Origin of the sequence: Streptomyces sp. NPDC002742, assembly GCF_042888885.1 — a bacterium.
GTDB lineage: Bacteria > Actinomycetota > Actinomycetes > Streptomycetales > Streptomycetaceae > Streptomyces.
Genome location: NZ_JBIAQF010000002.1, coordinates 187663 through 300145, shown reverse-complemented (window position 1 = coordinate 300145; position 112483 = coordinate 187663). Strand labels below are relative to the sequence as shown.

Below are 112483 nucleotides of genomic sequence, written 5' to 3'. Positions count from 1 at the left end.
TTCCCGCAGTACGGGCCGGCCGCCGTGGTCGTCCTGGGCGGACAGCCGGGCGGGGCCGAGCCGCTCGGCGACACCTGATCGCAGCCCTTCGACCAGACGTCGGCCCGCGCGGCCGGCACCCTGACCAGCGCGCCCAGCGGACTCTTCGAGATCGGCGAGGACGGACCCGTGACCGCGCCGGACGATGTCGCCGGCACCCGAGGGCCCGAGCCGCAGCCCCGGCCCGGCGGACGATCGACGCGCACCACGTCGGCGCCCAGGTCGGCCGACACCATGGCCGCAAGCGGAGCCGGCCCGAGCCCCGCGAGTTCCAGGACGCGCAGGCCGGCCGGCGGACCGGTGGATCCGCCGAAGGACGGCATGGCCTGGTGGTACCAAAAACGATACTGTTGTATCGCCGGGCGTATCGATATCGCCCCGGCGAACCGCCACCCCGAGGACATGCCATGCCCGCGACCCGCACACTCCCCACGCCGGAAGCCGTCGACCTGATCGCCCTGACCCGCGAGCTCGCCGAGAAGGAGCTCTCCCCGCGCGTCGCCGAGGCGGAGGCCGAGGGACGGTTCCCCCGCGAGGTCTTCCGCACGCTCGGCCGGGCCGGCCTGCTGAGCCTGCCCTACCCCGAGGAGCACGGCGGCGGCGACCAGCCCTACGAGGTCTACCTCCAGGTCCTCGAGGAGATCGCCGCCGTGTGGGCGAGCGTCGCGGTCGGCGTCTCGGTCCACGCGCTGTCCTGCTTCGCCCTCGCGTCGTTCGGCACCGAGGAGCAGAAGAAGGAGTGGCTCCCCGACATGCTCGGCGGCGAGCTGCTCGGCGCCTACTGCCTGTCCGAGGCCCATGCCGGTTCCGACCCCGGGGCGATGCGCACACGGGCCGTCCGGGACGGCGACGACTACGTGCTCAACGGCGCCAAGGCCTGGACGACGCACGGAGGACACGCGGACTTCTACACGGTCATGGCGCGTACGTCCGACGCGGGCTCGCGCGCCATCTCCTGCTTCCTGGTCCCGGCCGACACACCGGGCCTGGTGGCCGATGCCCCGGAGCAGAAGATGGGCCTGACCGGGTCCGCCACCGCCACCGTGCGCCTGGAGAACGTACGCGTCCCCGCCCACCGCCGGCTCGGCGAGGAGGGCGACGGGCTCAGGATCGCCTTCGCCGGGCTGGACTGCGGACGCCTCGGCATCGCGGCGGTGGCCACGGGCCTGTCCCAGGGGGCGCTGGACCACGCGCTGCGCTACTCGCGGGAGCGGGAGACGTTCGGGCGGCCCATCATCGAGCATCAGGGACTGGCCTTCGTCCTCGCCGACATGGCCGCGGCGGTCCAGGTCTCCCGGGCCACCACCCTCGCCGCCGCCCGCCTCAAGGACGAGGGACTCCCGTTCCAGTCCGAGGCGTCGATCGCCAAGCTGGTCTCCACCGACAACGCCATGAAGGTCACCACCGACGCGGTCCAGGTGCTGGGCGGCGCCGGCTACACCCGCGACTTCCCGGTCGAGCGCTACATGCGCGAGGCCAAGGTCATGCAGATCTTCGAGGGCACCAACCAGATCCAGCGCCTGATCATCGGCCGCGCGCTCAAGGAGAACGAGCGCGGCGGCCTGCGAGTGCAGAACGCGGGGAAGTAGTACGCCCGAGCCGTGGTGGATCCGGTGAGCGGGGCAGGCCGGGGCAACACCGCGCTCAAGCCCTGCTCTGCCTCGCACGGCGCCGGCCGATGTCCTCGTCCTCGGCCGTACGAACCTGCCTGCCTTCGACCCTGACCAACGCACAGGGGCCCTCCGGGGACGTACGCCGACTGCGGCGCAGCGGTTGGGGCGCCAATCCCCCGCGCGTCGGAGGTGGCCGTTTCCCGGATCACCGGATCCGTCGAAACGAACGGTTCACGGTCCCAGACCGATCAGGAGGCGCCGTGACGGTCGAGGGAATGGAGTTCGGCCAGGTGGGCACGGACGATCGCCCGCAGTTCCTCGTCCGTCATGTCGTCCGCGTCTCGGAGCCCGGGATCGACGGCATAGTCGTCCAGTGCGTAGAAGACCTGGTCGAGAACCCTGGAAAACGGCTCTCGCAGACGTTCGCGCAGGTGCAGGGCCCGTCGTCGGGCGGCCAGCCATGACCGCGCGAACTCCTCCGCGCTGATCCGGTCGGCCGCGACGGATTCCATCAGTGACAGTTGTTCCGCGGTGGCGGATCCGGCCGAGACGTCCCTCGCCGACACCCACGCCACCTCGTGCGACTGGAACGCCTTCGAGACATCGGCCAGAGCAGGATGGTCGGGACCGGCACGTTTCGCGTACCGCTTGAAGTCGACGATTGCCTGATCGACCCCTTCGGGGATGCTGTGCCTGAGGAACTCGCGGGTTCCGCCGATCAATGAATAGCCCTCGTCCGTCACGAGCAGCGCACCGCCGAGGTCGGGAAGGGCGAGCACGAAGTTCCCGTCACGCCAGGGAAGTCGCCGGAGAATGTGCTCTCGGGTCGAAGGGATCTCGATCTCCGGCCGTCCGGAGGCGGCATCGCCCAGACGGCTCGCGACGAGACAGGCATGGCCCGTTCGCCCGGATCCGGCGATCAGTCTGCTCGTCAGCTGCTCGTCCGCGCGTGCGTGGGAGACCAGCGGCACGACCTGCTTACCGCCCTCCGCGATCCACTCGGGCTTGAAGGATCGTGGTCCGGACAGGACGAGGCTGACCAGCCTGTCGTTCTTCACGTGCTGCCGTTCTGTTTCCTTCACCACAGGAACCCCCGCTGCTCCACGTCCACGTCCGCGAACTGGTTCTCATTACAGCTGGTGACCGCCACTTTCGTGCAAGGAGAGCCTGTGTGGGCGAGCTGAGCCGCACACGGGGAACGAGGGGGAGACGTCCACGGGCTGCCCACCGAAGGTGTACGCGGTCAGGGGCTTCCGGAGGGCACGAGGGCTCGGAGGTCGCGTGAAGGCGGCGTGCAGGGCCGGTCGATCGGGCGCGTGGAGACCGGTGGCCGGGTACTCCTGGACGGCGGCCCCGGAGGCGGCGCCGGTCACCCGCGAACCAAGATCGATTGTCAGTGGTGGGTGAGACAGTAGAGGCATCGAGTCGGACCGAGGGGGAGCTGCCGTGGCCGGAAGTCAGAACTACATCAATCACGTTGCCCTTGTGCTGGATGCCAGTTCGTCCATGTCGCATCTGAGCCGCAAGGTCGTCGAAGTCGCCGACGAGCAGATTGCGTATCTAGCCCGCCGGTCGAGGGAACTGGACCAGGAAACCCGTGTCACGGTGTACGTCTTCGCGGACAAGGTGGAGTGCGTCATCTATGACAAGGACGTACTGCGGATGCCGTCGCTGAAGCAGTCGTACCGGGTCGGTGGAATGACGGCCCTGCTCGCGGCCGCACTGAAGTCACAGCACGAGCTGGCGCAGACGGCCCAACTGTACGGCGACCACAGCTTCCTGACGTTCGTGCTCACGGACGGGCAGGAGAACGCGAGCCATCGCAGTCCGGATGCCCCTGTCAGGAATCAGCGTGAACTGGTCAAAGCCGTGGCCGAGATGATCGCGACGCAGGAGGACAACTGGACGCTGGCCGTCCTCGTGCCGGACCAGATGGGCAAGCGCGAGGCCATGCAGTGCGGTTTCCCCAGGGACAACATCGCCGTCTGGGACGCCACGAGCACCCAGGGTCTGGAGGAAGCGGGGCAGGTCATCCGGGAGGCCACCGAGAAATTCATGGTGGGCCGCAGCCAGGGCATCCGGGGATCGCGGGCGGTGTTCTCCGTGGGTGCGGAGGCGGTCAACAAGGACACCATCAAGGCGGCCGGCCTCGCTGCGATGGATCCGTCGGGGTACCGGCTGATCCCGGTGACCCGTGACGCGGCGATACGGGACTGGGTCGTCGAGTGCGGACACACCTACCGTACCGGTGGCGCCTTCTACCAGCTGAGCAAGTCCGAGAAGATCCAGGCACGGAAGCAGATCGCGGTGCTGGAGAAGAAGACGGACCGGGTGTATTCGGGACCCGAGGCCCGAGCCCTGCTCGGCCTGCCGGACGTGGAAGTGCGCGTCAAGCCAGACCACAACGACGATTTCACGATCTTCGTGCAGAGCACCAGCGTGAACCGGAAGCTCGTACCGAACACGCGACTGCTGCTAGTACTCTGACACCTTCAGGCCTGCCTTGACCAGGCCGGTGACGCGGGCGTTCGACCATCGGAGCTCGCGCAGGAGTCGCCAGGATTTCGGTGCCGGAAACGGGGCCGGCCCGGCCGGGCGTTTTCCGCTGTTCCGCGAGCCGGCCGACCCGTTGGCCGGTGGAGGTGTCCGCGGCGGGGTCTCGCCGTCCCGCGGCAGACACCTCACCCCAAGGGGCCGCACCTGCGAACGCCCGTCCGGTCGGCCCGAGGACGACCGGATAAAGTGCGCGGGACGGCATGGTCAGAGAGGGAAGCGTGACCGACACCAGCAACTCCCGATCCATCGACAGTGAAGCGCAAGCGCCCCGGCAGAGCCCACTGCACCGCCTGATGCGCTACATCCCCCTGATCGCCCCCGTCCTGTTGTGGGCCGTGCCCTGCTGGGTGCTCCTGTACACCGGCCAGCACTGGCCGCTGCCCGTCACGCCGGCCGGCACCGCCCTGTTCGCCCTCGGTCTCGTCGGTATGCCGCTCGCGATGGTGCGCGGCCACGGCCGGCGTCAGCAGGACCCGGCGGCGATCGTCGGTGACACCCTGCTGGGCACCAGCTGGGTCCTGTTCACCTGGTCCGTTCTGCTCGGCGTCCTGCTGCGGCTCGCCCTGACCGTGGCCGGCGTCGGTCAGAGTCAGGACCGGGCCCGAATCGTCACATGGGCCGTCCTCGGCGTAACCGCCGTACTGCTCGCCTGGGGGTACGCCGAGGCCCGCCGCGTGCCACGCGTGCGCCGACTCGACGTGCGACTCCCGCGGCTGGGTGCCGGGTTGGACGGCACGCGCGTCGTCCTCATCACCGACACCCATTACGGCCCACTCGATCGCGCTCGCTGGTCGGCACGGGTGTGCGAGACGGTGAACACCCTGGAAGCCGACCTGGTCTGCCACACCGGCGACATCGCGGACGGCACGGCCGAACGCCGCCGCGCCCAGGCCGCCCCGCTCGGTACCGTGCGGGCCACCCGGGCCCGTGTATACGTCACCGGCAACCACGAGTACTACAGCGAGGCCCAGGGCTGGGTCGACCTGATGGACGAGCTGGGCTGGGAGCCACTGCGCAACCGCCATCTGCTGCTCGAACGCGGAGGCGACACCCTTGTCGTCGCCGGCGTGGACGACGTCACCGCCGAGTCCTCCGGCCTGGCAGGCCACGGCGCCCACCTGGCGGGAGCCCTGGACGGCGCCGACCCCGACCTACCCGTCCTGCTCCTGGCACACCAGCCCAAGTTCGTCGACCGGGCGGCAGCCGAGGGGATCGACCTCCAGCTCTCCGGCCACACCCACGGCGGCCAGATCTGGCCCTTCCACCACCTGGTCCGCATCGACCAGCCCACCGTCGCCGGCCTCAGCCACCACGGCACCCGCACCCTCCTCTACACCAGCCGCGGCACCGGCTTCTGGGGCCCGCCGTTCCGCGTCTTCGCCCCCAGCGAGATCACCCTGCTCGTGCTCCGCTCCCCGCACCCGCCCACCTCGCCGTAACACCGGGCGGGCCAACACATCCGCTCGGAGCCGTCCACGAGCCGACGGGTGCGGCGTCGGCGGATGACCAGGCTCGTCAATGCGTCGTCGGGCAGGACGTAGTGGAACTAGATGTTGCAACGACGGCCTGCATGGACGGACGGTCCTTCTCGTGCGAGGTGGAGGGTCAAGAGAGGGCCACGGCTGACTACTTGGTCTTCAGGGGCTCCCTGAAGGACTTGCGGAACACCGGGCCGGCGAAGGGGATTACCGAGGACTTTATCTTGGCGGTGAACGAGCTGGGATGCCGTTGGAGTGTGACGTCGACGCGGGTGCCGTCGCCGTGGGGGGTCATCTGGAACACCCAACCGCCGGGTCCGAACGGGGTCGAGTCGCGGGTGGTGACGGTGACCTTGTTCTGCGCGGGGTCCCAGTCGTAGCGCGCTCGCTCCCACGACTTGGCGTTTCCTTCGGTGACTTCGGCCCAGGTGTCCCCACGTTCGTGTACCTGGAAGTGTTCCGCGTCGATCGAGGGCCACTCCTCGAGCCGTGAGGGGCTGAAGTCCGTGAGCACCCCCATCACCTCAGGCGGGCTCATCGAGGAATCCACATGGAAATGCAGGGCAGGCATGGCCCGCTCCTTCGCTTCGGGAGGCTTGGTTGTCGCGGCGTCTACACCTCGCAGTACCCGCACGGCCTCCGCGGGCAAGGGCACTCCTCCCCACCTCCCAGCATGCGCCCGCGGTGGGCTGAGGCGCATCCTGGGACACAGGCTCAGTAGTCCGCTTCGCTTTCCCCTCAGGTCCAGGAGCTCCATCATGAGCGTCGACCATCCGTCGATCCGGACCCGGCTGGAGGGCGGCGTCCTGTCCGCCACCCTCGACGCGGGCACCCTCATCCTTGTCGGTGTCGACCTGGTCCGTGACCTGGTCTCCCTGGTCGACATGCTGTACGCCGACCCGGGTGACGTGCGCGTCGTTGTCATCGACAGCGCTTCGCCCGACTATTTCTCCGCGCATGTGGACCTCACGGCCGTCCCGCAATACACCGCGGAGGCCGCGAAGGCGGGTGGCCCTGGCGATGCTTCACTCGGAATGCTCCTGCACAAGCTGGCGCAGGTTCCGGTGATCACCATCGCCAAGGTCCGCGGGCGGGCCCGCGGTGGCGGCAACGAACTCGCCCTGGCGTGCGACATGATCTTCGCCTCGCGTGAGAGGGCGGTCTTCGGGCAGTTCGAGGTCGGCACCGGTGCCCTGCCTGGCGCGGGTGGTGTCCAGCACCTGGCCCGTCGGCTCGGCCGGACCCGCGCCATCGAGGCCATCGTCAGTGCCGACGACTTCGATGCCGACACCGCCGAGCGCTACGGCTGGATCAACCGTGCCCTGCCCGACGCCGAACTGGACGGCTTCGTCGAACGGCTGGCGACACGGATCGCCGGCTTCCCGCCGGAAGGGGTGCAAGCGGCCAAGCGTGCCGTCAACGACCTCACGCTGGCATCGGCCGCTCACGTCCGCTCCGACGCCGTGACATTCCAGAGCCTGATCGCCCGGCCCGAGAGCCGTGAGCGCCTGGACCACCTCGCCGGGCGCGGCTTGCAGAGTCCTGGGGAGCTCGAACGCGACCTCGGCAAGGCCGTGGCGGACTTCCCCACTGACAGCTGACTCGTTGCCCTGCTAAAAGCCGAACATCAGCCACGCCTGGTGGCTGACCCAGTCGTGATACCGCTCGGTCATGGCGTCATAGAGCTCTTGGTCGCTGCTGGTCTCCTGCTGGAGGCGGCCGAAGTCGGTGAGGTACTGCCTGGTCTGCGGAATGATGTCGGGAGTGTCGGGGGCGCCCGGCTTCTTGTGGCCGGCGACCGCGATCTTCGGGCTGAGGGCGGCGAGGCGGTCCAGCGCGGCGATCCAGTTCTCGCGACTCTCGGGCGTCGTGGCGGCGACGAACACATGGCACCGGTTGTAGACGACGTCTCCGCCGACGACGAGGTCCAGGTAGGGCACGTGCAGGGAGGTGGAGTCGACGGCGTCGGTCTGCCCCTGCTCGATGATCCGCAGCTCGTGGCCCTCCAGTGAGAAGGTCTCCTCCGTCCCCGGTTCGGGCACAGTGATGGTGTCCGGTAGCTGGCCGGGCCACAGTTCACGGTAGACCGGCAGCCGCTCGACCTGCTTACGCGCGTATTCGACCGTCTTCGCGGTGGCGATGGCGCGGGCGTGAGGGAAGTGGTGCAGCAGCACGCTGAGACCGGCGAAGTGGTCCAGGTGACCATGGGTGATGTAGATCGTGGTCAGGTTGCGGTGATGCAGCTGTACCCAGGCCGCCAGGGCCTCGGCCTCGGCGGCCGTGGTGAGGGCGTCGACCAGAACAGCGTCGAACTCGCCGAAGACCAGGGTGGAAGTCATCGGATCCCAGGCTGGCGGCGGGCCGAAGGGCCGGGACCGGTCGGCTACCAGCGCCTTCTCCGGCGCTGTGAAAACGTTCACGCTCAGTGTGGATGCCATGCCGCTCGGTTCCTCTCCGCGGCGACGGGCCCCGCATCGACCTCGCGGTCGTGGCGGATGTCGGCCGCACGACTGGCTTCCACTCTCCAATGGCATGGCAGACCTCGACAACTGCATCACGAACGGACATGGCCACCGCCTGCCGATTGGCCTGCGACCTGCGTTCGGATCGCCTGAGATGCTGTACATCCAGTGCCGTGCTTCGGGGAGATGCCATGCACCAGGTAGCCGTGGTCACCTTTGACGGATTCAACGAGCTCGACAGCTTCATCGCCTCCGCGTTGATCAACCGGTGCCGGAAGAACGGCCTGGAGGCCTTCATCACGACACCGACGCCGGTCGTCACGTCGATGAACGGTGTCGAGGTGACCGGACAGCGCCCGATGGAGTTCGTGACCGAAGCGGATACCGTGCTGATCGGCAGCGGGGTGAAGGCGCGCGAGGTGGTCGCCGACGACCGCCTGATCTCCCGACTGTCGCTCGACCCGTCGCGACAGCTGATCGGCGCACAGTGCTCCGGAGCGCTGGTCCTCGCTCGGCTCGGATTGCTGAACGGCATGCCGGTGAGCACGGACGTGAAGAGCAGGCCCTTCGTAGAGGCATGCGACGTCACGGTGCTGGACACGCCGTTCCACGCCGAGGGGAACATCGCCACGGCAGGCGGCTGCCTGGCCTCCCAGTACCTGGCCACGTGGGTGATGACCCGCACGCTCGGGGAGGACGCCGTACGCGACGTCCTCGGCTACGTGGCCCCGGTCGGTGAAAGCCAGGAGACCGTCGAGCGCGCCCTGCGCGCCGTACACGCCGGCGAGGTCGCACTGCGCTGACGCGGCGTCGATCGCTTCAGCAGCAGCCTGCCGCTATCTAGGCGATGGGGCGTGCCAGCCCCGCTGGGCTGGTCATGTACGTCTACTCAGTTGCCGGATCGGCCGGCCGGGTACGGTGGCGCTGATCCCGGATCGCTTCCTCCAGCACGATGCGGATGCCGAGGTTGAGCTCGCCACTGAACGCCCAGGCGGTGAGGAGATCGGCGGTACGGCCCGCCGTGATGTTGATCTATTGAGGTGCTGGCCTTGCGCAGACCGGTCACGTCGTTCTGGGACGAGGGGCATGGCTTCGAACTCGTCTCGTGAGTCGTCGTTCAGCACCGTGTGCGTATCAGGTGACGGATGCTCAGCGATGGCTGGGCCGCCGGTCAGTCGATGCCTTCGATGATGCGGAAGTCGCGCTCGACGCCGCCGGGGAAGGCCACCAGTGCCTTCTGGTATGCCTCGCTCTCGTATGCCGCGACGGCCTGTTCAAAGCTGGCGAACTCGATCAGAACGACGCGTTGCGTGATTCCGGCCTCGTGGGCGACGACTTGACCGCCACGGGACAGGAGGCGCCCGCCCCCGGCCTGGACAGCCGGACGGGCCAGTTCGTCGTAGGCAGTCAGCCTCTCAGGGTCGGAAATGGCGGGGTAGACACTGACCCAGTAGCCCTTAGCCATGGAAACCTCCTGTGTTCGGCCGGACACGTCCGACTTCGAATTGACACGCAGATCGATCGATCCCGGCGACGGGTACTGCGGTCGGTTGAATCGTCATATGCGCAGGTTAGGGCTTGATGTGCGGTCGAGGGAAAGACCGGTACGGGCTAGACTCAGAACGGATCGTTATCAATCGGCAGGGAGGACACGTGGCGCCGGATACGGTGAGCCTGCGGTACTTCCTGGTGCTGGCGCAGGAGTTGAACTTCACCCGCGCCGCCGCACGGATCGGTATCGCACAGCCCGCGCTCAGCGCCCGGATGCGCCGATTGGAGGCGGAACTCGGTACGGCCCTGCTGGTCCGCAACACGCGTAGCGTCGTATTGACCACGGCCGGTGCGGCTTTGGCGGAGTCCGCGCCGCCCGCGCTGGCGGCGCTGGACCGGGCATGGGACACCGCCCGGAGCGCGGCGGCCGGTGAACTGGGCACGCTGCGCATCGGATACAGCCTCAGCGCCGGGGCCGAGACGGCACCGGCCCTGGTGGACAGGCTGATTCGCGGCAACAGCGGACTTGAGGTCGGCGCGGTCCCGATGGCGACACCGGAGATCTCCCCCGCGGTCGCCGACGGCCGCATCGATGCCGGGATCACCCGCGGTGAACAGCCGGGCCGTGGCGTGCGCCGGTTCCTGCTGCGACGTGTGCGCGTCGGGGTCCAGCTGGCGCAGCACCATCCGCTGGCCGAACACCCGGAGATCGAGATCGCCGACGCGGCCGCGTATCCGCTGCGACTCCCGGACCGTGCGGCCAACCCCGTGATCCACGATCAGCTGTCCGCACTGTTCCGGGACACCCGACCACACCCCCGATTCCACACGCCCGCAGTCTCTTTCGACATGTCTCAGCGCGACCTGCGCGACGGGGTCACCCTCGCCCCGGCCGGAGAAACCGCGGTCACGGCACAACCGGCCGGTCTCACCTGGCGACCGCTGCGGGGCGCGCCCAGCCTGACGATCCACCTGGTCCTCCCACGCGAGCAGTCGCCGCTACACCGCCGCGTCCGTGCCGTCGCCAAAACCCTGGCGCACGAGCTGCACTGGCTGCCGGACTGACGCGCAAGAGGGGTCCAGGCCGAGGCCGGAACCTGAAGAACGGCGTGGTGGACGGCATCGGTGATCGTCATTCCGACCGAGTAGGACAACCATCGGCCGGACGCGGTCAGCCAGTTCAGGAAGTCGTGTGTGCCGCCGGCGGAGTCGGTGCGGATCAGGGTCCGCCGGCCGCGCCGATAGGGCTTCGGCAACTGGGCCGGCGCCAGCTTCATGGTGGTGACGTGGTCGGCAGCGGTGTTACTCCCGGCGTTGCCCGGCCGCAGCAACCCGGCCACCGGCTCCCCGGCCCGGCCTGGCCGTGGTCGACGAACGCAACCAGCGGATGATGCCCGAAGGTCCGCTTCCAGGTCGCGGCGGCGTCCTGCTTCTCGGAGTGCGCCAGGACCAGGACACCGTCGATGTCCACGATCACCTGGCCGCCCGCATCGGGGGCATCGGGGGCATCCAACTTCCAGACCCGTCCGCGGACTTCGGCCCTTGCCCGGCGGATTGCCGTCAGCGCGCGTGAGCCGGCGGTGGCCAGGGTGTCGACCAGCCGCGAGACGGTGGGATCGGAAGCCACCGAGCCGAACATCTGCGGCTCGGCCCGCAGCATCGCCACATCCGACAGGCAGTCCCCGCCCAGTGCCACCGCCAGAGCGAGGTCCAGCAGGACCTTGCCCGGATCATGCACCGCCCGCGGCTTGCGCCACGGGGCCAGCGCGCCGTCATCGCCGTATCCAGCCCGGCCTCACGGACCGTCTCCACCAGCAGCACCCCACCGGCCTGCGAGAGCACCCCGGCCCCGTCGCCCTGGACGCGGACGTGCGGATACGACCTGATGCGCTTGTTCACCTGGAGAGTGCTTCTTCCCTTGCAGCTGCCAGAACCCCCGGCAAGTCCCATCGTTGCAGTTAAGAAGCACTCTTAGCCTGTCTGATCAAGACCCGCACAAGCCCCTCGTGAAAGCCCGAGGCTAACGCGGCCACCGATAAGGACCTGCATCCATTCAATTCCGTATCACCTGGTGATTTCACCGCCAGCCACAATGAAAGGATGGTCGACGAGAACTCTCCCATTGGTCTCGGGATCGATGATCTCACGGGAAAGCACCACGAGCGCTTGATCGCGATTCCCTGCGATGTTGGCGTTACCGACTCTCGCCACCCCCGCGCGTCAGGACCGATTCCCTCGATTCACCTGAATTCCGAAATGCAGAAAGTGCCGCGTGGGTAGCGTGGAAACGCATCCAGATGTCCTTGTCGTACTCCAGCGCCACATCCCTGTGCCCAGCTGCACTGACCGACGGAAGCCGAGTCGCCGGAACGGCGGAGACAGCAGTACCCCTCGTCGGCACAGGGGGCTTCGAAGCCCTCCTGCAGCGGCACCTGTTTGAGCCGGTCAAGAACGTTCGGACGATCAGACCCCTCATTGAGAGCGTCGACGGAGCTCATCAGATGGTCGATCAGCCTGACGAAAGCCCCGGGAATGGCCGAGCAGGGTCGCCGTGCGGCTCGACTGGCATTGTTTCAAGAATTCCTGCGACCCAGCGGCGCCGGATGGAACCGCCGTGCGCCCGGTCCGTGCCGACCTCAGCGAAGAACTCTGGGGGAGGTCGCAACGAGGGGTGGTGTGGACATGGACGACAGAGCAGTTCGAACATGCGCACGCATACCCGAGTGTCCGCGCACGTGACCTTCGCTGCCGCAAGGTCGATACTGCAAATGACAGCACTCCCGCCGACCCGGATCCGACAGCCCAGCGCAACTGACAGGCCATCACGAAAGTCAGCAGCAGGTCAGCATCAGCACCGCCACAGTCCGACGACGAACACCACGAGGCACCAGGATCAAGAACTATCCACACCGGGTTTGACCAGGGGAAACGCAGGTCAGAGGCTCATCTGTTGATCTCGCCAGGAGGTACCCATGAAGATGCTCATCAACGTGGCGGAGACGGTGGTGGCGGACGCGCTGCGGGGTATGGCGGCAGCCCATCCGGAGCTGACGGTGGACGTCGAGAACCGCGTGATCGTACGCAGGGACGCCCCGGTCGCGGGAAGGGTGGGCCTCGTCTCCGGCGGCGGCTCCGGGCACGAGCCGCTGCACGGCGGATTCGTCGGCCCGGGAATGCTGTCGGCGGCCTGCCCGGGCGAGGTCTTCACCTCACCGGTGCCGGACCAGATGCTGCGGGCGGCGGCCGCCGTGAACAGCGGCGCGGGCGTCCTGTTCATCGTGAAGAACTACACCGGCGACGTCCTCAACTTCGACATGGCGGCGGAGCTGGCCGAGGACGAGGGCATCCGGATCGCCAAGGTCCTCGTCAATGACGACGTGGCCGTCACCGACAGCCTGTACACGGCCGGGCGGCGCGGAACTGGCGCGACGCTGTTCGTGGAGAAGATCGCGGGCGCCGCCGCCGAGGAGGGCGCGCCCCTGGAGGCGGTCGAGGCACTGGCCCGGCAGGTCAACGAGAACTCCCGCAGTTTCGGCGTCGCGCTCAGCGCCTGTACGACTCCGGCCAAGGGCAGCCCGACGTTCGATCTGCCGCCCGGAGAGCTGGAGCTCGGCGTCGGTATCCACGGCGAGCCGGGCCGGGAGCGGCGCGCGATGATGACCTCGCGCGAGATCGCCGACTTCTCCGTGCACGCCGTCCTGGAGGATCTCGCACCACGCAATCCCGTGCTGGTCCTCGTCAACGGCATGGGCGCCACCCCGCTGCTGGAGCTCTACGGCTTCAACGCGGAGGTGCAACGGGTGCTGACCGAGCGGGGCATCCCGGTCGCGCGCACCCTGGTCGGCAACTACGTCACCTCTCTCGACATGGCCGGGGCGTCCGTGACCCTGTGCCAGGTGGACGAGGAACTGCTGCGTCTGTGGGACGCGCCGGTGAAGACGCCGGGGCTGCGCTGGGGGGTGTGAGGCCGGTCGACGGGCCTGGTCAGGCAAGCCGGTCGACGGGCCGGGTACGCGAACCGGTCGACAAGCCGGAGCACCTGGACCGGACGACAAGCCGGAGCAACCCGGCCTGTGAACCGGTGCGGGTGAGCCCGGTCGACGGTGGGGTCGGCTGACGGGGGTGGCGGCTGCCGCCCTGCGAACGTCGGCAGACATCAGGTCAACTTTCGTACCACGCAAGGAGATTCCGTGCTCGACGCCGATTTCTTCCGCCGTTGGATGACGGTGACCGCCGCGTCCGTGGACCGCGAGGCGGAGTGGCTCACCGACCTGGACTCGCCCATCGGTGACGCCGACCACGGCAGCAATCTGCAGCGCGGATTCGCCGCCGTGACCGCCACTCTGGAGAAGGAGGCTCCGGACACCCCCGGCGCCGTCCTCACACTTGCCGGGAGGCAGCTGATCTCGACGGTCGGCGGTGCGTCCGGGCCGCTGTACGGCACCCTGCTGCGCCGGACCGGCAAGGCACTCGGGGACGCCGACGAGGTCACCGACGAACAGTTCACGGACGCGCTGCGCACGGGCGTCGACGCGGTCATGGCCCTGGGCGGAGCCGCGCCCGGTGACAAGACCATGATCGACGCACTGGTGCCCGCGGTCGACGCGCTGGCCGAGTCGTTCGCCGCGGCGAAGTCCGCCGCCGAGGAGGGCGCCGTCGCGACGACACCCCTGCAGGCCCGCAAGGGCCGGGCGAGCTACCTGGGCGAGCGCAGCATCGGGCACCAGGACCCGGGCGCCACGTCCTCGGCACTGCTGATCGCCGCACTCGTGGAGGCGGCCGGTGAGTGACACCGAGGAACAGCTCGTCGGCATAGTGCTGGTCTCGCACAGCGCCGCCGTCGCCTCGTCCGTCGCCGACCTGGCGACGGGCCTGGCCGGTGGCGGCACGATCGCTCCCGTGGCCCCGGCGGGCGGCACTCCGGACGGGGGCCTCGGCACCAGCGCCGAGCTGATAGCCGCAGCCGCGGCCTCCGTGGACCGCGGTGCCGGGATCGCCGTACTCACCGACCTGGGGAGTGCCGTGCTCACCGTCAAGGCCCTGCTGGCCGAGGGCGACGAACTCCCGGACAACACGAGGCTGGTGGACGCCCCCTTCGTCGAGGGGGCGGTGGCCGCCGTCGTCACGGCCTCGGCGGGCGCCGGCCTCGCGGCGGTGGAGGCGGCGGCAGCGGAGGCGTACGCCTATCGGAAGGTATGAGGACGGAAGGCCCAAGAAGCGCGAAGCGCGAGGAACGGGAAGCGAGGAACGGGAAGCGCGGAACAGGAGGCGCGGAACAGGAGGCGCGGAACGGGATCAGGAGATCCCGTTCGCCGCGACGGTCAGAGCTGCGCGGATGGTGGCCGCCAGCTCCGACCGGGCCGTCGCCGGATCGGGCTCCTCTTCGTCGGTGCGCCACGCGTAGTGCTCGACCGCCGCGCGCAGCGCCGCGTTGAGCATGGCGGCCTGGATCTCCGAGCGCAGATCGACCGCGCTCAGCCCGGCGCGGTCGGCGAGGGCGCGGGCGAAGACCGGCTCCGCCTCGTCATGGGCCTGGAGCCAGACGGCTCGCAGTCCCGGTTCGGTGCGGGTGAGTCTCAGCAGGGTGCGGACCCTCGGCGGCTGTGGTTTCGCCAGCGGGCCCTCGGCGCTCACGGACGCGCGCTCCAGGGCGTCCTCCAGGGGACCGTCCGCGGGCCAGGTCCGCAGCGCCGCGGCGATCGCGTCGATCCCGGCCGCGAACAGTGGGCTGACGCAGCTCTCCTTGCTCGGGAAGTAGCGCCACAGGGTCCGCCCGGACACGCCGACGGCCTGGGCGATCTGGTCCCCGGTGGTGGCGGCCACGCCCTGGTCCACGAAGAGTTCCACCGCGGCGCGGGCGATCTCCAGCCGGATCTCGGCCCTGCGCTCATCGGTCAGCGGTGGCCGCCCGGTACGGCCGCGGCCCCGGCCTGGGCGTTCGCCGATCGCGCCGTCCGGCACTGGTGACTCCTCGGTTCCGTCTGCGGATACTGCCCGGGACTGCGGTGATTCTAGCGATCTCCGTCACCTCCCCGAGACTTTCTGTCATTTAGCGACATTAAGTCGTACCGTGTCAGCTCAGCACGTCGGCTGCACCCGTACGCATCTCTGGGAGAACGTCATGAGCACCACTGGACTGGACGGCCGCAGCGTCATCGTCACCGGCGCGGGCTCCGGCATCGGCCGTGCCACCGCCCTCGCCTTCGCGGCCGAGGGCGCGCGGGTGGTCGTGGCCGATCTCAACGCCGACGGCGCGGCGGAGGTCGTCAAGGAGATCGAGGGGGCCGGCGGCAGCGCCGTGGCCGTCACGGGCGACCTGAGCGAGCAGGCGGTCGTCGACCGGGTGACGGCGACCGCGGTGGAGCGGTTCGGCGGAGTGGACGTGCTGGTGAACAACGCCGGGATCATGGACCGTATGTCGGCGGTGGCCGAGGTCAGCGACGCGGAGTGGGAGCGGGTCATCCGGGTCAACCTCACCGCTCCGTTCCTGCTCACCCGGGCGGTGCTGCCGCACATGCTCGCCGCCGGCAAGGGTGCCGTCGTGAACACCGCCTCGGAGGCGGGCCTGCGGGGCAGCGCCGCCGGCGCCGCGTACACCGCCTCGAAGCACGGCATCGTGGGGCTCACCAAGTCCCTCGCCGTCATGTACCGGGACAAGGGCATCCGCACCAACGCCATCGCCCCGGGCGGTACCAAGACCGGCATCACGGTGGACCTCGAGGCCGGTGCCCACGGCCCCGCCGTCCTCGGCGCGTACATGGGCAACGTCGGGCGGCCCGCCGAGGCCGAGGAGCAGGCCGCCGCGATCGTGTTCCTCGCCTCGGACGCGGCGAGCAACATCAACGGCGTGATCCTGCCCGTCGACAACGGCTGGGCGGCGGTCTGACGTCCGGTCGGGCTCCGGCGGCGGACCGGAATCGGACGGCGAGACCTGGGCGGCCGGGAAACCACCGGGTCCGCCGCCACCGCGGCGGACCGGTGCCGGGTGCCGGGCTCCGGGCTCCGGGCTCCGGGCTCCGGGCTCCGGGCTCCAGAGGCTATCCCCCGTCCAGAGGCTATCCCCCGTCCAGCAGCCTCCGGGCCAGCCGCTCCCCCGCCGTCACGGCGGCGGCGTGGTCCTCGATGGGTGACACCCGCGAGTTCCTGAAGACGATGTAGGTGACCCCGGAAGGTGTACCGCCGCCGCGCGGATCGGGGCGGATACCGAGCGCCGAGGCCGTCGCGTACGAGGCCTCGCCGATGATGTCCCCCGGGCCGGTGTCACCGACGACGGCGTACTGGACGCGGTCCCGGTAGATGACGGCCGCCACCGAACCGGGCTCGATGCCGTGGTCCCGGTAGTTCCAGACAGCACTGGGGGCCGGGACGACGATGTAGGGCAGCGTCTCGGCACTCAGACAGCGGCCGTCGGACTGCTGGAAGGCCGTGGACTCGGAGAAGAGCGGGTCGGTACGGCTGTTGCACAGGGGGCCCGGTCTGCCGTCGCAGTCGATGTCCATGTCCGCCTTCCAGAAGACGGCACCCGGGGTGCCGCAGACCGGGATCTCGGCACGGGTTCCGTCGTCGCTGCGGTAACGCCCGTGCGAGACGACGGCACAGCCAACGAGCTTCGCCAGCAGTTCGGCGGCTCGGACCGAGCCCTCCCGCACGGGCACGACGGGGCTTCCGGGGCGGCCCGTGGTGGGGGTGGTGGACAGCACGGCCGGAGCCGAGGCCAGCAGGGCGGCTGCCGCAGCCGCGGCCAGCGTCAGCGACTGGGCACGCACTATGGGAGACCCTCTCCTGGGGGATACGGACGCTCATTTGCCCAAATCTGGCGGGCGTCCGACGGCGCGTCCACCGGGAGGGGGCCGGACGGTGCACGGCGACTTCCCCGGGCGCCGTACGGCCGAGGGCCCGAGCCACAGCCGGCTCCGGCCACTCGACCGCACGCGTCGGCGCGGGATCAGCGACGACAGCGTTCCGCGCCGCGGGCAGGAACTCCCCTGAAAGCGGGGCGAGTTCACGCCGCGTCAGGATCAGCATACGTACCCCCTCGACAGTCCGGCCAACGGTGCCGCCCCTCTTGATGTGGCCGCGTCACCCGTGTCTTATAGGTACAGACCAATCCCGTCGAGGGAGGGCAGACCCGTGCGAAGCGTTCCCCCCACCGTCCTGCGCACGCTGGTGTGCGGCGCGCTGCTCGCGCTCGCGTCCTGCGGATGGGGCGCCCGGACATCGGGCCAGGGCGAACGGCTGCCCGCCGCTCCGATGGGCGTGACCGCCACCGCGGGCAGCGCGACCAGCGTGCACGTCATGTGGAACCTGGCCTCCGAGAACCCGAGGATCACCCGCTACGAGGTGTATCGCGGCACCACCAAGGTCAAGGAAGTGCCCGGTTCAGAGCACATGGTGGATATCACCAGGCTCGAACCGTCCACCTCGTACGTCTTCACCGTCCGGGCCCGGAACGCCGCCGGAGTCCCGGGGCCGCCCAGCAGACCGGTGCGGTCCACCACTCCGGCGGCGGTCGCGGCCGACGGCACTCCGCCCACCCGCCCCGGCAGCCCGCGCGGCAGGGCGGTCGGCGACCGGGCGGCCCAGCTGTCCTGGGCAAGGTCGTCCGACGCGCGGGGCGTGGCCTCGTACGACATCTACCAGGGCACCTCGAAGATCCACAGTGTCGGCGGAGCTCAGACGGCCACCGTGGTCACCGGGCTGCGGCCGGGCACGGCCTACGCCTTCACCGTGCGGGCCCGTGACGCCGCTGACAACGTCTCGCCGCCGAGCGGCACGGTCCGGATCACCACCGCCCCGGGCGCCGACGACGGCCGGGGCACGGCACCGGCCGGCTTCCGGGCGACGACCCACCGGAGCGACGGGGCGTACTACATCGACCTCTCCTGGACCGCGCCCGAGGTCGACGGAGTGATCACGGAGTACCGGATCCATCTCGACGGGCGTCCCGTGACCTCGCTCGTCTGGGGCGGAAGTCCGCCCCACGGCACCTGCTCCTACAGCTTCTACATCGGCCGGGAGGCGGACGTGACGCACCGGGTACGGATCCGGGCGAAGCTGCCCGACGGCACCTGGGGCGGCTTCTCCGCGGAGCGTTCTGTCACGACGGGGCAGCGGCCGACCCGCTGAGGAAGCGGGCCCCCTGGCGCGTCGGCAGTGCACCGGCAGTCCGCCGGACGATGGAATTCGTCACCTGCCCGGTCCCCGTCCGCATGCGGGCCCGGTCCGGGGCGCATTGGCTCGCACTGAGGCAGCACGGGCCCTCCGATCCTCGGCGGCGCATGGGATGTACCGCCAACCGTGCCGCTGGAGGGCAGTTCCTATGCGTACCAGTCAGACACTTCTCCGCTCCGGCCTGACCGTGGCCGCCACCGCTGCGCTTCCGCTCACCCTGGCCGCCCCGGCGGCCGTCGCATGGGGTTCCGGGATCTCCGTGAGCACCAGTGGCACCTCGGTCTCGGTCACCACCAGCGCCTGCCCGAGCAACGGAAGCAGTTTCGGCGACGCCTCGCTGCTCTCCAGCGGGCAGTCGAACTTCGCCCAGGGGCGGCAGATGTCGCTCACCGGGACGAGCAACAACCAGTCGGCGGCCTGGACAGGCGTGGGCCCCGGCACCTTCACGGTCATCGTCGTCTGCCAGGACGGCACGACGGCGGGCACCCAGTCGATCATCGTCGCGCCCACCGCGCCTCCCGCGACTCCCACGATCTCGACGACGGTTTCCCCCTCGCCGTCGCGCGGCGTCATGGGCGGCCTCGGCGGAGCCGTGAAGGACTACGGCACGGCCACGGTCGTGGGCGGCGCGGCCCTGGTCGTGACCGGCACGGTGGCGGCCGCGTGGTTCCTGCGCCGCCGGTCCAAGCCCCACCGGCTCTGACACGAAGTCCGTCGCGACGGGCGGCCGTTCCGTCGACTCCGGTCATGATCGGCCGCCAGGACTGTCCGGCCGGTCATGACGCAGAGTCCTGGTCGCGCCCCGGCATGCTTTCGAACTCCGCCAGGGCGTGGGTCAGCCACTGGGTCCAGAAGGTCTCCAGGTCGATGCCGGCCCGCAGGACGAGGTGCCGCAGACGGTCTTCGGGGGTGCTCTTCTCCGGCGGGAAGTCCCGGTCCTGGATCTCTTCGTACTCGGCCAACTGGCGCCGGTGCAGAGCGAGATGGCGGCGCAGGTCGGCCTCGATGCCCTCGGTGCCGACGACGGCCGCGGCGCGCAGGCGCAACAGCATGGTGTCGCGCAACGGCTTCGGGTCCTGCGAGGTGGCGGTCCAGCGGGCGAGTTCGGCGCGGCCCGCGGGCAGGACTTCGTAGGTCTTCTTCTGGCCCCGGGCGTGCTGCTCCGGGGGCAGCGCCCGAATGTACCCCTCGGCCTCCAGTTTGCCCAGCTCGCGATAGATCTGCTGATGCGTCGCCGACCAGAAGTAGCCGATCGACTTGTCGAACCGCCGGGTCAGTTCGAGGCCCGACGAGGGCTTCTCGAGCAGGGCGGTGAGGATCGCGTGCGGGAGTGACATGGGGTCATCCTAGGGAGGGCCGCGGGCGCTGCCCGGTGCCCGGCCGTGGTTCACCGGACACCGCGACAGCCCTCCCGCGGTTCGTTTCCTGCGGTGGCCTAGAGCGCCGCCGCCAGCTCGGTGCCCTGCTTGATGGCCCGCTTCGCGTCCAGCTCCGCGGCCACGTCGGCGCCGCCGATGAGGTGGACGCCGCGGCCGGTGGCGCGCAGCGCGTCGTACAGGTCGCGGCGGGGCTCCTGCCCGGTGCACAGCACGATCGTGTCGACCTCCAGGACCTGGCTGTGCCCGTCGACGGTGACGTGCAGTCCGGCGTCGTCGATCCGGTCGTACTGAACGCCCGGAACCATGGTGACGCCGCGGTGCTTGAGCTCGGTGCGGTGGATCCAGCCGGTGGTCTTGCCGAGTCCGGCTCCGACCTTGGACGCCTTGCGCTGGAGAAGGTGCACGGTGCGCGGCGGGGCGGGCCGTTCCGGAGCGGTGAGACCGCCGGGCGCCCGGTAGTCCATGTCGACGCCCCAGTTGCGGAAGTACGTCTGCGGGTCCTCGCTCGCCTTGTCGCCGCCGTCGGTGATGAACTCGGCGACGTCGAAGCCGATGCCGCCGGCGCCGAGGATGGCGACGCGGTCGCCGACGGGGGCTCCGTCGCGCAGCACGTCGAGGTAGCCGACGACGCTCGGGTGGTCGACGCCGGGGATCTCCGGGGTGCGCGGGCTGACGCCGGTGGCGACGACGACCTCGTCGAAGGCCTCCAGCGTCTCCACGGTGGCCCGGGTGTTCAACCGGACGTCCACGCCGTGCAGTTCGAGCTGGGTGCGGAAGTAGCGGATGGTCTCGTCGAACTCCTGCTTGCCGGGGACCTTGCGGGCCACGTTGAGCTGGCCGCCGATGTCGCCCGCGGCGTCGAACAGGGTGACGTCGTGGCCGCGTTCGGCCGAGCTGACGGCGCAGGCGAGTCCGGCGGGCCCGGCGCCCACGACGGCGACGGTCTTGCGCAGCCGGGTCGGCGCGAGGACCAACTCCGTCTCGTGGCAGGCGCGCGGGTTGACCAGACAGGAGGTGATCTTGCCGCTGAAGGTGTGGTCGAGGCAGGCCTGGTTGCACCCGATGCAGGTGTTGATGGCCTCCGGACGTCCGGCTTCGGCCTTCGCGACGAAGTCGGGGTCGGCGAGCATCGGCCGGGCCAGCGAGACCATGTCCGCGTGGCCGTCGGCGAGCAACTGCTCAGCGATCTCGGGGGTGTTGATGCGGTTGGTGGTCACCAGCGGGATCGAGACGGAGCCCATGACCTTCTTGGTCACCCAGGCGTACGCGCCGCGCGGCACCGAGGTCGCGATCGTGGGGATACGGGCCTCGTGCCAGCCGATGCCGGTGTTGATGATCGTCGCTCCGGCGGCCTCGACGGCCCGGGCGAGCGTGATGACCTCGTCCAGCGAGGAGCCGCCGGGCACCAGGTCGAGCATCGACAGACGGTAGATGATGATGAAGTCGTCGCCGACGGCCTCGCGTACGCGGCGGACGATCTCGACGGGGAAGCGCATCCGGTTCTCGTACGAGCCGCCCCAGCGGTCGTCGCGCCGGTTGGTCTGCAGGGCGATGAACTCGTTGATGAGGTAGCCCTCGGAGCCCATGATCTCGACGCCGTCGTAGCCGGCCTGCCGGGCGAGGCGGGCGGCGCGCGCGTAGTCGTCGACGGTCTGCTCGATCTCGGCGTCGCTGAGTTCGTGCGGCGGGAAGGGGCTGATCGGTGCCTGGAGCGCGCTGGGGGCGACCAGGTCCTGGTGGTAGGCGTACCGCCCGAAGTGCAGGATCTGCATCGCGATCTTCCCGCCCTCACGGTGCACCGCGGCGGTGATCTCGGCGTGCTGTCCGGCCTCGGCCTCGGTGGTCAGCTTGGCGCCGCCCTCGTAGGGCCTGCCCGCGTCGTTGGGCGCGATGCCGCCGGTGACGATCAGGCCGACGCCGCCTCGCGCGCGGGCGGCGTAGAACTCCGCCATGCGCTCGAAGCCGCGCTCGGCCTCCTCCAGACCCACGTGCATGGAGCCCATGAGCACGCGGTTGGGCAGCGTTGTGAAGCCCAGGTCGAGCGGGTTCAGCAGATGCGGGTAACGGCTCATCGGGCCCTCCGTGCGCGGTGTCGTACGTCTGTTGTAGACGACGGGCCACGCATTGTGCAACTAGTTGCACAATGAGGAGGATCACTCGGCACGGAGACCCGGGATCCCTCCGCTCGGGCCGGAGGGAAGCTCGGCCCGGAGCCTGAGGGGCGCTCGGCGCCAGTCCGGACGAAGGCCCGGCGTCAGGACGGAGGAACGTTCGACGCGGAGCCTCGGGACCGCCCGGCTCGGGCCGGACGAAGACCCGGCCAGAGCATCGGGAACGCCCGGCGCGAGGCCGGACGAAGGTCAGCCGAGAGTCGCCTGGGCCACGACTTCGGCCACCGCCACCGGCTGGTCGACCATCACCAGATGGCCCGCGTCGGGGACCGAGACCATCGTCACGTCGGGAATGGCCTCGAGTCCGGCCCGCTCCTCCTCCGACAGTCCGACGTCGTCGTGGTCGCCGCGCACGACCCAGGCGGGCACACCCGAGTCACGGAGCCGGGCGACCAGGTCCCGGTACCGGTCCAGATAGTCGAAGTAGTGCCGGATCACCTGGCGGCAGAACGCAGGATCGTTCTTCTCGAACTCGGCGGTCAGCTCTTCGCGGCGGGCCGGTGGCAGACGGCTCACCATGACCCGGGGCGTCAGCTTGAGCAGGCCGGCCCAGGCCAGCATCCCGACGCCCGGCACCCGCCCGAGGCTGTTGGCGATCGCCAGCGCCTTGTCCTCGTCGGACGCCGAGAACGCCGGGGACAGCAGGACGACAGGTCCGGCGAAGTGCCCGCCCGCCGCCATCTCCAGGGCGACATTGGCACCGATGCTGTGCCCGACCACTACGCCGCAGCCGCGCTCGGCGGCCAGGGCTCCCGCCAGCGCCGCGTAGTTCTCCATGGAGAGATCACGCGGCGGCGTGGTGCCCGCGTGCCCGGGAAGGGTCGCGGCCACCAGCCGCACCGGCGCGGTGGCGAGCGGCGGTGCGGCCATCAGGTCGTCGTAGAACGCGGTACTGCACATCCCGCCGGGCAGCAGCAACACCCTGGTGCTCGCGTCGGCGGGCCCCGACTCCTTGATGTCCCACGCGTCGAACTTCTCGGGGGCACTGCTCACGTTCGGCCTCCCTCTGGCAACTGCGGTCAGCCAGAGTGTGGCGCGCGGGACGGCACAATCGGCCGATCAGGGCCCGAACGCGGCATGTCGCCCGCACCGGCCCACCCGGCAGGGCTTCGAGCGCCGGTCAGGGCTTCACCCCGATCACCACGTTGGCGTACCTCTCCTCCGAGACCGCCAGTCGCACGATCAGTCCGCCGCGGGCGAAGGCCTCGACGGCCGTGGGTGCCTGACGCTCGCTCGTCTCGACGAGGAGGCAGCCTCCGCGGGCCAGCCACCGCGGTGCCTCGGCGGCCACCCGGCGCACGAGGTCGAGTCCGTCCGCGCCGCCGTCGAGGGCGACCAGGGGTTCGTGGTCCCGGGCCTCCGCCGGCAGCAGGCCGACCTCGTCGGTCGGGACGTACGGCACGTTGGCGGCCAGGACGTCGACGCGGCCGCGCAGAGTGACGGGCAGCGCGGCGAAGAGGTCCCCCTCGTGGACCTGGCCGGCGAACGGCGCGACATTGCGGCGGGCACAGGCCACCGCGGCCGGGTCGATGTCGGCGGCGTGCAGTTCGGGCCCGCCGAGGGACGCGGCCAGCGCGGCGCCGACCGCACCCGAGCCGCAGCACAGGTCCACCACGACGGACGCTTCGCGCGCGAGCGCGACGGCCTGCTCGACGAGGAACTCGGTGCGGCGGCGCGGCACGAAGACGCCGGGGTCGAGGGTGATGCGCAGACCGTGGAACTCGGCCCAGCCGAGGACGTGTTCGAGGGGCAGTCCCGCGACGCGCCGGTCCACCATCGCGGCGGCCTCGTCCGGGGTGCGGGCGGCGGAGAGGATCAACTCCGCCTCGTCCTCGGCGAAGACACAACCGGCGGAGCGGAGCGCGGCGACCAAGGGGTCTGCCGCGTCAGGAACATCAGGAGAGAGAGGAGGCATGAAGCCGAGAGCCTTTCGACGAGCCGAAGGGCGCTCCCACGGTCACCCGGAGACGGTGACCACCTTGCCTGGAGAGGAGAGCACCCGACCTGACACAGCGGTAATGGGTCTCACCTCCTCGGCAACTCATCGGCCGAGACTGTCCACGGCCGGAACGGCCACCCTACAGGAACGATCAGCCGACGGGTGCGGACCGGTGACCGCCGGATCCTCGTCGGTCGGCCTGTGCGGCCACCTCCCCCTTCAGTCGAGTTGTACTATGCAACCAGGGAAGGAAGCGAGGTCCCGTGATGGCATCCGAGGGATCCGGTGAGTGCGCGGTCACCCCCGGGACACCGGCCGACGGGGTGAAGGCCGACGCGGCCGTGGAGATCATCCAACGGGAGATGACCGTGTTCGCCCGGCGAGCCCGCGCCTCGGCGGGGCGCATGCATCCCGAGCTGTCCCTGGTCTCGTACACCCTCCTCGGTCATCTGGAGGAGGTCGGCGGCTGCCGGGCCACGGATCTCGCCGAGCACTACGCGCTGGACAAGTCCACGGTGAGCCGTCAGGTGGCGGCGCTGGAGCGTGCCGGGCTGATCGACCGGCGGATGGATCCCGAGGACCACCGCGTCCAGGTACTGCATCTGACAGCGGCGGGCACGGAGATCCTGGCGCAGGTGACCCGCAGCCGCCGGGTGGCCTTCCGCGAGCGGCTCACGGACTGGTCGGTGGAGGACCTCGCCCGCTTCGCCTCGTACGTGCAGCGTTACAACGGCACAGCCACCGACAACGGCACAGCCACCGACAGCGACACCGCCGCGGAGAAGCCGGAAGCGTCTCCGCCGAGAGACTGACCCGACGTCCCTACGTCGCCACGTCCCGGTGGTTTCAGGGTGGCTTCCCGGCGGCTTCCTGCGGATCAGGGCACAGTGTCGTCCCGCGGCGGCCCGATGTCACCACACGGCGGCGCGATGTCGTCCCGCCGCGCACGGGTGTCATCCCACGCCCACGGTCCGGCCGTCGCCCAGATGCTCGGGCACCCGCGCGGCCATGAAGCGGGTCCCGCGGCGCAGCCGGAAGCCCAGCGACTCGTAGAGGCGGATGGCACCGGTGTTGCCCGCGGCGGTGTGCAGGAACGGGGTCTCGCCGCGGGCACGGATACCGTGGGCGACGGCCAGGATCAGGCGCGTGGCCAGCCCCTCTCCCCGGTGGGCGGGGTCGGTGCAGACCGCGCTGATCTCGGTCCAGCCCGGTGGCCGGAGCCGCTCGCCCGCCATGGCGATCAGGGCGCCGTCCCGGCGGATCCCGAGATACGTGCCGAGTTCGACGGTGCGTGACAGGAAGGGGCCGGGGCGGGTCCGGTCCACCAGGTCGAGCATGTCCGGCACGTCCTCGGGGCCGAGTACCACCACCTCGGTGTCCGGTGCCGCGGCGAGTCCGTCGTCGACGAGCTGGACGCCGTCGAGGCTGAAAATCACCTCCCAGCCGTCCGGGATCCGCCCGCCGAACCCCGCCAGCGGCGCCTCGCCCCCGGGCCCCACCAGGGCGGCGAGATCCGCCCAGTCACCGTCGTCGGGGTCGTCGGGCAGCGCCAGCCACGGAGACACGTCCACGGGGTAGCGCAGGACGCGTCCACGCCGCTCGGCGAAGTGGGCGTGGGGCCCGGTGAGAGAGCCGAGGGCCGGATTGTCGAGGGGATGACGGCCGGGAGGGTTCGCCGATTCCTCCGGGCCCCCGAAACCTGTCAAGACGTACGCCTCGGCCATCCGCTCCCTCACTCCCCTTCGCTGCTGTCACCGGTTGTCGCGGCCGCGCTCACCGGCTGTACATGTACGGACCATCGAACTCGACTCCAGGAGCAAGGCCGACGGGGGCACGGCTATTCCCGGGCGCGGGGAGAGTTCATACGCCCGCATTGATCAGCTCGTCCGCAGCGATCAGCTCATGCAGTGATCAGCTCGTCCGCGACGGTCAGGGCGTCCGCACCGATCAGCGCCCGCACTGCCGCCCGGAGCACACTCCGCTTGCGCGTACCGTTGAATGGCTAAGCACTGGTGCGTGACCGGGTCGCCGACCCGCACGCTCGCACCGATCACGCTCGATCCGCGGGCCGCCGCCCCCGGCGGTCCTGGAGGCACCAGCCGTATGAACGTCACGCGAGGCTTCACCGGGCGCCCGCGCGCCCACAACCCGGGACTGCCGCCCGGCCAGTACGACGCCGGCGACGACTGGCCCGTCCTGTCCGCCGAGGTCACCCCGGACCTGGCGCCGGCCGACTGGACCCTGCGGATCGACGGCCTGGTGGCCGAGCCGCGCACCTGGAACTGGGAACAGGCGCACGCGCTGCCCGCCTCGGCGTACGAGGGCGACATCCACTGCGTGACGAGCTGGTCGAAGTTCGGGGTGCGGTTCGGGGGTGTGTCGCTGGACGCCTTCCTGGAGGCCGTACGACCGGACCCGTCCGCCACCCACGCGGTCGCGTACTCGCACACCGGGTACACCGCGAACCTTCCGCTGGCCGACCTCACCGGCGGACGCGCCTGGATCGTCTGGGAGTACGACGGCGCACCGCTGCCGGCCGAACACGGCGGCCCTGCGCGACTGGTCGTGCCCCATCTGTACTTCTGGAAGAGCGCCAAGTGGATCGCGGGCATCCGGATCCTCGACCACGACGAGCCGGGCTTCTGGGAACAGAACGGCTACCACGCCCGCGGCAACCCCTGGGAAGAGCAGCGCTACTCCGGTGACTGAGACCACGACCGAGACCACGAAGACCACGACCACGGCGTTCGTACCGCCGACACGGTTCGCCGTGCCCGGCCGCATCGCCGTGAGCGCCCAGGCGGCCACCACCTGGCAGACCGCCACGCTCACCGGGATCCGCCACGAGACGCCTCACGCGGCGACCTTCCGATTCGCAGTGCCCGCGTGGGAGGGACATCTGCCCGGCCAGCATCTGATGCTGCGGCTCACCGCCGGGGACGGATATGTGGCGCAGCGCCACTACTCGATCGCGTCGCCGCCCGACGACAGCGGTCACATCGAACTGACCATGGACCATGTCGACGGCGGTGAGGTCTCGGGATGGTTCCACCACGTGGCCCGGCCCGGCGACTCCGTCGAGATCCGCGGTCCGCTCAGCGGCTTCTTCGCCTGGCCCGGGGACCGGCCCGCGCTGCTCGTCGGCGCCGGCTCCGGCGTCGTACCGCTGATGTCGATGCTGCGGCACCACCGCGCGCTGGCGATGGACGTTCCGCTGCGTCTTCTCGTCTCCGCGCGGAGCCCCGAAGAGCTCATCTACGCACGGGAGTACGGCGACGAGACCACAGCCGTGTTCACCCGCAGCGCCCCGGACGGTGCGCCCGTCGGGCGTATGGCCGCCGCACATGTGGCGCCCTTCCTGGCCGAGCAGCCGCCCGGTGGTTGGGAGGCCTACATCTGCGGCTCCAACGGATTCGCCGAGCACGCCTCGCGGTTGCTGGTGGAGGCCGGACAGCCGGTGGACCGGATTCGGATCGAACGTTTCGGCTAACGGCCGTCCTCCGCCGCGTTGGGCCCGGGTTCCGTCGGTTCCGTCGGTTCCGTCGGTTCCGTCGGTTCCGTCGGTTCCGTCGGTTCCGTCGGGCCCCAGGGGGCCGCACGGAGTCCGGGGTCCCACGGGGTTCCCGTAGCCATCCACGGCTGGGCCGGGCGACTTCGGCCGGATCGGCCGACGTGTGCCCGGGAAGCCCGGGAGGCCCGAGGTGCGCAGGAAGTCGCAGGGTGCGCAGGAAGTCGCAGGACGCGCGGGGAGTCGCAGGACGCGCCGCAAGGGTGCAGGAGTGGCGTCAGCCGTACGGCACCACGACGACCGGACACGTCACCTGCCGGATGACGCTCCGTGCGGCGCGGCCCAGGCGCCCACCCGCGCGACGGCCGACGATCAGCAGACCGGCTCCGGTGGACGCCCGAAGCAGTTGGTCTCCGGCATGACCATGAACGACCTGTTCCGCGACCGGGGCGCCCGGGAATTTGTCGCGCCAGGGCCGCAACGTGCCGGTCAGGGCACGCCGTCGACCGGTCCCCCGGTCGTGCGCGCCGCCGGGTGACGGCGCGTTGACCGAACGGTCTGCGGGCGCGCGGCCGTGCAGCGGAGGCGGGGTCCAGGCGTGCACCACGAGGAGCGGTGCCGAGCGGACGACGGCGGTGTCGAAGGCGTGGCCGATCAGGTCGTCGGCGGGGTGCTTCAGGTCGAGGCCGAGGACCACAGGACGGTAGGACGCGGCGCTCATCGGTGTGCGCCCCGGGGTGAATTCCCTTTCGTCCTCGGGGAGTTCGCCCGCACGGACGAGAACGACCGGGCAGGTCGCGCCGGACGCGACGGTCAAGGCGACGGAGCCTGCCAGGAAGCCCGCCAGAGCGGAGTGGCCGGTGCGGCCGCGGGTGCCGACGACGAGGGTCTCGGACTCGGCGGCCGCAGCGATCAGCGCGGGCACCGCGGGCGTCTCGGTGTCGCGCGCGACGATGTCCAACGCCGGGTGTGCGTAGGAGAGTTGGATCGCCGCCCGGTCGAGGGTCGTCCTGGTGCACCCGGCGGGTACGTCGACGTCCGGAACGCGCGCGGATACGCGGTGCCGTGTGCCCGCGTGCAGCAGACGCAGCGGGAGACGGCGCCGTCCGGCCTCGCGTGCCGCCCAGTCGGCGGCATCCAGGCTGGCGCGTGAGCCGTCGATTCCTGCGGTGATGGTGGTGCCGGAGTTCATGGCCGATGCCTTTCGGAGTTTGGGCGACGGATGCCGCGATCCTTTGCGCGCGGCGTCGCCGCGGAATTCGGCCGACGGGTGTATCCCGCCGACGGCGGGGCAGTCGGGGTGCGCCCGGATGCCGCGGGCGGGAACGGTCGGTGTTTCGCCATCGGGCTCCTGTTCGCCTGCGGTGGTAGGCGGGTTCGCGGGTTCCACGGCGGGCGGGGATCAGTCGTACGGCGCCGGAGTCCCCCGGGGTCGTACGAACCGCGGCTGCCGCGCGCTGCATGCGGCATGCGGCATGCGGCATGCCGGACGGCGCCGAGAACGCCTTCGTTCTCGGCGCGGCCGTGGCGGGCCCCAGAGGGCGGACGTACGGTGTGATCATCCGCATCCGTGTGCCGAAAGGCGGTCCTCGATGGCCCTGTTCGACCTCCCTCTCGACGAACTCCGCACCTACCGCAGCGCGTCCACCGAGCCCGCGGACTTCGACTCCTTCTGGGCCAAGACGCTGCAGGAAGCCCGTGAGCACGATCTCGCCGCCCGCTTCGAGCGGGTCGAGATCCCGCTGAAGACCGTCACGGTCCACGACGTCACCTTCGCCGGGTTCGGCGGACATCCGGTCAAGGGCTGGCTGACCATGCCGGCCTGGGCGAACTCGCCACTGCCCACGGTCGTCGAGTTCATCGGATACGGCGGCGGACGTGGGCTCGCGCACACACATCTGTTGTGGGCCTCGGCCGGCTTCGCCCACCTCGTGATGGACACGCGCGGCCAGGCGAGCGTGTGGGGCGGCGGCGAGACCCCGGACCCGGTCGGCAGCGCGCCCGCCTTCCCCGGGTTCATGACGCGAGGGATCGAGGACCCCGAAAACTACTACTACCGGCGGGTGTTCACCGACGCGGTGCGCGCCGTGGAGGCGGCCCGCTCGCATCCGCTGGTCGACCCGGCCCGCGTCGCCGCGCTCGGCGGGAGCCAGGGCGGTGGCATCACCATCGCCGTCGGCGGGCTGGTGCCCGACCTGGCGGCGATCGCGCCCGACGTACCGTTCCTGTGCGATTTCCCGCGCGCCACCGTGCTCACGGACCGCACCCCCTACCGGGAGATCGGCAACTACCTCAAGACCCACCGCGGCCGCACCGAGCAAGTGCGGCGCACTCTCTCCTACTTCGACGGGGTGCACTTCGCCGCGCGCGGCCGGGCCCCCGCCCTGTTCTCGGCGGCACTGGAGGACCAGACCTGCCCGCCGTCGACGGTCTTCGCGGCCTTCAACGCCTGGGCGAACGAGGAGAAGCAGATCGAGGTGTACGACTTCAACGACCACGAGGGCGGCGGCCCCTACCAGCAGGCCGCGCAGCTGCGCTGGCTGCCCGCCCGCGTGTGAGGCCCGCGATGGACACGACCACGGCGGCACAACGCTTCGTACGGGTGTGGGAGCGGGCCTGGGCGGCCCATGACGTCGAGGCGATCCTGGAGCTGTACTCGGACGCGTGCGTCCACCGCTCCATGCCGTTCAGGGAGCCCCACCGCGGCCGGGACGAGCTCGCCGCGTACTTCCGCTGGTCCTTCGCGTCCGAGACCACGACCGATGTCCGCTTCTCCGAACCCATGGTCGGCCGGGACGGCCGCGCGGTCGCCGAGTTCCGCGTCCTCGCGGAGGAGGACGGCCGTCCGTCGACACTCGCGGGCTGCGTCTTCGTCCGCTTCGACGCGACGGGGCTCGCCGTGGAAACCCGGGACTACTGGCACAGCACCTCCGCGTACGTACCATCTCTGCCCTGGCAGACGACGTACGGCCTGCCCCGCGACTGATGTCGGGCCGTGTCGGCCGTGCCGTTCGGCTGATGGGCGTCCAGCAGGCCCGGCCCGGCTGTCCGTTGAAGGGCCGAGGGCGAGTTCTCATCCGACCCACGCCGGATGAGGCCGGCCCTCGGTTCGTCAACGGCGGGGAGGTCGAGGGTTCCTGGGTGCGGAAGCGGTGCCTGACGCGCACTGGTCGACGTGGGGCCCAGGAGGGCCGAAGGGGGAGGGCCGAAGGGGAAGGACCTTATAGTCTCCCAGGACCACTGGTTCGGTCACCAGGAGCCAGGAGAAACCCGGTTACCAGCCCTCGCGTGTCCGCCGAGGCCGTTCGAGGACACGCGCAACGGGCAGGAACCCGGCCGCGAGGAGCGCTGTCACCATGACCGTCGAGAGATTCCTCGTGAATCCGGGGCCGCTGCGGTCGCTCTTCGGCCGTGTCCCGGAATTGATCGGCGTTCGGATCCGATCGATCAATCTGAATCGGCGCGGACCCACGGTGACACTACGCGTCGACCTGCCTTCACACCCCGAAACGGCGCCACCGGAATGGATCGACGCGGGCCTGGACACGGTGCAGTGTCACCTCCGGTTCCTGGCGGTGGAAGGCATCTCCCTCACCGACTGGAGTCCACCGGCCGTGGGCAGCGTCGAGACGGTTCCGTACGGAACGGAGCGACGCATTCGCGTGGCTGTCAGAGGCAGCGGAGTGTCGCTCCACTTCACCTGCAGTGACTCCGTGCGCGTCGGCCACGTGAGTGCGTTCAGGATCGAGGAAGACGGACGCGACGACGGGGTCCATCTGTTCATGAGCAAGGTCGACGCCCGACGGCACGGTTCTCTTCCCGGCACCGAGGACAGGACGTTCCATGAGCGCTGATTGGTCGCGTCTCCTTGCGTCCCCCGACTGTCTGGGAGACCTGTACGACCGCAGCCCGCCTTCGGCCGGCTCCTGCGATCCGTTCTACGTGCACATCGACGAACGCGAGAACTCGGTGACCCTGGGGTTCGACACACGGACCTTCCCGGTGAACGCCCCGGCGGAATGGCACGAGAGCGGATTCAACGCGTTCGAGTTCCACCTCGTCTTCGAAGGAGTGGAGGAACTCCGGGTTACCGGTTGGGACGCCGCAGCCGCCGAGACGATCGGCTTGACCGTCCGCGAAGACCTCTTCGAGGTCGTCCTCGGGTCGCCCGAATCGGGGATCGTATTCCGCGCTTCCACGGCCCGGTTGGCCAGGACGCACGCCTATCGCGCCTCGGACAGCATCTGAAATCCGAATACGCTCCCCCACGGCCGTCCACCGCCCGGTCAAGCGCTCCCCCGCGTCGAACTCACACCCCATACGCAACATGAGGTTGCGGATCACCCGCGGGACCACTAGGGTCATACGCAACCGATGGTTGCCTATTGGAGGTCCCTGATGGAGTTCGGAAAGCTGGAGCGCGAGATCCGCATCGACGCGGCGCCGGAGATCGTGTTCGACGTGGTGAGTCGTCCCGAGCACATCAAGATGTGGTGGTCCGACGACGCCTCGTTCGAGCCCACGCCGGGCGCGGTCGGCGAACTGGTGTGGGGCGACCGAGCAGCGGTTGAGGCGATCACGGTGGTCGATGTCGACCCGCCGCACAGGTTCACCTTCCGCTGGGTCGCTCCCGGCGGCCAAGTCCCCGATGCGGACAACTCGCTCCTGGTCACCTTCGAGCTCGAGCCCTCCGGTGACGGCACGCTTCTGCGCCTGACCGAGAGCGGCTGGCGGGAGAAGGGCTGGGAAGCCGCCGTACTGGAGGAGGCCTTCCACGACCACGAGCGCGGCTGGGACATGTTCCTGCCCAAACTGCAGGGCTACGCACCTTCCGTGGTGGCGCAATGACGGTCGCCTTCGACGACGAGCTCTGGTCGGCGATCGGCGACCCGATCAGGCGCCGCCTGCTCGATCTGCTGCTCACGGAAGGAGTCGGTACACCGACCAGCCTCAGCGATCACCTCCCGATCTCACGCCAGGCGGTCACCAAGCACCTGGTCGTCCTCGATCGCGCAGGCCTCGTGCACGCGACACCGATGGGCCGCGAGCGGCGTTACGAAGTCGACGAGGCGCAGCTCACCCGCGCCGTCCGGCAGCTGAACGAGGTCGGCAGGAACTGGGATGCGCGACTGAACCGCATCAAGCGCATCGCGGAACAGATCCAGCGCCAGAAGCACGACTGACCAGAAGCCGCCGGAAGAGCTCCGTTCCCCGGACGGCCTCCTCGACCGGCGTCGGCGCCGCCGCCGGTCCCGTGGAGCCTCCGGTGACCACGGACGCGACAGAACTCGCGGCGGCAACGGGGTGATCGCCGACCCCTCGTGGTCATGGCCATGGTCATTCAGAAGAACAAATCACCTTTGGAGGGTACAAATGAGTGAATTGCTGCTTGGTGACAAGAACGCCGTGATCTACGGAGGCGGGGGCGCTATCGGCGGCGCTGTCGCGCGGGTATTCGCCCGGGAAGGCGCGAACGTCTTCATCGCCGGGCGGACGCAGTCGAAGCTCGACGTCGTGGCACGGGATATCGCCGCCGCCGGCGGAACGGTCGAGACCTCGCAAGTCGACGTTCTCGACGAACAGGCGGTCGAGAAGCACGCCGCCGCGGTCGCGGCGACGGCCGGCGGCATCGACATCGCCCTCAACGCCGTGAGCGTCATGCACGACCAGGGGACTTTGCTGGCGGACCTCTCGCTGGAGGAGTTCATGCGGCCGGTCGACGGCTTTCTGCGGACGCTGTTCATCACGAGCAAGGCCGTGGCACGTCACATGGGCAGCGAGCGCCCTGGCGTCATCCTGACGTTGTCCGAGCCCGGTTCCAAACTGGCGGTGGGCGGCATCCTGGGGCACAGCGTGAGCGCGGCCGGCAAGGAGGCCTTCTCACGCGTGCTGGCCGCGGAGCTGGCCCCCGGCAACATCCGGGTGATCTGCATCCGTCCACACGCTGTCGTCGACGCGCCGGCGGCGGGTTCCTACACCAAGGACCTGTTCAAGCCCATCGCCGCGGCAGCCGGGCAGTCGGTCCAGGAAATGCTCGAAGACGGGGGGATGGCACAGGGAACACTCCTGAAGAGGCTGCCCACCCTCTCCGAAATCGCGGAGACAGCCGCGTTCCTGGCTTCGGATCGAGCCGGAGCCATGACCGGAACGATCGCCAATCTGTCCGCCGGCGCACTCGTCGACTGAGGCCACCATGTCCGATCAGATCGTTACTTTGTCCGATCAGGCCGACAAGGCCAGGCTGCTTCGTTCCCTGCACGTCCCGGGCGTTCCACTGGTACTGCCGAACGCCTGGGACGTGGGCAGCGCCCGCGCCGTGGTCGACGCGGGGTTCCCGGTGGTCGCGACCGCGAGCAACGCGATCGCCGCCGCTCTGGGCTACGACGACGGTGAGGGTGCCCCGAGCGAGGAGATGCTGTTCGTCGCCGGACGCATGGCGGCCTCTGTCGACGTACCGGTCACCGTCGACGCCGAGGCCGGCTACGGGATGGCGCCCGGGGAACTGGTCGAAGCGCTGAGCGGGATCGGAGTCGTCGGCTGCAACATCGAGGACAGTGATCACGCCAACGGCGGCCTGATCGACGTCGATGTCCGCGCCGTCTACATCGCGGAGATGCGCGCGGCCGCCGAGCGTATCGGGGTGCCGCTGGTCGTCAACGCCCGGATCGACTCGTTCTTCCCCACCTCGCCTCTGGCCGAGAATCAGAAGCGTGCCGATGCGGTCAGGAGGGCCGAGGCGTACTGGTCGGCCGGCGCTGATTGTGTCTTCCCGCCCGGAGCCGGGCCGGACGACCTCCGGGCCGTCGTCGAGGTCGGCGCGCCGGTGAACGCCGGTCTTCCACTGAAGGCGGGGTCGCTGGACGAGCTTCGCGCAATCGGTGTGGCCCGGGTCTCCGTGGGACCCCAGCTGTACCGCAGCGCACTCGACCACCTGCGCACCGATCTGCGGTCTCTCCTGGAAACACGGAAGTGACGGACCAGTTCGACAGTCACGGTCCGGAGTGGCCACAGCCCCCTCACTTGCCGGCCGGCATGCCCCGGCCGCCCGGAAAAGGGGATTGTGAGCGCGGCTTGATGCTCAGGTCAAGCCGCGCTCACGGCCCGGCTCGGGAGCGGTCGGCTTCGGACGTCAGTGTCGACTTCGGACGTCAGCAGGCCCCAGGCCCGTACCGGTTACAGCTGCACCTTGGCCCACTGCGCGTCCACACTCCGTACGGTCCTTCCCGAAGCGAAGTCGGCGAAGACCATGGCCACCTGATCCTTGTCGCTCAGCACGCAACGGTAGTGGCGGTCCGGCGAACCATCCCGGTGCTCCACTGCGAACCCGCTCGTGGTCAGGCCCGCGTTCGGCCCCTGACCGACCTGGAGGTAGCGGCCCCTCCCCTTCTCCAGGATCAAGAACCAGTTCTCCGCGGACAATCCGTGCACGGCATGTTCGATCACGTCGAGGTCCGGGTCCTCGACCTTCAGCCCGGCGCACGACCGGAGACTCAGCCCAGCTGTCCCGCTGAGCGCCGGCGGGAGGTGCAGCACCTCCGCCTGCGGGTCGAAACAGACCAGTCCATGGGTGCCGGCGAGAGCCACTACCTCGGGCGCGATCTCACCGGACCGACTCCAGGACATGGGCATGATCACGTGAGCCGGGGAGACGTCGAGGCTTGCCGTCCACGGCGACACGGTGGCCTGCTGCCAGTCGTCCCCGGCAGCAGAAAGCTCGGGGAATTGCGTGATCAGCGCCTGATGGAACGCGGAGACGGCCTCGTTCGCGACAACTCCCGCCCCTGCGAGGTCGCCGGCACACAGCCGCTCGTACTTCCCAGCGGCGTCCGAGGTCGGTATCCGCTCGGTCTCGAACCACACCGCAAGATCAAAACTCACGTCACTCCATCCGCCGGTGCCTGCCTTCGAACGGGACCGAGCCTATGACGGAACACTGACAACGCCGAGGCGTCGGGCCCTTTCGCGGCGGTGTCGCGTACGACCACCGGGCACCGGGCACCGGGCACCGGGAGCCCACCGGTTCGCTGTCCCTCGGCTCCGGCGGCGCGACGGGCACCGTTCGCCGTCAGGGGTTCACCCGCCGTTCCCCAGGTGGCGGGTGAGGTCGTGGCGTGTTGCCGTCGTACGGCTCTCGCCCGCCCAGCCGACGGGTCGACGGCCCGTACGGACGCGGTACGAGGACTTTCGGACACGGCGGGTTCGGCGGCGCTCGCGATCTCGCGGACTCACGAGCCGGTCTTGGCGGGGTGCCTGACAAGACGTGCGGGCCCGCGCATCGCAGTCGACCCAAGAGAGTCGGCGCCCATCGACACCCTGGTCGGCACGCTCCGGGCGTGGCCCTCGCCGACCAGGGGCGCGGGCCGAAATCGGCCGAAGTACCGTGAAGCCCTTTCCTGCTGGTTTAGACCAATGCTAGATGTGGTGGCGCACTGAGCCCACGCGGCTACGTTTTGTCACCACGCAGGAGGCGCGGACATGGCCCGCACCACCCATCCGTCCGACCACGAACCGCTCTACGCGCGGATCGCCGCACAACTGCTCGGCGAGCTGCGCGACGGAACCATCCCGCCTGGCGAACGCCTGCCGGGAGAACGTGAGTTGGCCACCCGGTTCGGCGTCAGCCGGGAGACCGTACGGCAGGCGTTGCAGATGCTGCGGCGCGACGGCCAGGTCTCCACCGACCGGCGTGGCAGCCATGCGACGCTGTCCGGCACCGGCGCCGAGCACGTCCCTTCGCTCGACTTCCCCGTCGGCGCGCACGGCGGCGAACCCGACGGGTGCCGGCGGGCCACCGTGACCTGGGAGGCTCCCCCGCCGGAACACGCCGAAGCTCTCGGACTCGCCCCGCTGCGGGCGACGTTGGTCCATCGCTACGAGTCCGCCGCCGCCGACGGCAGCGGGCTGCGCTCGGCCGTGACATCCTTCTCCGCCATCGCGGTGACCGAGGTGGAGGAGCTCGCCCGCTACCGCGACCGCGCGGACGGCCACGCCTCGGCACAGCTGTCGCGCGCCTACGACTGGATGCGCAAGGCGGGTCTGACCCTGCATCACCGGGACGCGATCACCCGTCTCCCGCAGTCGGTGCGGGTCACCCGACGCGTGCACGACCAGTACGACCGGCCGCTGGAGATCACCGACCTGACCGTCGACTCCCAACAGGACGCGCTCGTCTATGAGTTCACACTTCCGGCCGCCAAGTGAGCCCCCGGGTGCGGTGAACGACGGAGGGGCGGGTGCGGCAGGAAGGGCGAGGACGTCGGCGAGCCCGCCGAGGGGGCTCTCCCACTGGGGGCCGGCGTCCGCCCGCGTGACGGGCGGGCCCCGGGCCCGCCCGTCACGCGACGCCGGCGGGCCTTCCCGAGCTGTCCTCGCGCCTGGCCACGACCGAGCTGTCCTCGCGCGTTGCCACCACCATCCGGGCCCGCGGGCTGCCGTCCCGGCGGCGGCCGAACTCGGTCAGCGGGTGAAGCTCCGTCCGGAATCCGGCCCGCGCCAGCTCCCGCTCCACGTCGCCGAGCCGGAACGCGCGGTAGTACATGACGAAGGTCGGCCGCCGGACGGCGTTGCGCACCCGCATGACCGTGTCGAAGCCCAGCAGGGCCCAGTACCAGGGCGAGCCGGGCCGCGGCGGAGCCACGACCGGAAACGCGAAGCGTCCGCCGGGTCGCAGGACGGCGTGGACCCCCGCGAACAGGACGGGCAGCTCGCGCGGCAGGAAGTGCCCGAACGCACCGAAGCTCACGACCAGGTCGAACGCGGGCGCGAAGGGGAGGGCGCGGGCATCTCCGCGCACCCAGGCAACCGACGGCGACCTGTCGTCGTGCCCCGCCGCCGGGGAGGGTGTCCAGCCGTCGCGCCGCACCGGCCGGCAGGGCGTCCCGCGGTCGCACGTCGTCGCCGGGGCCGACGTCCCGCCGTCGCATCTCACCGCCGAGGACGTTGTCCCGCCGTCACACGTCCGGGCTGTGGACGGCGAGTCGCCGTCGTACGACCCTGCCGAGGACGGTGAGTCCCTGGCGTACGTCCCTGCAGGGGACGGCCCGTCGTCGGCGCCGAGCCGCGAGCGTCCGACCGTCAGCATTCCCGTACTGATGTCGACGCCGGTGACGCTCTCCCGGCACAGGTCCCGCAGGACCTCCATGCCCGCGCCGGTACCGCAGCAGAGGTCGAGTCCCGCGGCGAACGGTCCCATCGGCGCGAGGGCCCGACCCACCGCTTCGAGGATCGCGTCCGGGGTCCGGAACGGCGTGTGGTCAAACTTGGGTGCGAGTAGGTCGTAGCCGTGCTCGATCGACGAGAGGGCCTGCGCGGCCAGTTCGCGGAGGGTGGGACCTTGCGGGGTGAACATCTCGCCGAGCTTAGGGGCTGTGGTTCGGATCGGGTCGAAGGGTGCGGAGGGCAAGGAGGACGAGGAGGGCAAGGAGGACGAGGAGGGCGACGAGGGCGACGAGGGCGAGGAGGGTGTCTGCTCGGCCGGGGTGGCCCAGTGTCCGCGGCATGAGTTCGAACAGCGGCCGAACGGCGGCCTGTGGGGCAGCGGGCACCGGGTGCGCTGATCTATCGTCCCGGACATGACCACGTTCCGCCCCGCCCCCGCCTGGCTGGCCGACGCCGTCTTCTACCAGATCTACCCGCAGTCGTTCGCCGACTCGAACGGCGACGGCATCGGCGACTTCGACGGAATCACCGAGCGCCTCGACCACCTCGCGTGGCTGGGCGTCAACACCGTATGGCTCAACCCGTGTTTCGTCTCACCGTTCGGCGACGCCGGGTACGACGTCGCCGACTACCTGGACGTCGCACCCCGCTACGGCTCGTCCGACGACCTCGCCCGCCTCGTCGACGCGGCGGGCCGCCGCGGCATCCGCGTACTCCTCGACCTCGTGGCAGGTCACACCTCCGACCAACACCCCTGGTTCCGGGCCGCGATGGACGATCCGGCCGACGACCGGTACATCTGGGCGCCCGAGGGCTCCCCGGACGGCTTCGTCCCGTCCCCCGGGACCCGCCCGGGGTCGTACCTGCCGAACTTCTTCGCGTTCCAGCCCGCCCTCAACTTCGGTTACGGGCGCACCCGTCCGGCTGAGCCCTGGCGCGGGCCGGTCGACGCGGAGGGGCCGCGCGCCAACCGCGCCGCGCTACGCGCGGTCATGGACCACTGGCTGGGTCTCGGACTCTCCGGCTTCCGCGTGGACATGGCCGCCTCCCTGGTGAAGGACGATCCGGGCAAGAAGGAAACGGCCGCGATCTGGGCGGAGTTGCGCCACTGGCTGGACGGCGCCCATACGGACGCGGTGCTGCTCTCGGAGTGGGGCGAACCGGAGGTGTCCGTCCCCGCGGGCTTCCACGCGGACTTCTTCCTCCAGTTCGGCGGCCCCGCCGACGGGCTCGCCCTGCGCTCGCTCTGGAGCAACGGCGAGGGCACGGTCAACGAGGCCTGGGACCCGCTCGACTGCTTCTTCGACGCCGAGGGCCGCGGCTCCCCGCTCCCCTTCGTGGAAGCCTGGCGCAGCACGGTCTCCGCGCTCGGCGAGGACGGGTTCGTCGCGCTCCCGACCGCCAACCACGACTTCTCCCGCCTCAACTGCGGTCCCCGCACAGCCGATCAGCTGCCCGTCGCCTTCGCCTTCCAGCTGACCTGGCCGACCCTTCCGGCGATCTACTACGGCGACGAGATCGGCATGCGCTTCCTTGCGGGACTGCCCGGGAAGGAGGGCAGCGTGCTGGGACCACGCTACAACCGAGCGGGTTCCCGTACCCCGATGCAGTGGGACGACAGCCCCAACGCCGGCTTCTCCACCGCGCCGGCCGACCGCCTCTACCTCCCCCTCGACCCGTCCCCGGACCGCCCGACGGTCGCCGCCCAACTGGCCGACGACACCTCGCTCCTGCATCTCGTACGCCGTCTGATCGCGTTGCGCACCGGCACCCCGGAGCTGGGGCCGGGCGGCTCGGTGGAGGTGGTGCACGCCGGGTATCCGTTCGTGTACGTGCGCGGCGGCCGGTATCTCGTCGTGGTCAACCCCCGCCGGGAGCAGGCCAGTTGCCGGTACGACGGCGCCACGGACGCCCGCTCCCTGGAAACCGCCGGCATCCGGATCGACGCCGACACCGTGCACACCGAGGGATTCGGTTACGGCGTCTTCGAGCTCGCCGGGCGGCGGGCGGGACACTGAGCACGCCTACCACCACGGCTGAGCAGCGCGAGGGCGCCCCGGCGACTCGGGCCGAGGGTGGCGAGGACGACGGGGGAAGCGGTGGTGACGGGCAGGGTCAGCCCCGTTATGTTTTTCGCGGTCCTGCAAGAGGGCCGCTGGCCTCCGGGCCCGGCATGACTGTTGCCCCCTGTCGAACGCATGACCTGGGAGGTGGTGTCACCGAGTCCGGGAGGTGCCGTCGGAGACGCTGATGAGAGGTCCGGCCACCGTCCGGTCCGGTGACCCGCTCCGGTGCTTTCGGCCGGGGCGGTGGTGGTACGCGGCATCGGTCGGCCGGCCTGTCGCCGCCGCCTTCGACAACGGTGAGCAGCCGTCGTAGCCGGACTGCAGGTGGCTGAGAAACCTCTCCAGATGGGCTGTCAGGTTCTTGTGACGCCGTAGTTCACGGATCCGCTCGACAGGCAGCTCGCGCCAGTTGCTGCCGAGAGCGCCGGCGTCCGCCCGACCTGCACGGCACTCGACGATCTTCGCTCCAGGCCGTAGGCATACCGAGACCGACGACCGTTTACTTGCGGGAACGCCTGTCGATCTGGGCGAGCTCATCCTCGGCGCCGGCGAGACCGGCGCGTAGTCCTTCGACTTCGCCGGGCAGCAATAAGGTCGGCCGAATGGCCGATTTACCGGTTGTTGGTGAACTGCGGGTCCTTCTCCTGGTTGTAGATCTCCTCACCGGATGCGTTGTAGGCATGGACGTAGGGGCTCGGGCCCGCATAGTGCGAGCCGGGGTTGTCGACGGAGAGAGCCGCCGCGTAGACGAACGCGCCGCCTGCCATGACCGCCGGGTACTGCTTCGGATTATCGCCGTAGCTGATGGCGATCTTGGCAATGTCGGATGTGTAATGCCCAGCGCCCAACATGAGATATCGCCCCTTGCCGGCGGCCTCGCGAATGGAGTCGAAATACTCGATCGTACGACCGGTGCCCCACAGGCGATTGTTGATGAACGTGGGCGGGGAATCCTGACTGTTGCCCTTGTCGCCCTTTGACTGGCATTGCGCGTACTGATCGGCGGAGTTGACGGCGATGACCACACCGTCCCCGTCCCGCGAGGCGATGGGAGCGCGGGCCGCGACCACCGCGTGGTAGCGCGAGGCATCCGAGCCCAGGCAGGAGGCCAGGATCTTGGCGACGGTCCCCGCGTCGATCGGGCTCGTCGTCCCGCTGGTGATGGCGAACGCGTCCGGGGTGGAAGTCGTGCGAGTCGATGACGGCGCCGACCCGGCTCCGGCCGACGTGGAGCCACGCGTTGTGATCGGACTCGGTGCGGCGACGCTCGTCGGGTTTCCGGCGGGATCGGCGAGAAGCGGCTTGGCATCCCCTACCCCGCTGAAGACGGCCACGGCCGCGACGCTCACCGCCGCGACGCCGGTGGCAACACCCAGCGGCACTCCCCACCCGCGTCGCAGCGAAGCACGGTTGTCCTCTGGACCGATCTTCATCAGTAGCTCCTCTCGGGTCCGCCGGTGGTTCGGCAGATCACGATCGGAAGGAGCCGCGGGAATGCCCGGCATGTCATTCATCGTGCGACCTCTTCCGCGTTGACGGGACTCCTCGAACTGAATGACGCCGGAACCGTGGATCTGCCGACGAGGTCGGCCCCCAGCCTCCGCCGCGCCCGGTGCAGTCTGGACTTCACGGTTCCGACCGCCACCTCCAGCGTTGCCGCAGCCGCCTGCTGATCCAGGCCCGACCACACGCAGAGCTCGACGACCTCGCGTTCGTGGCGCGGCAGCCGAGCCAGCGCCCGGTGGATCTCCGACATACGACGCGCGTCGTCGACCAGGACGGCGACGCGGTCCGCGTGGTCGCCCACCGACTCGTCGTGCGAGACGAGCCGGCGCAGCAACGCCTCGGCCCGCCTCAGCCGCCGCCTGGTGTTCGACAGCAGGCGGTCGGCGATGCCCAACAACCACGGCAGGGCCGAGTCGCGGTCCAGCACCGTCTCCGATCGCCGACGCCAGGCATGCAAGAACACGGTCGACGTGAGGTCTTCGGCCTCGGACCAGTCGGCCGTCCGCCGGAACAGGTGGTTGTAGACGGTCTTCCCGTGACGGTCGAAGATCCGGCCGAACGCCTCCCGGTCGCCGTCGACGGCCCTCGCCCACAGTTCTCGATCAGATATCCCTCCGACCTGTACGGCGGGACCAGCGTCATTCAGTTCCATGCTCTATACGTGTCCGGCAACCGGCCGAAGGTTCCCGCTGAACCAGATCCGCTTTGACGGACTCGGATTCAACCGGCCGGAGCGACGGTGCCGGTTGGAGGCAGACGGCGCTGCCCCTGCTGCCGGAGGAGTGGTCGCCCGAACAGATCGTCGGGCACCTGCGTCTGCGTCACGGGGACGACCCGCGGACGCAGATCACCCACGAGACGATCTACCGGACGATCCACACCACCCGCTGACAGGTGGTCCCCCGCGAACTGTGCAGGCGCGTTCGAACTGGCCGCCTGATCCGGAAGAACAAGCGCCACACGGTGAAAGGCCAGTGGCGTTCACAGATCACCGACGCCCGACCGATCGAGAAGCTGCTCCGGCAGCATCTGCCCAAAGGAACAAACCTGTCGACGTTCAGCCAGGACGAGCTTGACGCCATCGCGACGAAGCTCGACAACCGGCCGCGCGAGTGCCCGGGATTTCGCACATCAGCCGAGAGTGTCGCCTTGACCGGTCGAATCCAAATCAACACCTGCCGCCTAACCGGCAACACCCTGAAGGGAGCCGTCACTCGTCTCTGTCACTCAACATCCGGCATTAAAACGCCACTTGCTCGAATGAAGACTGAGTCACTACAGTCGCCACCCGAACCTTTGCTCGGTTGTTCACTCGCTGGGGTGACAGTGAAGGATCACCGCTCGTCGGCGTATGCGGCAGGCGGCCGAAAGAAGAAGGAGTTCGCTTTCGTGGCGTCCCACCGTCGACCCAAGCAGCCGAGCCGCACCCGTGTGACCGTGCTCACCACAGCCGCCGCTGCCGCCGTTGCCCTCAGTGCCACCGTCGCCAATGCCGCGCCGTCCGAGAAGCCCGACAAGGACGAGGTCAAGACCAAGGTCGACAAGCTCTACCAGGAGGCCGAGCAGGCCACGGAGAAGCTCGACGGCGCCCAGGAGAAGCAGAAGGAACTGCAGAAGGAGATCAACTCCCTGCAGGACAACGTCGCCCGCGGCCAGGACGCGCTCAATCAGCTCCGCGACGGCCTCGGTTCGATGGCGAGCGCCCAGTACCGCACCGGCGGCATCGACCCCTCCGTGGCGCTCTTCCTCTCCTCGGACCCGGACGACTTCCTGGACAAGGCCTCGGCCATGGACCAGCTGACCGCTCAGCAGGCCGAGTCGCTCAAGAAGGTCCAGGAGAAGCAGCGTTCGCTCGCCCAGCAGCGTGCCGAGGCCTCCGCGAAGCTCAAGGACCTCGCCGACACCCGGACCGAGCTCGCGAGCAAGAAGAAGGAAGTCCAGAGCAAGCTGGGCGCGGCGCAGAAGCTCCTGAACACGCTGACGGCGCAGGAGAAGGCGGCGCTGACCACCCAGGACCAGCAGCGGGCCACCCGCGCCGACGAGCGGGTCGACCTCGGCACCACCAAGGCCGCCTCGGGACGCGCCGCCGCCGCGTTCGCCGCCGCCCAGAGCGTGATCGGATCACCGTACGCGTACGCCCACTCCGGCCCCAGCACCTTCGACTGCTCGGGCCTCACCTCCTGGGCGTACGCCCAGGCCGACGTGACCATTCCGCGCACGTCGCAGGCCCAGGCCAACGCGGGCACCCGCATCTACTCGCAGAGTGATCTCCAGGTCGGCGACCTGGTCATCTTCTACGGCGACCAGCACCACGTCGGCCTCTACGCCGGCAACGGCCGAGTGCTGCACGCCCCGCACACCGGCGCGTTCGTCCGCATCGAGTCGATGGCCGACATGCCCTTCCAGTTCGGCGTCCGGATCTGATCCGTGCCTCGGTCCGGGGCTGCGGTGCGGTCTTGGTTCACGGGGTTTCACCGTCCTTCCGGACCCAGATCGGACCCGGAGAAGCCCCGCCGGGGGCCTGCCCCGGCTCCAGCCGGGCGGGCTTCCGGCTGAAGCGCCGCACGAAAGCACCTCCACCGCAAGGCCCCTACGCCGATCGACACTCCGCGAGCCGCTTTTCCAGAAACCTCCGCTCGGCCGTGTTCTCCACCAGGTCGAGCGCCCTCTCGTACGCCTCGGCGGCCTCCGTCATGCGTCCGGCCCGGCGCAGCAGGTCCGCGCGGGTGGCGGGCAGCAGGTGGTACGCGTCCAGCTCGCCCTCACCCTCCAGTTCGGCGACCAGGGCGAGCCCTGCATCGGGGCTTTCGGCCATGCCCACGGCGACCGCTCTGTTGAGCCGGACCACGGCGGAGGGCACGAAGCGCCGGAGCTCGCCGTAGAGGGCCGCGATGTCGGCCCAGTCGGTTTCCTCGGCCGTGGCGGCGGTGGTGTGGCAGGCGGCGATCGCGGCCTGGATCTGGTGCGGGCCCGGGCGCCCGCGGCGCAGGGCGGTCTCCAGCAGTGCGGCGCCCTCGTCGGCCTCGGATCTGTCCCAGGCGGTACGGTCCTGCTCCTCCAGGGTCACCAGATCGCCGGAGGCGTCGACACGTGTTCCGCGCCGGGCGTCGTGCAGCAGCAACAGCGCCAGCAGACCGAGGACTTCGGGCTCGTCGGGCATCAGGCGGGCCAGGACGCGAGCGAGGCGGATCGCCTCGGCCGAGAGGTTCGTGCGTACCAGTTCGGCACCGGCCGTGGCGGCGTACCCCTCGTTGAAGAGCAGGTAGAGGACGCCGAGGACGCCCGTGGTGCGTTCGGGCAGGAGGTGCGCGGGCGGTACGCGGTACGGGATGCCCGCGTTGCGGATCTTCCGTTTGGCACGCACCAGCCGCTGCGCCATCGTCGCCTCGGGGACGAGGAAGGCGCGCGCGATCTCAGGCGTGGTCAGCCCGGCCAGGGTACGCAGGGTGAGCGCCACCCGGGCCTCGATGGACAGCGCCGGATGGCAGCAGGTGAAGATCAGCCGCAGCCGGTCGTCGCGGACTCCGCTCCCGTCGTCGGGCTCCGAGTCGTAGAGGTCGTGAGGGCCCTCGGGGCCATCGGGGCCGTACAGGTCATACGCGCCGTACGGGTCGTACGGCTCCTCGTCGCGCGTCGACACCGCCACCTCCCGCAGCTTCTGCGCACCGACCGCCTCCCGGCGCAGCACGTCCAGGGCGCGGTTGCGCGCGGTCGTGGTCAGCCAGGCGCCGGGACGGCGCGGTACTCCGTCGCGCCGCCACCGGTCGAGTGCCTGGGCGAAGGCGTCCTGCGCGCACTCCTCGGCGAGGTCCCAGTCGCCGGTCACCCGGATCAGGGTGGCGACGACCTGGCCCCACTCCTCGCGGAACGCGGCGGCGACCGCCTCCTCGACCTCGTCGTTCACTCCCAGACCGGCCGCACCTCCACCGAACCGCCGCCCAGCGCCGCCGGATGCCGGGACGCGAGCGCGATGGCCTCGTCGAGGTCGGCGACCTCGATGATGTCGATACCCGCGACGTACTCCTTCGATTCGACGAAGGGTCCGTCGCTGAGCAGGACCTCGTCGCCCTGGACCCGGACGGTGGTGGCGTCGGTGGCCGGCCGCAGCCGGGCGCCCCCCTTCAGGATGTCGCGGTCGCGCGCCTCTTGGCTGTACGCGGTGAACCGGGGGTCGTCGGCGATCTCCTCGGGACCGAGTTCCTCGCCGCCGACGGGCGCGCAGATGAACAGGGCGTACCTCATGGCCGGAGGTCCCCGGACCCCGGCCTGTCGGCGGGCGGCGACGGCACCGAGGTGTGCTGGTGGACGATCTGCCAGCGGTCGCCGGCCGCGCGGTAGCCCGTGGTGACGCGTGCGGTGGTGTCCAGCGTTCCGCCGTCGACGAGCGGGGCGCGCAGGCGTACCAGGGCATGGCTGAAGGCGACGCTCTCGTCGATGCGCAGACGGAAGTCGAGCACCTCGCGGTCGGCGGGTCCTGCGAGCGTCGAGAACCACTGCTCCTCCGCCTTGCGCAGGGCGTCGGCGCCGCTCCGTTCCACGCCGCTCAGGGGGTGGAAGACCTCGACGTCCGGGGCGTAGCAGGCCATCGCCCGCTCGATGTCACGCTCGCGGACCGCCTCGGTGAGCTCCGCGTCGAGGCGGTGGATCTCCGCCGCGGCGTCCTCGTCGTCCCAGAACGCGCGGACCTCCATGGCACCGATGGTCGCGACCGGGTGTTTCGCGGCGGCCTCGATCGCCTCCTCCATGTCGGCGCAGTCGAGGATGTCGAAGCCGGCGACGTACTCCTTCGTCTCGGCGAACGGTCCGTCGGTGCGCAGCACTTCGCCGTCGCGCACCCGGACGGTGACCGCCTCGGCGGGCAGCCGGAGCCGGTGACCGTGCAGCCGTACGCCGCGCTCGGCGCCCAGCTCCTCGACCCAGGGTTCGACGGGCGCCATGCCGGAGGCGTCAGCTGTGTCGTCGCCGCAGACCAGCAGCATGTACTTCATGGTTCCTCCCGGTACTCATGAGCTTCCTACACCCCACCGACGAACGGCGGCGCGACGAATCGACAGGCCGCGCCAACTTGTTTTCGCACGCGGGACGCCGGGGGCACGTACGACGGGGCACGCGGGGCAAGGCCCGTACGGAGAGGCACACACGGCGGGACTCGTGCGGCGGAGCACGCGCGGCAGGGCCGGGGCACCGGATTCGGGCACGCGTGGGACCGGGGACGCCGGCCCCGGCCGGCACGTCCTCGTACCCGGCCGGGGTACGCGGATTCAGAGCCGGGAGGCTCCCGGCCGCACGGGAAGGGCCCGGACGCTGTTGCCCACGAAGCTGGCGTGCCGGGTGAGCTCCGGCTCGGACACGGCGAGGTCGAGGTCGGGGAAGCGGGTGAACAGCCGCTCCAGGGCGATGGTGGCCTCCATCCTGGCGAGCGGCGCGCCGAGACAGTAGTGGGCGCCGTGCCCGAGGGAGATGTGCCGGACGGCACCGGGCCGCCCGGGGCGGGTGACGTCGAAGAGGTCGGCGTCCGGTCCGTGCGCGGCCCGGTCGCGGCCCGCGGCCGAGTAGCCGGCGAGGACGGGCGTGCCCCGGGGAATGACGGTCCCGTCGACGGTCAGGTCCCGCACCGGGTAACGGAACGGGAAGTAGCTGACGGGCGCGTCCCAGCGCAGGGTCTCCTCGACGACGTCCGCCCAGCTCGACTCGCCCCGCTGGACGGATTCCAGCTGGTCCCGGTGCCCGCACAGCGCCCGTACGGCGTTGGTGATCAGGTTCAGTGTGGTCTCGTGCCCGGCGATGATCATCAGCACCAGGGTGCCGATGAGTTCCTGCTGGCTGAGCCGGTCGCCCTCCTCGTCGCGGGCGGCGATCAGCGCGCTGGTGAGGTCGTCGCCGGGGTTCTCCGCGCGCGCGGCCGCGACGGCGCTCAGCACGGCCACCAGTTCGCGGTTCGCGGCGACGGCCCGCTCCGGGCCGATGTCGGTGGCGACGACCTGGTTCGACAGATGGTGGAGCCGTTCGAGGTACTCGGCTTCCACGCCGAGGAGTTCACCGATGACGCCCATCGGCAGCGGGAGCGCGAAGTGCCGGCGCAGGTCGGCCACTCCCCCGCCCTCCTGTGCCGCCGTGTACAGGCCGTCGAGCAGTCCGGAGGTCAGCTCCTCGATGCGAGGGCGCAGTTGCTCGACGCGTCGGACGGTGAACGCCTTGCTGACGAGGGATCGCAGCCGCCGGTGGTCGTCACCGTCGGCGGTCGTCATCCCCTGCACGGTGGCGAAGGTCAGCAGCGGCCAGCCGGCGGCTATGTCTCCCTCGCGCAGTGCCGTGAAGTGCTGGGCCCCCTTGGCGACATCAGGGTGCGCGAGGAACTCCTTCAACGCCTCGTGCCCGAGCACCACCGCGCCTTCCACCGCACCGGGCATCACCACCGTCGCGACGGCGCCCCGCGCGAGCAGCCGCTCGTTGTCGGCGTGCGGGCAGCCACCCGCGGGGTCCATGCGGTGCGGCGTGACGGGCGAGGTGTCCACCGTGTTCTCCTTGCTGCTGGGCCGAGTTGACGGTCGTACGGCACCACCGGGCGCTGTACGACGATCGATTGTGCCTGCTCAGAGCAGCGTGCGCAGCAGCTCGGCGAAGCCCTTCGGGTGGGTCAGGTTGCCGTTGTGACCACCGGGGAAGTGGACCGGCGCCGCGCCGAGTCCGGCGGCCAGCTCCTCGGCGCAGCGGTAGTCGAACACCTGGCGCGGCGTGGTGCGTCCCGCCGCCGGCACGACACGAACCGGCCCGGCCTTGAGCGCGCCGATCTCGTCCTGCCCGAGTTCCGCCCTGCTCATGGTCAGTGCGTCGTGTTCGATGAAGAACGTGAAGTTCGCCTCGCGGGAGGCGTCCAACGGGGCCGTCCTGGCGCCCGGTTCGACTTCCTGGCGCGCCGGGTCGATGCCGAGTATCTCGCCGATCCTGCGCACCCCGGCGACCCATCCGTCGCGACGGAAGACCTCACGCATCTCGCCCAACTCCCGCCGCGCGCGGATCTTTTCGGCGTCGGGCAGCATGCCGGGAATGGCCGGCTCGTGTGCGACCAGGACGCTCAGCCGCTCGGGATGCCGCTGGGCGCCGCCCTCGGCACCGAGGACAGCGCGACCGTCGCCGAGACGGTCGCCCTGCTGGAACAGCTCGCCGAACGACTGTCGCCGGACGCCCTCGGGCGCCTGCGCTGACGTCGCACCCGCTCGGCGCGCCACACCGCGAGGCCCATCGGCACCGCCACACCGCGAGGCCCGTCGGCACGCCGCACGGCGAGGCCCCCTGGCGTCACGGGGAGGCCCGGCGGCTGAAGGCCGCCCCTCCCCGTCTGGATTCCGGCACTTCGCCGACGACCTCGACAACCGGCGCTCCCTCGCCCGAGCCTCCGAGCGTTTCGCGCGACTGAGACGCGGATCACGGCCGAACCGGTCCCATCGGTGGTACTCTCGCATCAGCACTCGTGTACGCCTCTTCTTTCAGGCGCCGGTGCCAGTTCCTTTCTCCCGCTGTGCCGCTGTCGATTCCGACCGGCGGACCAGCTTCTCGGCACCACCTCCCGAGTACGGCCAGGGATCGCCCCGTCGTACCCGAGGTGCTGTTCCCGCCGCACCGAGGCGCGCCCCGCGCCCTCCCTCCGCGGCCTACCCCCTCCCTTGCGCACGCCCCACGCTTTCCCGTCCGCGAAAGGACATCCCATGACCACCACACTCGAACACCCCCCTGTACAGCAGCGGCCCCACGCCCAGGTCGCCACCGGTGTCCTGGACATCGACGGCAACGGGAAGGGGCACCTGCGCTCCGCGAACTGCCTGCCCTCGCCCACCGACCTCCAGGTCTCCCCCGCGCTGATCCGCCGTCACGGACTGCGCAAGGGCGACACCGTGGAAGGGGTGCGCGGCGCGCCCCGGATCCTCACCGAGGTCGACCGGATCAACGGCCGTACGCCCGAAGAGCTGCGCCGCCGCCCGCACTTCGGCGACCTCACCCCGCTGCACCCGCGTGACCGGCTCCGGCTGGAACACCCGGCGAGCGGACTGACCGGACGCGTCGTCGACCTGGTCTCCCCGGTCGGCAAGGGCCAGCGCGGCCTGATCGTCGCCCCGCCCAAGACCGGCAAGACGGTGATGCTCCAGCAGATCGCCGCCGCCGTGGCCGGCAACCATCCCGAATGCCGTCTGATGGTGGTGCTGCTCGACGAGCGCCCCGAGGAAGTCACCGACATGCGGCGCTCCGTACGCGGCGAGGTCTACGCCTCCACGTTCGACCAGACCCCGAAGCAGCACATCGCCCTCGCCGAGCTCGTCATCGAGCGGGCCAAACGGCTCGTCGAAGCGGGCCAGGACGTCGTGGTCCTGCTCGACTCGCTCACCCGGCTGTGCCGGGCGCACAACAACGCGGCCGCCGCCGGCGGGCGCACCCTCAGCGGCGGTGTCGACGCCGCCGCGCTCCAGGGCCCCAAGCGGCTGTTCGGCGCGGCGCGCCTCGCCGAGGAGGGCGGCTCGCTCACGATCCTCGCCACCGCCCTGGTGGAGACCGGTTCCCGCGCCGACGACTTCTTCTTCGAGGAGCTCAAGGGCACCGGCAACATGGAGCTCCGGCTCGACCGGACCCTGGCCGCCCGACGCGTCTTCCCCGCGGTCGACATCACCCCCTCCGGCACCCGTCGCGAGGAACTCCTGCTGCCCGCACGCGAGTTGGCAGCAACGCGAGGGATTCGGCGCGCCCTGTTGACGCGGGACGGGCAGGCCGGTCTCGAAACACTCCTGGAGCGACTGCGCGCCACCCCGGACAACGCCGCCTTCCTGCGCCAGGTTCAGCCCACCCTGCCCTCCTGACCCTCCTCGTCTGCGGCATCCGGGTGCTCGACGCCGCCGCTCGGCCCGGCCACCCCGGCGTGTCGCGAGTCCGTTCCTACGTTTGCGGTATGACCATCGGATTCTCATTCCGGGCTGCCGCTTCTCGCTCCGCAGTCACGCGCGCCGCCCTGTCCTGCTCCGCCGTCTGTGCGGTCGGTGTGCTGGCCGCCGCGCAGAGCCCGGCCGCCGCACTCGCCGAAGCGGCCCCCGAGGTGCCTCAGCCCGCCGTGTCGCCCCCCTCGTCGCTCTACGAACCAGGGACGCAGGTACGCCCCAGGGCCGGGGCACCCGAGGTTCCCGAGGACATCTCCGCGCTGTCATGGGTGGTGGCCGACGCCCGCACCGGCGATGTGCTCGCCGCGCACAACGCCCACCGCAGGCTGCCGCCCGCCAGCACCCTCAAGACCCTGTTCGCCCTCACCGTCCTCCCGACGCTGCCCGGCGGCACCCGGCACACCGTCAAGGAGGAGGAGCTGGAGGGCATCGGCGCGGGCAGCAGCATGGTCGGCGTGGCCGAGGGGATCACCTACCGCGTGGCGGACCTGTGGAGGGGCGTCTTCCTCAACTCCGGCAACGACGCGGTGCACGTGCTCGCCGCGATGAACGGCGGCTGGACGAGCACCGCCGCCCAGATGCAGGCCAAGGCCCGCGCTCTCGGCGCCCTCGACACCCACGTCGTATCGCCGGACGGGTACGACACACCCGGGCAGGTCTCGTCGGCGTACGACCTGGCGGTGTTCGGGCGGGCCGGGCTGCGCAACCCCGATTTCGCGCGGTACTGCTCCACCGCCGAGGCGATGTTCCCCGGCGAGGGCGGCTCCTCGTACGGGATCCAGAACACCAACCGGCTGCTCACCGGCGCGAACGGGGTCGAACCGTACCCGGGTCTGATCGGCGTCAAGAACGGCTACACCACGAACGCGGGCAACACCCTGGTCGCCGCCGCCGAGCACGGCACGCGCACCCTCGTCGTCACGGTGATGAACCCTCAGGCGGGCGGCGGGTTGGCCGTGTACGAGGAGGCACGCTCACTGCTCGACTGGGGCTTCGAGGCGGACGGCCGTGTCGATCCCGTGGGAACGCTGGCCGACACACGGGCCGTACCGGCGGCCGGTCCCTCCGCCCCGGCCGGTCCCTCCGCACGGCCCGTGGCCGGCGCCCGGCCCGCGACCAGCGCACCTGCCGTGGCCGCCGCACCCTCGGAGGACCCGGGACCCGGCTGGTCCGACGCGGCCGAGATCGCGGGCGCCGCCGCGCTGGGCGCCGCGGGCGTCACTCTGGCCCTCAGGCTCAAGGCGGACCGGGCCGACCGCGGCTGACCGACGGGCAGCCACAGCAGCAGCCCGAGCGTGATCCACGTATAGGTGTTGCTTCCGAGGAAACCGTCGAGGCCCGACGCGTCGTCGAACCACAGCCACACCACGCTGCTGCACAGCACCGCGTACAGGGCGGCCGCGACCCGCAACCGACGCCGGTGCAGCAGCACGGCGAAGGACGGCAGCAGCCAGACGAGATGGTGCACCCAGGTGATCGGGCTGACCAGACAGGCCGCGAGCCCGGTGAGGGCGAAGGCCGCGGTCCAGTCCTCGTCGGCCAGGGCACGCGAGGTGCGCCACGCCCAGACGCACAGGACCAGCAGGGCCAGTGTCGCCCACGGGGCCCTGCTCGGTTCCTCCGGTGCCACGAGCCGTGCCAGCACACCCTGCAACGACTGGTTGGAGACGTAGGCGAGGCGCCCGATGCGGCTCGTGTCCCACAGCGCGTCGGTCCAGTAGAAGCGCGAGGCGTCCGGTGCCACCCAGGCCGCCAGCGCGGTGGCCGCCAGCGCGACGGCCGTGGCGACACCGGCTGCGCGCCAGCGACGGCCGAGCAGCAGCAGCGCGATGAAGAGTGCCGGGGTGAGCTTGATCGCCGCGGCGAGTCCGATGCCGGCACCCGCCCGGCGGCCGCGGCCACTGGACAGCAGCCAGGCGTCGCTCAGCACCAGAGCGAGCAGCACCAGGTTGACCTGGCCGAAGCTCAAGGTGTCACGGACCGGTTCGAACAGCGCCAGCAGAACGGCCGTCAGGGCGAAGCCGAACCAGCCGTAGCGGCGCAAGGCGGGGCCGACCAGGATGCCCACCACCAGGGCCAGGGCGACGAGGTTGAGCAGCAGCCCGACGGCTATCGCCGTACCGAGCCCGACCAGGGCCATCGGCAGCATGCCGACGGCCGCGAAGGGCGGATAGGTGAAGCCGTACGTCGTTCCCGGCACCCGGTAGTCGTAGATGCTGCCGCCGTGGTGGACCCAGGTGTCGACGGCCCCGTAGTACACGCGCAGGTCGAACCAGTCGCGCAGCAGCGGCACGGTGGCCGTGAACACGCCGACGACGACGGCCAGTCCGAGGACGAGGAGGAGCCGTCGGCGATCGGTGCTCAGCAGTGCCGCCAGGGCACCGGGCCCCTGTCCGCCGCCGGGACCCTGTCCGCCGCTCGGCACCTTCACTCCCGTCGTCCCCCTCGTCGTGCTCGTCGCACTCGTCCTGCTCGTCGTGCTCGTCGCACTGGTCCTGCTCGTCCTGCTCGTCCTGCTCGTCGTGCTCGTCGTGCTCGTCGCCGTCGTCGCCGTCGTCGCGGTCGTTCCGCTCGGGCCAGGCCCGTTCTCCGTGCCGCCGGTCATGCCGTCCGTTCCAGTCCCGGTGCCGGCGGCCGCGCCGCCTGGTGGGCCTGCCAGAGCACGACCACGGCGAGCACGCCCCCGGAGACGGCGAGGATCACCTGTCCCGCGTCCGCCGGCGAGCCGCTCGGCAGCACCGCGAGGGCGAGCACCGCGCTGGCGGCGGCGACCCTGCTCCGCACCGAACCGGTGGGCGCCGCCGCCGCGATGAGGAACAGGCCCCACAGCGCGTACCAGGGCCGGACGGCCGGACCGAACACCGCGACCGCGGCGAGGCTCAGGCCGAGCGCGTAGACCGGGTGCGGGCGCAGCCGCAGCCATATGAAGAGCAGCAGGCCCACGGTCGCCACGAGCCCGGTCGCGTGCCAGGCGGGCATCGCGAACGGCGCGAGTCCGCTGCCGAGCTTTTCGAGCAGGACACCGGTGGCGCGCCCGAGGACGCTGGTGGGTGACCAGTTGTGCGGCGAGACCGGAGTCTTCAGGGCGGCTATCCAGCCGTAGCCCGTACCGGCGACCGCCGTCGCGGCGACCGTCGTCGCGACCGCGACCACCGTGGTCATCAGGGTGGCCAGCGCGATCCCCCGGCGCCCCTGCCCGCGCCCGCGCAGCGCGATCACCGCCACCAGGCCGAGCACGGCGGGCGCCTTGACGAGTGCGGCGAGGGTGACCAGGACGATGCCCACGACGGGCCATCGGCCGCGGGCGGCCACCAGGCCGACACCCAGCAGACCGAGCATGATGGCGTCGTTGTGAGCGCCGGCCACCAGGTGCAGCAGGACCAGCGGGTTGAGCGCGCCCAGCCACAGCGCGGCGGCCGGGTCGGCGCCGCTGTGCCGGGCGAGACGGGGCAGTGCCGCCGCCATCAGGGCGACGCCGAGCAGGGCGACCATGCGCATACCGAAGAGTCCGGCCGGTATCTCCCCGCGGGTGAGCGCCGACAGACCGCGGGCGACGGCGAGGAAGACCGGTCCGTACGGGGTCGTCGTCTGCTGCCACACGGGCGCCACCTCGTCGGCGAGCGGGCCGCCCAGCTGCGCTGGCCCGTACGCGTACACGTCTATGTGGGCGTCCACCATGGCGCCCTGCGCGAGATAGCTGTATACGTCCCGGCTGAACAGCGGCGGCGCGAGCAGCAGCGGCGCCGCCCAGGTGGCCAGAACGAGCAACAGCGAACGCGGGGACGGCGGTTCGGGGCCGCGTACGACGGTGCCCAGCAGCGCCCACGCGGCTATCAGCAGAACGACGCCGAAGTACACCCCGACCAGGCCCAGTACGGCCCGCCCCGACTCGGGGGCGAGGAGGTCGCGCGCGGGCAGGGCCCCCGCGGTCTCGCCGCCCAGCGCGAGAAAGGCGGTACCGGCCAGGCCCAGAGCCTGGCAACGGCGGAGATCGACGGGGAAAGCCATGGCCAACACTCCGCAAGCGTGTCAACGCCGGGTGGCCGGAAGGCGACGCGGTGCCCTCCTGACGGGGTCCGGCGCGTGACCTCCGTGTGGTGGGCACGAAATCCGGGGTGCTGGTGCGGCGGCGAGGCCCGCGCCACCGGCACCGGTGCCGGCACCGGCACCGGCCTCGCGATCGGTACGTTTCTGCTCTAGAAGACCGACAGACCCGTCAGGGTCGTGAAGCGGTCCAGGGCTGCCACGCCCGCCACCGAGTTGCCGCGTTCGTCGAGGCCCGGGCTCCATACACACAGGGTGCAGCGGCCCGGCACCACGGCGATGATGCCGCCGCCGACCCCGCTCTTGCCCGGCAGCCCGACCCGGTAGGCGAAGTCGCCCGCGGCGTCGTACGTCCCGCACGTCAGCATGATCGCGTTGATCTGTTTGGCCTGGCTCTTGGCGAGCAGCCGGCCGCCGTCGGCACGGATGCCGTGCCGTGCCAGGAATCCGGTGGCGAGGGCGAGGTCGGCGCAGGACGCGGCGATCGAGCACTGGAGGAAATACTGTTCGAGCAGGACCGGCACCGGGTTGTCGATGTTGCCGTACGACGCCATGAAGTGGCCGAGTGCCGCGTTGCGGTCTCCGTTCGCGGTCTCGGAGGCGGCGATGTCCTTGTCGAAGCCGAGCCGCGCGTTGCCGCTCTCGGCCCTCAGGAACTCCAGCAGGGTGCCGGCCGCGTCGCCGGTCCGGGTCTGCAGCCGGTCGGTGACGACGAGGGCTCCCGCGTTGATGAACGGGTTGCGCGGGATGCCGTTCTCGTATTCCAGCTGCACCAGGGAGTTGAACGGGTTGCCGGAGGGCTCCCGCCCGACGTGTTCCCACAGCGCGTCGCCCTCGCGGGCCAGGTCGAGGGCGAGCGTGAAGACCTTCGTGATGGACTGCGTGGAGAACGGCTGCCGCCAGTCCCCCACGCCGTACACCGTGCCGTCCAGCTCCGCGACGGCCATGCCGAAGCGCCGTGGGTCGCAGGCGGCCAGCGCCGGAATGTAGTCGGCGGGCCGTCCGCGTCCCGGCGTCTGCGCGATCTCGGTGGCGATGCGCTCCAGGACCGGCTGGAAGGTGAAGGAGGACGGATAGGACGAATTCGCGGGCATGATCGCCATTGTGCCGCCCGCTCGGTCCCGCGGCTCCTCGCCTCCGACGGCCGCCGGAGACCTCGCTCCCGCATCCGGCGCTCGTCCTGGGCCCGGTTTCGTGGCCTCTCCAGCACGAGTCGGGCGTCACCGCGGCCGGTCGCGAGGGCTGCCGCCGTACGTCAGACGTGCACAGACCGGTCAAGCCCTGTCGCCGTACGTCAGACCCACGCAGGCCCGCCGAGCCCTGTCGCCGTACGTCAAACCCACGCAGGCCCGCCGAGCCCAGTCGCCGTACGTCAAACCCACGCAGGCCCGTCGAGCGCGCCGAGTTCGCGGACGGGCCGGACGCCACCGACGACCGCGCCGCCGCCGAGGAGGGGCGCGCCCGCGAACTCCGCGAGGGCCGCCGGGTCGACCCCGGCCCGTGCCAGGGCCGCGGCGGCCACCGGGACCCGCGCCCGGTCGGCGCCGTCGGCGATCTTCACGGCGACGGCGCGGCCGTCCGGCAGCGCCGCGACCTGCACGCCCTCGAACCCGTCCTTGGCGAGCAGCCCCGGCACCGCCCGCATCAGAGCGGCGACGTCACGCCCGAACCCGGAGGCCATCTCCGGGTGCTCGCGCATCGCGTCGGCGACGCGGGCTTCGGGGGTGCCCGGCGCGGCGGTGACTATCCGGACGGCGGCGCGGGCGAGGCCTCGCAGCGAGACGGAGAACAGGGGCGCGCCGCAGCCGTCGACGGTGACCTGTGCGACGGCCTGTCCGGTGAGGTCCTCGACGGTGGCGGCGATCGCCCGCTGGAGCGGGTGGGCCGGGTCGAGGTAGTCGTCGAGCGACCAGTCGTTGAGGCGGGCCGTGTACAGCATGGCCGCGTGCTTGCCGGAGCAGTTCTGGGCGAGCCGGGAGGGCAGCCGGCCGTCGCGTATCCAGGTCTCCCTGACGACCGGGTCGAAGGGCAGGTCGGGGATGTTGCGCAGGCGCTGCTCGGACAGCCCGGCCGTCTCCAGGATGCGTCGGGTGCCGGCGAGGTGCCGTTCCTCGGCGGAGTGGCTGGCCGCGGTGAGCGCGAGCAGTTCACCGTCCAGCGGCAGCCCCGCGCGCAGCATCGCCACGGCCTGTACGGGCTTGAGTGCCGAGCGCGGATAGAAGGCCGCCTCGATGTCGCCGATGCCGAGTTCCACTCCGCCGTCGGCGCCCAGGACGACGACCGAACCGTAGTGGACGCCCTCGATCACGCCCCCGCGTACGAGGTGGGCGACGGGCGCGTGCCGGGGTTCACGGATCACGGGGGCCGGGACGAGCGGACCTCCGTACGTCAGGGTCGGGTTCACGCGTCGGGTCCGCCTTTCGTGGGGGTGTCCGTGCGCTCGGGGCGCACGATGGAGGTGAGCGCGGTGTCCACGCGGTCGAGGTGATGGGACATGGCGTCGACCGCGTCCTGTTCACTGCCGTCGACCAGCGCTTCGACGATCGCCCGGTGTTCCCGGTTCGACTGCTCACGACGGCCGCCGAGGTCGTTCAGGAAGGCCGACTGACGGGCCAGCGCGTCCCGGATCTCCTCGATGACGCGGCGGAAGACCGGGTTCTGGGAGGCCTCCGCGATGGCGATGTGGAAGATCGTGTCCATGGCGACCCACGCCGTGGTGTCGGTCTCCCGCTCCATCCGGTCGAGCAGGTGGGAGAGGTGGTCGAGGTTCTCCGGGGTGCGGCGGACGGCAGCGTAGCCTGCGACGGGGATCTCGACGTGGCGCCGCACTTCGAGGAGGTCGCCGGCCGCGTAGTCGCCGAAGGTGGGGTCCTGGACCGCGTCGGCGACCACGAAGGTGCCCTTGCCGGTACGGGACACGGTCAGGCCCATCACTTGGAGGGCCCGCAGCGCTTCGCGCAGCACGGGGCGGCTGACCTCCAGACGGCGGCAGAGCTCGGCCTCGGAGGGGAGCTTGTCACCGACGGCGTGGTCGCCTCGCTCGATGGCGTCGCGAAGGTGGGTGAGCACCGCTTCCATGGCGCTGACGCGCCGCGGTACCGCTCCACCTGTCTGGCTGTCTGACAGGTTCACGGACGCGATACTCCGGGCGGCCGGAGGGGATGTCAAGCGGGGTGCGGGGAACGACACCGGGGGCGCGAAGCCTGGAAATCGGCTTCGCGCCCCCGGTGAGCGGCGTGTTCAAGTCCTGGGACCGGTTCGCACCGGCGCCCGGGCGGTGTCAGCTGTCGATGATGCCGGCGCCCAGCAGCCCGAAGAGCAGCACGCCGATGATGATGCGGTAGATCACGAAGGCGTTGAAGGAGTGCTTGGCGACGAACTTCAGCAGCCAGGCGATCGAGGCGTAGGCCACGACGAACGACACGACGGTGCCGACGATCAGCGGAGCGGCGCCCACACCGGTGCCCAGGGCGTCCTTCAGCTCGTACAGGCCGGCGCCGGTGAGGGCCGGGATGCCGAGGAAGAAGGAGAGCCGGGTGGCGGCGACACGGTCCAGGTCGAGGACGAGGCCCGTCGACATGGTGGCGCCGGAGCGTGAGAACCCGGGGAAGAGCAGGGCGAGGATCTGGGAGCTGCCGACCAGCATCGCGTCCTTGAACGAGACGTCGTCCTCACCGCGCTTGTGGCGGCCCATCTGGTCGGCCGCCCACATCACGGCGCTGCCCGCGATCAACGAGCCCGCGACCACCCACAGGGACGCCAGCGGCCCCTCGATGAGCGGCTTGGCCGCGAGACCCACGGCCACGATCGGGATCGTCGCGTAGATGACCCACCAGGCGAACTTGTAGTCGTGGTTGTGCCGCTCGTCCTTGTTGCGCAGCCCGCGTCCCCAGGCGGAGACGATCCGCACGATGTCCTTGAAGAAGTACACGAGCACGGCGGCGATCGCGCCGACCTGGATGACCGCGGAGAAGCCGACGACGGCGTCGTCGTCGACGGGGATGTTCATCAGCCCCTCGGTGATCTTGAGGTGGCCGGTCGAGGAGACGGGAAGGAATTCGGTCACCCCCTCGACGACTCCGAGGACGACGGCCTGACCGACGTTGATGACGCTCATGGGATCCAGTTCTGAGGAGTTGGTCGACAGTGCTGTAGACGGTGCAGGAGACAGTGTTACCTATGCGCGTGGACGCCCGGCACCTACGTCCACAAAGCTTGCGCAAACGAGACCCCGGCGAACGCCGCGCCGAGGCCCGCCGTCACGCTCACGATCACGTTGGCGGCAGCGTAGAACGCCGCGCCGGTCTCGGTCAGACGCAGGGTCTCGTACGAGAACGTCGAGTACGTGGTGAGCGCCCCGCACAGACCGGTCCCGATCAGCAGCTGGAGGTGTCCGGACACCTGACCGGCCGAGGCGGCGCCGGTCAGCAGGCCGAGAACCAGGCACCCTGTCACGTTCACGACGAGGGTGCCCCAGGGGAAGACCGTATCGTGCTTCAGCTGTACCGCCCGGTCGGTCAGGTACCGCAGGGGTGCGCCGACCGCGGCACCGACGATCACCAGCAGCCAGTTCACGACGACTTCTCACCCTTCCCAGGCAGGTCGCCGCCGGTGGCGCCCGAGGAGCCCTCAGCGGTGCGGTCCCGTCCCACGTGACGGACGACCTCGCACTCGTCGAGGATCACCAGGCCCTCGGTGACGAGTTCGTCGAGCTGCGGCAGGAAGGCCCGCACGCGCTCCTCGGTGTCCACGACGATCACGGCAACCGGAAGGTCCTCGCTGAGCGAGAGCAGCCGCGAGGTGTGGATGAGGGAGGAGGTACCGAAACCCTCGATGCCGCGGAAGACGCTGGCTCCCGCGAGGCCGGCGGCATGAGCGCGGTGCACGATCTCCGCGTAGAGCGGCTTGTGGTGCCAGGTGTCGTTCTCGCCGATGAAGATCGTCAACCGCAGGGCACTGCCCGTGAGTCGTGTCACCGCCGCCTCCATGCCAGGGCGCGGCGGGTCGCCGTCACCGCGAGCCACACCGCCGCGAGCGCCGCGCACAGGGTCGCGGCCAGATAGCCGAGCCCGGTGCCCGGGTGGCCCGTGCCGACCAGTTTCCGGATGTCGACGGCGTACGTCGAGAAGGTGGTGAACCCGCCGAGGACTCCGGTGCCGAAGAAGGGGCGCACCAGGCGGTGCGCCCTCCACGCGTCGGTGATCAGCACCATGAAGACGCCGATCACGGAGCAGCCCACGACGTTGATCGTGAACGTGGTCCAGGGGAAGGCGCCGTCCGCTGTGGGCCACAGCCGCGCCGCCCCGTACCGGGCCGTGGCGCCGAGGGCGCCGCCGACGGCGACCGCCGCGACGACCGGGCCCTGGCCGTGCCAGGGGGACGCCGCGCGCGCGGGCGAGCGCGCGGGAGTGCCGGATTCGCCGACGCGCTCGGGATGCGGGACTGTCATGTGTCTGGTGCTCCTACTCGCCGGGCCGGTGCGGGCACTCGGCATCGCAAGCAGGGACCGTCGGCGGCATCCGTGCCGCGGTTCGGGTACGGCGGGCCCCACCGCCGCGCCGCGACGCAAGATCGCGGCCGGTGAACAGGGTAACGCCGGGTGCGTGGGCCGCGCACACCCGGCCCGCCCCTCGAAAGGCCTCGCGCGGGGCCTCAGTCGGAGGCGCCGGGCAGATCACAGACCGCGAGGCCCCGCTCCCAGATGCTTCCGAGGATCAGCCGGCCGTCGGCCTCGCAGACGCTGGTGACCATGCGGAACCGCGCACGGCGGCTTTCCAGGTGATGCACGACACCGCCCGCGTCGTCGACGGCCAGGACGCCCGTGGTGCCCGGCGGGCGGAAGGGAGCGCGCACGGCGATCCGGGCCGCGGTACGCCGAACGGCCGGACCCCGGCCGTGCAGGAACTCCAGGGCGCCGACGCGGGGTCCCGCCAGCGCCACCCAGATCGGACCTTCGGGAGCGCGCCAGAGGTTGTCCGGCTGGCCCGGGAGGTCGTCGACGAAGGTTTCGGCGTGGCCGGCCCGCGGCCCGGTGAGCCAGTAGCGGACGAGCCGCCACGCGCCGGTCTCCGCCACGACGAGGAACGACTCGTCGGCCGATGAGGCAAGTCCGTTGGCGAACTGCAGTCCCTCCAGGAGCACTTCGGGTTGCGTCTCCCCCGGCGCGAGGCGCAGCAGGCAGCCGGATCCGGTGTGTTCGACGAGATCGCCGATCCACTGCTTGAGGGGGTAACTCCGGCTGGAGACGGTGAAGTACACCGTGCCGTCCGAGAGGGCGACCACATTGCTGCAGAAGCGCAGCGGGACACCGGCGACCCGGTCGGCGAGGACGTGGACGACCCCGTCGCCGAGCCCGATCCGCAGCAGTCCTCGTTCGGCGTCGCACACCAGCAGGGCGTTGTCCGGGAGGAGTTCGAGGCCCAGCGGTCTGCCGCCGGTCTCGGCGACGACCTTGACGCCTGTCCGGTCGGGGTCGCCGAGCCCGTCGACGCGTACGATGCGGCCGTCCTCCAGACCGGTCAGCACCCCGCCCAGGGGGTCGGCCACCACGTCCTCGGGGCCGCGGCCGCCGAGCGGCACGACCTGCCGGGGTGCGAGTGCGGTGGGTCTCGCCGTCGCGGACCGTTGTCCCACGTGTCTACCAGCCCTTCTCGAAGTAATGGGTGACCTCCGCGATGCGGTACTCGTCGCGGCGATAGTAGGTGCGCCGGCCCACTTTCTTCGCGCGCAGCAGTCCGACGCGGGTGAGGAGGTCGAGGTGGGTGCGCGCCACGGTCCGGCTCACACCGAGTTTGACGGCGAGGGCCTCTGGGCTGACCCCTTCCTCGGCGAGGTCGCCGCGGCGCTGCGGCGGGAAGTGGGCCGCGGGGTTGCGCAACCACTCCAGGATGTCCAGTCGCTGCCCGTTGGCGGGCCCCTTCAGCATCTCGTCCCCCTCTGTCGCGGCGGTCTTCCGCTACTGTCCCGCAGCCCGGGGTGGCACGCACGGCCTTCCACGACCCTGGCCGGAGCCCGACGGCCCCGAAAGGGCGCGGGGCCCGGCCGCACCGGCGGCCGGACCCCTCCCGGTCAGCGGTGACTGAACAGGGACATGGCCGGAAGCGCCTTGTCGTCGAAGCCGAACAGGGCCTGGTTCTCCCATCCGTTGCCGGAGGTCGCGTCGGTCGGGTCCCAGCCGTTGCCGGTGACCGCCGTCCAGGTGGCCTCCCAGTAGAAGACGCCGAGACCGCGGCCGTTCGGCACGGCCTCCACGATGTTCATGACGTCACGCAGCCAGTTGGACTGCCCGGTGGTCGTGGCCGCGTAGCCGGAGACCAGTTCGGCCGTCGTGTCGATCTGGTTGGTGAGCGCGTCGTCGCTGTCCAGACGGAAGGGGTAGGCCGTCTCGGCGACGAAGACCGGCTTGCCGTAGCGGGCGGCCGCGTCGTCCAGGGTCGTCTGGAAGTCGTAGAGCGAGCCGTGCCAGTAGCCGTAGTAGGACAGGCCGATGGCGTCGAACTTCACGCCGTTGGCGAGGGCGGTGTCGAACCACCAGCGGGTGCCGGTGAGGTCCCCGCCCTTGGCGAGGTGCAGGGCGACGACGGTCGAGGAGCTGACCGCCTTGGCGGCGTCGTAGCCGGAGTTGAGCAGTCCGGCGAGCTGCGCGAAGTTGTCCGTGGAACCCTCGGACCAGAGCATGCCGCCGTTGATCTCGTTGCCGATCTGCACCATGTCGGCGGTGGTGCCCTGCGCCTTCAGGGCGTTGAGGACGTCGTACGTGTGGTTGTAGACGTCCGTCTTGAGCTGGCTGTACGAGTGTCCGGCCCAGGCGGCCGGCTTGGTCTGGGTGCCGGGGTCGGCCCAGGTGTCCGAGTAGTGGAAGTCGACCAGGAGCTTCATGCCCTGCGCCTTGATGCGCTTGGCCATCGCGAGGACGCGGGCCTTGTTGTTGTAGCCGTCGGCCGGGTTCACCCAGACCTTGAGGCGCGCGTAGTTCATCCCGGCGGACTTGAGGATGGCGAGCGCGTCGCCGGTGGTGCCGGAACTGGTCTTGTAGACCCCGCCGTAGGCCTCGCTCTTGGCGAGGGAGGAGATGTCGGAGCCCTTCACGGACACTCCGGTGGTGCCGGAGGTGAACGTGAGGTCGTCGACGTTGATCCAGTTTCCGGCGTTGGCGTCGGAGTAAATACTGATCGTGCACTGGTTGTTCGTCACGGCGACGGGCACGACCAGATGGATCCAGCCGCTCGCGGAGACCGGCAGATCGGTGCGCTGCCCGGTGCCGCCGCAGCTCTTCAGGGCGAGGTAGGCGGAGTTCTGTCCGCCGCCCGAGCGCACCCACGCGGTGAGCTTGTAGTTCCCGTTGGTCAGCCCGGTGAGGGTCTGGTAGGTCTCCACCTTGTAGGCGGAGGCGGAGTAGTGGCTGAGGCGGTAACTCCCGCCGTGGCCACCGGCTTCGACGTACGAGGCGGCGGTGGTGCCGGACTCCGACCAGCCGCTGGGCACGGCGGCGCCGGTCCCGTCGGCCTCGAATCCGGCGTTGGTCAGGGTGCTCGCCGCCTGCGCGGTCTGCGCGGGGAGGGCGGTGAGGGCGAGCCCGGCCGCGAGCGGCAGCAGCAGGGCCCTGAGTGTGCGTCTGGGATGGAACTTCATCGTCCGTCGTCCCTTCGACGTGGTGGGGAGAGGGCGCCCCCGGTGGATCCGGGGGCGAACCCCTCCGCCCGCGGCTACGTGGCTCACACGGGCGGAGGGGGGTCGGGGTGCCGCCGAGTCGCTCGACCCGGACGGCTGTCGGTCCGACCGGCGGGTCGCGGAACCCGTCCGGGCGGGGCGGTCACCGGGTGGTGACCCGGCGGGATCGGGGGCGGTCACCGGGTCGCGCGACCCGGACGGCTCGGCTCGATGCGGAGCGGCCGTTGGGTCACGGTCCCGACGGCTGGGGGGCGGTTGCCGGATCGCGGTCCCGACGGGGTGGGGGCAGTCGTCGTATCGCGAGGCCGACAACTCGGGCTGGTCGCCCGTTGCGACCCTTACGGGCTGGTGGCGGTCGCCGGGTCGCGACACCGACGACCGGGGTGTCGTCACCGGGTCGCGGCCCGGAGGGCTGAGGCCCGTCGCCGTGGCCGCACCACGGGCGATGGCCGGTTCCTTGCGCCGGGCTGGGAACCCAGCGCTGTCGGTACCTCTTCGGGCAGTGCCCCGGACGGCTTCGGTGCCGCCGCCGGGTCGGCGGACGCGGCGGCGTGGGCGGTTCGGCCGGGTCGGCGGACCCGGCGGTAACTGGTGCGGTCGGCGGACCCGGTGGTAACTGGTGCGGTCGCAGGTTCACTGCCCCGGCCGACCGCCGGGGCCGGCCGCCGGAGCCCGGCCGGGTCGCGGGCAGGTCCCGTGTTCCGGAGACCCGCTGACGGTCCGGGCCGCGCGCGTCCCATGACGCGCGCGGCCGACGGCCCGGTCAGCGGTCGAGGCGTACGACCCGGACGGTGCCCGCCGGGACCGCGAGGCGGCCTGCGGCGCGTTCGCCGGTCAAAAGCTCGGTGCCGTGCGCGTCCAGGGGCACCTTGGCGTCCGACGAGGTGTGGTTGACGGCGAAGACGTAGGTGCCCGACTCGCCGGTGCGGCGCACGACTTCGACATCGCGGGGCAGGTCCGCGCGCGGCGCGATGCGCGCGTCGTCGGCGACCCAGCCGATCAGGGCGTCGAGCCCCTCGGCCGCGAGGCGCGTCGACACGTACCAGGCGGAGCCGGCGCCGCTCTGGTGCCGGGTGACCGCGGGGTGACCGGCGGTGAGCCCGTCGGCGTAGGTCCAGACGGTCTCGGCGCCGCGCGGCACCACGAACTCGGTCCACACGTCGCCGGTGAGTTCGGAGCCGTCGGGCCCGGTGATCCGGACGAGCTCGCCTCGCAGCAGCGGGGAGAACTCCTCGACGGTCAGGCCGAGTACGTCCCTCAGGGCGCCGGGGTGGGGGCCCTCGTGCACGGCGTCGTGCTCGTCGACGATGCCGGAGAAGTACGAGACGAGCAGGGTGCCGCCGCTGTCGACGTACTCCCTGAGGTTGTTCCCCGCGGCCTCGGTCATCAGATAGAGAGCGGGTACGACGACAAGGGGATAGGCCGACAAGTCGTCTTCCGGATGGGCGAAGTCGACCGTGAGGTGGCGGTCGTAGAGGGCTTCGTAGAAGGCGTCGGCGCGCTCGCGCGCGTCGTGGTCCTCACTGGGGCGCCACTGCAGGTTCTGCGCCCACCAGGACTGCCAGTCCCACAGCACGGCCACGTCGGCGACCGTGCGGGTGCCCTTGACGGGGGCCAGCGAGTCGACGGACGCGCCGAGTTCGACGACCTCGCGCCACACGCGAGAGTCGGTGCCGGCGTGCGGCAGCATCGAGGAGTGGAACTTCTCGGCCCCGCGCCGGGACTGCCGCCACTGGAAGAACATGGCTCCCTCGGAGCCACGCGCCACATGGGAGAGGGAGTTGCGGGCCATCTGGCCGGGCGCCTTGGCGGGGTTGCGGGGCTGCCAGTTGACGCCCGAGGTGGAGTGTTCGAGGAGCAGCCAGGGTGCGCCGCCCGCGACCGATCGGGTGAGGTCGGCGGCCATCGCGAGGTTCACATGGGTGCGGCGGCCGTCGGTCATCAGGTAGTGGTCGTTGGTGACGAGGTCGACCTCGCGGCCCCATGCCCAGTAGTCGACGGAGTCGCACTGGCTGAGGGCGGTCATGAAGTTGGTGGTCACCGGGATGCCGGGCGCGAGGCGGTGCAGGATGTCCCGCTCGGCCACGAAGTTCTCGCGCATGGTGGCGTCGGCGAACCGCTTGTAGTCCAGCGCCTGGGCCGGATTGCCGACGGTCGGAGTGACGCGCGGCGGGTCGATCTGGTCGAAGTCGGCGTATCGCTGACCCCAGAAGGCGGTCCCCCAGGCCTCGTTGAGCGCGTCGATCGTGCCGTAGGCGCTGATCAGCCAGGTACGGAAGTGCGCGGCGCAGGAGTCGCAGTAGCAGGCCGAGACGGGGACGCCGTACTCGTTGTGGACGTGCCACAGGGCGAGCGACGGGTGGCCGGCGTAACGGGTCGCGAGCCTGGTCGTGATGGCGGCGGCGGCGGCGCGGTAGTCGGTGTTGCTGTGGCAGATCGCGCCGCGTGAGCCGAAGGAGTAGCGGGTGCCGTCGGCGGCCACGGGGAGCGCTTCGGGGTGCTCGCGGTAGAACCAGGCGGGCGGCGCGACGGTCGGGGTGCCCAGGTCCGCGCGTATGCCGTTCTCGTGCAGCAGGTCGAGCAGGCGGTCGAGCCAGCCGAACTCGTAGCTGCCCGGATCCGGTTCGAGCAGCGCCCAGGAGAAGATCCCGACGCTCACCATCGTGACGCCCGCCTCGCGCATCAGGCGGACGTCCTCGGGCCAGATGCTTTCCGGCCACTGCTCGGGGTTGTAGTCCCCACCGAAGGCGAGCCGAGCGAGGCCCTTGGGGTTGGTCTCCGGCATGGATCTCTCCCATGTAATCGATCATTTGGGAACGTGCACACACAGCGCCAGCGGCGTGAGTCCAACATAACCGCACAGCAACAACCATTGACAAGTGTCCGGGATGTTTCTCTACTGTGAACGCTCACAGAAGCACCGCGAGTGTGTCGAAGGAGGCGCTCCGGTGTCGAGAGGCGACTGTGCGAAGGCCCGATGGGCTCAGGACACGGTCGCGGTCCCGGTACCGGCGGACGCGCCCCGAAGGCGACCCGCGCAAGAACAGGGCAGGCCTCCGCAGCAGGCGGGGGCCCAGGTCAGGGGAGAACGTTCCATGCCCAACACGAAGCACAACCGCCTCGTGGCCAGTACCATCGCCGTCGTCCTCGGCGCCACCTCGCTCGTCGCCTGCGGCTCGTCCGACGACGGCAAGAGCGAAACCCAGTCCGGACCCGCGACACTGACGTTCTGGACCTGGGCGCCGGGCATGGACAAGGTCGTCGACCTCTGGAACAAGGGGCCGGGGAAGCAGCAGCAGATCACCGTCGAGGTGAAGAAGCAGGCCTCGGGCGACACGCTCATCACCAAGATCCTCACCGCGCACAAGGCGAAGAAGGCTCCGGACCTGGTCCAGGCCGAGTACCAGGCGCTGCCGACGCTGGTCAGCAACGACGCGCTCGCGGACATAGCCGCCGAGTCGAAGGAGGCCAGGACCAAGTTCGCCGACGGGGTCTGGCAGCAGACGACGCTGGGGACGGACGCGGTCTACGCGATACCGCAGGACATCGGACCGATGATGTTCTACTACCGCGCGGACCTGTTCAAGAAGTACGGCCTGACGGTTCCGACGACCTGGGAGCAGTTCGCCGAGACCGCCCGCGCGCTGAAGAAGAAGGCGCCGGACAAGGCGCTGACCACCTTCTCCGCCAACGACTCCGGCCTCTTCGCCGGTCTGGCCCAGCAGGCGGGCGCCAAGTGGTGGACCTCCTCGGGCGACAAGTGGAAGGTCGGCATCGACGACACGGCCACCCAGAAGGTCGCCGACTTCTGGGGCGGTCTGGTCAAGGAGGGCGCGATCGACAACCAGCCGATGTACCAGCCGGCCTGGAACAAGGCGCTGAACACCGGCAAGCAGATCGCCTGGGTGAGCGCGGTGTGGGCGCCGGGCACCCTGACCACGGCGGCCCCGGACACCAAGGGCAAGTGGGCGATGGCCCCGCTGCCGCAGTGGTCGGCCGGCGAGAACGTCACCGGCAGCTGGGGCGGTTCCTCGACGGCCGTCACCACGGACTCCCCGCACAAGGCGGCCGCCGCGAAGTTCGCCGCCTGGCTGAACACGGACCCGCAGGCGGTGGCCGCGCTGGCGAAGGAGAGCGGCATCTACCCGGCGGCCACGAGCGCGCAGACCAGTGACGCGTTCGCCCAGCCGCCGGCCTTCTTCTCCAACCAGCCGGACTTCTACACCAAGGCCTCGGAGATCGCCAAGAGCACCGCTCCGTCCGCGTGGGGCCCGAACGTGAACGTCGCCTATACGTCCTTCAACGACGCCTTCGGCGCCGCCGCGAAGAACAAGTCGGACTTCGGTGCCGCCCTGACGACCATGCAGAACGCCACCGTCGCCGACCTCAAGAAGCAGGGCTTCGGGGTCGCTCAGTGACGACCGCACGCCGGAAGCCGTACGGGGTCAAGGGAGCCCCGTACGGTTTTCTCCTCCCCGCGACGATCCTCTTCGTCCTCTTCTTCGCACTGCCCATCGGCTACGCGATCTGGCTGAGCCTGCACAAGGTCCAGGTCAAGGGCCTCGGCCTGGGCGCCGGTGCTCGTGACGAGGTCTGGGCGGGCCTCAGGAACTACACCGACGCGCTGACCGACAGCGAACTGGTCGCCGGCGCGCTGCGCGTGGCGGGCTACGGCCTCATCGTGGTACCGGTGATGCTCGGCCTCGCGCTGGTCTTCGCGCTCATGCTCGACGCGGAGAAGGTGCGCCTGGCCCCCGTCACCCGGCTCGCGATCTTCCTGCCGTACGCCATCCCCGGCGTCGTGGCCGCCCTGCTGTGGGGGTTCCTCTACCTCCCGGACGTCAGCCCCTTCTACTTCGTCCTCGACAGACTGGGCCTGCCGCAGCCGGACCTGCTGGACGGCGGCCCGCTGTACCTCGCGCTGTCGAACATCGCGGTCTGGGGCGGCACCGGCTTCAACATGATCGTCATCTACACCTCGCTCCAGGCCATCCCGGCCGAGGTGCGCGAGGCGGCGAAGCTGGACGGCGCCACCCCGCTGCAGACCGCGCTGCGGATCAAGATCCCGATGGTGGCGCCCTCCCTGGTGCTCACCTTCTTCTTCTCGATCATCGCCACGCTCCAGGTGTTCAGCGAGCCGACCACCCTCAAGCCCCTCACCAACTCCGTCTCCACGACCTGGAGTCCGCTGATGAAGGTCTACCGGGACGCGTTCAACACCGGTGACATCTACGCGGCCGCCGCCGAGGCAGTGATCATCGCCGTGGCCACGCTGCTCCTGTCCTTCGGTTTCCTGCGCGCCGCGAACTCCCGTACCAGGCAGGAGGAAGCACGATGAGTTCTCTTGCCGTCCGCAAGGCCGCTCCGGCCGCGGGCACGACCCCCGGCACCGCCCAGGGCCCGCCCCCGCGCGCCGGGATCGCCCTGGTCCCGACCCTCACCCTGCTGCTCGGCGCGCTCTACTGTCTGCTGCCCGTGGCCTGGGTGGTGATCGCGGCCACCAAGTCGGGCCGCGAGCTGTTCTCGACGTTCACGTTCCTGCCGGGCACCGGCTTCACCCAGAACGTCAAGGACCTCAACGGCTACCGCGACGGCATCTACTGGACATGGATGGGCAACTCCGCCCTCTACGCCGGTCTCGGCGCCCTTCTGTCGACGGGCGTCTCGGCGATCAGCGGCTACGCCCTGGCGATCTACCGTTTCCGGGGCCGCGAGACCATCTTCAGCGTGCTCATGGCGGGCGTGCTGATGCCACCGGTGATCCTCGCGATCCCGCAGTACCTGCTCCTCGCCAAGGCGGACCTGACGGATTCGTACGCCTCCGTGCTCCTGCCGCTCGTCCTCTCCCCGTACGGCGTCTACCTCGCCCGGATCTACGCCGCCGCGGCCGTCCCCGGTGACGTGGTCGAGGCCGGGCGGATGGACGGCGCCGGAGAGTGGCGGATCTTCACGCGGGTCGCGCTGCCCATGATGGTGCCCGGTCTGGTGACGGTGTTCCTGTTCCAGTTCGTGGCCGTGTGGAACAACTTCCTGCTCCCCTACATCATGCTCAGCGACGACGAGAAGTTCCCGATCACGCTCGGTCTGTTCACCCTCCTCGAACAGGGCTCCAACACCCCGGCCCTGTACACCCTGGTGATCACCGGCGCCCTGCTCGCGATCATCCCGCTGGTCGCGCTGTTCCTGGTCATCCAGCGCTTCTGGAGCCTCGACCTGCTGTCCGGAGCCGTAAAATCATGACCATGAGCAACACGGGGGGCCGACGCAGACCGCCGACGATCCACGACGTCGCGCGCGAGGCCGGTGTCTCACGAGGCACCGTGTCACGCGTACTCAACGGCGGGCACTATGTGAGCCCCACGGCCGCGGAGGCGGTCAACGCCGCCATCCGCAGGACGGGCTACGTCGTGAACCGGCACGCCCGTTCGCTGATCACCGGACGGTCCGACTCGGTCGGCTTCCTGCTGACCGAGCCGCAGGAGCGGTTCTTCGAGGACCCGAACTTCAACGTCCTGCTGCGCGGCTGCACCCAGGCGCTCGCCGCGCACGACGTTCCCCTCCTGCTGATGCTCGCCGGCACCCAGGACGAGCGGCGGCGCATCACCCGCTACATCACGGCCGGCCATGTGGACGGGGTGCTGCTGGTCTCCAGCCACTCCGGCGACCCGGTCGCCGAGGAACTGCGTGAGGCGGGGGTGCCGCTCGTCGCCTGCGGCAAGCCCATCGGCCTCGGTTCCAAGGTGAGTTACGTGGCCGCCGACGACCGGGACGGCGCGCGGGACATGGTCACGCATCTGCTCTCGCTCGGGCGGCGCCGGATCGGCATGGTGACCGGCCCGCTGGACACCCCCGGCGGTGTCGAGCGCCTCGCGGGCTACCGGGAGGTGCTCACCGAGGCGGGCGTCGAGACCGACGACCGTCTCATCGCCTCCGGCGACTACAGCCGCGCCAGCGGTGAGGCGGGCGCCGAACAACTCCTCGACCGCGCCCCGGACATGGACGCCGTGTTCGTCGCCTCAGACCTGATGGCCCAGGGCGTGCTCGCCGCGCTCCGCAAGGCGGGCCGCCGGGTCCCGGAGGATGTCTCGGTCGGCGGCTTCGACGACTCCCCCGCCGCCACGGCCGCCACCCCGGCCCTCACCACCATCCGCCAGCCCTGGGACCGCATCAGCTCCGAGATGGTCCGGGTACTCCTCGCCCAGATCGGCGGCGAGGACCCGGCGGCGGTGATCCTGCCGACGGAACTGGTGCGCCGCGAGTCCACCTGAGGGCCGCACCGAAGCACACCGGGGGCCCGCCCGAGCGGCCGACCCGGGTCCGCCCCCTGATTGGCCCCGGACACACGAAGGGCCCGGAACCGGGGGAGATTCGGTTCCGGGGGTGGCCGGCGCGCCGGTCAGGATTCGAGAAGCCATACGCGCTTCCCCCGGCTTAGCGTGAAAGGACCGTCGGAACGCCGACGGCACGACAGCCGGCCGACACGGCCGCCACGCACCACGGAGGAGCCGGGATGACCACCGGAGTCAAGACGATCATCTACCCCGTCAAGGACATCGCGAAGGCGAAGGCCCTGTTCACCGCGCTGCTGGGGGTGGAGCCCTACGCGGACGAGCCGTACTACGTCGGCTTCAAGGACGCGGGTCAGGATGTCGGCCTCGACCCGAACGGCCACGCCAAGGGACTGGTCGGGCCGGTTCCGTTCTGGCACGTCGACGACATCAAGGCGTCGCTGGCGGCGCTGCTCGGCGCCGGCGCCGAGACGCTCCAGGAGATCCAGGACGTGGGCAACGGCAGGCTCATCGCGTCGGTGAAGGACGCGGACGGCAACCAGGTCGGGCTGATCCAGGACCCCACCCCCTGACAGGGACTGCCTGCCCGGCCCACCGGACGCGGGCGAGGGGCGAGCGGCGAGGGGCGACTGAATGCAGGCGCACTAGTTGCATACTCAACTAGTGGCCGGATCTCTGTTACCGTTCAGTTATGGCAACGAAGACGCCCGATGGCCGGCTGGAGGACCAGTGGCGGGACATCCTCTCGGTCCACGCGCGCACGATGTGCGAGATCGACCGCGCGTTGCACCCGCACGGCCTGGGCGCCAGTGACTTCGAGGTCCTGGACATCCTCGCCTCCCGGACGGCCACCGAGTCCGGCGAGCAGTGCAGGGTGCAGAACATCGCGGGCCGGGTCCATCTGAGCCAGAGCGCGCTGTCCCGGCTCATCGGCCGGCTGGAGAAGGACGGCCTGGTGGAACGCACCGTCTGCCAGGAGGACCGCCGCGGAGTGTGGGTCGCCCTCACCCGCAAGGGCCGCGACCTGCACTCCGAGGTACTCCCCCTGCAGCGGTCCGTGCTCGCCCGCATGTTGCGGCCGCACGACTGACCTCCTCCGCGGCCCGCCTCCACCGCCCTTCTGCACCCGCCCTGCGCACTCCGCACTCCTTACGCCGCTACAGCACGAACTCCGCTCCGTCCGGCAGGATTTCGGCGCCGGCCCCGGTCACCGACGCACAGGCGTCCGAGGCCGGGTCGAGCAGCGGGTTCGTGCTGTCGAGGTGGGTGTAGACAACGCGTGGTCCGGGGTGCCGGGCGAGCGCGGCCAGGCTGCCGTCCGCGCCGGCGACCGGAAGGTGCCCGGGATGGTGCTTCACGTGCTTCCGCCCGCAGGACGCGCGTACCCCCGGGTCCGTCGCCCCGGCCGCGTAGAACGTGCCGTCGAGCAGGACACAGGTCGCCCCGGTGAGCAGCTCGTCCAGCGCGGGCGTCCATCGCCCCAGGCAGGGCGCGTAGACGAGCACACCCCCGCTGGCCAGGTCCTCGATCCGGTACGCCGTCGTCCAGCGGTCGTCGTCGGCCCCGGCGATGCGCCTGGGGGCCCTGGAACCGACCGCGTGGGCGCTGACGACCAGTCCTCCGGCCAGGACGAATCCCCCCTCGGTCAGGCTGTCCGACCATTCCCACGGGGTGTGGCGGTCGAGCAGGGTGCGCAGCGGCGAGAGCGCGGCCAGGACCGGGGGCGCCGCGTAGACCTTCAGTCCCGGGGCATCGCGCAGCACGGCCAGTCCCATGACGTGATCGGCCTCGGCGTCCGTCAGCAGGACGCCGCGCACGGGTGTGCCCCTGGGTCCGGGCGCGAGCGCGGGGGTGGCGTTCAGCTGCGATCGGACGTCGGGTGAGGCGTTGAGCAGCCACCAGTCGCGGGAGTTGCCGCTGATGGCGACGCATTCCTGGGTGCGTGCGGGCAGCTTTCCGTCGCGGGCGGCCGAGCAGAGCGCGCAGGCGCAGTTCCACTGAGGGAAGCCGCCGTCGGCGGCGGTACCCAGCAGGACGACTCTCAAGGGAACCCCACTCCTCCGCGGCGGACTTTCCAGGGATCTTCCCCTTCGGGACGGGCCGGTCCACTCCACGGGGAGGAGTAATTCCGGACGTCCTTCGCCCGCGCGCGGGCCCGACGGCCCCCCGGGCGGGGCCGTGGGCGGAGCCCGCGTCGCGCGGTCGTCGGCCTACGGCCGCGCCAGCAGTGTGCGTACGCCCTCGGAGGTGAGGGTCAGACCGTGCGGTGAGGCGGCGTCGATCGTGAGGGCCAGATCGCCGGACGGCCACTGGGAGGCGAGCGCGCCGAGCGGTACGAGCCGGTAGCGCGAGACGGTGGGCAGGAGCTCGGCCAGCTCCAGCTCGGAGGTGAACACCGGAACCACCTGTCCGCCGTCGGGCTGGTCGAGGACGGGAAGCGCGACAGCGTGGGGATCGGCGATGTCCGCGTCGGTGGCGTCGTCCGGCACGGGCACCAGGACGTCGCTGCCGGCGAGCGTGTCCAGCGCCGCGGTGTCGTCGGTGTTCTCGGCGAGGGTGTCGAGGGCCTCCTGGGCGGGTGTCGCCGCGGGTGCGGTGGGGTGGTGGTTGTTCATGGGCGTGTCCATGGCGGATCCCCGGGTAGTGGCGGGCGGGCGGCCACCCGGGCCGGTCCGGCTCCCGGGCGTGTCGACGGTCGCGTACCCAACGCTCACCACGCCATTCATCCTGGTTCCCGTCGGGCGCGGAAGCGGCGATCACGATGTCCCGCTCGGGCGTGGGGCGCCCGGCGCGATCACGGTGACCGCCGCTCCTGTGCTCCGCCGGCCGGTCGCGGGCGGGCCGGTCGCGGGCGGGCCGGTCGCGGGCGGGCCGCCTACTTGAGGTAGGGCCCGTCGGTTCCGATCTTGCCGGGACCGTTCAGCACGTACACCCGCAGGTTTCCCTTCCCGGGCGCGGCGACCGACAGCGTGCCGCCGGAGACCGTCTTCACGTCACCGGTGACGGCGTCGGTGTAGGTGCCGTTCGGGATGCCGGTGAAGGTCGCGTCGCCGGTGACCGTGACGAGGGCGAAGCTGTCGGTCGAGCCACTGGTGTAGCGGCGCTTGAAGGCCATCGAGCCGGTGATGCCGTCCGTCGAGTACTGGCCCGACTGCAGGGCGGGGATCGCCCGGCGGATCTGGTTGAGCCGCTGGAGGTGCTTGACCAGCGGCTGTGCGAGGGTCGTCGCGACCTCGCCGCTCGCGGAGTCGGCCTTGCCGAAGCCGGAGGCCGTGACGCTGCCCGCGAGATGATCCCCGTAGTACGCGCGTCCGGTGGTCGCCAGGGGGCAGGTCGGCCCGCAATCGATCTGCTTGCCCGCCTGGAACTCGATCTCCGATCCGTAATAGAGGGTGGGGATGCCGCGGAAGGTCCACATCAGCGCCATGTTCTCGGCCCAGGCGTCGGTGCCGCCGCTGTAGCGGGTGCTGGACTTGTTCGGGCCGTAGTCGTGGCTGTCGACGTAGACGACGTTGTACGTGGCGTCGTTGACGGAGTCGTCGGAGTCCTTGCCGTTGTTGTAGGCGTTCTGCGCGTCACCGAAGTTCATGTGCATGCGCATGTCGATGATGTTCATCCCGGAGAACTGGCTGCGGTCCGGCGTGTGGTAGCTGTTCCCGCTCAGGAAGGCGTTGGCGGAGGTGGGCTGGTTACCGGTGCCGAGCTGCTCCTCGTAGTTGTACTGCTCGATCGCGGCCGTCTCGTCGTCCGCGCTGTAGTCCTTGCGTTCCTTCCACGTGTAGAACTGCGCCGAGTGGTTCACCGAGCCGCGGTTCCACTTGTCGTTGACGAAGGCGCCCACCTCGCCGAAGACGAAGAAGTTCTTCGCGGCGTCCGTGCCGAAGCGCTGGGTGACCCGGTCGTAGATGGCGGGCAGGAAACGGCGGTTCCAGGTGACGCGCGGGATGTGGACGGCGGTGTCCACGCGGAATCCGTCGACGCCCATGTCGATGTACTTGTCGTACGCGCCGATCAGGTAGTTCTGGACCGTGGCGTTCTCGGTGTTGAAGTCGGCGAGGTCCTCGTGCAGCCAGCACGAACGGGAGTCCTCGCCCTCCCAGTTGCCGATCCAGCACTGGTGGTAGTACGCCTTCGGGAACATCCCCGAAGTGGGGCTGGGCCACTGGCAGTTGTACAGGGTGTACCCTTCGGCGCTCTTGCCGCCGGTGGGCTTGCCCCAGTTGAGGCAGGTGTTCCCGGAGGGTTCTGCTGTCGACCACAGGTCGCCGTTGTAGTACGACTTCCCCGACTTGGGCTCGACGGTCAGGCCGTCGTACTCGAAGCCCTCGTTCTTCTCGTCGTAGTACCAGCTCCACTGGGAGTCGCGTACGCCGTATACGGTCGGCGTGAACAGGCCCTTCGCCCCCCAGCGGGAGCTGTGGTTGTAGACCACGTCCTGGTAGATCTTCATGCCCTTGGCGTGGGCCGCGTTGATCAGGTCCTGGTAGGAGGCGCCGGCCGACTCCAGTCGCGGGTCGACCTTGTAGAAGTCGTAGCCGTGATAGCCGTGGTAGTCGTAGTCCGAGCGGTTGAGGACGACCGGGGTGATCCAGACCGCCGAGAAGCCGAGCGCCTTGATGTAGTCGAGTTTGTCGACGAGACCCTTGAAGTCGCCGCGGAACATGGGGTCGTTGTTGGCGGCGTTGCCCGACTTGACGTCCTGGCTGCCGCCGCGGTTGTTGGAACTGTCGCCGTCGTAGAAGCGGGCGGTGAGGACGAAGTAGATCGGGTCCTTGCGCGGGTCGGTCCCGAGCGGGGTCCCCGAGGCGGGCGCCGGAGCCTTGTCACCGGTCGTGACGGGGGCCGCGGAGGAGGCGGACGAGGTGTTCCCGGCCGCGTCGACGGCCTTCACCGTGTAGGTGTAGGTGGTCTTCTCCTCAAGTCCCGTGTCGGAGTACACCGTCGAGCCGACGTCGGTGACGACGGTCCCCTTCGTGCCACCCGTGCGCGTGAGCTGGTACTTCGTCACGGCGGTGTCGTCGGTCGCGGGATTCCAGCTCACGACGACCGAGGTGTTGGTGGCGGTCGCCGTGACCCCGGTGGGCGTGGTGGGTGCCTGGGTGTCGGGCACCTGTGCGGCACACGGGTCCGTGGCGCCGGAGGTGACGGTGCGGTCCTTCACGGTCGTGGTGCCGGACGGGATCGTGTAGTCGGCGCTGTTGTTGTTGTCCCAGACGCCGTTTCCGTTGTTGAAGGCCGCCTTGAGCGAGGTCGCCGTACCGATGTCGAGGGTCTTCTTCCACCAGCCGGTGCAGGCGGTCTCCATGCCGATGCCGGGGACCGTCGTCCAGGAGCCGCCGGTGGGCGCGTAGTGGATGTTGGCCGTGGTCCAGCCGGAAGTGGCGGTCGAGTAGTAGACGGTGGCCTGGCTGCCGCTTCCCGCCCCGGTGTCGGCGCACGGGTCGCCGTGGGCGATCACGCCGTCCTTGACGGTGATGGTGCCGGTGCCCAGCGCGTAGTTGTTGCCGCCGTTGTTGTCCCAGGTGCCGCTTCCGTTGTTGAAGGTGGCCTGCAGCCCGGCGGCCGAGCCGAGGTCGACGGTCGCCTTCACCCAGTCCGTGCAGCCCGCCTCCATCCGCACACCGGGCGCGGTGGTCCAGGAGCCGCCGTCCGGGGCGTAGTGGAGGTACGTGGTGGGCCAGTTCTTGGTCTTCGTGTAGTAGAAGACGGTCGCCGTGGCGGACGTGGCGGCCGTGCTCTCCATGGGGACGGAGCCCGCGTCCGGCGGGGTCAGTCCGAGCAGTCCGGTCACCGCGACGAGCGCCATCAGCAGCCTTAGCGGCGGACGTTGGGGGCTGTGTCTCATGGGGCGTCTCCAATGCGGGTCCGGGGAGAGGGAGTTGCCTTGCAAGAAGAGCCGGCAAGTTCCTGAAAGCCCTTGCGGCCCGGAAGCTACAGGTACATGTCAGCGACGTAAAGAGATGTCACAACGACCGCGGCGCGAGGTGAGAACAGACGAGTGGCGGCCGTCGCCCCGCCGGGTCCACCGGGGCCCCACCTGCGCCGTCCGGACGTGTCGGGTGGAAGATGACTCAGCCCCTCACGACGGCCGAGGGCGTGAACCGACACCCCGGTCGCGCGAAGGTCAAGAATCCCCCGGGCGCCGGCAATCTCGCCGACGCCCGGTGAGAAGCTGTGGCCGAACCGGCGTATTCAAGGCGGAAGGGCATCCGCAGGCGCGCCCTTTCCCGACCGGAGGTAGCTCAAGCGTGACCATCACCAAGGAAGCCCCGCCGCCGGTCCACCGGCAGGACGAGGACGACCGCCGGGGCCGGCAGGGCTGGAACCTCAACTCCCCGCTCGCTCTGACCATGCTCCTGCTGCTGGTCATCGCGTCACAGGGGCCGATCCGCGGGTTGCTGTCCGCACCGGTGATGCAGAGCTGGATGACCGTGTTCGTCGCGGTGGTGGTCCAGGCCCTGCCCTTCCTCGTACTCGGAGTGCTGCTGTCCGCGGTCATCGCGGTGTTCGTCCCACCGTCGTTCTTCGCCCGCGCGCTGCCGAAGCGCCCGTCGCTCGCGGTGCCGGTCGCCGGGATGGCCGGGGCGGTCCTGCCCGGCTGCGAGTGCGCCTCCGTACCGGTCGCCGGGGCGCTGGTGCGCCGCGGCGTCACTCCGGCCGCGGCCCTGGCGTTCCTGCTGTCCGCCCCGGCGATCAACCCGATCGTGCTGACCGCCACCGCCGTGGCCTTCCCCCGGAACCCGGAGATGGTTCTCGCCCGCTTCGTCGCGAGTCTCCTCGTGGCCTGCGTGATGGGTTGGTTGTGGCAGCGTCTCGGCCGCGCCGACTGGCTGCGCCCACCGGCCCGCCCCGCGCACGACGGCCCCGGAAAGGGGGCGGCGTTCTGGGGATCGGTGCGGCACGACGTGATGCACGCGGGCGGGTTCCTCGTGCTGGGCGCGATGGCCGCGGCCACACTCAAGTCGGTCGTACCGGCGAGCTGGCTGCACGCCGCGGCCGGGAATCCGGTGGTATCGGTCCTGGCCCTCGCGATCCTGGCCGTACTGCTGTCGATCTGCTCCGAGGCCGACGCGTTCGTCGTCTCCTCGCTGACCCAGTTCTCGCTCACCGCCCGGCTGGCGTTCCTCGTCGTCGGACCGATGATCGACCTGAAGCTCTTCGCCATGCAGGTCGGCACGTTCGGCCGCGGTTTCGCCGTACGGTTCGCTCCCACCACCTTCGTCCTGGCGATACTCATGTCCGTACTGATCGGGACGGTGCTGCTGTGAACCGGCAGGCACAGGCGGCCGTGCTCTTCCTCACGGGCGCGGCGGTGCTGCACGCGAGCGTCACCGACCTCTACCTGCGGTACGTCAAGGCCGGGTTGCGGCCCTTGCTGCTCGCGGCCGGCGTGGTGCTGATCGTCACGGCCCTCGCGACGGTCTGGTACGAGATACGCGAGCACCGAACGGCTTCCGCCGGCCACCCCGACGACGAGTCCGACGGCGAGCGAGTGCGGGAGCAGGAGACCGGGCACGGGCACGCGAAAACGGGCACAGGCACAGGCGGGCATTCGGACGGGCTCGCGGACGCGGACGGGCACACGGACGGCCACGGGCACGGGCATCGTGAACCGCGCATCTCGTGGCTCCTCGTCCTCCCGCTGGTCGCGCTCATTCTGGTCGCCCCGCCCGCCCTCGGCTCCTACAGCGCGATGCGTACCGGTACGGCGCTGCAGGCACCCTTCGGCTACGCCGAACTGCCCGCCGGTGACCCGGTCACCCTCGGCCTGGTCGACTACGCGGGCCGGGCGGCGTACGACCACGGTCGCTCCCTCGGCGGCCGACGGGTCAAGATCACCGGCTTCGTGGCACTCGACCACGCCGGTACGCCGTATCTCGTCCGCATGGCCCTCAACTGCTGTGCCGCCGATGCCCAACCGGTCAAGATCGGCCTGTCCGGGCGGATTCCGCCCGTCCTGCGGCCCGACACCTGGCTCGAAGTCACCGGCAGCTACACGGGCAAGCGCACGACGGACCCGGTCAACGGCGGCGTCATCCCGTTCCTCGACGTGAGCTCGGCGAGGCCGGTCGCGACCCCGCACGATCCGTACGACGAGAGCTGGAACAACTGAGTCGGGCCAGGTCGCGGCAGATCCACGCCGGCCCGCCCGGCATGCCCCGACCCGGCCTGGCCTCCCACCGATCAGTCGGCGGCGGGGGCCTCGCCGCCCTGGCGGCCCGTTCCGCCCGCCGGGTCCGCCGCGTCCGGCAGATAGCTGGCCAGGCCGCGCAGGATGATCTCCAGGCCGATGTCGAACCTCTCGTCGGAGGAGTCCGTCACCATCACCCCGGACAGGGCGCGCAGATGGGGGAAGTCGGCTTCGGGCAGGGACGCGAAGTAGTTCTGCATGTCGTCGGCCATCTCACGCCAGTCGGGGCGGGCCAGGGAGGACCCGTCACCGGTGTGCTGGGCGGCCCGGTCCTGCCACATGCCCTCCTCCAGGACGAAGCCGTCGATGTACGTGGAGATGAGGTCACCGGCCTCCGCCGCGATCCGGTCCGGCAGTCCGGCGGTGCGGAAGACGGCGAGCAACGACTCGACGTGCGGCAGCAGTTCGGCGGTGAAGGGCACGTGGGCCATCGAGATCCGGGCCATGTCGCGGTGGGACAACAGTCGCCGGCGCCCGACCCGGGCGTAGTCGCGCACCTGCTCCCGCCACCGCTCCGGGTCGGGTTCCGGCATCGTGAAACCGTCGAAGAGCCGCGTGTACATCAGCTCCAGGAGGTCGTCCTTGGAGCTGACGTAGGCGTAGAGGGCGGAGACCGTGACCCCCAGTTCGGCCGCCACCTGGCGCATCGACAGCCCGTCGAGTCCTGAACGGTCCAGCACGGTGAACGCGGCCTCGACGATGCGTTCACGCGACAGCGGTTCACGCGCGGGTGTGGCGCGGGCGCGTACGGGCCGCTCGCGCTCCCAGGGGGACGGCGGAGGTGATGCGGGGGTGCCGGCGGCCGCGTCGCTCATGAGGACAGTCTAGGCGTCGGGAGAGCAGTGTTCTCGCTCGGAGAGCGGCGTTCACTCAGGCGGAACGCGATATATCTTGTCCTGGTCGCCAAGTTGCGCTATATCTTAATGAACGCCGTTCTCCCGCAGAGCACTGTTCTGTTAAGATGAACAGCGTTCACCGGCGCCTGGTCTCCTGTCTCTCCCTCCGTGACGGCAAGCCGGCAGTCACCCCCATCCGCCCACCGCGCCCGCGGGTCGTAACCCTGGCGCGGCCTCTTCACGAGGAGTTCCGATGTCCACCACCGGTGTCGCGTCCGCCGAGACGCCCATCGACTCACCAGTGCCGTACCGGTGGCGCTGGGCTGCGCTGTTCGTGATCCTCGCGGCCGAGGTGATGGACCTCCTCGACGCCGTGGTCACGAACATCGCCGGTCCCTCCATGCGGGCCGATCTCGGTGGCGGCGCCTCCACTCTGCAGTGGCTCGCCGCCGCCTACACCCTCTCGATGGCCGTCGGGCTCGTCACCGGAGGGCGACTCGGGGACATTCACGGGCGCCGCACGATGTTCCTGGTCGGAGCCGCCGGCTTCACCCTGGGATCGCTGCTGTGCGCGGTGTCCGTGTCGCCGGGGATGCTGATCGGCGCGCGGGTCGTACAGGGCCTGTTCGGCGCGGTGATGCTGCCGCAGGGCCTCGGCATGATCAAGGAGATGTTCCCGCCGAAGGAGTCGCAGAAGGCCTTCGGCATGTTCGGCCCGGTCATGGGTCTGTCCGCGGTCTGCGGACCGATCCTGGCGGGCTGGCTCGTGGACGCCGACTACTTCGGCACCGGCTGGCGCATGATCTTCCTGATCAACCTGCCGCTGGGTGCCGCGGCGATCCTCGGCGCCGTCCGCTACCTGCCGAAGGGCCGGTCCGACAGCAAGCCTCGGCTCGACATCCTCGGCATGCTCCTGGTCGCACTGGCGGCGCTGCTCATCATCTTCCCGCTGGTGCAGGGCCGTGAGTACGACTGGCCGGTGTGGACGTTCGTGATGATGGGCGCCTCGGTGGTCGTCTTCGTCGCCTTCGGCCGGTACGAGTCGAGCCGCAGCAAGACCGGCCGTGACCCGCTGGTCGTCCCCAGCCTCTTCCGCAAGCGCGGCTTCAGCGGCGGCATGATCCTCGGGCTGGTCTTCTTCTCGGCCATGCAGGGCTTCATGCTGGTGTTCAACCTCTACACCCAGATCGGCCTCGGCTACGCGCCGCTCAAGGCGGGCCTGGTGATGGTGCCCTGGTCGGGCGGCATGATCGTCGGCTTCGGGATCGCCCAGGGTCTCGTCAAGTTCGGACGGGCCGTACTCCAGGCGGGCGCGCTCGTCATGGCACTCGGCGTCTTCGGTGTGTGGCTGACCCTCGACATGGTGGGCGGCGGCGTCGGCCCCTGGCAGCTCCTGCCGTCGCTGCTCGTCACGGGCATCGGGATGGGCCTGCTCATGGCCCCGTTCTTCGACATCGTGCTCGCCAGCGTCGAGCAGCACGAGACGGGTTCGGCGTCCGGCACGATGACCGCGGTGCAGCAGCTCGGCGGCGCCTTCGGCGTGGCCATCCTCGGCACCGTGTTCTTCGGCCTGCTGGGCGGCGGGATCGCCACCGCCGTCGACCACCGCGCCGACGGCCTGCGGGAACAGCTGACCGCCGCGCACGTCGCGCCCGCGGCCCAGGAGCGCATCGTGGCGGACCTGCGGACCTGCACCTCGGACCGCGCCGTCGCCAAGGATCCTGCCGCGACCCCGGCGTCCTGCGCCCGCCTGGAGAAGGACACCCGGTCGGCCGCGGCCTCTCCCCAGGCCGGCGCCCGCATACCCGCCGCGCTGCAGGCCACCGCGTCGTCGGCGTTCCGGAGCGGTTTCGGTTCCGTCATGCAGACGGTGCTCTGGATCGTCGCCGGCATGCTCGCCCTGACGTTCCTGCTCGCGTTCCTCCTGCCGCGCCACGCGCGCCCCGAGGAATCCGCCGGGCACTGAGCCCCTGCCGTGTCGGCATCGGCATCGGCATCGGCATCCACGATCGGGACGGCCGGGCACCCCGTGCAAGGGTGCCCGGCCGTCCCGATTCCTATGCGTATCGGTATCCGGGTCAGGCATCGCGGTCGAGGATCCCGGACGGCACCCCGGGCCGGTCAGCGCCGCGCGGAACGCGTACCGTTCGGGCAAGCGGTCAAGCGGTCAAGCAAGGCGAGGCGCGCATACGACGCCCAGGAGCGGCCGCCGGCCATCGAACGCGCGGCACCGCCCACCTGGCGCCCGCGCCGTCACACCGCCCGACCCGTACCGTTCCGGAAGGACGCGCCCCGTGCTCACGTCGTACGCAGCCCACTTCGACACGCCCGCCGGGTACCTCGACTTCGCACGGTTCGGTCCGCCGTCGCGGGACGCCGTGGCCGCCACCGCGCGAGCCATGGAGGAGTCCGCCCGTGCCGATCACCGCACCGTGGACGGTCTGATGCGCGCGGAAGCGGCCGCCCGGGACACAGCCGCGCGCCTCGCCGGCACCGACCGCCGGCACACCGTACTGCTCCCGAACGCGTCCACCGGCCTGTTCCACGCCGCCCTCGGCATCAGGGAGGGGGTGGTCCTCGCACCGCGCACCGACTTCCCGGCCAACCACTATCCATGGCGCCGAACCGCCGGCCTGGGCCGGGCCACGCCACACTGGCTCGATCCGGCGCCCGGCAGCGGGGTCACCCCCGACCTGGTCCGTGCCGCTCTGACCGACGACGTGGCCGCCGTGTCCATCAGTGCCGTGGACTTCCGCACCGGCTTCCGCGCCGATCTTGAGGCGCTGCGCGAGGCGATCGGACCGGACCGACTGCTGATCGTGGACGCCATCCAGGCGTTCGGTGTCGCCGAGATGGCCTGGGACGCGGCCGACGTCGTGGTGGCGGGCGGTCAGAAATGGCTTCGCGCGGGCTGGGCCACCGGCTTCGCGACCCTGTCGGATCGCGCGCTGGAGTCCCTCGAACCGGTCCTCACCGGCTGGACGGGCGTCGAGGACGTCGGCCTCTTCGACGGAACGGAACACCCACCCGCGCCGGACGCGCAACGCTGGTCGATCACCAACCTCAGCCCGGTGACGGCCGCCGCGTTCGCGGCCGCGCTGGACCTCGTGGAACGGCACACCGTCGCGGCGATCGAGGCCGCGATCGCCGCACGGATCACCGAACTCACCGAGGTCATCGAGGAGCACAGCGGCCGCGTCCTCTCCCCCGCCGACCCGACCCGGCGCGCGGGCATCCTCTCCTTCACCATGCCGGACCACGATCCGTCCCTCGTCGCGAAGGCCTTGCACGCCGAGGGAGTCACTCCGACGGTCCGCACCGACTCGCTGAGGTTCTCCCCGCACGCCTCGACCCCACCTGAGGCGTGCGACCGGGTGGCCGCCGCGCTGTCGTCGCTGCGGAACTGAACGCGCGGACCGGCCGACCGACCTACGACCGCCGCGAGACACCTCGCCTCCGCGCGGCGCGGTCGGCCCCGAGTCAGCACGCGAGTCGGCAAGGCGGCACAGGGGGCAAGGGCACACCGCCCATCGCGGCCGGGCCGGCGTGAACCAGGGGAACTGGACTACCGCATCGGGTCCGGGTGCGGCAAGACGCGCGGAGTCGTCGTCCTGCCGGGCCGGGACTCAGCATCGCCGAGGTAGTAGACGGCTCCGGATTCGCGGCGCGGCGTGTTCACGACCACCCAGCCCACGATCTTCCCCCGTGTGTCCCTGAGTTGCCAGGGATCGAGACCGGGCCCCCAGTACACCCGCTGTTCGGAGCGTTCTCCGGGGGCGAGTCGACCGCTCATGTCGTGACAGTCATGTCCACGGCGGTCGGCACACTCGAACAGGACGGCTGGGGAGCCGGTGTCATTAGCGTGCACGACGAGTTCAACAAGGGCACGCCACTGGGGGGATCTTGAAAGCCGCTGACACCACGGTTGACACCCGACCCGTGCCGAGGGCCGGGCACGTCGCCGCGTTCGGACTGCTGCTGACCGCCGGCGCGCTCTTCGAGCGGGTCAACGCTTGGAGCAGCGGTCGCCAGTACGTCTTCTGCCACGCCTCGGAGGCCGTTGACCGACTGACGTACACCGCTCTTGGTCTGGTGCTGTCGGCGGGCGCCTTGTCGACCCTCGGTGCAATCGCCCTGTGGTGGAACAGAACCCGGAGCACCCGCCTCCACCTCGCATGCATGATCGCCGTGGTTGCCGTGCTCATGGCAGCAGACGGCGTAGACGCTCATGGAGAGCGGCGCGCTGCAACGATCGCAGCCGAGCGGCCCGCCGACGACAAGTGTGACTACACACCTCAGGACTACACGGCAACACCGGGTTGGTTCTACTGGTGAGGCATCAGCCGACGGGAGCGGAGGACCGGCGGTCGAGGTGACGCGATGTCACGGCTGTCCGCCGAGCCCGAGCTTCTTCACCCCGAACGGGGAGAAGACCATATGGGCAGCCCAGCCGTGGTGGATGAGAGCGATCTGGGACGGCACTGGCGTCAGCGGATAGACGGCCTTGCCCCGCGACCAGTTCGCGAGCAGGCCCTCGGTGGTGTCGACCGCGGAGACGACCATCGTCACCTGGAGCTTCCCGTCGCCCCACGTGTTCCACAGGGCCCACCCCTCGGGCCGGGCCTCGACCCCGAGACGGGCGCACGCCTCCTCATAGTTCTCCTCCATGCCATCCGGCATTGCCCCGGGACGCAGAATCACCACGCCCGCGAGCTTCAGCTCGGGGCGATCCGCCTCGTCGTCGAGGCAGCCGTCCCCGGGGAAGTGGTAGTGGCGAAGCCCCCGGGCCAGCGCGTTCACCGCCCGCTGCAGAGGCGTCGCGTCGTCTGCTTCGGGTTGATACGAGAGCCAGCCCTCGGCCGAGGCGGCGCCCGCGACCACGCTGGCGAGCCGTTCTATTTCTCGCAGGTGGTCGAGTTCGGAGAGTTCAGGTCGCGTCACGGCGGCCAGTTTCGCAGCGGCGCACGGCCGGGGCATCCCAGTTTCCACGCGCCTCGGATACGAAACCGGACCCTCGCCGGCCGGGCCTGTCAGGGGCCGACCCGAGAGGCCCCGGGACCGCCAAACTACCGAGGAATCACCACTCGACAGCAGTTGCATGCCGACGTAGACAAAGGTCACCCGACCGGGGTAGCTCTGAAACTCGTTGCCGATCCGCACGGCGCACGTGCCAGACGTGCCAATTGTCTGCGCAGTGCCGGGCGTTCGGGGCGCCTTCGCGGGCGCCGTCGACGAACACCGTCGCGCGGTCCCGGCACACGATCTGGACACTGGGGTGCTCGCGCAGCCACGCGGCGACACTGTCCACGTCGCGGTCGGGCAGCAGGTCATGCAGTTGGTGCGTCTCGCAGTCGACCAGGATGGTGCCGTAGCGGCGGCCCCTCCTGGTCGCATCGGACAGATCACTCGGGTAGGCGCGACGCTCCGTCATGACCTGGACGTACCGCCGGAACGCGAGTGCGCCCAGGCGCGAGGACGGGGCGGACGGAAGCCCGGCCGGATTCCGGAGTGCTCTGGGCTGGGACAGGCGCAAGCCGCCTCCTGCCTCAGCCGTCACCGCGCCCGACCATCCAGACTCGACCGCACCGGTCGCCTCACCAACACGGCAGCCTCGCGAGACAAAAGCCGGAAGACAACGGCGAGTTCTGGGTGAGAACGACCTATGAAACCGCGTTTGAGATCTGCCGTGGAGCCGTAAGCCCGACTGAGGCCGAGGAACTGGAGGATGATCCACCTTGGTGACCGGTAGGGGTCGTCGGACCGGAGGCGATGAGATGTTGCAGGTTCGGTACAGCGGGGAGACCAGAGAACTCGAGCTCTCTGGGACGCGTCCAGAGCTCTTGGCGCTCGGACACCTGCTGCGGGGGAAGGCTGGAAGCTGCGATCTCTCTGAGAACCGGCACCCCTTTCCCTACGAAAGGTCGTTGTCCGAGATCGCGTTCCGGGAGGACCCTGAGGGCGACACCGCTTCGATCGTCGCGGAGGACGAGATCCTGAGGATCCAGGGTGGGCGAGAAGCTCTCGACCTTCTCGCCGACAACATCGAGGGCTTCGCCTCCGAGGCGGATGCAAGCGGTCATTGTCACGTCGACTTCCCGACATTCGACTACATAGCGCCAGAGTCGGACCCGCTGGTGATTGCGTTCATGAAGTGAGCGGAGAGCCTTCGGCCGTAAGGCGGTTGAGCCCGCGGGCATCGGTGCGCGAGAGCGGTCGCGGACCTGGCAGGGTTGCCGGTCGGACTCGGGTGAGGCGGCGGACCATGGTGCCGATCATCGCCCAGCGGATCATCGTCTCCACGGTGCGGCCGGCTCCAGCAGGTCGGGCTCAGGACCAGCCCGGCGTCGGCGGGAGCGGCCATCTGGGCGGGGTCGGGAGCGGAACGTCCGACCGGAGCGGCGTGTCCGTGCCACGCCCGGCGAGCCAGGCGAGGATGGAGCGACCCGAGCCGGTGACGGTGGGGCCGGCCGGGGCCAGGGTCCAGGCGCGAGAGAGGTCGGTGGCCCGGATGCGGGTCACCGGGAAGCCTCGTGCAGTGAGCGCGGCGACGGTGTCGTCGAGCGCCCAGGTGACGTAGCCGGAAGGCCAGTCGGCTGTGGTGTAACCCAGGTTCAGGTCGACGTGATGGGTCTCGAGTTCTCGTCGGCAGCGGTGGAGAGTGAACCAGGCAGGATGCCGCCACCCTGCGAGTGCGGTGACGAGGATGAACCAGCGTTCGGCCGGCATGGCTCGGGCCTCGTCGAGCAGTCGGTCAAGACTGCCGCGCAGGTCGGCGACGAGCTCACCGGCGGAGCGCTCGGCGCCCTCGCGCAGCGCACGCTCAAGGGCGGCGGCGTTCGCCCGGGGACCGGGCTCCGTGCCGGTGCGGGCCACTGTCAGCAGCCATCGGTAGACGTCGGCGCTGCGAGCCAGGTGCGTGATGACGTGGCCTCGGCTCCAGCCGGGCAACGCTGACGGCTCGCGGGCCTGGAGGTGGGTCAGCGAGCCGAGGCCGGCGCCGACTCGCGCGACGGAGGCTCGGATCTCGTCGAGGAGGAGATCGATGTCTGCGAGAACGATGTCGGTGGTCTCGGTCACGACCGTCACCTTACGGTCGGCTGACGAGCCGGTCGCCCAGCAGTCGGATGCCCAGCGGTCGGATGCCTCGGTGACAGCCCGCGGTACCCGGACGTACGGGAGCCCCCGACTCCCCGGCGACCGGGGGCTCCCGAGCATGCCGCTGATCACGCTGACGCGCCGGGAGACTCCAGGATCTCCGACAGGGTCAGGTTCACAGGCGGTGTGCGTCCGGCTCGCCGCCGACCATCATGTGCGCCGGACGGCGATTCGATCTGTGCCGGAGCGTCAGCAGGAGAGGGAATCGATGTAGATGTGCTGAGCACTGTTGATCTTCATCCACATGCTGGCCGCGCCGTTGCGGTTCGTCGTCCGGGTGCCGCCACCCCACCAGTGCCACTTGGTGACACAGTTCGCGGGGAACTTCACGGCGTCGGTGTCATAGAATTTCGAGTACTTGCTCGAACCCGACCATCCGTGTGGATCCAGCCAGATCCGAGCGTTGGGCACGTTGGCCACCCGGACCGGGTTGCCGTGGCAGGGGAGGTTGTCTCCGTTTTCGTACGTGCCGTAGCTGTCGGCCCAACAGTTCGAGATCGACACGGAGTAGTCGGTGTTGTTGCTCACCTCACCACCGCATCCCGAAGTGTCGCAGGTGCCGGCCGAAGCGGGCGCCGACAGCAGCGCCAGGTTCAGCGCGGACGCGACGAGGACTGCCGCGGCGGCAAGGCTCTTTCTCACATTCACTCCCAGGTGACGTAGCGGGAACTCGGTTACAGATAAAGGGTGTTGGTCTTCGACCCCAGACCGTACGGAGCCGTCGTTCAGCCGATCAGGCAAGGTCCGGCAGGTCGCCGACCCGTCAGGGGTGATGCGAGCGGATCGGCTCGCTCGGCGCTCGTTCGGCGATGTACGGACGGGTCGTCCAGGGGGCGGCGCGTTGTCCGGACGGTGCCCCGGATTCACCGCTTTCGGTTCAGCCCTCCCACCGGGAGTCGAGCGCGATGGCCTGCAGCCGGTCGAGCGTGAGCGGGGGCTGCGGCCGCGTCACCGGTCCGCCCTCGATGTAGGAGTTCACTTCCTGGATGATGACCCGGCGCCCGTCGGGGTGAAGGGTGTCGACCAGCCACACCACGGCCGAGCCGCCCTTCTCGGATGCCCGCTCGGCCCGCTTCACCTGGGTGCCATCGGCCAGGGTCAGTGCCTGGCACTCGATGTACTCGCCGTCGCAGCCCATGCGCCCGGCGAGGACGTCGCCCATGTCGTTCTGGACGTTCACCCCGATCATGCTCTTTCCGTGGCCGTCGTCCCAGACCAGTGCGGCGTAGCCTTCCTGGCTCTGCTCGTCGGAGATCTTCCCGCCCTTGGGCAGCAGGGACTTCAGCACCCGGATCATCTGGCGGCCGGACAGCGAAGCGCCCGAGCCGGAGAGCGCGGTGGACGGGGCCGAGGCGCCGGCGTTGCCGCCGGCGGTCCGCGGTGCGGCGGCGGAGGCCTGCGCCGCCGCACCGAGCCCGAGGGCCAGGACGAGGCCGGCGGCGACGGCCACGCGGCGGCCCGGACGACGGCGTGCGGGGGTGTTCCTGTTCATGTTGTGGCTTCCTTCTCCGGTCCGAACGCGGGTGTTCTCCACGTCGCGGGACGGCGGGTGTTGTGGGGTGCCGATCGCCGCCCGGGCACAGGGATGTCCCGGTGCACAGGCGGAAGGTGGATGGTGTCGTGCCGTCGGCGGGGCGGTCGTGCCGCCTCGGCCGGTGCGACACCCACAGCTTCCAGGACGCCGGGAACCCCCGACAACAGCCGCCGCACATCTGGGACGGTGGGACCATCCCACCCCTGTTGACCTGCGGAAACAGGGGGACCCTGGGATGCCGTCCTGGGACGTGGAGACGACGCGCGCCGCGTCGGCCGGCCATCGGACACGGCCGACGTCGCTCGTCGGCTGCTTCTTCAGGAAGCCGAACTCGACCCGGTCGGCTTCGCGGGCTCGCCGCTCGTCGGTCTCCGCGTTGTCGTCGGCGGTGGTGACCGGGGACCCGGCCGACGGGGCTGCGGTACCGGTAGCGGGGCAGCCCCTTGCTGTCGCGGCCGGCGCAGGTCGCCCGGTGAACGCACGAAAGCACGAACGCACGGTCGCCGCGTGCCACGGCCGTCCCGGATGCACGGGTCGGCCGCGGGCGACAGGAGACTCCGGCGGCTGTTTCCCCGCCGGCCGGCTCGACCGGCGTAGTCGCGGGTCACCGACATGGCACCTCACCCGCTCCCCCGAAGCGGTGATCACGCGTCCGGTGTGCCGGGCACGGGACGGGGAGCCTCAAGGCGTAGCACGAGTGCACGTAGGGCCCGGAGTTCGGCGTCCAGGGCCTGCGCGCCTTCACGGGTGAGGGTTACCCATGTTCGGGGGCGTCGACCGGCGTAGCCCTTCTCCACGTTGATCATTCCGGACTCCTCCAGCACCTTCAGGTGCCGGGAGAGATTTCCGTCGGTGACGGCCAGTTGCTTCTTCAGGAAGCCGAACTCGACCCGGTCGGCTTCGCGGGCGACGGTGAGGATGCCGAGCCGTACGCGCTGGTGCACGGTGTCGTCCAGCGCCTGGGTGGGATGCGGTTCCTCTTGGTCGTCCTGCGTAGCGGTCGAGTCTGCGACGCTCATGAGGCGACGGTACCCGCGACCGCGACACCTGGCGCGCCCCGGCGGCGGACCGCTGTCCACTCGCACAGACCGGCGAGGAGCAGGACGGCGGCGAGCAGAAGGGCTTTGGCCTGCGGTCCGTCGGACCAGCCGGGGTGGGCGGAGTGCTGCCAGGGAAGCCATCCACTGCCCCAGGAGGCTCCCAGGTACCCCGTGAGCAGCAGGGCGTGAGCGGTGCCGGCCGCCGCGGCGATCCAACTGCGTTCGGCGATTCCGAGGGCGAGGAGTCCGATGCCGACCAGGTACCACGGGGAGGCGTAGCTGTTCTCCAGCAGCACGGCCTCCCACGGCTGGTCCTTGCCGAACAGCAGCGCCACCAGAGCTGTCGTGATCACAGCGGTGGATACGACGGTCACGCGCACCCACATACCGCGCCGGGGGACGACACCCCGGGCCTCGCCGCGCAGGCGATACCAGCGGGCGAGGACGAACCATGCGAGCGGGAGGAGCGCGAACCACACGCCCCATGCCGCGAAGCGCAGGACGGCTCCGTCGAACTCGCCTTTGAGGCAGGGGGTTCCTGGTTCGTGGACGACGCACAGGCCGGTCAGCTCGGCGTGGGCAAAGGCCGGATAGGACCCGATGTAGCGCCCGTGCGCTCCGAAGTTGAAGGCGTACCGGGCGACCGGAACGGCCGCGAGCGCGAGGAGCCCGAAGCCGAGGAGCGAAGTCCATGCTCCGTTGGTCTGCGTGCGGGTCCTCGCCCGGAGGCCTTCCGTCGCTGCCAGCAAGGCGGCTGCGGCCGCCCTCGGTTCCGGTCCCGCGCTGCTCGGTGTGGATGTTCCCATCTGTCCCCCTTGTGGCCGGCGCTTTGGCAGCGCCCGTGGACGGACCGTCAGACGGTCCCTCGCCGAGCATCAACTTTGCGATGCAAAGTACATGGCAGTCTAGAGTAACCGCCGAGCGCGTCGTTCAGTTGACAGCCACACGCCCCCGCGAGTCATGCCGGATCACGAGCGCCGAGCCTGGCAGCAACCCGTCCCGGGCCGCAGAGGAACTCTCACGGTTGTCTTCTTCGCGGTTCCGCGACGGGACTGCCGGCCTCCGGGCCGGCGAAGCCGGGCAGCCAGCGGAGGGCCTCGGCTCGGAACGGGATCTCGCACTCCAGTTGGCACAGCACCGCGGTGGCGGCGCCGATGACGCGGTTCACCAGGACGTACGACGGTGGAAGGTTGAAGCGGCGCACCAGGCCTCCCTCGCGCCAGTCGAAGGACTGCACCACTTCCTCGCGGAGCCATGCGCGGGTGAAGCGGTATGTCTCGGCGGCCGACGGGGTCGCGACGGGGAGCAGGAGGGAGGCGAGGGCGGCGTGGTCGGCTGGAGCGGCGGACCTGATGAAGCCCTCCTGGACCAGGAGGTCCTGGGCCGCCGCCCAGTCGCCCTGGTGCACCAGGCGGTTCAGGTTGCCCAGGGCGGGTGGGAAGCCTTCCGGCAGGTGCTTGACGGCGCCGAAGTCGATGACGCCGAGCCGTCCGTCGTCGAGCCGCCGGAAGTTGCCCGGGTGCGGGTCCGCGTGGAGATGTCCGGCGCGCTCGGGCCCGGAGAACAGGAAGCGCGCGTACCGGAGCCCCGTCTCGTCGCGCTCGGCCTGCGACCCCTCCCGGATCACGGTGGCGAAAGGGGTACCGTCCATCCACTCGGTGACGAGCACCCGCTCGGTGAAGGTCACCACGTCGGGGACCAGGACGTCCATGTCCGAGCGGTAGGCATCGGCGAACGCCTGCTGCGCAGCGGCCTCCAGGCGGTAGTCCAGTTCCTCCGTGACCCGCTCCCGCAGCTCGCCCACCATCGGTTCGACGTCCAGCCCCGGAGCGGCCACGGAGAACAGCCGGATCAGACGGCCGAGTCGGGCGTAGTCGCCGAGCAGCGCCTCCGCGGCTCCGGGATACTGGATCTTCACGGCGACCGCCCGGCCGTCCTCCCACACCGCCCTGTGCACCTGTCCGATCGAGGCGGCCGCGGCGGGCATGTCGTCGAAGGACACGAACCGTGTGCGCCAGTCCTTCCCCAGCTCGGCCTCCAGTACCGCGTGGACGCGTGCGGCAGGCAGGGCAGGCGCCGCCTCCTGGAGCAGCGTCAGGGCCGCCCGGTAGGGGCCGATCGCCTCCGCGGGCAGCGCCGCCTCGTACACGGACAGCATCTGGCCGAACTTCATGGCGCCGCCCTTGAGTTCACCGAGCACGCGGAAGAGGTGCCGACCGGTCCTGCGCTGGAGTTCGGCGGTGACGAGGTCGTCCGGCTGACCGAGGAGGCGCCTGCCGATGCGCAGCGCCGAGCGGCCGGCGAAGCCGAGCGGCAGCCCGGCGAGGCGGGCGTTGCGGACGAAGGGGGAGCGCGGGATGTCACGGGCGGGCGGCCTGTCACCGCCGCCCTTGTCCCCGCCCTCCTCGTACCCGGTCAACGGGCGTTCCTCGCGGTCGTGACGGCCGAGGGGGCCCGGGTGAGACCGGTGACGGCGTTGGCGATCAGCGTGTGTCCGGCGCCCTCCCCCATCGTCATGATCGACTCCGGATGGAACTGGACCGCCGCTATGGGCAGTTCGCGGTGCTCGATGGCCATGACCGTCCCATCGGCGGTGCGGGCCGTCACGTCCAGCACGCCGGGCAGTGAGCGGGGTTCGGCGTACAGCGAGTGGTAGCGCCCGGCCTCGAAGCGCGCGGGCAGGTTCTTGAAGAGCGTCCCGCCGCCGTCGGTGACCTCGATGGACGAGGGTTTGCCGTGCACGGGCCGCCGCAGTCTGCCGAGCGTTCCGCCGAAGTGCTCCACCAGCCCCTGCAGTCCCAGGCAGACGCCGAACACGGGCAAGGCACGCGTCAGTGCCGCGTCGATGAGTTCCGACATACGAAAGTCCGCCGGGCGTCCCGGCCCCGGTGACAGCACGAGCAGGTCCGGTGCCAAGGTGTCGAGCAGCTCGGCCGGAAACCCGGCACGGTAGGTGACGACCTCCGCGCCGGTCTGCCGGAGGTAGTCGGCGAGTGTGTGGACGAAGGAGTCCTGGTGGTCGACCAGGAGCACGCGACAGGGGTCGCCGCCGTCCGCGGCGGTCTCGGCGTCAGGGATGACCGGCCGGTACGGGGAAGCGCCGGGCGCGGGCACCGGCACGCCGGGCGCCGGATTCGCGTCCTCCACGGCGTCGAGCAGTGCGAGTGCCTTGAGCAGGGTCTCGCTCTCCTCCGCCACCGGATCGGAGTCGTACAGCAGCGTGGCTCCAGCCCGCACGGTGGCGACCCCGTCCCGTATCTGGACGGTGCGCAGCGTGAGTGCCGTCTCCAGGCCGCCGTCGAATCCGATGCGCCCGACGGCGCCGCCGTACCAGCGCCGCGGGCTGCGTTCGTGCTCCTCGATGAACGCCATGGCCGCGCGCTTGGGCGCACCCGTCACGGTGACGGCCCACATGTGACTGAGGAAGGCGTCGAGGGCGTCGCGGTCGGGGCGCAGCCGGCCCCGGACGTGGTCGACGGTGTGGATCAGCCGTGAGTACAACTCGATCTGACGGCGGGCAAGGAGCTCGACGCTGCCCGGAAGGCAGACGCGGGCCTTGTCGTTGCGGTCGACGTCCGTGCACATCGTGAGTTCCGACTCCTCCTTGCGCGAGTCGAGCAGCGTACGGATCTGCTCGGCGTCCTCCAGAGGTCCTCGGCCGCGCGCGATGGTGCCGCTGATCGGGCAGGACTCGACGGTGCCGGCCACGGGGTCGACCCGGACGAACATCTCGGGTGAGGCTCCGACGAGGTGCTCGCCGCCCGCGAGGTTCATGAGCAGCCCGTACGGTGCGGGGTTGCGTGTCCGCAGTCTGCGGAAGATCTCGGACGGCGGTGACTGGGCGGGGCGGTGGAAGCTCTGGCCCGGGACGGCCTCGAACATCTCACCGTCGTGGAAGCGCCGCCGGGCGCGGCGGACCAGTTGCGCGTACGCGCCCGGTGCGTGGTCGCGGTATACGGCCGGCTCGGCCGGCGGCCCGTACGGGGCGGGGGGCGTGGCGCGGTCGAGTCCGGCGGTGGAGCGGCCGGCGTAGCAGAAGTCGTAGGAGTACCGCACCGCGATGCCGAGTCGCCGGTCGATCCGCAGGATGCGGTCCGGGAGGTGCAGTGCCATGGTGCGGTCGCGGGGAGCGCGGTCCTGGTGCAGGGGTACGGGATCGAACCGCAGGACCAGGTCGTAACCGAAGGCCCCGTACAGCCCCCACAGGTCGTCGTCCGGGCTGGCGAACCCGGCGACGAGAGTGCGCAGCAGGGTCAGGACGGAGGGGCGTCGTGTCCGGTCCTCCTCCGCGATCAGCTGGTCACCACCGCCGATGTCGACGGTGATCAGTCCCGCACCCGGGTCCCACCGCGCGTCCTGCGGGACGAGGACGGCGGCGAGGGCCGGCAGCAGCACCCGGCCGCGCTCGTTCAGCGCGCGTACCTCCACGCTGTCCTGGACGGCCGTCACCTCCACGGGAGGGTCCGCGTGCGCGAGGTCGAAAGGCCGGTAGCGTCCGGGCTGTTCGGAACGGCCCGAGAGCAGCAGACCTCTGCGCAGATCGAGGGCGCTCTCCAGACGACCGAGTTCCGCTTCGGCCGGCGGAAGGGCGAGCGGCTCCGCGGTACGGGTCACCTCCACGCCGATCGGGGTCGTCCACCGCTGGATCGTTGCCGTCATCGTGGGGCCCTTCTGCATCGGTTTCGGTGGCGGATTCGGTGGTGGGTTCCGGTGGCGGATTCGGTGGTGGCATTCGGTGGCAGCGGTCGCGTCGGTCCCGCGGCGCGCCGCCGGACTCAGCCGCCCGCACGGGTGGTGCGGAAACGGGTGACGACCCGGTCGACCAGCAGCCCCGCCGCCCCGGTGTACTGCTCGGGGTCGCACAGAGCCCGCAGGGACCCGGGACTGTGCCGTCCGGTCAGCTCGGGGGCTTCGGCGAGTACGTCCGCCAGGTGCCGTCCGCTGGTCGCCGCCAGCGCGGATGCCCGGCCGACCAACGCCTTGGCCGGAGCCCTGCCCAGCTCGGACGAGAGGACGGCAGCGAGCCGTTCGGAGACCACCAGGCCGCCGGTGAGGGCCAGGTTGGCGCGCATCCGGTCGGCGTGGACGATGAGTCCTTCCGCCAGTTCCGCCGCGGTGTGGGCGGCTCCGCCGGCCAGCCTGAGACACTCGCGCAGAGGCCACCATTCCGCATGCCAGGCACCCGCGGGGCGCTCGTCGTCGACCACCGCCGCCTGCGCGAGGCCGCTCACAAGTCCCGGGATCTGGTAGGCGGCCGAGCGGATCAGGGCGGCGAGGGCCGGGTTGCGCTTGTGCGGCATGGCCGACGACGCCCCGTGCCCCTCGGCGCCCGGTTCGGTGACCTCCCCGGTCTCGGTACGGGACAGCAGCTGGACGTCCGTCGCGAAGGTGCCGAGCCCGGCGGTGGTGAGGGACAGCGCTCCGGCGAGGTCCGCGAGGGGGGTCCGCACGGTGTGCCAGGGGACGGCGGGTTCCGCCAGGCCGAGTTCGGCGGCGACGGCGGCGGGCAGCCGCCGCACGCGGTCCTCCGCTCCGCCCGGTCCCACCGGTCCCTGGATGCGGGCGTAGGCGAGGTATCCGGCCATCGTGCCCGCCGCGCCGCCCAGTTGGACGGGGAGCCCGCCCTCGTGTATCGCGCTCAGTCGCTCCTCGGCGTCCAGGACGGCCTGGAGCCAGCCGGCGGCTTTCAGGCCGAACGTGGTGGGGACGGCGTGCTGGCCGAGGGTGCGCGCGGCCGCCGGTGTGTCGCGGTGGCGTTCGGCCAGGGCGGCCAGAGCGGTGGCGGTGCGGTCGAGGTCGGTGAGGATGAGGGACACGGTGCGGGCGGCCACCAGCATGAGGGCGGTGTCGAGAACGTCCTGACTGGTGGAGCCCTGATGGACGTAGTGCGCGGCCTCGGGGTCCTTCTGCGCCACGGTGTCGGCGAGCATCCGTACCAGGGCGACCACCGGATTGGCCGCCGCCCGCGCGCGCAACGCCACCTCCCTGACGTCGAAGTGCTCGGCTCGCGCGGCGGCGGAGATGGCCGCGGCCGCCGACGCGGGTACCGTGCCCAGCCCGGCCTGGGCCCGCGCCAGAGCGGCTTCCGCGTCGAGCATGGCCTGGAGGCACGCGGTGTCAGTGGTCGCCGTCTCCGCCGGGCTACCGGCCCGTACGGGTGAGAGGAGGCCACTGTCCTGGACGGCCTCGGACATGACGTGTGCGATGCTCATCGGGCCTCCTGAACGGTGCGGGTCTGCGTGTTCGCCCGGACGCGGGTCTGCGTGCCGGGGCGGGCCAGAGCCTTGGTGCCCGGACGGGCCGTCGTGGCCAGGGCGAGCAGGGCCGTCGCGATCGCGTCCGAGTCGCCGAGTGTCACGGAGTTCACTCCGGGCCGGATGCCCGCGGCGGTCACCCAGTGCACGCCCTCGGTCGGGACGCCGTAGGCGAAGCGGCGCGGGTGCGCGCGGCCGTCCGCGGACACCAGGTGGTAGGGACGGCCGGTGACCGCGAGGCCGCCCGTCTCGTAACTGTCGTGCTCGGGGCCATGGACCGTGAAGGCGGCGCATCCGCCCGTCGCGGCGAGGTGCCGCAACAGCGGGTCGGTGGTGAGCCGCAGGCCGTGTTCGGGCAGCCTGGCCTCCACCAGCGTGGTCACTTCGACGCGCGATCCGGGTACCTCGGCGGAGTCGACGGCGAAGGCGCCGGCCCCTTCGTCGGCGTACACGCGCATGCCCGGCCCCAGGACGGTCAGGACGCCGGCCTCCATGAGGGCCGCCATCTGCTCGATACGGCCGGCCGGCGGGCCGATGGACAGGAAGGCGTTGAGCGGGGTGTACCAGCGTTCGAGATCGTCGCGGTGAGAACGGCCGGTGAGGCCGCCGTGGTCGACGACGATCCGGATCTCGTTGCGCAGGTCCCGCAGCACGTCGAGGGCCGCCTTGAACGGGCCGTCGAGATTGCCCGCCGCGGACTCCTCCACGTCCTTGCGCAGTGCGTCCAGCAGCCAGTCCTGGTAGTCGTCGGCGTCGTGGAAGGAACGGTCGCCGTACGGACGGGCGACGAGCTCCCAGTCCCATCGGTCCTGCGGGGTGATCCCGAACTCGTCCAGGACTTCGGCCTCTTCGGCCGATCGCCAGGGCAGGCCGAGCGTGCGTTCCTGGAACCGGCGCGCCTCGCAGAGGCATGCCCGCCGGGTGAGCCGGGCCGCGTAGAAGACGGTCTCGACCTCCTTGGCGACCAGCGGCCACAGGTCGCGTACGAAGTCGAGTCCGCCGCGGTCCGCGGTGCCGCGCAGCTCCGCCAGCTTCTCGGAGGTGAGCACCCGGGGGCGGTGGCGGCCGTGCGCGCCCTTCTGGTTACGGCCGCGGGAGAGATACGGGACTCCGCGCCGTGAGCCGGCGAACAGTCTCGGTTCACGGCCCGAGGGGTGATAGACGAGCGGAGCCGCCTCCGTTTCTCCGGTCCGCTCGAACGTTCCTCCCCGGCCGAGGGTGAACAGCGCCAGGTGGTCGAAGAAGTTGAGGCCGAGACCGCGCAGGGCGACTGCCTCGCCCGGTCCTACGGACGTGAGGTCGAGGTCGGCGGGATTGGCCGGGCGCACGTACCTCAGCCCGTGGTCCGCCGCGAACGAGGACAGCCACTCCTGCGACTCGTCCGCGCGCACCGGCAGATGCCCCTGCGCCATGACCACGGCGTCGAGGCCGCCGATGCGGGTGCCGTTCGCGAGCGTGACGCTCTGCCGTCCGTCCGACTCGTCGTGCAGCCGGACCGCGCGCATCGGGTGGACGACGACGCGGACATGGGGCGGCGCGGTACGGACCACGCGGCGGAAGACCCACTCCAGGTAGTGACCGTAGAGAGCACGCGTCGGATAGGAGTCGGGGGTCAGGTCACGGGCCTCGGCGAGCACTTGGTCGTCGTAGCCGATGTCGTTCCAGCGCTCCCGCGGCTCGTCCATGAGCGTGAGGTGATGCGCCCATTCATGGAGGCTCGGACCCGGCGCGAGGTCGCCCGCCATCTCCACGCTCGCGTCGGTGAACAGCGTCACCTGCGAGGCCACCGTGTTCATGAGCAGGTGGTGGGACTGGCCGGTGCGCCAGACGCGGCCCGAGCCGGGGCGGCATGGGTCCGCGAGGTGCACCACGACCGCGGTGTGTGCGGCTCGCCCGCGGGCGGTGGCGCAGAGCCGCTCGAGCACCGAGAGGCCGCGGGGTCCGGCCCCGATGATGCAGACCTCGAGCTGTCTGTCGCTCACGGAAGGTCTCCGTTCCGGTGGGGAGTTGGGTGAGGGTTCGTGCGCGCGGCGGCGGCGGTCACGGCTGCCGGCTGCCGGCTGCCGGCTGCCGGGTTCAGACACCGAGGCTGCGGCCGATGACCTCTTTCATGATTTCGTTGGTACCGCCGTAGATCGGGTGCACCCGGTTGTCGACGAAAGCCCTGGCCACGGGCGTCTCCCTCATATAGCCGTAGCCGCCGTGCAGTTGGACGCAGCGGTCGAGGACCCGCCGCTGGACGTCGGTGGCCCACCACTTGGCCTTTGCCGCGTCCACCGCGTCGAGCCGACCCGCGTTGTGCTCGGCCACGGCCCGGTCGACGTAGGTGCGCGTGACGTCCAACTCGGTCGCCATCTCCGCCAGTTCGAAGCGCACATGCTGGAAGGCGCCGATGGGCTGCCCGAACGCGGTGCGGTTCCGGCAGTACGCCAGGGTCTGTTCGAACGCGGTCTCGGCGGCAGCCACGGCGTACGCGGCGATACCCAGCCGCTCCTGCGGGAGATGGTCCGCCAGGTGGAGGAAGGCACGGCCCGGACGGCCCAGGAGGTTGGCGGCCGGCACCCGGACACGGTCGAAGAACAGCTCCGCCGTGTCCTGCGCCGCCATGCCGATCTTCTCCAGCTTGCGGCCGCGCTCGAAGCCCGGCATGCCCCGCTCGACGACCAGAAGACTCAGTCCCCGCGCGCCTCGGTGCGCTTCGGTCCTGGCCACCACGATCACCAGGTCCGCGTGGATTCCGTTGGTGATGAACGTCTTGGCGCCGTCGAGGACGTAGTCGTCCCCGTCGCGGTGCGCGGTGGTGCGCAGGGCCTGCAGATCGCTGCCGGCGTCCGGTTCGGTCATCGCGATGGCGCTGATCAGTTCGCCCGAGCAGAAGCCGGGCAGCCAGCGCCGCTTCTGCTCCTCGGTGGCCAGGGCCAGGAAGTAGGGGGCGACCACGTCGTTGTGGAGCGCGAAGCCGACGCCGGTGGCGCCGACGCGCATGATCTCCTCGCTGATGATGACCTGGTAACGGAAGTCCCGGACGCCCCCGCCGCCGTACTCCTGCGGCACGTCCATGCCGAGGAGCCCGAGCTTTCCCGCACTGCGCCACACATCGCGGTCGACGAGTCCGTCGCGCTCCCACGCGTCATGGCGGGGCACGATCTCCCGCTCGACGAAGTCACGTACCAGGGCACGGAAGTCCCGGTGCTCCGTGGCCAGTTCACTCTCACGCATCACGCGCTCCCCTGCGGTGGATGATCTGCTCGACGGTGCCCGTGCACGCGCGGCGGCCGTCCTGGGTGAAGCGGACCTCGGCGACGGCGAGACGGGTCGAGCAACCGGTCAGCTCGGTCTCCACGCGGACGGGGCCCGGAATGAGCGGTGCGTGGTAGTCGACGGAGAGCCGGGCGGTCAGGAAGCCCGACTCGTCCGGGAGGGCGGACAGCATCACCAGTCCCGCGAAGTGGTCGACGAGGCAGGCGATCCAGCCGCCGAACACGACACCCGGGGTGAGAGTGAGCGCGGCGTCGAACTCCGTCTCGCAGGTGATCAGGCCCGGCAGCCAGCTCGTCGCGGGCGGCAGAGCGAGGGTGGACGCGGCCGGAGGGCCGGGCACGGTGCCGTCGGCCAGACCGGCCAGCATGCGACGGCCTCGGGTGTCCGCGTCGGCCGGTGCCAGACCGCGGAGCCGGTTCTGCCGCACGGCGGGCAGGGTGGTTTCGGGCATGACGACTTCTCTTCTTCCGGGGTCTTTGTGGACGGGAGCCGGTCATCGGCCCGTCGACGAGCCCACGCCGCTCGAACGAAGAAGGGAGCAGGCGAGGGTGAGGGGCCGTCCAGGCCGGTACGGGGTCCGGGCGCGTGCCCCGCGAGGGGCCCGCGGCATCGCCGGACGCCGCCGGACAAAGGGGTGGACCCGCCGCCGCCCCCGAGTGCGGGGGATGAACTCCGGCACGGCGGCGGGCCGGTTCAGGAGGCGATGGTGCCGTTCGCGGCGCCGCCGCCGAGATCGACGACCGACTGGATGTCGCGCCGACGTCCCTCCATCTCACGCCGGGTCAGCGCGTCGACGGCCGCCTTGTCGTCGAGTTCCCGCAATGCCGCCTCGTCGATGTCCTGGAAGCCGAGGACGCCCATCTTCCGCAGCCCTTCCTGCACCCGCGGGCCGAACATGCCGATCTCCTTGAGGCCCGGCACGATCCGCATGAAGACGAGGCGGCGGAACTCGCGCTTGGCCGGCGAGCGGCGGGAGGCCTCGATCGCCTCCGCGCCGTAGCCGAGGGTGTTCCAGATGTCGTCGTCGACGTACCGGTCGCGCAGCGCCCAGCAGCCTTCGATGACGAACTCCTCGCGCTCCCGCAGCTCCGGCTCGGACAGCTGCGGGTAGTACGCGCGCAACAGCAGCCGCCCGAAGGCGACATGGCGGGCCTCGTCCCGGGCCACGTAGGCGCTGAAGGCACGGGCCAGCGGGTCCTTCAGCCGCTCGCGGTGCACGCCGAAGGTGGCGAGGCCCATGTTCTCGACGAGGATGTGCGCGGCCAGCACGCCGAAGTCCCATCGCGGTTCGCGCATGGCATGCTCGAACATGGCGGCTATCGACGGCGAAAGCCCGTACCGCAGGCCGATCTTGGTGTGCAGGAAGCGGTTGAAGCCCTCGACGTGGCGGGCCTCGTCCATCAGCTGGGTGGCCGCGTACAGCTTGGAGTCCAGGTCGCTCACGGTGAGCAGGATCTTGCCCACGGCGATGAGGGCGGCCTGCTCGGAGTGGAGGAACTGCGAGTACAGCCAGCCGCTGCTGTGTCTGCGGACGGTGCGCCGCTCGCCCTCGGGCAGCCGGTCCCAGAGCTTGGAGCCGGCGATGGAGATGAAGTCGTCCGGCAGACCGAGCGGATCGTCCGGGTCCACTTCGTGGTCCCAGTCGAGGCGCTCGTCCATGTCCCACTGCCGCTGCTTGCCCTGTTTGTACAGTCGGACCATCTTGTCGTTGCGCCGGTCGTAGTCCCACTGGATGACGGCGTCGCCGTACACCGGGACGGCCCACTCGCCGGCCAGGGCGGTCAGCACCTCAGGACGTGTGTAGTCGGTCGTGGTCATGCGGTCTGCTCCCTGTCGACGATGATCTCGCTCGCCCTTTCCCGCAGTCGAGCGCGCAGCACCTTGCCCGCCGGGTTGCGGGGGATGCTCTCCACGGGCAGGAAATGGCTGGGCCTCTTGTAGGGGGCCAGCCCGTCGACGCACCGGCCGAGCAGATCCGATTCGTCGAACCGCTCGGGCGACACCGGCTGGACGAAGGCCACCGGCGTCTGTCCCCACAGGCGCGAGGGCAGCGGTACGACGACGACGTCGGCGACGTCCGGTGACTGCCGCAGCACATGCTCGATCTCGGCCGGATAGACGTTCTGGCCGCCGCGCAGGATCAGGTCGTTGCGCCGGTCGACGACCCAGACCCGGCCGTCCGCGTCGAGGCAGCCGAGGTCACGTGTGCCCAGCCGGCCGCCGCGCAGCACGTCGGCGGTGGCCTCCGGGTTCTTCCAGTACGACTGCATCAGACCGTCGCCGGCCACCTGGATCTCGCCGATGACCCCGGTGGGGACGTCCCGGCCCTCACCGTCGATGATCCGCAGTCCGACGCCGAGCATCGGCAGGCCGACGCAGACCGCGCCGGGGACCGGGGGCTCGCCCACGGCGGTGTGCGGGCGCAAGGTGAGGACCGGACCGCCGCCCTCGGTGATCCCGAAGATCGTCTGGAGGTCGGCGCCGAGCAGCTCGTGTGCCTGCCGCGCCAGTTCCTCGGGCATCGGCGCGGCCCCGTGCAGGAGCAGCCGGAGCTTCGTCAGGTCGGTGCCGGCCAGGCCCTTCGCCTCCAGGAGCAGCCGGACCATGGACGGCACGAGGAAGGCCTGCTCGACCTCCCAGCGCTGGAGGGCGGCCAGACAGCCCTGCGGAGTGAACCGGTCCAGCACGCAGACCGTGCCGCCCGCGGCGAGATGGTCGAGGGCGATGACGACACTGCCGTGGAACAGGGGCCCGGCGTTGAGGAACACGGTGCCCGGCCGCGGCCCCACGTCCGCCAGCCAGGACAGCGCGTTGACCTGTAGGGAACGCTGGTCCACGACGACGCCCTTGGCCCGGCCCGTGGTCGCCGAAGTGTGCAGGATCAGCACCGGATCGGTCGGGCCGCCGCCCTCTGCCCGTACGGACTCCGGCTCCTCGTCAGGCAGTGCGGCGACGTCCGCGATGTCCATCAGGGGCAGCCCGGGAAACAGATCACCGAGGCGTGCGACGAAGCCGGCCTCGACGACCGCCGCGGACGGCTCCACGGACTCCACGATCGCGCCGAGCTCCGGGTCGGTGAGTGCCGGGTTGACCGGCACCGCCACCATGCCCGCCGCCGCACAGGCCACGTAGGTTTCGAGGACCTCGACCCGGTTGCCGCTCAGCACGAGAACACGGCTTCCCGGCAGGATGTCGTGCCGCAACCGGGACGCCAGCGCCCGCACATCACGGTCGAGCCGGCGCCAGCTGACGTCACGGCGGCTGTCGCGCAGGGCGAGGGCCTCGGGGTCGCGGTCGAGTCCGCGCCGCACGATGTGGGTGAGCCACATGTCAGCGCACCCCCGCCCCGATCAGCCCGGCGACCGCGCGGACCGAGGTGAGGCCGAGGAGTTCCTCGTCGTCCAGGGGCCTGCCGAGCCGGTCCTCCAGGTTCAGCGCGAGCCGGATCAATTCGCCGGATCCGACCCCCGCCGCGGCGAAGTCGTCGTCGTCACCGATGCGGTCGACCAGGGCCGGGTGTTCCAGGCTGTCCCGTACGAGGGAACGGGCGTCGTTCCCTGCGGGCGAACGGGCGTCGTTCATGAGTCCCTCCGCGGGCGGGCGCCGACGCCGACCATGGCCCAGTACGGGGCCGGTTCGCCGTCGAAGTAGACGAGGGGCTGGGCGCTGTCGGTACGACAGGGCAGCAGCCGGTTGAAGCGGCTTCCGAAGCAGGCGGCGGCGAACTCCGGTGACCGGGCGACGCCTCGCTCGTCCCCGACGGTGGCGACGAAGGCGAATACCGGGTCGAGCGACTTGTGCGCACCGTCCTCGACGACGTCGCACCACGCGTGGTCGCTGCCGAACAGTCCGAGCAGATAACCGCGCCGGGCGGTCGCCTCGAGACCGGCCGCGCGCAGCCGGTCGGCGAGCAGTCGGGAGGCCACCACGCAGTCGGCGATGCCGAGTTCCCAGGCCCGGTGGTGGTCGGCGCGCAATGCTTCGGGGACGGTCTGGTAGGTGACGCGATGCGAGGCAAGCTCATCGACGACCTCGTTCCAGGCCGCGTGGATCCGCGGATCGCGCACCGTCTGGTCGGCACCGGTCAGGCGGATCGTCGCCTCGTAGCCGGACGCCCGCAGGGGGTCGTCGAAGGAGCCCGGTGAGAGCAGCTCCACTCCGGGGGCCGAGAGGTCGGGCACTCGGACGGACACGTCGGGGAGATGCGCGAGGGCCCCGGCTGGTACGCCCCCCGCCGTGCGCGACGGGTGGACGCCGATCTCCCACTCCCGCGGCGCGTACCAGCTCGCGCGCGGGGAGGCCGCGAAGCGCATCAGGAAGCGCAGTCCGAGCTCGGGCACGGTCTGACCGGTGCCGCAGAACATGCCGACGTTCATGAGGTCGTCGTAGTCGAACAGGGGGCCGCGTTCGGGATCGACCAGGTGCGGCAGTCCCTCGTCCGCGAGTCCGACGACCTGCGCCGGGTGGGCGCGCAGCGCCTGGGCGGCGGTCTTCACGTCCGTGTCGTAGCGGCCGATGTGCCGGGGCACGGCCGTGAACCGGCCGAGCGCTCCGAGCAGCGCGTCGGGGGCGGCGGTCTCCACCGTCATACGGAGCTTCCCTCCCGTGCCAGGGAGGCCACGAACTCGGCGAGTTCACGCACCGAGGCGGTCTCGAAGAGGAAGTCGTCGGGGATGACGACTTCGCACTCGTCCTCGATCTCCGTGATCGCCCGCAGCGCCTTGACGGACTCGATGCCCGGGACGGCGGAGAGGGGCTTGTCGGCGTCGATGGCGGCGGAGTCGACGCCGGCCTGCGTGGCCAGGGCCCGTACGACGATTGCGAGGGTGTCGGTGACGCTCATGTGTACTGTCCTTCCGGGGCGGTGGGGGCGGTGCCGGTGTGCCGGCGGTACAGGTCGGCCGCGCCGGAGCGCTTGACCTTGCCGGAGCTGGTGAACGGCAGGGTCTGCGGAGAGACCGCGACGGTCTCGACGGCGCCCAGGCCGAGTTGTTCGGCAAGCCGTGTGCGGATGGCCTGCCCGAGGGCGGCGGCCGCGTCCGCGTCGAGCTTCGTCTCCCAGATCACGACCATCCGTTCGTCGCCGTCGGCGTCCCAGGCGAAGGCCGCGCAGTGACGTCGGTCCACTCCGGGCGTGGACTTGACGATCTCCTCGACGTCCTCGGCGTAGTAGTTCTGGCCACGCACGATCGCCATGGCCTTGAGCCGGCCCATGACGTACAGCTCGCCGTCGTGGAGGAATCCGATGTCGCCGGTGCGCAGCATCCCGTCGGGTGTGAACGGCTGCTGTTCGGCGGGCAGTCCGAGGTATCCGGAGGTGACGGGTGCACCGCCGATCTGCACCTCGCCCACGGTGTCCTGGTCGAACGGCCTGCCCTCGGCGTCACCGATCCTGACGTCGAGGCCCGCCACCGGTGGGCCGCACGAGACGAGACGGCGCGCCGGGAGTCCCTCGGGGGCCTTCCTGACGGGGTCACCGACGGACAGGCCCGCACGCTCCACCAGGAGGCTGCGGTACGCCGACTGCGGTATGCCGGTGCTGACGATGAGCGTGGCCTCCGCGAGCCCGTAGTTGGGCTGCACCACCTGCGGCCGCAGCCCGTACGGCTCGAACGTCCGCTGGAACGCCTGCAGACTGCTGCGCCGCACCGGCTCGGAGCCGTTGCCGCCGTACCGCCAGGCGGAGAGGTCGAGGTCGTCGGGGATGCCCTTGGCCGCGGCCGCTATCAGGTAGTCGTAGAAGAAGTTCGGCGCGGGCAGGATCGTGGAGCGGGACGCCGCGAACTCGCTGAGCCACCGCATGGGCCGCCGTACGAAGTCGCCGGGCTGCCACAGGGTCGTGGTCGTGCCCTGGCGCAGCGAGGCGAGCATCGTGAACAGGCCCATGTCGTGGAAGAGGGGCAGCCACTGGCCGAGGCTGTCCGCGGCGCTCCATCGAGTGCCGTCGTCGATCGCGTCGAGACCCGCGGAGACGTTGTCCTGGGTGACCACGACGCCCTTGGGCGCCGAGGTGCTGCCCGAGGTGTACTGGATGACCGCGGGGGACGAGCCGTCGCCGCGTACGGGCGGCAGGTCCTCGTAGTGGTGCGGCGGCTCGGCGATGTCGATGAACGGCACGTGCGGTACGGCCGCGGCGACCCGGGAGACGATACGGCCGCCGAGGCTGCCGTCCACGAGCATCGCGTCCAGCGAGGCGTCCGCCGCGATCCGCCGGACGTGCGCGGCGTAGGCGTCCGCGCCGCCGAAGGCCACGGGCAGGGCCAGCGGCACGGCGGCCGCGTCGAGCCGGAACGCCGCGAGCAGTCCGCGCACCCAGGGCTCGCCGTTGGCCATGAGCAGGCCCACGCGGCGCGGCGCGCGGCCCGCGCGGGCGGCCGACAGCGCGCCCGCGGTGCGTTCGGCCCGGTCGAGCAGCGCGAGACCCGAGACCGGTTCGTCCTGGCGGGACGGTGTGCGCAGCCAGGTGTCCCGGTGGAGGGAGCGGGAGAGTTCGTCCCAGAGAGCGACCACGACGGTCAGTCCTCCTTCCCGGACGGAGCGGTGCGCTGGATGCGGCCCGCGAGCTTGCGCCGGAGCACCGATCTGCGGACCTTGTAGGAACCGGTGACGGGCATCGCCTCCCACTCCCAGAAGCGCACCTGGAGGTCGGGGAGACCTGCTTCGGCGGCGACGGCCCGGAACCGCTCGGGGTCGGGTGCGGTACCCGGGCGCGGGCAGGCCACGGCGAAGACGGAGCTGTCGTCCTCGGACTTGACGAGGACCAGCTCGACGAGCTCGGGCAACGCCTCCAGGAGGTGGTCCTCCTTCTCCAGCAGGCTGCCGACACCGTCGACGTGTTCGACGATGCGGTCGAGGAGTTCCAGCGAGCCGTCGTCGAGCTGCCGGCCGATGTCGCCCATGGGCCACCAGGAGTCGTCCGGCGGCATGGGGTCGCCGCCCACGTAGCCGCGCATCCGGCCCGGGGAGCGGGTCTCGATGAAGCCGGGTGTGTTCGCCGGCTGCGGCGTGCCGAGCTCGTCGACGATGCGGATCTCCATGCCGCCGCCGGGGTGCCCGACGTTGCGCGGCGAGTACTCCGCGGACTCCTCCCGGGTCACGATGCGCAGGCAGATGGGACCGGATTCGGTCTGACCGTACGCCTGGAAGTAGTGGGCGCCGGGATGCTCCGAGGAGTTCAGCAGGGCTCGCACGGTACGCGGGTGCATCGCGTCGAAGGTGCTGATGAACCGCTCCACGCGCTGGAAGGGGCGGTCGGGGTCGGCGGCGAGGGACTCCCACTGGATGTAGACGTTCGGGTGGGTCTCCACCGAGGTGGGCCGGTGTTCCAGCATCAGCCGCTTGACGTTCGCCGGGTCGGGGTCGGCGATGGCCAGGGCGGGCATCGCGGTCTCCAGGGAGGCAAGCGTGCCGGCGCAGGTACGGGCGTGCACGAAGGAGAGGTGCTTGGCGTTCAGGTCGGTCGGCGCGTACTGGTCCCGGAAGATCATGATCATCGGGGCGACCATGCCGAACAGTGAACGGGTGGAGTGCGCGGCCATCTTCGGGGCGCCTGTGGTGCCGGAGGAGTGGGTGATGACGAACCAGTCGTCCTCGTCACGGGGGTTGGTATGGTGCGCCGCCCGCTCCTGCAGCGGCACCACCCAGGGCTCGGCCGTCTCGTCCAGACACAGGACGTTGCGGGTCAGCAGCCCGAGCGCGTGCCGCGACTCGGCGAGCCGTGACAGGCCCAGGGAGTCGACGACGAGGTAGGGCTGATCCAGGCGCGCGAAGCATTCGAGCAGTTCGCCGGTCTCCATGCCGGAGGAGAGCAGGGCGGGGAGCGCGCCGATCTTCCCGAGGCCGCACATCACGCCCTCGACCTCGATGTGGTTGCGCTGGACCACGGCCACGACGTCTCCCCGGCGGATCCCCGCCGCCCAGAAGCGGTCGGCGTAGTCGTCGACGGCGTGGGCGAAGTCGGCGACCGTGCGCACCGGACGGCCGTAGGTACGCCACGGCGTGTCCGACAGGAACGGTGTCTCGGGGTGCTTCTCCGCAGCGACGGCCGGAAGGAGCCCGAGAGATGCGGTGGGCTGGGGTATCTCGTCGAGATTGAGTGCGGACACGTCGGGCATGTGTATTCCCTCTGCTCGGCCTGGCGAATGCTGGTCTGACACCTGCTGCGGGCAGCACGAAACGCGCCCTGCTGCGGGCATGTGCGTGCGGGGGGAGTGGCGCGGATGCCACCGGCTGGCAGGAAGCATCCGACACCAGAGAAGAGGCGGCACCCCGCCGGTGCACTCCATCGGGTCCCGGAATTCTTCGGACGGATGTTTCACCCCGGGTCAGCGGCCCCGGGGACCCGATGGACGCGCCCGGCTCAGCGGCCCCGGGAGAAGAGGTCGCGCGCGGTCTTCGCCACGAGGTCGGGGCGCTCCTCGTGCAGGTAGTGCCCGCAGCCGCCCACGATCTGCACGCTCAGGTCGTCGGCGTGGCCCTCGGCGCCGGTGAGCACGCCCGGCGGCAGCATGAAGTCCCGCTCCCCCGCGAGGATCACGGTCGGCGTGGTGAGGCGCTGCTTCTTGTAGCGGCCGAGAAGCAGCTTGGCGATGTCCCGCATCGCGAAGGCGCGATGGAGTGCCTCCCCGGCCCGTGCCCGGCGGGGCTCCTGGCTGGAGCGGACGAACTCGTTCATGGCCGCCGGTGTCCACACCGCCTTCTCGACCACGCCCCTGCGCATCAGATAGCGGGTGAAGCCGGGCCGATGGCGCAGCAACCAGCGGCCGAGCAGCGGCTGTTCGAGCAGGGCGGTGTACCAGAAGCGCCAGGACTGCGGCATGAGCCGGCGGTGCAGCGGCCAGGGGTGCATCATGTTCAGGGCGAGGTAGTGGCTGAACCGCTCGGGGGCCCGCACACACAGGTGGAATCCGGTCCAGGCGCCCCAGTCGTGTCCGATCAGCCGGGCTTTTTCCAGGCCCATTTCGTCCATGAGCGCCAGGATGTCGGCGACCCGGCTGTCGGTGTCGTAGCCCTTCGCGGGCGCGTCTGACCAGCCGAAGCCGCGCTGGTCCACACAGATCAGCCGGTAGTCGGCGGACAGCTCGGGGATGAGCCGCCGCCAGCCGTACCAGTGCTGGGGAAATCCGTGCAGCAGGATCACCGGGTCCCCCTCCCCCGCCTCGGCGGTGTGCAGCCGCACCCCCCGTACCGATACGAAGCCGTGCCGCACGGCGACCGGTTCGGGCAGGGGCGGCATCTCGTTCTCCATGGAAACTCCTGATGGTCCGACGTCTCTGTCGGCCTGTCAGGAGGAGGCCGGTGGGCCAAAGGTTCCCAGCGGGTGTCGGAACGTCCGCCGTGTTTCCCTTCTTCCTGACGCGGCGGCGACGCAACGCGGCCGGCCGGCACGAAGAACCGCGTCCGCGGCCCGTGGCGGAGCATGGTCCCGGACACGCCGATGCCGCCGGACCTCTCGGGGCCGGCGGCATCGGCGGTCTTCGGGCTGTGTGTCGCGCGTGACCGTGCCGGGGTCCGTACGGGCGTTCAGCCCTGCCCGCACAACCGGGCCGTCAGGGCGGCCAGTTCGGCTGTCTGGGCTCCGTTGAGCCGTGGGTCGCAGGCCGTCTCGTACCGCAGCGGCAGGTCTGCCTCTTCGACCCCCACGCGCCCGCCGACGCACTCGGTGACATCCGCCGGGGTGGCCTCCAGATGGATTCCGCCCGGCCAGCCCCTCGCCGCGCGGACCGCGGCGAAGAAGCCGCCGACCTCGGCGCCCACCGTGTCGACATGCCGGGTCTTGTGGCCCGTACCGCTGGAATACGTGTTGCCGTGCATGGGGTCGCAGAGCCACACCACCGGGTGGCCGAGCCGGGCCACCCGGTCCACCAGAGGGGGCAGGGCCGTCCGCACGCGGTCCGCCCCCATCCGTGAGATGAGGACCAGCCGCCCCGGCTCGTGGCCCGGGTCGAGCCTGGCGCACAGCTCCGCAAGGCGCTCCGGGTCCGTTCCGGGGCCGATCTTGACGCCGACCGGGTTGGTCAGTCCGGACAGGAACCGCACGTGCGCACCGTCCGGTTCACAGGTGCGCGCGCCGATCCAGGGCAGATGGGTGGACGTCAGGCACACGGCGCCGCTCAGCGGGTCGCGCCGGACCAGGGGCTCCTCGTAGTCGAGCAGCAGGGCCTCGTGGCTGGTCCACACGGCGGGGGTGCCGTCCGGGGCCGGATCGGGCGGGGGCATACCCGACTCGGCGAGTTCGCGCAGCAGAGCGAGTACGTCACGGGCGTGCGCGTGCCCGTCGAGCAGCCGCAGGGCATCGGGGACGCGGGCGGAGGGGTCGGGTTCCGGGCTGTTCACCAAGTGACCGCGGAACGAGGGGATGTCGTGACCGCCGACCCGCTCGGTGGGAGAGGAGCGGGGCTTGGCGTACTGCCCGGCGATGCGTCCGACGGGGATCACGGGCCGCCGCAGGGTGTGGCCGATCGTCCTGGCCGTGGTGTGCAGCAGGTCGACCCGCGCCGCCACCCCCGCGAAGGTCGGGGCCTCGAACGTCTCCGCGCAGTCACCGAGTTGGACCACGAAGGCGTCGGCGTACGCGGCGCGGGCGAGTGCCCGGCGCAGGGCGAGGATCTCCCGCGGCCGTACGAGCGGCGCGGTGCCCGCCAGACGCGCGCGGACTCGGCGCAGCAGCGCCGGGTCCGGCCAGTCGGGCTGCTGGGCGGCCGGACGACCGCGCCAGTCCGCCGGCGTCCAGTCCGCCGGCCGGGCCGGTACGAGCAGAGGGGGTGCGTGCATGGTGGATCGGGCCTCCGTCATGAGGTGTTCTCTGCGGACGAGCGAGGGTGCGGGTGTTCCGCGGTGCCGAGCGGCCTCGACGCGGGTGTCCGTACGGTTCCGGGCGCGCGGCGCGCGGCAGCGGGGCCGAGTCGGTGCCCGGCGTGCGGCGCGGCTCAGTTCCGGGGAACGGCCCAGCACAGAACGCCCTGCGGAAGTTCCCGCGCGCTCACGTGCACCAGTGGTCCGGGCTGCCGGTTGGCCCGCGCGAGGTAGCCGTCGGCGTACGCCTCCAGCCGGATGTCGCGCAGCCCCCGCAGCCCGGGGCCGATGACCGGGCTGAGTGCTTTGAAGGCCGCCTCTTTCGCGGAATGCAGGACGTGCAGGCGCCTGGTCGCCGTGTCGGTGTCCCCGTCCCCGTTCAGCAGCTCCGTCTCGGGGCCGCGCAGCACCAGGTGGGCCGCTTCCAGGGGAAGGGCGGTCAGTTCGAGGTCGACGCCCAGGGTGTGGAACAGGTCCGACGGACCGGCCACGGCGACGGCGACTCCTCCGGAGTGGCTGATGGAAGCCGAGATACCGTCGGGCAGCAGTGGTCGGGGGCCGTCGCGGAGGACGGCGCCCGCGGTGAGCCCTGCGGCCCGCACGGCACGGTGCAGTGCGCTGCGGCCGGTCAGGAAGTCGGCTCTGCGACGCGGGGGCATCGTCAGGGACATGCGACGCTCCGCCGCCCGGACCGCGACAGGCGGCCCTTCGTGCATGAAGGCGACGGCAAAGCCCAGCCCCGGAATTCGTGGGCGGGAACAGGAAAGGGCACGCGGCAGCGCCGGGGGTTTCCCACTGAAGTGCACGGTTCTTTCTTCCCCATTCATGAGTACGGCCGGTCATGTACTCAGAGGTCGCGCGATGCCGAGACACTCCCTTTCCTCTTCAGGCGGCGAGAAGTCCGCGAATTCCCCGGAGGCCCTCGCGGACCTTGACTGTGCGGGGCAACGATGCGACTCTCTCCGCACCTCACACAAAGGGAGCACCAGCGATGACCGACGCTGCGCACAGCAGCTGGCCGGCGGTCGAACTCGATCCCGTGCGAAGGCTGAAGGTCATGGCGTCCGCCACGAAGCACCCGAACCTCGCCGAGCGGCACTTCAGCGTGCCCTTCGAGCAGTTGTGGGCCGTCGCCTCCGACCTTGAGCACGAACTCCCGCACATCGTGCCGGGATTGCGTTCCTTCACCCTCATCTCGCGGGACGGCGATCGATTGTCCGGCCGGGCGGTCGGCGCCCTCGGGTACCGCGAGCACTTCGAACTGGTCCTGCGCCCCGGCTGGTGCCTGATGCAGAGCAGGGTCCTGATCAGCGGTATGGCCGCGATGCCCGACGGGGACGGAAGCCGGTTCGCCTTCTTCAGCAGCCTGCGTCTGCCCGGCGGCCCGATCCTGAACCGGGTCCTGCGCCTGCGCCCGGCACACCGGAAGGGCAGGCTTCTCGACCGTCTGCAGCAGCGGGTGGAGGTCCGGTCAGTCCCAGGCGTCGCGGAATGACCTCCGGGCCCGGAAGAGCCGGGACCTGACCGTCCCCACCGGGACCGCGAGCAACCCCGCGACCTCCTGCTCGCTCAGACCCTCGACATGACGCAGCGTCAGCACGACTCGGTGCTCGGGGGCGAGCCTCTCCATCGCGTCGGCGATGTCCGAGGCGAGATGCAGGTCTTCGGCGATCGGCCCGTCCTCCCATTCCACCGGAACGGTGTTGCCCTGTCGGCGCTGCTTGGCGAACCTCACCGCCTCCCGGACCGCGATCTGGCGCACCCATCCGAGCAGCGCCGCGGGCGTCTTCAGCTGACGGAGGTTGCGGAAGACGGCGATGAGCGCCTCCTGCGCGGCGTCCGCCCCGTCCTGCAGGGCCACCGGGCCGCAGATCCGGCCGACGTACGGTGCGAGGATGCCGAGCAGCTCGTCCATGGCCAGGGCGTCTCCGCGCTGCGCCCGTTCCACCAGCCGGGCCAGCATTTCGAAGTCCCACCCGGCAGCGCGCACCCCCTCCGCTTCCGTCACCGTGACTCCCGCGCCGGCCGCGTCACACACCGAAAGAAAACGGAACTACGTCTTCCTATTGCGCGAGGAGAACCCTGGAACACGAATAACCGACCCCCGTCGATGACGAATTGAAATCCCCGCCCCCGTCGCAACACTAGCACCGGACACGGAATTTCGAACAGTCGCCCGGAAGCGCCTCCCGCGCAAAACGCATCGACTTACCCGGCGAATTGTCCGCATAGGAAAACCACGATGGTCCGGGACTATCCGTTGAAGCTCGAAATACCCTGCGCACGGGGCGGAGTCACAGCAGGTCGAGGCCTCCGAAAATCCCCTTCCCGGGATCACCCGGGACGCGGTCGGCGGACGATGCCCCGCCACCGCGTCGCCACTGTCTTGGATCCTCGTCGTCCGGTTGCCGAGGAGGCGGGGGCGGGCCGGGATCGCCCGTCGCCGCGAACCCCCTCCACACCGGGCGCGTGCGGGCGAAGAGGTCGGCGGCCTCTCCCGGTGGGTGCTCCCCCGGTGTCCGCTCCGCGAGCGGAGTGTCCGGAGTACCGGAGACCATGGGGCCGCCGAGGCCGTGACAGCAGCCGACCGCCCCGAACGCGGGCGCCGGCCCGCGCGGTTGGCAGGCGTACGCGGTTCCGTCCACCCCGGTCCGCACCCGCGGCAACCACACGGCCGGCATCCGGCACAGCCGGTCGGAGTCGGCGTGCTCGTGGGGCCGCTCCGTGTCAGCGCCCGGTTCTTCCGCATGCTCCATCCGTCCCCGCATCCCGCCTCGCCAGGCCGGCGCGCCGGGGCACAGCTCCCTCGGCATGTGCGTGCTCCTCAGCCTTTCGGTGAGTGTCGCGGGGGGGCGGGGCGGGGCGCCCCCCCCGGGCCGCCCCCCCGACCCGCAGAGGGCCGGCCGGGGGGCCACACAACCCCCCGCGCCCGCGGGCGTGGGGCCCCCTTGGGGGGC

107 protein-coding genes and 3 pseudogenes (1 of these 110 cut by a window edge) are annotated in these 112483 nt (G+C 70.7%); 45 read left to right on the top strand and 65 right to left on the bottom strand.

Annotated features, from left to right (window positions below; all coding sequences use genetic code 11):
• Positions 1–78: the 3' portion of a hypothetical protein gene (locus ACFYW8_RS04110; RefSeq protein WP_389068163.1), read on the top strand. 117 nt of this gene lie to the left of the window's left edge; only the last 78 of its 195 coding nucleotides appear in the window; its start codon lies off the left edge, out of view; the stop codon is at positions 76–78.
• Positions 79–272: 194 nt separating this feature from the next.
• Here the strand turns inward: ACFYW8_RS04110 and ACFYW8_RS04105 are convergent.
• Positions 273–362, bottom strand: a pseudogene (locus ACFYW8_RS04105) (hypothetical protein); the annotation flags it as partial.
• An 84-nt stretch (positions 363–446) separates the two neighbouring features.
• On the opposite strand from ACFYW8_RS04105, the gene ACFYW8_RS04100 reads away from it, so the two are divergent.
• On the top strand, positions 447–1628 hold the full coding sequence (locus tag ACFYW8_RS04100; RefSeq protein WP_389067552.1) for an acyl-CoA dehydrogenase family protein: 1182 nt from the start codon (positions 447–449) through the stop codon (positions 1626–1628).
• Between the two features lie 272 nt (positions 1629–1900).
• Here ACFYW8_RS04100 and ACFYW8_RS04095 read toward each other — a convergent pair whose 3' ends face one another.
• The gene (locus tag ACFYW8_RS04095; protein ID WP_389067549.1) at positions 1901–2734 is read right to left on the bottom strand and encodes a colicin immunity domain-containing protein; all 834 of its coding nucleotides are present in this window, start codon (positions 2732–2734) and stop codon (positions 1901–1903) included.
• Between the two features lie 364 nt (positions 2735–3098).
• Between ACFYW8_RS04095 and ACFYW8_RS04090 the strand changes: the two genes are divergently transcribed.
• Positions 3099–4139 carry a vWA domain-containing protein gene (locus tag ACFYW8_RS04090; protein ID WP_365875458.1) on the top strand — a complete coding sequence of 347 codons (1041 nt, stop codon included), beginning with the start codon at positions 3099–3101 and terminating at the stop codon, positions 4137–4139.
• Between the two features lie 287 nt (positions 4140–4426).
• A complete protein-coding gene (locus tag ACFYW8_RS04085; protein WP_389067543.1) occupies positions 4427–5647 on the top strand; it encodes a metallophosphoesterase in 1221 nt (406 codons plus the stop codon).
• A 187-nt stretch (positions 5648–5834) separates the two neighbouring features.
• On the opposite strand, the gene ACFYW8_RS04080 is transcribed toward ACFYW8_RS04085, so the two are convergent.
• Positions 5835–6257 carry a hypothetical protein gene (locus ACFYW8_RS04080; protein ID WP_389067539.1) on the bottom strand — a complete coding sequence of 141 codons (423 nt, stop codon included), beginning with the start codon at positions 6255–6257 and terminating at the stop codon, positions 5835–5837.
• Between the two features lie 187 nt (positions 6258–6444).
• Here ACFYW8_RS04080 and ACFYW8_RS04075 point away from each other — a divergent pair, with 187 nt between their 5' ends.
• Positions 6445–7287, top strand: a complete 843-nt coding sequence (locus ACFYW8_RS04075; protein WP_389067534.1) for an enoyl-CoA hydratase/isomerase family protein — start codon at positions 6445–6447, stop codon at positions 7285–7287.
• Between the two features lie 12 nt (positions 7288–7299).
• Here ACFYW8_RS04075 and ACFYW8_RS04070 read toward each other — a convergent pair whose 3' ends face one another.
• On the bottom strand, positions 7300–8025 hold the full coding sequence (locus ACFYW8_RS04070) for an MBL fold metallo-hydrolase (protein WP_389067529.1): 726 nt from the start codon (positions 8023–8025) through the stop codon (positions 7300–7302).
• Positions 8026–8339: 314 nt separating this feature from the next.
• Between ACFYW8_RS04070 and ACFYW8_RS04065 the strand changes: the two genes are divergently transcribed.
• Positions 8340–8951 (top strand): DJ-1/PfpI family protein, encoded by a 612-nt coding sequence (locus ACFYW8_RS04065; protein ID WP_365875448.1) that lies wholly within the window; start codon positions 8340–8342, stop codon positions 8949–8951.
• A gap of 368 nt (positions 8952–9319) precedes the next feature.
• Here ACFYW8_RS04065 and ACFYW8_RS04060 read toward each other — a convergent pair whose 3' ends face one another.
• Positions 9320–9613, bottom strand: a complete 294-nt coding sequence (locus ACFYW8_RS04060) for a DUF1330 domain-containing protein (protein ID WP_389067522.1) — start codon at positions 9611–9613, stop codon at positions 9320–9322.
• A 188-nt stretch (positions 9614–9801) separates the two neighbouring features.
• Here ACFYW8_RS04060 and ACFYW8_RS04055 point away from each other — a divergent pair, with 188 nt between their 5' ends.
• Positions 9802–10704: a LysR family transcriptional regulator gene (locus ACFYW8_RS04055; RefSeq protein ID WP_389067517.1), complete on the top strand. Its 903-nt coding sequence runs from the start codon at positions 9802–9804 to the stop codon at positions 10702–10704.
• An 8-nt stretch (positions 10705–10712) separates the two neighbouring features.
• Here ACFYW8_RS04055 and ACFYW8_RS04050 read toward each other — a convergent pair.
• A pseudogene (locus tag ACFYW8_RS04050) lies at positions 10713–11538 on the bottom strand (IS1380 family transposase); the annotation flags it as partial.
• 1073 nt (positions 11539–12611) lie between these two features.
• Between ACFYW8_RS04050 and dhaK the strand changes: the two are divergent.
• The 3 genes from dhaK (at position 12612) to ACFYW8_RS04035 (ending at position 14838) form a co-directional block, all read left to right on the top strand.
• A complete protein-coding gene (gene dhaK / locus ACFYW8_RS04045) occupies positions 12612–13604 on the top strand; it encodes a dihydroxyacetone kinase subunit DhaK (protein ID WP_355854033.1) in 993 nt (330 codons plus the stop codon).
• Positions 13605–13829: 225 nt separating this feature from the next.
• Entirely contained in the window at positions 13830–14429 is a 600-nt protein-coding gene (gene dhaL / locus ACFYW8_RS04040) for a dihydroxyacetone kinase subunit DhaL (protein WP_389067510.1), read from the top strand.
• Positions 14422–14838, top strand: coding sequence for a PTS fructose transporter subunit IIA (locus ACFYW8_RS04035; RefSeq protein ID WP_365875438.1), 417 nt, complete (start codon positions 14422–14424; stop codon positions 14836–14838). The genes dhaL and ACFYW8_RS04035 overlap by 8 nt, the downstream gene beginning before the upstream one ends.
• Positions 14839–14934: 96 nt before the next feature.
• On the opposite strand, the gene ACFYW8_RS04030 is transcribed toward ACFYW8_RS04035, so the two are convergent.
• On the bottom strand, positions 14935–15600 hold the full coding sequence (locus tag ACFYW8_RS04030) for a TetR/AcrR family transcriptional regulator (protein ID WP_389067503.1): 666 nt from the start codon (positions 15598–15600) through the stop codon (positions 14935–14937).
• Positions 15601–15760: 160 nt separating this feature from the next.
• Between ACFYW8_RS04030 and ACFYW8_RS04025 the strand changes: the two genes are divergently transcribed.
• On the top strand, positions 15761–16525 hold the full coding sequence (locus ACFYW8_RS04025) for a glucose 1-dehydrogenase (protein ID WP_365875434.1): 765 nt from the start codon (positions 15761–15763) through the stop codon (positions 16523–16525).
• Positions 16526–16694: 169 nt separating this feature from the next.
• On the opposite strand, the gene ACFYW8_RS04020 is transcribed toward ACFYW8_RS04025, so the two are convergent.
• Positions 16695–17405, bottom strand: coding sequence for a glycoside hydrolase family 75 protein (locus ACFYW8_RS04020; protein ID WP_389067496.1), 711 nt, complete (start codon positions 17403–17405; stop codon positions 16695–16697).
• A 364-nt stretch (positions 17406–17769) separates the two neighbouring features.
• Here ACFYW8_RS04020 and ACFYW8_RS04015 point away from each other — a divergent pair, with 364 nt between their 5' ends.
• Positions 17770–18765: a fibronectin type III domain-containing protein gene (locus tag ACFYW8_RS04015; RefSeq protein ID WP_389067492.1), complete on the top strand. Its 996-nt coding sequence runs from the start codon at positions 17770–17772 to the stop codon at positions 18763–18765.
• A gap of 193 nt (positions 18766–18958) precedes the next feature.
• Entirely contained in the window at positions 18959–19513 is a 555-nt protein-coding gene (locus tag ACFYW8_RS04010; RefSeq protein WP_389067487.1) for a hypothetical protein, read from the top strand.
• A gap of 73 nt (positions 19514–19586) precedes the next feature.
• Here the strand turns inward: ACFYW8_RS04010 and ACFYW8_RS04005 are convergent, their stop codons facing one another.
• The 4 genes from ACFYW8_RS04005 to ACFYW8_RS03990 form a co-directional block, all read right to left on the bottom strand.
• Positions 19587–20147 carry a PadR family transcriptional regulator gene (locus ACFYW8_RS04005; protein WP_389067483.1) on the bottom strand — a complete coding sequence of 187 codons (561 nt, stop codon included), beginning with the start codon at positions 20145–20147 and terminating at the stop codon, positions 19587–19589.
• Between the two features lie 98 nt (positions 20148–20245).
• Positions 20246–22261 carry an FAD-dependent oxidoreductase gene (locus ACFYW8_RS04000; RefSeq protein ID WP_389067478.1) on the bottom strand — a complete coding sequence of 672 codons (2016 nt, stop codon included), beginning with the start codon at positions 22259–22261 and terminating at the stop codon, positions 20246–20248.
• 288 nt (positions 22262–22549) lie between these two features.
• Complete coding sequence (locus tag ACFYW8_RS03995; protein ID WP_389067473.1) at positions 22550–23353, bottom strand: alpha/beta fold hydrolase; 804 nt, start codon at positions 23351–23353, stop codon at positions 22550–22552.
• 127 nt (positions 23354–23480) lie between these two features.
• On the bottom strand, positions 23481–24275 hold the full coding sequence (locus ACFYW8_RS03990; RefSeq protein WP_365875420.1) for a putative protein N(5)-glutamine methyltransferase: 795 nt from the start codon (positions 24273–24275) through the stop codon (positions 23481–23483).
• Positions 24276–24565: 290 nt separating this feature from the next.
• On the opposite strand from ACFYW8_RS03990, the gene ACFYW8_RS03985 reads away from it, so the two are divergent.
• Positions 24566–25111 (top strand): MarR family winged helix-turn-helix transcriptional regulator, encoded by a 546-nt coding sequence (locus tag ACFYW8_RS03985; RefSeq protein ID WP_389067466.1) that lies wholly within the window; start codon positions 24566–24568, stop codon positions 25109–25111.
• Between the two features lie 141 nt (positions 25112–25252).
• On the opposite strand, the gene ACFYW8_RS03980 is transcribed toward ACFYW8_RS03985, so the two are convergent.
• The gene (locus ACFYW8_RS03980; protein WP_389067462.1) at positions 25253–26023 is read right to left on the bottom strand and encodes a GNAT family N-acetyltransferase; all 771 of its coding nucleotides are present in this window, start codon (positions 26021–26023) and stop codon (positions 25253–25255) included.
• A 379-nt stretch (positions 26024–26402) separates the two neighbouring features.
• Here ACFYW8_RS03980 and ACFYW8_RS03975 point away from each other — a divergent pair, with 379 nt between their 5' ends.
• The gene (locus tag ACFYW8_RS03975; protein WP_389068138.1) at positions 26403–27008 is read left to right on the top strand and encodes a sulfite oxidase-like oxidoreductase; all 606 of its coding nucleotides are present in this window, start codon (positions 26403–26405) and stop codon (positions 27006–27008) included.
• Complete coding sequence (locus ACFYW8_RS03970) at positions 27001–27789, top strand: ferredoxin reductase (RefSeq protein WP_389067457.1); 789 nt, start codon at positions 27001–27003, stop codon at positions 27787–27789. Before ACFYW8_RS03975 ends, ACFYW8_RS03970 begins: the two co-directional genes overlap by 8 nt.
• A gap of 295 nt (positions 27790–28084) precedes the next feature.
• On the opposite strand, the gene ACFYW8_RS03965 is transcribed toward ACFYW8_RS03970, so the two are convergent.
• Positions 28085–28999 carry a universal stress protein gene (locus tag ACFYW8_RS03965; RefSeq protein ID WP_389067453.1) on the bottom strand — a complete coding sequence of 305 codons (915 nt, stop codon included), beginning with the start codon at positions 28997–28999 and terminating at the stop codon, positions 28085–28087.
• 400 nt (positions 29000–29399) lie between these two features.
• Here ACFYW8_RS03965 and ACFYW8_RS03960 point away from each other — a divergent pair, with 400 nt between their 5' ends.
• From ACFYW8_RS03960 to ACFYW8_RS03925, 8 genes are all read left to right on the top strand, one after another.
• Positions 29400–30365 carry an acetylxylan esterase gene (locus ACFYW8_RS03960; protein WP_389067450.1) on the top strand — a complete coding sequence of 322 codons (966 nt, stop codon included), beginning with the start codon at positions 29400–29402 and terminating at the stop codon, positions 30363–30365.
• 8 nt (positions 30366–30373) lie between these two features.
• A complete protein-coding gene (locus ACFYW8_RS03955) occupies positions 30374–30793 on the top strand; it encodes a nuclear transport factor 2 family protein (RefSeq protein WP_389067446.1) in 420 nt (139 codons plus the stop codon).
• 370 nt (positions 30794–31163) lie between these two features.
• The gene (locus ACFYW8_RS03950) at positions 31164–31661 is read left to right on the top strand and encodes an Imm50 family immunity protein (RefSeq protein ID WP_365875409.1); all 498 of its coding nucleotides are present in this window, start codon (positions 31164–31166) and stop codon (positions 31659–31661) included.
• Positions 31651–32055: an Imm50 family immunity protein gene (locus ACFYW8_RS03945; RefSeq protein WP_365875407.1), complete on the top strand. Its 405-nt coding sequence runs from the start codon at positions 31651–31653 to the stop codon at positions 32053–32055. Before ACFYW8_RS03950 ends, ACFYW8_RS03945 begins: the two co-directional genes overlap by 11 nt.
• 150 nt (positions 32056–32205) lie before the next feature.
• Positions 32206–32655: an SRPBCC domain-containing protein gene (locus tag ACFYW8_RS03940; RefSeq protein WP_365875405.1), complete on the top strand. Its 450-nt coding sequence runs from the start codon at positions 32206–32208 to the stop codon at positions 32653–32655.
• On the top strand, positions 32652–32990 hold the full coding sequence (locus tag ACFYW8_RS03935) for a helix-turn-helix domain-containing protein (protein ID WP_365875403.1): 339 nt from the start codon (positions 32652–32654) through the stop codon (positions 32988–32990). The genes ACFYW8_RS03940 and ACFYW8_RS03935 overlap by 4 nt, the downstream gene beginning before the upstream one ends.
• Before the next feature lie 121 nt (positions 32991–33111).
• Positions 33112–33993: an SDR family NAD(P)-dependent oxidoreductase gene (locus ACFYW8_RS03930; RefSeq protein ID WP_389067431.1), complete on the top strand. Its 882-nt coding sequence runs from the start codon at positions 33112–33114 to the stop codon at positions 33991–33993.
• Between the two features lie 7 nt (positions 33994–34000).
• Positions 34001–34780, top strand: a complete 780-nt coding sequence (locus ACFYW8_RS03925; protein ID WP_389067426.1) for an isocitrate lyase/phosphoenolpyruvate mutase family protein — start codon at positions 34001–34003, stop codon at positions 34778–34780.
• Between the two features lie 200 nt (positions 34781–34980).
• On the opposite strand, the gene ACFYW8_RS03920 is transcribed toward ACFYW8_RS03925, so the two are convergent.
• Positions 34981–35685 carry a hypothetical protein gene (locus tag ACFYW8_RS03920; RefSeq protein WP_389067422.1) on the bottom strand — a complete coding sequence of 235 codons (705 nt, stop codon included), beginning with the start codon at positions 35683–35685 and terminating at the stop codon, positions 34981–34983.
• Positions 35686–36282: 597 nt separating this feature from the next.
• On the opposite strand from ACFYW8_RS03920, the gene ACFYW8_RS03915 reads away from it, so the two are divergent.
• Positions 36283–37008 (top strand): GntR family transcriptional regulator, encoded by a 726-nt coding sequence (locus tag ACFYW8_RS03915; RefSeq protein ID WP_365875395.1) that lies wholly within the window; start codon positions 36283–36285, stop codon positions 37006–37008.
• Between the two features lie 133 nt (positions 37009–37141).
• Here the strand turns inward: ACFYW8_RS03915 and ACFYW8_RS03910 are convergent, their stop codons facing one another.
• Entirely contained in the window at positions 37142–38155 is a 1014-nt protein-coding gene (locus ACFYW8_RS03910; protein WP_389067417.1) for a class I SAM-dependent methyltransferase, read from the bottom strand.
• 19 nt (positions 38156–38174) lie between these two features.
• Between ACFYW8_RS03910 and ACFYW8_RS03905 the strand changes: the two genes are divergently transcribed.
• The gene (locus ACFYW8_RS03905; protein ID WP_389067412.1) at positions 38175–38363 is read left to right on the top strand and encodes a hypothetical protein; all 189 of its coding nucleotides are present in this window, start codon (positions 38175–38177) and stop codon (positions 38361–38363) included.
• Between the two features lie 15 nt (positions 38364–38378).
• Entirely contained in the window at positions 38379–39983 is a 1605-nt protein-coding gene (locus ACFYW8_RS03900) for an alpha-amylase family glycosyl hydrolase (RefSeq protein ID WP_389067407.1), read from the top strand.
• A gap of 659 nt (positions 39984–40642) precedes the next feature.
• On the opposite strand, the gene ACFYW8_RS03895 is transcribed toward ACFYW8_RS03900, so the two are convergent.
• Both ACFYW8_RS03895 and ACFYW8_RS03890 read right to left on the bottom strand, forming a co-directional pair.
• Positions 40643–41464 (bottom strand): hypothetical protein, encoded by an 822-nt coding sequence (locus tag ACFYW8_RS03895; RefSeq protein WP_389068135.1) that lies wholly within the window; start codon positions 41462–41464, stop codon positions 40643–40645.
• Positions 41465–41541: 77 nt separating this feature from the next.
• Positions 41542–42189 (bottom strand): RNA polymerase sigma factor, encoded by a 648-nt coding sequence (locus ACFYW8_RS03890; RefSeq protein WP_389067402.1) that lies wholly within the window; start codon positions 42187–42189, stop codon positions 41542–41544.
• Between the two features lie 53 nt (positions 42190–42242).
• Between ACFYW8_RS03890 and ACFYW8_RS03885 the strand changes: the two genes are divergently transcribed.
• Together ACFYW8_RS03885 and ACFYW8_RS03880 are read left to right on the top strand one after the other, a co-directional pair.
• A complete protein-coding gene (locus ACFYW8_RS03885) occupies positions 42243–42428 on the top strand; it encodes a hypothetical protein (protein ID WP_389067397.1) in 186 nt (61 codons plus the stop codon).
• A gap of 498 nt (positions 42429–42926) precedes the next feature.
• Entirely contained in the window at positions 42927–43961 is a 1035-nt protein-coding gene (locus ACFYW8_RS03880) for an NlpC/P60 family protein (RefSeq protein ID WP_389067391.1), read from the top strand.
• A gap of 166 nt (positions 43962–44127) precedes the next feature.
• Here the strand turns inward: ACFYW8_RS03880 and ACFYW8_RS03875 are convergent, their stop codons facing one another.
• The 5 genes from ACFYW8_RS03875 to ACFYW8_RS03855 form a co-directional block, all read right to left on the bottom strand.
• The gene (locus ACFYW8_RS03875; RefSeq protein ID WP_389067388.1) at positions 44128–45441 is read right to left on the bottom strand and encodes an RNA polymerase sigma factor; all 1314 of its coding nucleotides are present in this window, start codon (positions 45439–45441) and stop codon (positions 44128–44130) included.
• The gene (locus tag ACFYW8_RS03870) at positions 45438–45779 is read right to left on the bottom strand and encodes a YciI family protein (RefSeq protein WP_389067384.1); all 342 of its coding nucleotides are present in this window, start codon (positions 45777–45779) and stop codon (positions 45438–45440) included. The genes ACFYW8_RS03875 and ACFYW8_RS03870 overlap by 4 nt, the downstream gene beginning before the upstream one ends.
• Positions 45776–46525, bottom strand: coding sequence for a nuclear transport factor 2 family protein (locus ACFYW8_RS03865; RefSeq protein ID WP_389067378.1), 750 nt, complete (start codon positions 46523–46525; stop codon positions 45776–45778). The genes ACFYW8_RS03870 and ACFYW8_RS03865 overlap by 4 nt, the downstream gene beginning before the upstream one ends.
• 273 nt (positions 46526–46798) lie before the next feature.
• Positions 46799–48022: a cytochrome P450 gene (locus ACFYW8_RS03860; RefSeq protein ID WP_389068132.1), complete on the bottom strand. Its 1224-nt coding sequence runs from the start codon at positions 48020–48022 to the stop codon at positions 46799–46801.
• Positions 48023–48130: 108 nt separating this feature from the next.
• Positions 48131–48577: a hypothetical protein gene (locus tag ACFYW8_RS03855; protein ID WP_389067373.1), complete on the bottom strand. Its 447-nt coding sequence runs from the start codon at positions 48575–48577 to the stop codon at positions 48131–48133.
• Between the two features lie 18 nt (positions 48578–48595).
• Between ACFYW8_RS03855 and ACFYW8_RS03850 the strand changes: the two genes are divergently transcribed.
• The 3 genes and pseudogenes from ACFYW8_RS03850 to ACFYW8_RS03840 form a co-directional block, all read left to right on the top strand.
• Positions 48596–48742 carry a hypothetical protein gene (locus ACFYW8_RS03850; protein WP_389067368.1) on the top strand — a complete coding sequence of 49 codons (147 nt, stop codon included), beginning with the start codon at positions 48596–48598 and terminating at the stop codon, positions 48740–48742.
• Between the two features lie 501 nt (positions 48743–49243).
• Positions 49244–50383, top strand: coding sequence for a transcription termination factor Rho (rho, locus tag ACFYW8_RS03845; protein WP_389067363.1), 1140 nt, complete (start codon positions 49244–49246; stop codon positions 50381–50383).
• Positions 50384–50472: 89 nt separating this feature from the next.
• Positions 50473–51333 (top strand): annotated as a pseudogene (locus ACFYW8_RS03840) (D-alanyl-D-alanine carboxypeptidase family protein); the annotation flags it as partial.
• Between the two features lie 59 nt (positions 51334–51392).
• Here ACFYW8_RS03840 and ACFYW8_RS03835 read toward each other — a convergent pair.
• The 13 genes from ACFYW8_RS03835 to ACFYW8_RS03775 all read right to left on the bottom strand — a co-directional run bounded on the left by ACFYW8_RS03835 (position 51393) and on the right by ACFYW8_RS03775 (position 65957).
• Entirely contained in the window at positions 51393–53063 is a 1671-nt protein-coding gene (locus ACFYW8_RS03835) for a glycosyltransferase 87 family protein (RefSeq protein ID WP_389067359.1), read from the bottom strand.
• Complete coding sequence (mptB, locus tag ACFYW8_RS03830) at positions 53060–54466, bottom strand: polyprenol phosphomannose-dependent alpha 1,6 mannosyltransferase MptB (RefSeq protein ID WP_389067353.1); 1407 nt, start codon at positions 54464–54466, stop codon at positions 53060–53062. Before mptB ends, ACFYW8_RS03835 begins: the two co-directional genes overlap by 4 nt.
• A 188-nt stretch (positions 54467–54654) precedes the next feature.
• The gene (locus ACFYW8_RS03825; protein ID WP_389067350.1) at positions 54655–55605 is read right to left on the bottom strand and encodes a glutaminase; all 951 of its coding nucleotides are present in this window, start codon (positions 55603–55605) and stop codon (positions 54655–54657) included.
• A gap of 269 nt (positions 55606–55874) precedes the next feature.
• A complete protein-coding gene (locus ACFYW8_RS03820; RefSeq protein WP_389067347.1) occupies positions 55875–56906 on the bottom strand; it encodes an asparaginase in 1032 nt (343 codons plus the stop codon).
• On the bottom strand, positions 56903–57580 hold the full coding sequence (locus tag ACFYW8_RS03815; protein ID WP_389068129.1) for a FadR/GntR family transcriptional regulator: 678 nt from the start codon (positions 57578–57580) through the stop codon (positions 56903–56905). Before ACFYW8_RS03815 ends, ACFYW8_RS03820 begins: the two co-directional genes overlap by 4 nt.
• Positions 57581–57782: 202 nt before the next feature.
• The gene (locus ACFYW8_RS03810) at positions 57783–58619 is read right to left on the bottom strand and encodes an undecaprenyl-diphosphate phosphatase (protein WP_365875367.1); all 837 of its coding nucleotides are present in this window, start codon (positions 58617–58619) and stop codon (positions 57783–57785) included.
• A gap of 83 nt (positions 58620–58702) precedes the next feature.
• The gene (crcB, locus tag ACFYW8_RS03805; protein ID WP_365875365.1) at positions 58703–59077 is read right to left on the bottom strand and encodes a fluoride efflux transporter CrcB; all 375 of its coding nucleotides are present in this window, start codon (positions 59075–59077) and stop codon (positions 58703–58705) included.
• A complete protein-coding gene (locus ACFYW8_RS03800) occupies positions 59074–59478 on the bottom strand; it encodes a DUF190 domain-containing protein (protein ID WP_389067340.1) in 405 nt (134 codons plus the stop codon). Before ACFYW8_RS03800 ends, crcB (ACFYW8_RS03805) begins: the two co-directional genes overlap by 4 nt.
• Positions 59475–59951, bottom strand: a complete 477-nt coding sequence (gene crcB / locus ACFYW8_RS03795) for a fluoride efflux transporter CrcB (protein ID WP_389067336.1) — start codon at positions 59949–59951, stop codon at positions 59475–59477. The genes ACFYW8_RS03800 and crcB (ACFYW8_RS03795) overlap by 4 nt, the downstream gene beginning before the upstream one ends.
• Positions 59952–60154: 203 nt before the next feature.
• Positions 60155–61135 carry an SMP-30/gluconolactonase/LRE family protein gene (locus ACFYW8_RS03790; protein ID WP_389067332.1) on the bottom strand — a complete coding sequence of 327 codons (981 nt, stop codon included), beginning with the start codon at positions 61133–61135 and terminating at the stop codon, positions 60155–60157.
• Between the two features lie 4 nt (positions 61136–61139).
• Positions 61140–61427: a helix-turn-helix domain-containing protein gene (locus ACFYW8_RS03785; RefSeq protein WP_365875357.1), complete on the bottom strand. Its 288-nt coding sequence runs from the start codon at positions 61425–61427 to the stop codon at positions 61140–61142.
• 143 nt (positions 61428–61570) lie between these two features.
• Positions 61571–63133: an arabinogalactan endo-beta-1,4-galactanase gene (locus tag ACFYW8_RS03780; protein WP_389067327.1), complete on the bottom strand. Its 1563-nt coding sequence runs from the start codon at positions 63131–63133 to the stop codon at positions 61571–61573.
• 802 nt (positions 63134–63935) lie between these two features.
• Positions 63936–65957 carry a beta-galactosidase gene (locus ACFYW8_RS03775; protein ID WP_389067322.1) on the bottom strand — a complete coding sequence of 674 codons (2022 nt, stop codon included), beginning with the start codon at positions 65955–65957 and terminating at the stop codon, positions 63936–63938.
• Positions 65958–66267: 310 nt separating this feature from the next.
• Here ACFYW8_RS03775 and ACFYW8_RS03770 point away from each other — a divergent pair, with 310 nt between their 5' ends.
• From ACFYW8_RS03770 to ACFYW8_RS03745, 6 genes are all read left to right on the top strand, one after another.
• Positions 66268–67590 (top strand): ABC transporter substrate-binding protein, encoded by a 1323-nt coding sequence (locus tag ACFYW8_RS03770; RefSeq protein WP_389067318.1) that lies wholly within the window; start codon positions 66268–66270, stop codon positions 67588–67590.
• Entirely contained in the window at positions 67587–68510 is a 924-nt protein-coding gene (locus tag ACFYW8_RS03765; protein WP_389067315.1) for a carbohydrate ABC transporter permease, read from the top strand. Before ACFYW8_RS03770 ends, ACFYW8_RS03765 begins: the two co-directional genes overlap by 4 nt.
• The gene (locus ACFYW8_RS03760; protein WP_389067310.1) at positions 68507–69412 is read left to right on the top strand and encodes a carbohydrate ABC transporter permease; all 906 of its coding nucleotides are present in this window, start codon (positions 68507–68509) and stop codon (positions 69410–69412) included. The genes ACFYW8_RS03765 and ACFYW8_RS03760 overlap by 4 nt, the downstream gene beginning before the upstream one ends.
• The gene (locus ACFYW8_RS03755) at positions 69409–70440 is read left to right on the top strand and encodes a LacI family DNA-binding transcriptional regulator (protein WP_389067306.1); all 1032 of its coding nucleotides are present in this window, start codon (positions 69409–69411) and stop codon (positions 70438–70440) included. Before ACFYW8_RS03760 ends, ACFYW8_RS03755 begins: the two co-directional genes overlap by 4 nt.
• Before the next feature lie 242 nt (positions 70441–70682).
• Positions 70683–71033: a VOC family protein gene (locus ACFYW8_RS03750; RefSeq protein WP_365873830.1), complete on the top strand. Its 351-nt coding sequence runs from the start codon at positions 70683–70685 to the stop codon at positions 71031–71033.
• A 119-nt stretch (positions 71034–71152) separates the two neighbouring features.
• Complete coding sequence (locus ACFYW8_RS03745) at positions 71153–71551, top strand: MarR family transcriptional regulator (RefSeq protein WP_365873832.1); 399 nt, start codon at positions 71153–71155, stop codon at positions 71549–71551.
• A gap of 67 nt (positions 71552–71618) precedes the next feature.
• Here the strand turns inward: ACFYW8_RS03745 and pqqB are convergent, their stop codons facing one another.
• The 3 genes from pqqB to ACFYW8_RS03730 form a co-directional block, all read right to left on the bottom strand.
• On the bottom strand, positions 71619–72506 hold the full coding sequence (gene pqqB, locus ACFYW8_RS03740) for a pyrroloquinoline quinone biosynthesis protein PqqB (RefSeq protein WP_389067296.1): 888 nt from the start codon (positions 72504–72506) through the stop codon (positions 71619–71621).
• 165 nt (positions 72507–72671) lie between these two features.
• Positions 72672–73088: an SseB family protein gene (locus ACFYW8_RS03735; RefSeq protein WP_389067292.1), complete on the bottom strand. Its 417-nt coding sequence runs from the start codon at positions 73086–73088 to the stop codon at positions 72672–72674.
• Between the two features lie 248 nt (positions 73089–73336).
• A complete protein-coding gene (locus ACFYW8_RS03730; RefSeq protein ID WP_389067289.1) occupies positions 73337–76306 on the bottom strand; it encodes a carbohydrate binding domain-containing protein in 2970 nt (989 codons plus the stop codon).
• 403 nt (positions 76307–76709) lie between these two features.
• Here ACFYW8_RS03730 and ACFYW8_RS03725 point away from each other — a divergent pair, with 403 nt between their 5' ends.
• Complete coding sequence (locus ACFYW8_RS03725; RefSeq protein WP_365873838.1) at positions 76710–77729, top strand: permease; 1020 nt, start codon at positions 76710–76712, stop codon at positions 77727–77729.
• A complete protein-coding gene (locus ACFYW8_RS03720; protein WP_389067282.1) occupies positions 77726–78574 on the top strand; it encodes a TIGR03943 family putative permease subunit in 849 nt (282 codons plus the stop codon). The genes ACFYW8_RS03725 and ACFYW8_RS03720 overlap by 4 nt, the downstream gene beginning before the upstream one ends.
• Before the next feature lie 71 nt (positions 78575–78645).
• Here ACFYW8_RS03720 and ACFYW8_RS03715 read toward each other — a convergent pair whose 3' ends face one another.
• Positions 78646–79467 carry a TetR/AcrR family transcriptional regulator gene (locus ACFYW8_RS03715; protein ID WP_389067279.1) on the bottom strand — a complete coding sequence of 274 codons (822 nt, stop codon included), beginning with the start codon at positions 79465–79467 and terminating at the stop codon, positions 78646–78648.
• Positions 79468–79741: 274 nt separating this feature from the next.
• Here ACFYW8_RS03715 and ACFYW8_RS03710 point away from each other — a divergent pair, with 274 nt between their 5' ends.
• Positions 79742–81454, top strand: a complete 1713-nt coding sequence (locus ACFYW8_RS03710; RefSeq protein WP_389067274.1) for an MFS transporter — start codon at positions 79742–79744, stop codon at positions 81452–81454.
• Between the two features lie 328 nt (positions 81455–81782).
• Positions 81783–82895 (top strand): aminotransferase class V-fold PLP-dependent enzyme, encoded by a 1113-nt coding sequence (locus ACFYW8_RS03705; protein ID WP_389067270.1) that lies wholly within the window; start codon positions 81783–81785, stop codon positions 82893–82895.
• A 158-nt stretch (positions 82896–83053) separates the two neighbouring features.
• On the opposite strand, the gene ACFYW8_RS03700 is transcribed toward ACFYW8_RS03705, so the two are convergent.
• Entirely contained in the window at positions 83054–83281 is a 228-nt protein-coding gene (locus ACFYW8_RS03700) for a hypothetical protein (protein WP_365873848.1), read from the bottom strand.
• Between the two features lie 110 nt (positions 83282–83391).
• Here ACFYW8_RS03700 and ACFYW8_RS03695 point away from each other — a divergent pair, with 110 nt between their 5' ends.
• Positions 83392–83823 (top strand): hypothetical protein, encoded by a 432-nt coding sequence (locus ACFYW8_RS03695; protein WP_389067264.1) that lies wholly within the window; start codon positions 83392–83394, stop codon positions 83821–83823.
• Between the two features lie 48 nt (positions 83824–83871).
• Here ACFYW8_RS03695 and ACFYW8_RS03690 read toward each other — a convergent pair whose 3' ends face one another.
• Positions 83872–84429, bottom strand: a complete 558-nt coding sequence (locus ACFYW8_RS03690) for a hypothetical protein (protein WP_389067260.1) — start codon at positions 84427–84429, stop codon at positions 83872–83874.
• Between the two features lie 136 nt (positions 84430–84565).
• Positions 84566–84919, bottom strand: a complete 354-nt coding sequence (locus ACFYW8_RS03685) for a transposase (RefSeq protein ID WP_389067256.1) — start codon at positions 84917–84919, stop codon at positions 84566–84568.
• Between the two features lie 304 nt (positions 84920–85223).
• On the opposite strand from ACFYW8_RS03685, the gene ACFYW8_RS03680 reads away from it, so the two are divergent.
• Positions 85224–85643 carry a hypothetical protein gene (locus tag ACFYW8_RS03680; protein ID WP_389067252.1) on the top strand — a complete coding sequence of 140 codons (420 nt, stop codon included), beginning with the start codon at positions 85224–85226 and terminating at the stop codon, positions 85641–85643.
• A gap of 172 nt (positions 85644–85815) precedes the next feature.
• Here the strand turns inward: ACFYW8_RS03680 and ACFYW8_RS03675 are convergent, their stop codons facing one another.
• The 21 genes from ACFYW8_RS03675 to ACFYW8_RS03575 form a co-directional block, all read right to left on the bottom strand.
• The gene (locus tag ACFYW8_RS03675) at positions 85816–86565 is read right to left on the bottom strand and encodes a maleylpyruvate isomerase family mycothiol-dependent enzyme (protein WP_389067248.1); all 750 of its coding nucleotides are present in this window, start codon (positions 86563–86565) and stop codon (positions 85816–85818) included.
• Positions 86566–86832: 267 nt separating this feature from the next.
• Positions 86833–87285, bottom strand: a complete 453-nt coding sequence (locus ACFYW8_RS03670) for a hypothetical protein (protein ID WP_365873856.1) — start codon at positions 87283–87285, stop codon at positions 86833–86835.
• A gap of 235 nt (positions 87286–87520) precedes the next feature.
• Entirely contained in the window at positions 87521–88135 is a 615-nt protein-coding gene (locus ACFYW8_RS03665; protein ID WP_389067240.1) for a hypothetical protein, read from the bottom strand.
• Positions 88136–88821: 686 nt separating this feature from the next.
• Positions 88822–89196 carry a winged helix-turn-helix domain-containing protein gene (locus ACFYW8_RS03660; RefSeq protein WP_389067236.1) on the bottom strand — a complete coding sequence of 125 codons (375 nt, stop codon included), beginning with the start codon at positions 89194–89196 and terminating at the stop codon, positions 88822–88824.
• Positions 89193–90023, bottom strand: a complete 831-nt coding sequence (locus ACFYW8_RS03655; protein ID WP_389067233.1) for a hypothetical protein — start codon at positions 90021–90023, stop codon at positions 89193–89195. Before ACFYW8_RS03655 ends, ACFYW8_RS03660 begins: the two co-directional genes overlap by 4 nt.
• 212 nt (positions 90024–90235) lie before the next feature.
• A complete protein-coding gene (locus tag ACFYW8_RS03650; RefSeq protein WP_389067228.1) occupies positions 90236–91636 on the bottom strand; it encodes an ABC1 kinase family protein in 1401 nt (466 codons plus the stop codon).
• Complete coding sequence (locus ACFYW8_RS03645; protein WP_389067224.1) at positions 91633–93876, bottom strand: anthranilate synthase component I; 2244 nt, start codon at positions 93874–93876, stop codon at positions 91633–91635. The genes ACFYW8_RS03650 and ACFYW8_RS03645 overlap by 4 nt, the downstream gene beginning before the upstream one ends.
• Before the next feature lie 116 nt (positions 93877–93992).
• Positions 93993–95429, bottom strand: coding sequence for a 3-carboxy-cis,cis-muconate cycloisomerase (pcaB, locus tag ACFYW8_RS03640; RefSeq protein ID WP_389067221.1), 1437 nt, complete (start codon positions 95427–95429; stop codon positions 93993–93995).
• The gene (locus ACFYW8_RS03635; protein WP_389067218.1) at positions 95426–97453 is read right to left on the bottom strand and encodes an FAD/NAD(P)-binding protein; all 2028 of its coding nucleotides are present in this window, start codon (positions 97451–97453) and stop codon (positions 95426–95428) included. Before ACFYW8_RS03635 ends, pcaB begins: the two co-directional genes overlap by 4 nt.
• 94 nt (positions 97454–97547) lie before the next feature.
• Positions 97548–98690 (bottom strand): acyl-CoA dehydrogenase family protein, encoded by a 1143-nt coding sequence (locus tag ACFYW8_RS03630; protein WP_389067215.1) that lies wholly within the window; start codon positions 98688–98690, stop codon positions 97548–97550.
• Complete coding sequence (locus ACFYW8_RS03625) at positions 98683–99183, bottom strand: PaaI family thioesterase (protein ID WP_389067211.1); 501 nt, start codon at positions 99181–99183, stop codon at positions 98683–98685. Before ACFYW8_RS03625 ends, ACFYW8_RS03630 begins: the two co-directional genes overlap by 8 nt.
• A 242-nt stretch (positions 99184–99425) precedes the next feature.
• Positions 99426–100550 (bottom strand): ferritin-like domain-containing protein, encoded by a 1125-nt coding sequence (locus ACFYW8_RS03620; protein WP_389067208.1) that lies wholly within the window; start codon positions 100548–100550, stop codon positions 99426–99428.
• Entirely contained in the window at positions 100547–102061 is a 1515-nt protein-coding gene (locus ACFYW8_RS03615) for a class I adenylate-forming enzyme family protein (protein WP_389067204.1), read from the bottom strand. Before ACFYW8_RS03615 ends, ACFYW8_RS03620 begins: the two co-directional genes overlap by 4 nt.
• A 1-nt stretch (position 102062) precedes the next feature.
• The gene (locus ACFYW8_RS03610; protein ID WP_389067200.1) at positions 102063–102314 is read right to left on the bottom strand and encodes an acyl carrier protein; all 252 of its coding nucleotides are present in this window, start codon (positions 102312–102314) and stop codon (positions 102063–102065) included.
• A complete protein-coding gene (locus ACFYW8_RS03605) occupies positions 102311–103321 on the bottom strand; it encodes a hypothetical protein (protein ID WP_389067196.1) in 1011 nt (336 codons plus the stop codon). Before ACFYW8_RS03605 ends, ACFYW8_RS03610 begins: the two co-directional genes overlap by 4 nt.
• The gene (locus ACFYW8_RS03600; RefSeq protein ID WP_389067190.1) at positions 103318–103575 is read right to left on the bottom strand and encodes an acyl carrier protein; all 258 of its coding nucleotides are present in this window, start codon (positions 103573–103575) and stop codon (positions 103318–103320) included. The genes ACFYW8_RS03605 and ACFYW8_RS03600 overlap by 4 nt, the downstream gene beginning before the upstream one ends.
• On the bottom strand, positions 103572–105242 hold the full coding sequence (locus ACFYW8_RS03595; protein WP_389067185.1) for an AMP-binding protein: 1671 nt from the start codon (positions 105240–105242) through the stop codon (positions 103572–103574). The genes ACFYW8_RS03600 and ACFYW8_RS03595 overlap by 4 nt, the downstream gene beginning before the upstream one ends.
• Before the next feature lie 5 nt (positions 105243–105247).
• Positions 105248–106846 (bottom strand): class I adenylate-forming enzyme family protein, encoded by a 1599-nt coding sequence (locus ACFYW8_RS03590; protein ID WP_389067181.1) that lies wholly within the window; start codon positions 106844–106846, stop codon positions 105248–105250.
• A gap of 245 nt (positions 106847–107091) precedes the next feature.
• Positions 107092–107979: an alpha/beta fold hydrolase gene (locus tag ACFYW8_RS03585; protein WP_389067177.1), complete on the bottom strand. Its 888-nt coding sequence runs from the start codon at positions 107977–107979 to the stop codon at positions 107092–107094.
• A 275-nt stretch (positions 107980–108254) separates the two neighbouring features.
• Positions 108255–109505 carry a 3-deoxy-7-phosphoheptulonate synthase gene (locus tag ACFYW8_RS03580; RefSeq protein WP_389067173.1) on the bottom strand — a complete coding sequence of 417 codons (1251 nt, stop codon included), beginning with the start codon at positions 109503–109505 and terminating at the stop codon, positions 108255–108257.
• Between the two features lie 155 nt (positions 109506–109660).
• Positions 109661–110197 (bottom strand): 4'-phosphopantetheinyl transferase, encoded by a 537-nt coding sequence (locus ACFYW8_RS03575; RefSeq protein WP_389067169.1) that lies wholly within the window; start codon positions 110195–110197, stop codon positions 109661–109663.
• 320 nt (positions 110198–110517) lie between these two features.
• On the opposite strand from ACFYW8_RS03575, the gene ACFYW8_RS03570 reads away from it, so the two are divergent.
• On the top strand, positions 110518–111021 hold the full coding sequence (locus ACFYW8_RS03570; RefSeq protein WP_389067164.1) for an SRPBCC family protein: 504 nt from the start codon (positions 110518–110520) through the stop codon (positions 111019–111021).
• Here ACFYW8_RS03570 and ACFYW8_RS03565 read toward each other — a convergent pair.
• Positions 110998–111489 carry an RNA polymerase sigma factor gene (locus ACFYW8_RS03565; protein WP_389068127.1) on the bottom strand — a complete coding sequence of 164 codons (492 nt, stop codon included), beginning with the start codon at positions 111487–111489 and terminating at the stop codon, positions 110998–111000. The two genes, ACFYW8_RS03570 and ACFYW8_RS03565, sit on opposite strands and share 24 nt — an antisense overlap.
• Between the last annotated feature and the right edge of the window lie 994 nt (positions 111490–112483).

Bases quoted from the DNA above. Each gene is read 5' to 3' on its own strand.
- ACFYW8_RS04100 (WP_389067552.1), top strand. From the start codon at position 447: ATGCCCGCGACCCGCACACTCCCCACGCCGGAAGCCGTCGACCTGATC.
- ACFYW8_RS04080 (WP_389067539.1), bottom strand. From the start codon at position 6,257: ATGCCTGCCCTGCATTTCCATGTGGATTCCTCGATGAGCCCGCCTGAG.
- ACFYW8_RS04075 (WP_389067534.1), top strand. From the start codon at position 6,445: ATGAGCGTCGACCATCCGTCGATCCGGACCCGGCTGGAGGGCGGCGTC.
- ACFYW8_RS04070 (WP_389067529.1), bottom strand. From the start codon at position 8,025: ATGACTTCCACCCTGGTCTTCGGCGAGTTCGACGCTGTTCTGGTCGAC.
- ACFYW8_RS04065 (WP_365875448.1), top strand. From the start codon at position 8,340: ATGCACCAGGTAGCCGTGGTCACCTTTGACGGATTCAACGAGCTCGAC.
- ACFYW8_RS04060 (WP_389067522.1), bottom strand. From the start codon at position 9,613: ATGGCTAAGGGCTACTGGGTCAGTGTCTACCCCGCCATTTCCGACCCT.
- dhaK (WP_355854033.1), top strand. From the start codon at position 12,612: ATGAAGATGCTCATCAACGTGGCGGAGACGGTGGTGGCGGACGCGCTG.
- ACFYW8_RS04025 (WP_365875434.1), top strand. From the start codon at position 15,761: ATGAGCACCACTGGACTGGACGGCCGCAGCGTCATCGTCACCGGCGCG.
- ACFYW8_RS04010 (WP_389067487.1), top strand. From the start codon at position 18,959: ATGCGTACCAGTCAGACACTTCTCCGCTCCGGCCTGACCGTGGCCGCC.
- ACFYW8_RS04005 (WP_389067483.1), bottom strand. From the start codon at position 20,147: ATGTCACTCCCGCACGCGATCCTCACCGCCCTGCTCGAGAAGCCCTCG.
- ACFYW8_RS04000 (WP_389067478.1), bottom strand. From the start codon at position 22,261: ATGAGCCGTTACCCGCATCTGCTGAACCCGCTCGACCTGGGCTTCACA.
- ACFYW8_RS03990 (WP_365875420.1), bottom strand. From the start codon at position 24,275: ATGCCTCCTCTCTCTCCTGATGTTCCTGACGCGGCAGACCCCTTGGTC.
- ACFYW8_RS03985 (WP_389067466.1), top strand. From the start codon at position 24,566: ATGGCATCCGAGGGATCCGGTGAGTGCGCGGTCACCCCCGGGACACCG.
- ACFYW8_RS03980 (WP_389067462.1), bottom strand. From the start codon at position 26,023: ATGGCCGAGGCGTACGTCTTGACAGGTTTCGGGGGCCCGGAGGAATCG.
- ACFYW8_RS03975 (WP_389068138.1), top strand. From the start codon at position 26,403: ATGAACGTCACGCGAGGCTTCACCGGGCGCCCGCGCGCCCACAACCCG.
- ACFYW8_RS03965 (WP_389067453.1), bottom strand. From the start codon at position 28,999: ATGAACTCCGGCACCACCATCACCGCAGGAATCGACGGCTCACGCGCC.
- ACFYW8_RS03960 (WP_389067450.1), top strand. From the start codon at position 29,400: ATGGCCCTGTTCGACCTCCCTCTCGACGAACTCCGCACCTACCGCAGC.
- ACFYW8_RS03955 (WP_389067446.1), top strand. From the start codon at position 30,374: ATGGACACGACCACGGCGGCACAACGCTTCGTACGGGTGTGGGAGCGG.
- ACFYW8_RS03950 (WP_365875409.1), top strand. From the start codon at position 31,164: ATGACCGTCGAGAGATTCCTCGTGAATCCGGGGCCGCTGCGGTCGCTC.
- ACFYW8_RS03945 (WP_365875407.1), top strand. From the start codon at position 31,651: ATGAGCGCTGATTGGTCGCGTCTCCTTGCGTCCCCCGACTGTCTGGGA.
- ACFYW8_RS03940 (WP_365875405.1), top strand. From the start codon at position 32,206: ATGGAGTTCGGAAAGCTGGAGCGCGAGATCCGCATCGACGCGGCGCCG.
- ACFYW8_RS03935 (WP_365875403.1), top strand. From the start codon at position 32,652: ATGACGGTCGCCTTCGACGACGAGCTCTGGTCGGCGATCGGCGACCCG.
- ACFYW8_RS03925 (WP_389067426.1), top strand. From the start codon at position 34,001: ATGTCCGATCAGATCGTTACTTTGTCCGATCAGGCCGACAAGGCCAGG.
- ACFYW8_RS03915 (WP_365875395.1), top strand. From the start codon at position 36,283: ATGGCCCGCACCACCCATCCGTCCGACCACGAACCGCTCTACGCGCGG.
- ACFYW8_RS03910 (WP_389067417.1), bottom strand. From the start codon at position 38,155: ATGTTCACCCCGCAAGGTCCCACCCTCCGCGAACTGGCCGCGCAGGCC.
- ACFYW8_RS03900 (WP_389067407.1), top strand. From the start codon at position 38,379: ATGACCACGTTCCGCCCCGCCCCCGCCTGGCTGGCCGACGCCGTCTTC.
- ACFYW8_RS03895 (WP_389068135.1), bottom strand. From the start codon at position 41,464: ATGAAGATCGGTCCAGAGGACAACCGTGCTTCGCTGCGACGCGGGTGG.
- ACFYW8_RS03890 (WP_389067402.1), bottom strand. From the start codon at position 42,189: ATGGAACTGAATGACGCTGGTCCCGCCGTACAGGTCGGAGGGATATCT.
- ACFYW8_RS03870 (WP_389067384.1), bottom strand. From the start codon at position 45,779: ATGAGGTACGCCCTGTTCATCTGCGCGCCCGTCGGCGGCGAGGAACTC.
- ACFYW8_RS03865 (WP_389067378.1), bottom strand. From the start codon at position 46,525: ATGAAGTACATGCTGCTGGTCTGCGGCGACGACACAGCTGACGCCTCC.
- ACFYW8_RS03860 (WP_389068132.1), bottom strand. From the start codon at position 48,022: ATGGACCCCGCGGGTGGCTGCCCGCACGCCGACAACGAGCGGCTGCTC.
- ACFYW8_RS03855 (WP_389067373.1), bottom strand. From the start codon at position 48,577: ATGCTGCCCGACGCCGAAAAGATCCGCGCGCGGCGGGAGTTGGGCGAG.
- rho (WP_389067363.1), top strand. From the start codon at position 49,244: ATGACCACCACACTCGAACACCCCCCTGTACAGCAGCGGCCCCACGCC.
- ACFYW8_RS03835 (WP_389067359.1), bottom strand. From the start codon at position 53,063: ATGACCGGCGGCACGGAGAACGGGCCTGGCCCGAGCGGAACGACCGCG.
- mptB (WP_389067353.1), bottom strand. From the start codon at position 54,466: ATGGCTTTCCCCGTCGATCTCCGCCGTTGCCAGGCTCTGGGCCTGGCC.
- ACFYW8_RS03825 (WP_389067350.1), bottom strand. From the start codon at position 55,605: ATGGCGATCATGCCCGCGAATTCGTCCTATCCGTCCTCCTTCACCTTC.
- ACFYW8_RS03815 (WP_389068129.1), bottom strand. From the start codon at position 57,580: ATGGAAGCGGTGCTCACCCACCTTCGCGACGCCATCGAGCGAGGCGAC.
- ACFYW8_RS03810 (WP_365875367.1), bottom strand. From the start codon at position 58,619: ATGAGCGTCATCAACGTCGGTCAGGCCGTCGTCCTCGGAGTCGTCGAG.
- crcB (WP_389067336.1), bottom strand. From the start codon at position 59,951: ATGACAGTCCCGCATCCCGAGCGCGTCGGCGAATCCGGCACTCCCGCG.
- ACFYW8_RS03785 (WP_365875357.1), bottom strand. From the start codon at position 61,427: ATGCTGAAGGGGCCCGCCAACGGGCAGCGACTGGACATCCTGGAGTGG.
- ACFYW8_RS03780 (WP_389067327.1), bottom strand. From the start codon at position 63,133: ATGAAGTTCCATCCCAGACGCACACTCAGGGCCCTGCTGCTGCCGCTC.
- ACFYW8_RS03775 (WP_389067322.1), bottom strand. From the start codon at position 65,957: ATGCCGGAGACCAACCCCAAGGGCCTCGCTCGGCTCGCCTTCGGTGGG.
- ACFYW8_RS03770 (WP_389067318.1), top strand. From the start codon at position 66,268: ATGCCCAACACGAAGCACAACCGCCTCGTGGCCAGTACCATCGCCGTC.
- ACFYW8_RS03760 (WP_389067310.1), top strand. From the start codon at position 68,507: ATGAGTTCTCTTGCCGTCCGCAAGGCCGCTCCGGCCGCGGGCACGACC.
- ACFYW8_RS03755 (WP_389067306.1), top strand. From the start codon at position 69,409: ATGACCATGAGCAACACGGGGGGCCGACGCAGACCGCCGACGATCCAC.
- ACFYW8_RS03750 (WP_365873830.1), top strand. From the start codon at position 70,683: ATGACCACCGGAGTCAAGACGATCATCTACCCCGTCAAGGACATCGCG.
- ACFYW8_RS03745 (WP_365873832.1), top strand. From the start codon at position 71,153: ATGGCAACGAAGACGCCCGATGGCCGGCTGGAGGACCAGTGGCGGGAC.
- ACFYW8_RS03735 (WP_389067292.1), bottom strand. From the start codon at position 73,088: ATGGACACGCCCATGAACAACCACCACCCCACCGCACCCGCGGCGACA.
- ACFYW8_RS03730 (WP_389067289.1), bottom strand. From the start codon at position 76,306: ATGAGACACAGCCCCCAACGTCCGCCGCTAAGGCTGCTGATGGCGCTC.
- ACFYW8_RS03715 (WP_389067279.1), bottom strand. From the start codon at position 79,467: ATGAGCGACGCGGCCGCCGGCACCCCCGCATCACCTCCGCCGTCCCCC.
- ACFYW8_RS03710 (WP_389067274.1), top strand. From the start codon at position 79,742: ATGTCCACCACCGGTGTCGCGTCCGCCGAGACGCCCATCGACTCACCA.
- ACFYW8_RS03700 (WP_365873848.1), bottom strand. From the start codon at position 83,281: ATGAGCGGTCGACTCGCCCCCGGAGAACGCTCCGAACAGCGGGTGTAC.
- ACFYW8_RS03685 (WP_389067256.1), bottom strand. From the start codon at position 84,919: ATGACGGAGCGTCGCGCCTACCCGAGTGATCTGTCCGATGCGACCAGG.
- ACFYW8_RS03665 (WP_389067240.1), bottom strand. From the start codon at position 88,135: ATGAACAGGAACACCCCCGCACGCCGTCGTCCGGGCCGCCGCGTGGCC.
- ACFYW8_RS03660 (WP_389067236.1), bottom strand. From the start codon at position 89,196: ATGAGCGTCGCAGACTCGACCGCTACGCAGGACGACCAAGAGGAACCG.
- ACFYW8_RS03655 (WP_389067233.1), bottom strand. From the start codon at position 90,023: ATGGGAACATCCACACCGAGCAGCGCGGGACCGGAACCGAGGGCGGCC.
- ACFYW8_RS03645 (WP_389067224.1), bottom strand. From the start codon at position 93,876: ATGACGGCAACGATCCAGCGGTGGACGACCCCGATCGGCGTGGAGGTG.
- pcaB (WP_389067221.1), bottom strand. From the start codon at position 95,429: ATGAGCATCGCACACGTCATGTCCGAGGCCGTCCAGGACAGTGGCCTC.
- ACFYW8_RS03630 (WP_389067215.1), bottom strand. From the start codon at position 98,690: ATGCGTGAGAGTGAACTGGCCACGGAGCACCGGGACTTCCGTGCCCTG.
- ACFYW8_RS03625 (WP_389067211.1), bottom strand. From the start codon at position 99,183: ATGCCCGAAACCACCCTGCCCGCCGTGCGGCAGAACCGGCTCCGCGGT.
- ACFYW8_RS03620 (WP_389067208.1), bottom strand. From the start codon at position 100,550: ATGACCACGACCGACTACACACGTCCTGAGGTGCTGACCGCCCTGGCC.
- ACFYW8_RS03615 (WP_389067204.1), bottom strand. From the start codon at position 102,061: ATGTGGCTCACCCACATCGTGCGGCGCGGACTCGACCGCGACCCCGAG.
- ACFYW8_RS03610 (WP_389067200.1), bottom strand. From the start codon at position 102,314: ATGAACGACGCCCGTTCGCCCGCAGGGAACGACGCCCGTTCCCTCGTA.
- ACFYW8_RS03605 (WP_389067196.1), bottom strand. From the start codon at position 103,321: ATGACGGTGGAGACCGCCGCCCCCGACGCGCTGCTCGGAGCGCTCGGC.
- ACFYW8_RS03600 (WP_389067190.1), bottom strand. From the start codon at position 103,575: ATGAGCGTCACCGACACCCTCGCAATCGTCGTACGGGCCCTGGCCACG.
- ACFYW8_RS03590 (WP_389067181.1), bottom strand. From the start codon at position 106,846: ATGCCCGACGTGTCCGCACTCAATCTCGACGAGATACCCCAGCCCACC.
- ACFYW8_RS03585 (WP_389067177.1), bottom strand. From the start codon at position 107,979: ATGGAGAACGAGATGCCGCCCCTGCCCGAACCGGTCGCCGTGCGGCAC.
- ACFYW8_RS03580 (WP_389067173.1), bottom strand. From the start codon at position 109,505: ATGCACGCACCCCCTCTGCTCGTACCGGCCCGGCCGGCGGACTGGACG.
- ACFYW8_RS03575 (WP_389067169.1), bottom strand. From the start codon at position 110,197: ATGTCCCTGACGATGCCCCCGCGTCGCAGAGCCGACTTCCTGACCGGC.
- ACFYW8_RS03570 (WP_389067164.1), top strand. From the start codon at position 110,518: ATGACCGACGCTGCGCACAGCAGCTGGCCGGCGGTCGAACTCGATCCC.
- ACFYW8_RS03565 (WP_389068127.1), bottom strand. From the start codon at position 111,489: ATGCTGGCCCGGCTGGTGGAACGGGCGCAGCGCGGAGACGCCCTGGCC.